Origin of the sequence: Pontibacter aydingkolensis, from assembly GCF_019443125.1 — a bacterium.
Lineage (GTDB): Bacteria > Bacteroidota > Bacteroidia > Cytophagales > Hymenobacteraceae > Pontibacter > Pontibacter aydingkolensis.
Window position 1 is genome coordinate 1 of record NZ_JAHYXK010000008.1, and the last position, 115,343, is coordinate 115,343.

A 115,343-nucleotide genomic window follows, 5' to 3' on the forward strand; every position below is an offset into this window, starting at 1 on the left:
TACTCGCAGTCCTTACTTGGAAAAAGGGAGAACAACCTCGACCAACAATGTCTAGATGCCATTGGAGGTACACGCAGAGCACAGCGACCCTCCAACGAAACACCATCTAGACCAAACGTTGTGGGGTATAAAAATTTATGAAAAGTATAACTCTAATCGTACTTCTTCTGATACTGGTCAACTTCACTTGTCTTGGACAGGTGAATGGTTTTGATTACAGTCCAAATCACTTGAAAGGTTATAAGAAAATTGTCTCTACGAGCACTCTGCGTTCCACACCAACGGATAGTCTAAAACTGAAGACAGTGTACAACATTGATAACTCAGGCAGAATCACCATCATAGAATCTTTTGAGAACGGAGAGAAGGTTCACTTTGGGAGTCACACTTACAACTCAAAGGGGCAGTTAACGGCAATTAAGAATCACAACCAAGTTTATTCATACGATGAAAAGGTAAAAGACCATGTTCCTGCCGTCAGTGAAGATATTTACTTTCTTACTTTGATGGAATACAACAATAATCAGCTCTCAAAAGAGTCTGAGTATACTTACTACAAAGGCACAGGTTCTCTTGATGCTATACATCAGTATGAGTATGATAAGCAGGGAAGAAAGATAAAAGAAACGCACACAGACTTATACGAAGGCATAGCTGTAGCTTTTGCAAGCAATTCTGTCGTTATTGATTCAATATACAACAAGGGAGAAGCTGTCAGAACAATTTCTACCTACAGCTATTCTAAGAATTTAGTAAAATCTACAGATATAGACGAGAATGGTGAGAAAAGCAGATACTCATACATCACACTCAATGCTAAGGGAAAACCTGTTTCCATAAAGTATACAGACATGGACGGAGCTGAAATAGAAAGTATCTATTATGAGTACAATAGTGATGGATATTTAACCCGAAGAAAAAGAAAAGTTGTAGACCCGTCTAAGCTGAAAGGGGATATTTTAGCAGAAGATGATTTTAGAATAGAATACGGGAAAAACAAACTACCTGCAAAAGTTATAACCTACCATAAGGGTCAGATTGTTTCTAAGAATTTATTAGACTATCAATAATTACATCCCACAACAAAACCTATAGTGCATAAACGCACCATAGCAAAGCCGTTGAGCTTAATAGGAATGATAAAAGAGAAAGTGAGAATAGACTCTGGTGAGCATAGTAGTCTTGTAGTAACGCTTAAAAGAGAAGCGAACTACCTGATTCTATTTCTTACAGGGGCTTGGTCGCTTGTTTGGGCTGGCATCACATTGACGATACTTTATGGCTTAGCTACCAATCCTGAAAAAATAGACGGTGAGCTAATTATTTTCACAACTCTCATTCTACTGGCAGGAGTGTTTGTAATCAAATACTTCCTGTGGCACCTAAATGGAAAAGAAAGAATTGATTTAAATGCTCAGGAGCTAACAGTTCAAAAGCTTGGCACAATCCTGACTTCTAAAAGAAAGTATGAATTAAGCCAAATAGACAATTTTAGAGTGGTGACAAAACAAACGTCCCCTTTGATATTCAGAATGTATGGGATTACTGGTGGGCAAATACAGTTCGGGTACTATGGAAACAACAAGGTCTTTGGGCAGACTCTAAGTAAAAAGGAAGCACAGAGCATAGTTGATGTTCTGAATGAAAAACTAATTAGCTCAACAAGAGCTAAAAAGAACCAAGGCTCATTTTAGCCAAGACGTTATGGGCAATAAAAAAACTAAAAAAATGAAGTTGATTATACTTTTAATTCTTGGAATTACAATTTCAAGCTGCAATAAACATTCAAAAAACATTACAAATAGCAAAATTGATAGTGTTAAGATTTCAATAGAAAAAAATGCCGATTCTCTGCTTCTTGATCCTAAAATAAATTCAGTTTCAATTGGTATTTATAAAGATGGAAAAATCTACACAGAGCATTTTGGAGAATTGGATAAGGGAATAGGGAATAAACCAACAAATGCAACAATATATGAAATTGCTTCTGTTAGCAAATCTTTCACAGGGACTTTGGTCGCTCAAGCTATTCTCGATAAGAAAATTAATTTGGACGATGATATTCGAATGTATCTTGAGGGAGCTTTTCCGAATTTAGAATACAATAATAGTCCTATAAAAATAAAGCACCTTATTACTCATACTTCTGGACTTCCAAGGTCCTTACCAACCAGTATAGATGCTCTCTTCGATAATATTGATGAGAAACTTCCATTTAAAATATATGAGATAGAAAACAACTATAGTAAAACTCAATTTTTGGGTGACTTACAAACTGTAAAGATTGCTGCTATACCTGGAACTAGCTTTAACTATTCAAATGCTGATACAGAGGTAATGGCTCACATTTTAGAAAAAGTATATAAAATGACTTATGACCAGTTATTACAAAAATTTATTTGTAAACCAGCTGGAATGAAAAATACTAAAGTGAAATTATCAGCAGAAGAATCAAAAAGATTAGCAAATGGCTATGGGGAAACTAATGAACTAGTCCCTCATTTCGCAAATACTTTATGGGGAGCAGATGGTGGTATAAAATCAACCACTTCTGATTTAGTAAATTATATGAAGTTTCAACTTGATAGCACCAATTTGGCAGCAACAGAATCTCATCATTTAATTTTTTCTGGAAACGGAATAAAAATGGGGTATCTGTGGCCAATAATGAATAACGCTGAAGATGGTATCTACTACAGCATTCACGGTGGCGCATTTGGTACACAAAACTACTTTTTAATTATTCCTAGTTATAATTTAGGTGTATCCATAATTACAAATCAAAGTGGACCTGAAACGCAAGACAAATTATGGAATACGATGAAAAACTTACTAACTGACATAAAGAAATTATAAAAGCCCATAACATTATATAAAAGCCAGCCTCGGCCACCAGCCTCCTCCGCCCTTTATACTAACCGTTACGGGAAATAAAGAATTATAAAAGGGCAATATTTTTTTATAGATTATAGTAACTTTTAAGTTACATTTACTGTTGAAAATACAGCAGATGGAGAAAATCAGAGAAATCATTGCTTACAAAAACTACTTTGAAGATTTCTTGAAAGAGCAGCCCGTTAAGGTGCAGGACAAGATATTCAAGATTTTGGAAGCGATAGAAACACTTGAGCGAGTGCCTCAGAATTACCTGAAGCACTTGACAGGCACAGACGGATTATATGAAGCACGTGTACAACTTGCTTCGAACATTTGGCGGGTGTTCTGTTTTTTCGACGAAGGCAAGCTGGTCATCTTGCTGAACGGCTTTCAGAAGAAAACACAGAAAACACCAAAGAAAGAAATTGACAAGGCACTACAATTAATGGCTGAATATTATGAAGGGAAAAGATAAACAAAGAGAAGTTAGTTCTTGGGCAGACATCAAGAACAGAGTATACGGGGTGAAGGGAACAGAGAGACGTGATAACCTTGACAGAGAGTTTGAATCTTTCAAAATCGGGCTTGAATTGAAAAAGGCCCGTGAAGCTCGACATCTTACCCAACAGGAGTTAGGGGAAATCATTGATAAGAAAAGAACTTACATATCCAGAGTTGAAAATGACGGGAGTAACCTAACGCTCAAAACCTTATTCGATATTGTTGAAAAAGGGTTGGGTGGAAAAGTTAAAATCTCTATTGAGCTTTAAAAGAAGAATTAATACCCCGTAACCCAGTGCAGCCGTAACCCTTTGCTATGCTAAAGGCTTCGGCTGCACAAACCGTTATATGCGATTTCAAAATATGAATTGCTATTTCAACAAAGTTTCACTTTAGGGCAACTTTTTATATCTTTACTTCGTGAATGATAAAGGAAAACATCGGAGAATAATTTTCTATAAAGAGTACTTCCAAGAATTCTTTCTTAAGCAAAGGGATAAGGTGAGAGATAAAATTATCTGGACCCTTGACTTAATTGAAGAACTTGAAAGGATACCTGAAGCCTATCTCAAGCATTTAGAAAATACTCACGGTCTCTATGAGATTCGGGTACAGCAAGGAAATGATATCTTTCGGATTTTCTGTTTTTTTGATGAAGGGAAATTAGTGGTTTTAGCTAATGGCTTTCAAAAGAAAACCCAGAAGACGCCGACAAAGGAAATAGAAAGAGCATTAAAAATCAAAGGAGAGTATGAAAGCGAGAAATAATAACATCATGACACTCGACCAGTTCAAAGATAAGCACTACGGTAAAGTAGGAACCCGAAAGCGTGATGATCTGGAAGAAGGATATGAAAACTTCAAAATTGGCGCCTTAATCCATGAAGCCAGATTAGAAAAAGGTTTAACTCAAGAAGAGTTAGCTGCAAAAGTTGGTACTTCTAAATCCTATATCTCCAAAATTGAAAATAATATCAAGGAAGTGCGTTTATCGACCTTAAAAAAAATCATTGAGCTAGGTTTAGAAGGACATTTAGAACTTTCAATCAAATTATAACCCTTGGGGAAAAGAAGCAAAACAGCATATAACACAGCGCTGCTTAAACCTTCACTCCGTTACTGGCTTCGTCTACACCAGTCCGTTGGGCGAGACAAAAACCAATAACAACAGTATAATAAAATAAGCGTAAATTGTGACACCATGAAAGCTATCAGAGATCATATACAGCAAATTAAGAAGCTGTGCGATGAGCATAGTGTTCGCTCTTTGTTTGCATTTGGCTCTGTAACAACGGATAGATTTAAGCCTGACAGTGATATTGATCTAGTTGTGGACATTGCTTCTGATGATCCCATAGAATACTCTGACCATTACTTTGCATTAAAATTTCAATTAGAACAAATACTCCAAAGGGAGATCGACCTTCTAGAGCAGAAAGCAATCAGGAATCCGTTTCTCAAACAGGAGATTGATCAGACGAAGATACTTGTTTATGGAAAGTGAAATCCGCATTTGGCTGGCTGACATCAAAAAAGCAATTTCTGAAATAAATCAGTTTTTACCCGCCCAGAAGAATTTTCTACTCTTTCAAAAAGACCTAAAGACAATAAGGGCAGTTGAGCGCAATCTGGAAATAATTGGTGAAGCTATCAACAGGATATTGAAAGTTGAGCCTGCCATACAGATAACACATGCTCGCAGAATTGTAGACACTAGAAATAGAATAATTCACGGCTATGATACCGTATCTTAAGATATTATATGGGCTATCGTAATCCGGGAACTACCAAATCTTGAACTCGAAATAGAAGCACTGTTGAAATAAAATTGCCTGGCCCAACACAACCTAAAACATACCAAGGCGTGCTTTAGCCACACCGTTGGCAAGTAAATAAATTTAAGGAGCTAACATTTTTAACGAAGAGTACTTTCCCAAATTTAAGTTTCCTGGCTCAGCAACTTCTGGCAAAGTATAAAAGGGCGAAGATATCTCCCCGCCCTTTTGTACTTTGCCAGAATTACTTACTGTATTCTTACCAATTCTTTGATAAGTGCGGTCATTTTTGGCTCGGCGATGGCTGCAGCTACCAGTATATCCGACAACACTACTTTCTTGATTCTGTCCGGTGTGCACATATCGGTGATTACCGACACGGCAAATACAGGCATACCCATGTGGCGCGCGGCAATTACTTCCGGCACAGTAGACATTCCTACGGCATCTCCTCCGATGATACTGATATACTTATACTCGGCTGGTGTTTCCAACATTGGCCCTGGCACACTTGCATATACGCCTTCTTTCAGGTCAAAGCCTGCATCTTCGGCTATTACCATAGCCTGGCGCACCATTTCCTCGTTATAGGCATCGCTCATATCCGGAAAGCGCGGGCCCAGCTCATCCAGGTTCTTGCCTACTAGCGGGTTGCTTGGCTGCAGGTTAATATGATCTGTGATCACCATCAGGTCGCTGGTGTTAAAGGCTGGATTAAGACCACCCGCAGCATTTGACACAAACAGCTTTTTAACGCCCATCAATTTCATCACACGAACCGGAAACACTACCTGGTCCATGGTGTATCCTTCGTAATAATGAAAACGGCCCTGCATTACCACCACAGCTCTGCCAGCCAGTTTACCAAAGGTAAGTTTACCGGAGTGGCTCTCTACTGTAGAAACCGGAAAGTTCGGGATCTCTGCATAAGAGATGCTGTGCTCCACTTCTACATCATTTATAAGCGCACCCAGGCCGGTGCCAAGTATAATTCCAAATTCCGGTGCGAAATCTCCAATGCGGTGCTGTAAGTAGCTGGTTGTTTCCTGTAATAACTGCATCATATGTTTAATGTTGAATGACTGATTTAGTGAATGAGTGAATTTAATTTTAGTGTTTAGCTGAGCAAAGTAACGTGTTCAAACGCTTAGTTAAAATGACTTTCATTATGCTTATACTTTGCGATTGACTACTAAGCTATACTTGTAAGCAGCTATTCTCCGCACCTGAAAGTATAGGCCGGCAAGTTGCAAAAAAATAGGTTGCCCTAAAAACAAAACCGCCTTCAGGTAAATACCCAAAGGCGGTTTTTATACTTAGGGAGCTATTGAGTTCATTCACTCAATCACTCATTCTTAATTACTGAATATTCAGTTCGTATGGCATGAGGGCCTGTGCACCTTTCATGTTCTCTACTTTCTTGTACAGTTTATAGTATGGGTAAAGCTCGCCCATTTCAGCTTTGATAGACTGTTCTTTAGCCTGAGCACCCATATCGCCCAGCAACTCGCTGAAGAAAGACTTGCGGGCAGGAAGTTCTTTAATTCGGTAATCATCGGCAACACCGGCTTTCTTAGCGGCAATGGCAATAGCTGTTTCCAGTCCGCCGTGCATGTCTACCAGGTTGCGCTGCTTTGCTTCAGTGCCCGACCATACTCTGCCAGAGGCATACTCTTTCAGTTTGTCCTGCGTCATGCCACGGCCCTGTGCAGCTTTGCTGGTGAAGGTTTCGTAGATCTGGTCTATCTGGTTCTGAACGATCTCTTTTTCCTGTGCCGTCATAGGGCGTGTAATCGTAGGCGCCTCTGAGAATTTTCCTGTGCTTACATGGTCCACGGTAATGCCCAGTTTCTCGTTCAGGAAGCCCTGTATGTTCGGGATTACGCCAAACACACCAATACTGCCCGTTATCGTGTTCGGGTGCGCCACAATGGTATCGCAACCCATGGCCATATAGTAACCACCAGAGGCAGCCACATCAGACATAGAGGCAATAACCGGCTTTACTTTTTTAGTAAGCTGGATCTCGCGCCACATAATATCAGAGGCAAGGGCACTACCACCCGGAGAGCTGATGCGCAGCACAACAGCTTTTACGTTGTCATCCATACGGGCATCGCGCAGGGCATCGGCATACTTACGGCCACCAATGTTATCCTCGTCGCCGTCGCCATCCACAATATCGCCTTCGGCATAAATAACCGCAATACGGTTTTTAGAGGTGCTTACGTCTTTATCCTTTACTTTTTTATACTTTGAAAGCGACACCAGCTCCAGCTTATCCTTCTCCTCTTTGCGGGCTTTTTCTTTCATAAAGCTGATGGCCTCATCGTAGTAACCAATGTGTGTAATCAGTTTGTAGCGCTTTGCATCTTCCGGGTCACGCACCAGCAGGTTGTCCTGTACATTCTTCAGTTCTGCTACATCCGTGTTTCTGGCTTTGGCGATATTCTGCAGCTGGTAGTTGTTAATAGAGTTCAGGAAAGAGTTCAGCTGCTCACGGTTGGCATCACTGGCTTTCTCTAAGAAGAACGGCTCTACGGCACTCTTGTAAGTTCCCACTTTAAATATCTGGGCTTCGATGTTCAGTTTATCCAGCATGCGCTTAAAGAAAAACATCTCTGAGCTCATGCCATTAAATTCTATCGTTCCCATTGGGTTCAGGTAGATTCTGTCGGCTACTGAGGATACATAATAAGCCTTCTCTAAAGACAGATCAGAATACGAAACCACAAATTTACCGGACTTCTTAAAGTCAATCAGCTCATTTCGGATCTCCTCCAGCTTGCCCATACCGGCATCCACAAAGGTCATGTTCAGGAAAATACCCTCGATGTTGTCGTCGGTCTTAGCTCTGCGGATAGCTGCTTTTATCTGGTCCAGGCCGTCGGAGCTGGAGAAAGAGCCAAAAGAGAATCCGAGCTCGGCAAACGGGCTTTTCGGGTCGCGCTCCAGAATCTTTTTATCCAGTTTCAGTTCCAGCACAGAGCCTTCCTTTATCTCAACTTCGTCTTTGGAAGCTGCGCTGGCAACAATTCCTATCAGTATAAGCATACTGATGAAAGCGAATACGAGCAGGCCCACAATGGTTGCCAGCACATATTTCAGGAAATTCAACATATAATTTTAGTGTTTGTTATACTTTACAAAATATGAAGCTATACGTAAGCTCACACTACAATAAACAAAATTAACACATATAGTTCAACCCCTTCTTCCCTTCTCGACCAACCTCCGCATTTTATAGACTAATTGATTGCTGGTTGCTGATTGTTGTTCGGGAATTTAGACGAAATATTTCGCGTCTAAATTACTTCACTGGCCTACACTGGCACAAGTCTTTAGCGAAGCGGTGACTTGTGACGTGCAATGGAGGGAAGTCTTCAAACTTCCGTGAGCCATACTTTCAATTTCTGCAAAGTATAAATCTATACTTCGTACTTTCGTAAGTCTGAAGACTTGCCGCCATTGCACGTCACAAGTGACACTTCGTTTAACACTTGCGCTATGGGAATAATGAAACCGGGGTCGAACAACGATTAACCAGCAACCAATAACGAAACCTACCGCTTCGTAGCCAGCAAGAGGCAAAGTATTGCGTCTCTACATTCGAACAACGAATAACCAATAACGATTCTGCGTTACTACATTCCCGAACAACAATCAACAATTAGCAACTAACAATCAATACCTATACTTCTTGCCCCATTGCGCTTGCAGTTGCTTTAGCATATCACGTTCGCGGGCGTTATTGCCGGGTTTGTAGAGAGCAGTGTTGCTTAGCTCCTGTGGCATAAACTCCTGCTGCACAAAATTACCTTCGTAGTCGTGGGCATACTTATAATCGTTGCCATAGCCTATTTCCTTCATCAGCTTTGTTGGCGCATTGCGTATGTGCAACGGCACTGGCAGGTTTCCGGTTTGCTGCACCAGTTGGCGTGCTGTTTTGATAGCTTTATAGCTGGCATTACTTTTTGGAGATGTGGCCAGGTACACTGTACACTGCGAAAGTATGATCTCGGCTTCCGGGTACCCAATCATCTGCACCGCCTGAAAACACGATGTAGCCATCAGCAGGGCGTTGGAGTTTGCTAGGCCGATATCTTCAGAGGCGGCAATAAGCAGGCGGCGCGCGATAAACTTCGGGTCTTCGCCGCCCTCGATCATACGTGCAAGCCAGTACACTGCGGCATTTGGATCAGAACCACGGATAGATTTAATATAAGCTGATACCAGATCATAGTGCATCTCGCCGGACTTATCATACATCACAATATTCTGCTGCGCTACCTGTTTCACCAGTTCGTTTGTAACTACTACCTCGTCGGCTTTTACACCTTCTGCCACTATCTCGAGCAGGTTCAGCAGTTTACGGGCATCCCCTCCCGAAATGGTCAGCAGTGCCTCATACTCTTCTATGCGTACATTTCGGTGTCGCATCCACTCGTCCTGTTCCAGGGCTTTGTCCACCAGTTCTATCAGTTCGTCTTTGGTAAGGTGCTTAAGTATGTACACCTGACACCTGGACAGCAACGCCGATATTACCTCGAAGGAAGGATTCTCGGTAGTGGCGCCTACCAGTGTAACTGTGCCTTTCTCTACGGCACCAAGCAAGGCATCCTGCTGCGATTTATTAAAGCGGTGAATCTCGTCGATGAACAGCACCGTTCCCTGGCGTTTTTTGGCCTGGTCTATTACTTCGCGTATGTCTTTTACACCTGAATTAATAGCACTTAAGGCCACAAAGGGCACTTTCATTTGGTTGGCAATGATGTTAGCCAACGTGGTTTTGCCTACTCCCGGAGGTCCCCACAAGATCATACTAGGAATAACACCACTTTCTATGTAGCGGCGCAGAATTCCTGTCGGGCCTACCAGGTGCTTTTGTCCGTAATATTGGTCTAAATTGTGCGGCCGCATGCGTTCGGCCAAAGGTATGTTCGGGTGGTTCATCTGCTCTATACTTTCTCCGGAAACGGTTCTTAACAAAGATACTAAAATGAGAGGAAAAGCCTGCTTCGGTCATCAGCAGGTAAAAATAAGTTCTGACAAAGGACCATTTGAAAAAGGACAAAGAGAATTAGGAAGAAATGTTCTGAAAAATCTTTTGTTACAAAGTCCATTGTCAATATTCCATTTGTGTGTCTGCTGCTATACTTCCTCAAAGCCTCCACCCATTACTCATCTTCATGTGGCGGCTCAATCTTGTTTTCTCGCTTCAACTCTTTATGTACTGCTTCGCTTTTATCTCGCAGGGCCGGGTCTTTCATAGGGCTTCTATCAGGGCGTTCGTCGCCAAATAAAACACCCCACTGCCTGAACGTGTGGCTGCGGTCGAAAATGATCTTGAGTACAGCGATGATAGGGAGTGAAAGGAACATACCGGCAATACCGGCAATCTCGCCACCTATGAGTACGCCCACAATCGTAGCCATGGCATTTATCTTCACTTTGGAGCCTACGATGCGCGGCATCAGGATATTATTATCCAGAAACTGAACTACAGCAATGGTGCCGAGCACTGCAAAAATCGGCCATAGTTCCGAGGATGAGGCCAGCGTCAGCAACACACCAATAATATTTCCCAGTAAGGCTCCCACGTAGGGTATCAAATTCAGGAAAGCAAAGATCAACCCGATAAGTATGGCGTGTTTAATACCTATGATCAGTAAAATCCCCCCGAGTAAAACCGTCATGTAACTTACCTGGATAAGTAATCCAAACAAGTAGCTTTTGATGATTACCTGCATCTCCCGTAATACATCCCCTACTCTTGCATGCATCTCTTCCGGGAACCATAAAAAGACGAAACGCAGCAACAGGTTTCTGTAGAACAGCATCAGGAAAATGTAAATAGGCAGCAAGGCCACAAATACAAATACAGAAGTTACCGACAGTGCCGCGCCGCTTAAAAAGTTACCTGCATAATTCAGAAGCCCACTGCTTCGTGTCCGGATTAGCTCCATCTGCTCTGCTGTAGAAAAAGGAGAATGACGCTCTACCCATGCACTGAGGGCGCTCAGGTGACGCATCACGTTTTTCTGAATAACCGGAAAGTCCTGAACCAGCATGCTGATTTGGTAAGAGAAAAACCATATGATCAATCCACCGATTATCAGTAGCACTAGTAAGCTTATTGAAATGGCCAGCATCTCCGGAAATTTATACTTCCGGAAGAAACGGTAGAGCGGCAGCAACATAATACTAATGAAAAAAGCCATAAGTATAGGCGCTAACACCCCATTGCCCAACACAATTATCCAGCCCAGAAAGAAAAGGCCCATTACCTCTATTGCCCTTCTTACCGTAATCGGCATCTTTTGTAAAAAATCCATATACTGCTGTCTGTTTTTTTGTTCTCATCCTTATACGGAGCTAAGCAAATAAGCACGTACCTTTGCACCATGAACAGACAGGTACAGGTGCATGGGGCCTTGTTTCTGGTAGCATTGATCTACGGCAGTAACTATAGCATAGCCAAAGAAGTAATGCCTGCCTACGTAGGGCCTTTTGGGTTGATTGTGATTCGGGTAGTGTCGGCGGCGCTCTTTTTCGGGGTTTTCTCGAGAATGGTGACGAAGGAGAAGATTGTGGGTAAGGCTGATAACCTGCGCGTTATACTTTGCGGCATAACAGGCGTGGCCGTAAACCAACTCTGCTTTTTTGCCGGACTAAACCTTACGGCTCCTATTAACGCGGCTTTACTAATGGTGATTGTACCAGTAGTGGTGCTCCTGTTCTCGGCTATACTTTTAAAAGAGCGTGTGGGCAAACGTAAAGTAGCAGGTATTTTTATAGCTTGTTCCGGGGCTCTGCTGCTAATTTACAATTCACGCAGCGAAGCTACAACAGGTAACATCTGGGGTGACTTGCTGATCATCATGAATGCAACCTCGTTTGGTTTATACTTAGTGCTGGTAAAACCGCTGATGCAGAAGTATAAAGCCATCACCATTGTGAGCCGCATTTTTACAGTTGGGGCTGTGCTGGTGGTGCCTTTTGGCTTTAATCAACTGCTTACTCCCGACTACGGCAGTTTTCCGGTATCTATCTGGCTGGCTATAATTTTTATGATTTTTGCGGTTACTATCATTGCTTACCTGTTAAATACCTGGGCGCTGCGCTATGCCAATCCCTCACTGGTGGGTGCTTATATTTACCTGCAGCCTGTTATGGCCATACTTATAGCAGTAGGGATAGGCAAAGATGTTTTCACATTGGAGAAGGCGCTGTACGCGTTACTCATATTTGCAGGAGTATACCTTGTAAGCCGAACAAAACAGCCGCTGCCTGCAAAGCAGGCTTAGGCATTAACCTTTTGTTGCTCCAGAATATGCGCTATAGTTTTTACAGCGTGTATCCGAGAGTTTTCAATAAACCACACCCTTGTATCCATGCCACCGCATACTACTCCGGCCAGGTACATGCGCGGCATATTAGTTTCCATGGTTTCGGGGTTATGCGTTGGGTGGCGTTTCTCGTCGTGGGAAAGCTCGACACCGATCTTCTCCAGGAAAGCAAAGTTTGGTTGGTACCCCGTCATGGCCATTACATAGTCGTTCTCAATAGTTACCTTGCCTTGGGGTGTAAGCAAGTCTACCTCCGGTTCGCGTATTTCGGTTAAAGTTGAGTTGAAGTATGCTTTGATAGAGCCCTCATCAATGCGGTTTTGCAAGTCCGGTTTTACCCAGTATTTTATACTTTGCAGCTCTGATTCACGCACCACCATGGTTACCTCCGCTCCTCTGCGCCAGGTTTCCAGGGCCACATCGGCAGCGGAGTTATTGGCTCCCACCACCAGTACCTTTTGCTTGTAGAAAAAGTGCGGGTCATAATAGTAATGTTTTACTTTTGGCAGGTCTTCGCCGGGGATGTTCAGCAGGTTGGGGATATCGTAAAAGCCGGTGGCTATAATAATGTGCCGTGCTTTATACTTCCCTTTGCTGGTACTTACATTATATTCTTCGTTCACATCTGGTTTTATACTTTGCACCTCCTCAAACAACCGGATTTCCAGCTCACTTACATCAGCCACACGCCGGTAATACTCCAGCGCCTCCATGCGGTTGGGCTTTGGATGTATAGATGGAAAAGGATAGCCACCAATCTCAAGCCTGTCGGCTGTAGAGAAGAAAGTCATGTGGAGCGGATAGTTAAACAGTGAGTTTACAAGGCAGCCTTTCTCCACAATTATATAGCTAAGCCCTGCCTTCTTCGCTTCTATGCCACAGGCTAAGCCAATTGGTCCGCCTCCTACTATCAGTATGTCTAAAGTTTGGTTCACGTATGGTCTATCAATGTATGTTTTATACTTTGAGTTGCTTGTGTTTTATCAACAGCTCCAGAAGCAACGCGTACTGTGAAGAACATTAGAATTCCCTACGTGCTTTCCTGCTATTTAAACCAAATCTTCTTACAAAGTATAAATAACTGGCTCTTTAAACCTGGTCCCGCGGAGTTATTGCTAATGTTCTCCTGGAGTAGCTTCGGAAGCCCAAAAGCAGGCTAACGCTTATTATCGTTGCGCCTGCCATAACACCCATCATCGGGATTGCGGTGCCATTATGCAACGCGCTGATAATAACAGAGGCAATCGCACCTATAGCCATTTGCGCACTCCCCATCAGTGCAGAGGCACTACCTGCATTACGGGCAAAAGGTGCCAGTGCCAGCGCCGAGGCATTCGGAGACAACACCCCCAGACAGAAAAGGTAACAAAAGATAAGTATAAGGGAGCCTTCCGGATTCAGATACCCAAAGTAATTGCCCAGCAGCAACAGCGTACCAGCCATAAACTGGATCACGCCGGTACCAAGCGTTATCTGTGCCGAAGTTCTTTTACGGAGCATCAGGTTATTGAACTGGCTGCCGGCAATAAAACCAAAAGCGTTCATACCAAACACCCACCCGTAATGAGTTTCCGAGAGGCCGAATATTTCCATAAACACAAAAGGAGAACCTGTAATATAGGCAAACAAACCGGCTTGTGCTGTGCTGGCTGCAAAGGCATATGTTAAAAACACGGGGTTTTTCAGTACGCTAAAAAAGTCAGCGAGCACGTACTTTGGTTTAAGTGATAAGGTTGGGTCCGGGCCTTTGCTTTCGGGCAGCAGGAAAATGATCAAAAGCATTACTGCCAAACCGATGGCTGACAATACCGCAAAAATATAGCGCCAGCCTAAGTGTGCTGTTACAAGGCCACCAATTGTTGGCGCAATAATTGGCGCTACGCCCATCACCAGCATCAGCATCGAAAATACCTTCGGGATATCTTTTACAGGGAACACATCACGCACAACAGCTCTGCTGGCTACCATACCCACACAGCCGCCTAACGCCAGCAACAAACGCAATGCAATAAGCCACTCCACAGTAGGTGCAAAGGCACAACCAATAGCGGCAACAATAAACAAGGTAAGCCCCACTAACAAAGGTTTCTTACGTCCAAACCTATCTACCAGTGGCCCATAGATAAGCTGCCCCACCGAAATACCTATAAAGTAGCTTGTAAGCGAAAGGGCAACATGCGAGATGTCGGTATTCAGGTCTTTAGCTATGGCCGGGAAACCAGGCAAGTACATGTCTATCGCAAAAGGCCCCAGCGCAGCAAGTGCGCCAAGTATAAGTATGATTACGTTCTGCTGTTTTTTATCCATTATTCTTTAACCACACAAGTAGCCATACAAAACAAAAAAGCAGACCGGTCAGAAATTCTGGTCTGCGACTTTAACTTCTATGCCTCCTGCTACTCCCAATTTTACTGCCTTAACTATTTTTAGTTCTTTCAGGCTAGGGAAACCAGACACAAAGATAACAATGTACCAACATCAATATGTATTTAATTGTTTCTTTTCAGCTGTTATTTACAGCTCCAGCCTCATTACGTACATGCCGCGGTATTCTTCCTTCATTACCTCGAAATCCAGGGTATAGGTACCGCATTTCTCAAACCCATTCTGCTCGTAGAAGTCTACTGATTTGCTGCTATCCATGGCTTTTAACCAGATAACTTTTTTGTTCAGGCTTTGGGCATACGCCTTTGTAAAGTTTACTACTGCTCTGCCTATACCCTGTCCGGAGGCGCTTTTAAGCAGGTAAATCCGTTCCAGCTCTAACGCCTCCTCTGCGGTATAATTTTCAAATTCTGCGTTGATATTCAGTTTCAGGAAACCCACCAATTGCTCCTGCGCATGTATCAGGAAGAAAGCTGCATTTGGATCTTTGAGTTCTTTTTTAAGGGCTGCATCGCTAAAACACCTGTCAATGTACCACATGCCGCCGTCGTGCCACAAGTATAAATAATGGTCGCCGTAGGAGTTAATGGCGATATCCTGTAAAGTATAAAGGTCTGCTATGGTGCAGGGTGTAATTTCTATGCCTGACATGTAATGTAAGTATACTTCGAAAAACTGAATTGTCCCCCTTAGATCAGACGCGGAGCGTTGCTCGAATGCAGGAAAATTTGAGGATGCAAGTTAGGCAATTACTTTAACTGATGCTGCCTCCTGGCATTGTAACATTTTAGCAGCCTTTACTATAGCCAATTGCACTGTAAAAAAGCCCAATCTTCCTGTATGGTTGTAATTCAGATATTCTATTATCCAAAAAATAATCATTAACACGCTTAACAACAGCAACTTACAAACGTACTACATGTAGTACATATTTAAAACCATGAAAAACTTAAGAGCATCTATATTTGTGTTATTAACTGTATTTCTACTAGGTAGTTGTACAGGAGAAGGCTGGAGCCGAAAAGCAAAAGGCGCTGCCATAGGCGGCGCTGCTGGTACTGCTGCCGGTGCAGCTGTTGGTGGTACTGAGGGCGCTGTGGTTGGTGCCGCTGCCGGTACGGTAGCAGGTGGTGCCATCGGCCGTAAAAAAGACAAAAAGAAAGACAAAAAGCGCCACGACAGGTACAGAGATAAAAAACAAGATTACAGGTAGCTTTAGCTATCATCAGAAATGTAGAGACGCAATATTCTGCGTCTCTTATCTTTTAAAGCAGTTGCTCAAAAGACCTCACAGCGTTTTAAAAACCTGTGAGTATCTGTACCAATGGCCTTTGCTTCGTAGCTAACAAGACGCTCACAGGTCTGAAAGACGCTGTGAGGTCAATGCTTGTTCAATCCTGTTCATCATTTCAAATCCTACTAATCCTGATTCAGACAAACAAAAAACCCTGCTGATTAATACCAGCAGGGTTTTATACTTTATACTTTAAGCAAACTATGCGTTGGCTTTTGGCTTATTGTTGCTCCAGCGACGGTTTCCGTCACCATTTTGGCTTCTGCTACTGCTGTTGTTACCACCTCCGTTGCGTGGTCCGCCGGCTGGTCTGTTAGCGTTTGCGCTGCCAGAGTTACCTCCAGCATTACCGCCGCCAGATGGCTTATTGCCCCAGCGGCTTCTGCCACCGTTGCCGCCACTGCGTTTTTTCTCTTTAACAGTACTAGCTGCTTCGGCAAAGTCTTTGGCCGTCATCGGGTAAGGGTGGTTATCCACCACAGGCACCGATTTTGAGATCAGCTTTTGTATGCTTACCAGGTAAGTAGTTTCCTCTGCATCGCAGAAAGAAAGCGCAGTACCGTTGGCTCCGGCACGGCCTGTACGGCCAATGCGGTGCACATACGTTTCAGGCTCGTTTGGCAGTTCGTAGTTTATTACATGGCTCAGGTCGTCCACGTCAATACCGCGGGCGGCAATATCAGTAGCTACCAACACACGTGTCTGGCTCTTTTTAAAGTTATCCAAAGCACGTACTCTTGCATTCTGCGACTTGTTGCCGTGTATAGCTTCTGCCTGCACGCCAGCTTTGGTCATGTCACGGGCTACTCTGTCAGCACCGTGCTTGGTGCGGGTAAATACAAGTGCGCGATCAATTTCACCATCCTTTAGCAGGTGTATCAGCAGGTTCTTCTTGTCTGATTTCTTAACGTAGTATACTTTCTGCTGAATGGTGTTGGCCGTAGACGAAACAGGCGTTACCTCTACTTTAGCAGGATCTACCAGAATGGTATCGGCAAGCTTCATAATCTCAGGGGCCATAGTAGCCGAGAAGAACAATGACTGTCTTTTCTCAGGTATTACCTTCAGCACCTTTTTCACGTCGTGCACAAAACCCATGTCCAGCATACGGTCCGCCTCATCGAGTACGAACATTTGCAGGTGACTCAGGTTGATATACTTCTGCGCCATCAAGTCAAGTAAACGGCCCGGTGTTGCCACCAGTATGTCTATTCCGGCTCTAAGCGCATCAGTTTGTGGACGCTGCGGCACACCACCAAAAATAACGGTATGTTTCAGGCCTGTGTTCTTACCATAGGCTTTCATGCTGTCCCCGATCTGTATAGCCAGTTCGCGGGTAGGCGTAAGTACAAGCGCCTTAATTTTCTTTGGTCCGTTCTGAGGCTGCGCGTGCAACAACTGCAAAATTGGAATAGAAAAAGCGGCTGTTTTACCAGTACCTGTCTGTGCACATCCTAAGATGTCGCGCTGCTGCAGTATGTAAGGGATTGCTTGTGCCTGGATGGGAGTTGGTTTGGTGTATCCTTCTGTTTTAAGAGCGTTTAGGATCGGCTCTATCAGGTTTAAATTCTCGAATGTCATTAATTGATTTTTCAGTATGAAAGGCTGGCCGTACAGTAAATTTATCGCCGGCGCAGCGTAAGCTCTGATGAACAAGCGCTTTCAACTGAAAGTACAACACCATGCGTGTTCTTGCTCATCCTTTCCACCCTTAACCTATAAAAGAGAACAAAGGTTCTTTTAAAGATTAAAGTATAGATAATACTAGTACAAAGGTAGCCGTAAGTATGGTTACTTCCTATATTTAGTTTTCAGGATGGATTGAGTAGATGCAGACGGTGCAGATTAAGTCTTGATTAGGTATTTGATTTGCAGGATTTGGACAGGTCGCGACCTGTTCGAATCCTGCAAAATCAAATGGGTAGCATCCTTTAACAGAATCCTACCCATCATTAAATCTTAAAATCTTAGTCTTAGCCGATGGCCTCGTTCAGGCTTGGCAGCTTACCAAAGCGGCGCAGCGTATTGATGTGCGAGCGCAGGGCCTGCCAGAACGTTTTATTTTCCATGTAAGGTATACCAAACTCCTCTGCAGTCTCCTTCACGATATGCGAAATGGCCGGGTAATGCACGTGGCAAACACGTGGGAACAGGTGATGCTCGATCTGGTAATTCAGGCCGCCTACATACCAGTTTATAAACCTGTTATCGCGCGAAAAATTAACAGTGGTATGCATCTGGTGTATAGCCCAATCATTCTCTATTGTACCGTTCTCATCCGGTCGTGGGTGGGTAGTGCCTTCTACGGTATGCGCCAGCTGGAATACTACCGTAAGTACAATACCCGCTACAAAGTGCATGAGTAAAAAGCCTAGCAGTACATGTAAAAATGGTATGCCAAACACTACTACCGGCAGCACCAGCATCACAAGGAAGTATAAAACTTTCATGACAATGATCTTCAGCAGCATCTTCTTATTCTCTTTGTCAGAGTTAGAATTAACACCATTTTTAATGAATAGGAAGTACTGCACAAAGTCTTTGGCGATAACCCAGTAAAGCGTAAGCAAACCGTAGAAAAAGAAGGCGTACAGCCACTGCAGTTTGTGGTAAAACTTCACGTTGGTGTGCGGCGAAAATCTTAGTACCAGCCTGTCTTGAATATCCTCGTCCATATCTACTACGTTGGTGTAAGTATGGTGCAGGATGTTGTGCTGTAATTTCCAGTTAAAAGCCGAGCCTCCTACCAGGTTCAAAGTATGGCCCATCAAAAAGTTTACACGCTTGTTACTGGAATATGCGCCATGGTTGGCATCATGCATCACACTCATGCCTATGCCAGCCACACCTAAGCCCATTATAAACCAAAGTATAAGGCTAAGCGGGAAAGACGGTTGAAACGCCAACAGGTAAATAAACGGAACAACGTAACAGGCTAATAGCACCACACTTTTGACGATCATCTCAGAATTAGCGTTTTTCGAGATGTTGTTTTCCGTGAAGTATGTGTCAACCCTTTTGCGCAGTGTGGCGAAAAAGAGATTTCTGTCTTTTGAAACGAATTTGATTTTACTTTGGGGCTTCATATTAAAGGAGGTTGTGATCAGATTATGTAGAATGCTGCCTTAACTGATTACAAAACCTTTAAATTTTGAAAAAGAACGTCGGCGAGTCATTCATACAAGCTAACAATATACGTATAAGTTCCGACAAATGCAGTATTAAGGTTTCAGAAGCAGGTTTAAAAGGGGGTATACTTATACATAAACTGCCAGCAGTCCTCACCATTCTGATTACTTTGCAGTACCGATACACAATTGCCAACAGATATTACTTACTTATATTTAATAAGACCTGAATGTGCTCATGCGGCCTTTAAAAATCAGTTTATGTGCACCTCTGCTATCAGGCACAGGTACATTGTTAAAAATTAAATCGTTTTCCCCGTCGTTGTTCATGTTTACTTGTAATGGAGAGGTATATTCGATAGAGGCATTGATTTCTTTGTGTACAACAGCAACATGTTCAATTTCTTTGTATCTGTCGCATGCAGAAAATACCAGTATAACATGCGCAAACAAAACATTCTTTTATAGTTATTAAGTTAAATGGTTATCCTGTCTTATTCAAGGGTCAGTCAATAATTTGTTACAGCTAAAGTATAAATTCAACCTTAAGCTAAAGGGCAGCTATTATCTACATTTTTTACTTGTTATAAACAGAAATAGCCCGACAAATGCCGGGCTATTTCTGTTAGATTTAAACTAACCCACTTACTTATTCACGATGATCTTATGTGTTGAAGTGGAAGTACCTGTCTTCGCTTTGATAATGTACATACCGCTGCTGAAGCCGTTCAGATTTACATTAATGTGGCCACGCTGTGCCTTTGCATTTACCTGCTCAGTATATACTTTCTGCCCCTGCACATTGTAAATCGTTACCAGTACCGGCTCTGCTTCTTCCAGGTCGTAGGCGATGGTAACAGTAGACTGTGCCGGGTTAGGATACACTGTAAACTTCCTACCATCTTCGGCCTGCAAGGCAGAGGTAGTAGTAACTGCAAACTCCTTGGAAGTAGATGCGCTAACCTCGTAAGAGAAACGCTCATTGCCATAGATATCTACCTGACGTAATCTGTAGAAATAAGTAGTACCTGCCACTACCGCATTATCATTGTACTTGTACTTAATGTTTGAGCGGCTTTCGGCTTTACTGTCTATCCAGGCAATTTTAGCGAAAGATGTATTCGCCTCTCTGCGTTGTAGCTCAAATCCGGCATTATTACTTTCTGCACTTGTGATCCACTCCAGGGCAATATGCTTTGTTTTGCCTGTTGCTTCAAACTTAGCAAGCTTGATTGGTTCAGGTAGGTTACCCTCAAATACAATCGTACCTAACTTACCCAGGTCCGCAGATGCTGAATAGCCTTCGCCTGTTGTAACATGTGCTTCGTTCTTAATGCTTACCACATCAAGTGTAGCCACATCGTCAAGCCACCAGCCGATACCTCCTACTTCAACATCAGTACCCATTCTCCAACGAATAGTAACTGTTTGGCCGCTATACTGCGATAGATCAATAATAGTATTGATGAAATCACCGCTTTGTCCGGAGAAAGCCCTTCTGCCAGGAAGCGGACCAGCAGGCACAGCTCCCAGAATAGGGCCGGCAATACCGCTGTTGTAGCCGTTCTTCACCATCAAAGGTCCCAGGTCTGTGTAATTCACGCCCCCATCCAGCGAAAGCTCTACCACACCACCATCGTAATTTACCTCAGTATCATACTCATGCCAGAAGCTCAGGTGATTGTTTGTTGTTGCATTCAGCGCGAATGATTTTATGAGATACTGATCAGTTAATACGCCTTCGTCTCTTACAAACCAGGCCTTTACTCCGCTGAATGTGTTGGTTGTATCAATACCCCAGACGTTTGTTCCGGCTCCTGCACGCTTCCATGCAATCAAGTTCGTAGAATCATTCTCTATATCGTCCAGCACCAGTGTTTTCGTTACAACCGGGCTGTTCACTTTTACCTTAAGTGTTCTCACCGCCTGCTCTCCCACACCTAAATTCACAGCCGGGAACGTTACTACGCCTCCTGCAAGTGTACCACCATCACTAGCAGATACAAAAGTTGTATTCTCTGGAAGCGAATTGGTGATAACTACGTTTGTAATAGGGGCTACGCTACGGTTAATGGCTGTAAGGGTATAGGTTAAGGTACCACCGTTGCCAATAGACGCGTTGTCTACAGATACCAGCATGCCTACAGTTGGCATATCATAGGCTTCTACTCCGTCTGTTTTGCTTGAACTGGAACCCTGATCAGCACTAAAGCCTAGTCCTCTTTTAGCAAAGGCTCTGTAGATAAGTTCATAGTTTGCACCACCATATAACACGGAGTCAGCCTTCAGGATAGCATCTCTGCCATCAATAAAGCCCGGGCTGCATGGCTGCAGCTTAAGTGCAAGCGTTACAAGCTCCAGCGCTTTGTTATTACCTCCTTTGCCATTGTAGATATCAGCATCAAATCCGTACTTATCTACTAAAGCCCATGTTACTTCCCAAAGCATGGTAGACCACACAAAGCCTACACCATGAGGAGCCGCCAGACCTTTAATGTCTTTGTAAGTGTAGTTATTTACGCCAAAGTCGGTGCTGTATGGTGCTGGTCTGATACCTTTCCCATCAGTAGGCTGATACAGCACATACGTGCCAATACCTCTGCGCTGCGCACCAAAATCACCAGGCTTCATCGTCATCATCAGGCCAAACCAATCGCTCCAGCCTTCTCCCATCTGCTCCTGATTGCTAAGGCAGCTTGTTGAGGATGGCCCACCAGTTAACCTGTTGGAGATGCCGTGGCCATATTCGTGCACAATTACACCGTTATCGAAATCGCCGTCTCTTCTGGGATTACCTGTCCAAAGGAACATCTGCATTCTTGGATTTCGGCCATCTGGTGGTGTAGCAAAGTTAGCATTATTGGCACCGCTGCCGTCCTGTGCTTCCGCAAATACCTGATCGGCACCTAAACCGCCTTTGCCGTAATTGTTCTGCTGAAAATTGCCACTTACCTCGTCAAAACCATACTGGTAGAAAGTTTCGTGAATCAGGTTGCTCCAGTAAAACAGGTTTGTGATAGCCGCATCTCTGTAAAGGAGCGGATCGCCATTCAGGTCGGCAGGAAAATCGAACGTGTGGTTTGTGCCTCTGGCATCGTCCAGACCGCCATCCGCAGGTGTAAGCGTAGGCGCAGCACTATTCAGGTTATTGCCATCCCAGTAAGCATGCACGTTGTTTCCTCTTGCAATGTTAAAGTCATGTCCTTCAATGCCATTTACATCGTGCCAGCCAAATGGTGAGGCTGCTTTGTTTATTACTGTAGCTGCATCTACTAATGTTCTGCCACCATGGCTCGGACTTTCATGAGGCATATTAAACACCCTGTACTTCGGGCTAACTGTAGTAAGAGACGCAGAAATAGTGGATGTAGCAGTTGTCTCAGCAGACGAAGGGTTGACTGTTGCAACTGATTCCTGAGAAACGTGAGCCGCATGGTCGTGGTCAGGAGAATCGAACTGGCACTGCGCTACCCAGTCATTTTTGCTCAGGATAGCACCACTCGCAGCATCTACACGCATGTTCCACCAATGTTGCGCATCCAGCTGGTAAATCGCCACATCCCAAGCCAGGCGCACATCCCCATTCTCTAATGGTTGGTACACCAATCTGGCAGGAATAGTCTCAAGCGAGATACCTCCTTTACTGAGTACCACTTCCTGCGATGGGCCTGTACTTACCGTTTTAATTACTGAAAGCGGCTGTGTAACTGTTAGACTCAGAGAACTTGCCGCCGCCTGTACTGCCTGAACAGCTGTAAGAGAAGCGGTGGAGCTTTTGATAGCAGCACCTAAGTTAGAAACTGCCCTGCTTCCCATACTGATCACTTTGCCATCGCGCCCTACGTTCACGTTAATGATGCCGTTGAACACCTCTATACCTTTGTAACCCTGCGCAAAATAAACATGGGTGATACCGCTTTTGGAGGAAAGGTATTTGTCTCTTACAATTAGATTGGAAATGTCAGCTTCAGTAAGCTTGTACGAGTCCCGATGAGTACTTATATATTGCCTTGCCGACTCTTCCGCAGATTGGGCAAAGGCAATGGACGGAATGAAGAGTACTAACAATAGTAATTGCCGTACCCAGGGGGTAAAAGTTTTACGCATGAAATAGTATGTTTAAGGTGAGATAAATATTTGCACAATGCTAAACTTACGCAGGAAAGGGTAATAAAGATGTTGCATCAACCCAATCTCAGGTGATGCAAGAAATTAAACTACTCACACTATACAAAGCAATATCTATCCAAAAACGCAACTATAACAATAACGCCAATAAACATAATATTAATTATCTTGATTACACATTTATAGCAACTACAACCACTATAAACAAATTTTACCCTCTACACATTTGCAAGTTTATACTCTAAGGTTTCATAACTATTAGCAATTACAGCCTCTCCTAACAAAATAGATCACTTGCGCACAACCGATGTTATATTACTTAGAAACAAAAGAGAAAGGACATCGAATAACCATTAACGGGCAAAAAAAAGCGGCGAAAAGTTTCCTTTCCGCCGCTTTAAACAGTTGAATATTTTTAGTTACAAGTGGATCACCTCATCGTAAGCCGCTGCTGCTGCCTCCATGATAGCCTCGCTCATGGTTGGGTGCGGGTGCACAGACTTGATGATCTCGTGGCCGGTAGTCTCCAGTTTACGGGCAACTACTACTTCTGCGATCATCTCCGTTACGTTGGCACCGATCATGTGCGCGCCCAAGAACTCGCCATACTTCGCATCAAAGATTACCTTAACAAAACCATCTTTTGCTCCGGCAGCACTTGCCTTACCAGATGCAGAGAACGGGAACTTACCAACTTTGATCTCAAGGCCTTGCTCACGTGCAGCTTTCTCGGTTAAACCAACAGAGGCAATTTCAGGAGAGCAGTATGTACAGCCAGGTATGTTGCCGTAGTTTAACGGCTCCGGGTTGTGGCCTGCCATTTTCTCTACGCAGATAATACCTTCAGCAGAAGCAACGTGTGCCAGCGCCGGACCAGGAACAATGTCACCGATCGCATAAATGCCGTCAACGTTTGTTTTGTAGAACTCATCTACTACTAAACGGCCTTTCTCTACTTTAATGCCAAGTTCCTCAAGACCGATGTTCTCCAGGTTTGTCTGGATTCCAACTGCAGAAAGTACGATCTCGGCTTCAAGTGTAACTTCGCCTTTGGCAGTTTTTACTTTTGCTTTGCAGATGTCGCCGCTTGTGTCCACAGACTCCACAGAAGCGTCTGTCATAATGTCGATGCCGGCCTTTTTGAAAGACTTGGCTAACTGACGGGATACTTCTTCGTCCTCAACAGGAACAATATTTGGCAGGTACTCTACAATCGTTACCTTAGTACCCATAGCGTTGTAGAAGTAGGCAAACTCCACACCGATAGCACCAGAGCCTACTACGATCATGCTTTCTGGCTTCTTATCCAATGCCATAGCCTGGCGGTAACCAATGATCTTTTTACCATCGATTGGCAGGTTAGGAAGCTCACGTGAGCGGGCACCTGTTGCAATAATGATGTTAGTGGCCTCTACTGTATCTTTTTTACCGTCTGCGTCTGTTACTTCTATTTTACCTTTGGCTACTATTTTACCAGTGCCCATAATCGCATCGATCTTGTTTTTGCGGAACAGGAACTGGATGCCTTTGCTCATGCCGTCTGCCACACCGCGGCTACGCTTAACTACTGCGCTGAAGTCTACAGAAGCCTCTCCGATGTTGATACCGTAGTCAGATGCATGGTTGATGTATTCGAATACGTTTGCGCTCTTCAGCAATGCTTTTGTTGGGATACAGCCCCAGTTAAGGCAGATACCACCAAGCGACTCACGCTCGATAACACCTACTTTCATACCCAGCTGCGACGCACGAATAGCCGCCACATATCCGCCTGGGCCACTACCAAGCACTACTAAATCGTATTTTGATGCCATAATCTCTTAGTTAAAGTTGATGGACAAAATTAACGGATAATCCCAACTTAGCAAAACAGCTACAGCCATACTTGCCAATTGCACGATGCGAAGAAATGAATTGTACGATGAGGCGAAAAAGTCACAAAATGCAGAAATAGCTTTTAAGATTGTGCTGTAGTGCTGTTCTTTACATTTTGAAGTAAACTATTACCCCTGTTGCATGACGAGAACTTTACCTTTTATACTTTTAATTCTTCTCTCTTTTTCTGCGCTGGCCCAGAAGTCGGCTAAGGAATACTTTATAAGCGGAAATGATAAATTTAAGGCTGGTAAGTACACGGAGGCTATTAAATACTACAACGAGGTACTGAAACAGGAACCCAAGCATGCCCCTACCCTTACCAACCGCGGCGTAGCCAAAGACAGGCTACATGAGTACCGTGATGCGATTGATGATTTTACAAAGGCTATTGCTGCCGACCCAAAGTATACTGAAGCCTATTTAAGCCGTGGCCTCGCCAAGTATAATTTAAAAGACTACCGCAGCGCCTTGCTGGACTATAACAAGGGCATAGAATTAAACCCGAAAGATGCCAAAGCATACAATAACCGCGGCCTGGTACGCTACGGGCTTAAAGACTACAGCGGCGCCATTGCCGATTACTCTAAAGCTATTGAGCTAAGCCCAAAGTATGAAGAGGCTTTCTACAACCGTGGTGCCCCAAAGTATAACCTCGGCGATAAAACAGGTGCCTGCTCCGACTGGACTAAAGCAAAATCGCTGGGCCTGAAAGAAGCGGAGCCTTATTTGAAGAAGTACTGCCAATAGAGTCTAGTAGTTAAAGAGTTATAAAATGTAGAGACGCAATATTTTGCGTCTTTTTTTTGTCGCACTGTATCCAACCAGCCCTAACCCCTCCTTGTCTAAGGCGGGGAATTATGCTATTACTCTTGTTTAAGTATAAGCGCTGTAGCTTTTGCTTAACCTCCCTTCTACCAAGATCTTTCCAAGATGACAAAATGGGATGGCTTGAACTATGGTGAAGACTGTTGAGGCAGTAAGTAAAATTCCCCGCCTTGGATAAGGAGGGGTTAGGGGTGGTTGGACCTGGCAGCTGCTAGGATAGCAGGAGCTCAAATGCCATGAAAGTATAAAACCAGAAAAGGCGCTTATGCAGCGCCCTTCCCAAAGTATAAACTTAATTTATACTTTATGCATCCGTTGGCTCCTTACCTTTTTCAGAAGCCAGTAAAGCAGGTTTTGTATTGGTCATGTCAATCGCTTCCATCCTGCGCATAGTTTCCTCTTTTAAAGCTGTAAACGTTTCCATGTTTTTTTTCCGGATAGGATCTGCAGTAGGCAGTTTTACACGGAGTGCATCCACCTGGCGGCCATTTTTCCAGAAGCGGTAGCAAAGGTGCGGGCCAGTTGCTAAACCGGTGCTGCCAACATAGCCTATTGTCTGGCCTTGCTTTACACGTGCGCCGGCGCGAATGCCTTTTGCAAACTTAGACATGTGCAGGTATTGCGTAGTGTAGGTTTTGTTGTGCTTAATTTTAACATAGTATCCGTTTCCTCTTGTATAACGGGCCTCTAATACTTTTCCGTCGCCAACGGTGCGTATAGGTGTGCCGCGTGGCGCAGCAAAATCAGTACCCAGGTGTGCTTTGTAACGCTTCTGCACCGGGTGGAAACGGCGCTTAGAAAAACGTGAGCTTACGCGGCTATACTCCAGCGGCTCTTTCAGGAATGCTCTTTTAAGGCTCTGGCCTTTTTCGTCGTAATACCCCATGCCATTGCCTTGGTCGAACCCGATGGCGTATACTTCCTGCCCGTTATGCTCAAATACGGCAGACTTTAATTCCCCATAGCCAATGGTAGTGCCGTTTACTACTTTCTCATCATATATCAGCTTAAATTTATCGCCGGGCTGCAGGTGGTTCAGGTTAAGGCGCCAGCCATAGATATCGGCAAATTTATTTACCAGTTGTGCCGTACCACCAGCCTCTACCATCGATTCAAACAAAGAGCTTTTTATTTCACCGGCAAGAGTACGTTCTATTACTTCAATGTCGCGTTTGATATGGGTTACCGCAGTTTCGCCTCTCAGGTCGTAGATCACATACTCAATCGGGTTGGGCTCATAAATAAAGTAGTGTGCAGTCTGGGCAGAATCCAGTGAGTGAAGTATAGTGTAACTGCTTTTAGCTGCGATGCGGCGAACGTTGTATATTTTTTTTGCCTTTTGTGCCAGGGCGTGAACCTGTGTCGGGGAGATGTTATACTTGGTCAGTATCTCAGAAAGGTTCTCACCGCGCTTTACTTCATCTTCTACTGTACCCATCGTATCGGTAGGTATACCATAAACTACAGGGGCTGGGGCTTTCTCCGCTTTTACCAGGTTAATGTTAGGCTTTAACTCATTCTGACGAGCTAATACTTCATCTGAGCTTGGGGTTAGAAGCCGCGCTGCAATAATACAGAAGAGCAGGGCCAAAGCGAGCAGGGTGGCAAGTCCTTTACTACGTTTGTACATGACTAAAAAAATACCTTTGGTTGAAAAATCGTCACGAAAATAGGCTTAAACCGATAGAAATAAAAATCTACAACAACACAATAAGCAGATTATAAATATGTTACAATACATTTAGCAAAAGTCAATATAGCATTCCGGCAACTCATACCGGTTGTTCGAATTATATTACAGCTTCAATATGCATCTGGTAAGTGACTATTAACCATACTTCTGAGCCCCGCTTTCAGATAGATTTTAAAGTACCTTCGCAAAAAACATTTCTTTTTATAACTTTGGCCCCCATGAAAGCATTAGAAGGAAAAGTAGCCCTGGTAACGGGAGCATCAAAAGGAATAGGACGCGCCATTGCAGAGAAATTTGTAGAGGCTGGTGCCAAGGTAGCATTCACCTACCTGTCTAGCGTAGAAAAAGGCCAGGCCCTGGAGCAGGAGCTATCAGCTAACGGTGGCGTAGCAAAAGGCTACCGTTCTGATGCCTCTAACACAGCTCAGGCAGAGCAGCTGGTAGAGGATGTGGTAAAAGAGTTCGGCAAGATCGACATCGTTGTGAACAATGCCGGCATTACCCGCGACGGCCTGCTGATGCGCATGAACGAAGAGCAGTGGGATGCTGTGATAAATACCAACCTGAAATCTGTGTTCAACGTGACCAAGGCGGCCACCAAGCACATGATGCGTGCTAAAATTGGTTCTGTTATCAACATTACTTCTGTTGTAGGTATCAAAGGCAACGCAGGCCAGGCGAACTATGCAGCTTCTAAGGCTGGTATCATCGGCTTCACAAAATCTGTGGCGCTGGAGCTTGGCTCACGAAATATCCGTTGCAACGCTATTGCCCCTGGCTTTATCGAAACCGAAATGACTGGCGAGCTTGACCAGAAAGTAGTGGACGAGTGGAGAAAGGCAATTCCGTTGAAGCGTGGCGGCAGTCCTGAAGACGTAGCCAAGGCAGCAGTATTCCTGGCGTCTGATGAGTCGGCTTACATTACCGGCCAGACCCTACAGGTAGACGGCGGAATGCTAACCTAGTAATCAGAAAGTATGAATTGAATTTATACTTCGTAACTCAAAAGGCCAATGTTGCAGCGTATACGTTAGCAGCATTGGCCTTTTTGTTTTATATTTAGTCTTTATTGATCTATATACTACCCTGCTAAAAGTTAACAATGAAAACCCACACTATCGCGCACAGCCCTAAGTTCACCATATTCCTGAAATTCTGGCTTCTGATACTTTTTGTGATGCTGCTGATGGGTGCAATTTTCTATTTGTTTCTGAACCAGGGGGAGCCGTTAACGGACTATTTAAAGTCCTCCGGACTTATACTTTTTATCTTACCGCTGATAAATGGGATCATTGGTGCATTAAATGGTCGCACACATACGTTTACAATTACGGAGGTTGATGATACGGCCTATGTGGCTAACTGGGCAGTAGGTCTGTTGCAAAAGAATGGCATGCGCATTAAAAGTAAACATCAAAATCAGACAGTACTAGAGCCAACAAGCAGTTTTTTAAGATGGTTAGGTAACCGCTTCGGAACAGAAGAGGCAAGCATAAGCTTTACAGAAAACGAAGTAATCATTGCCGGTAATGGCAAATGCGTTGATGTTGTCGATACAAAAGTCAAGTTCGGACGGGTGGCTTTTCAGAATCAGCCGTACAATCACTCATAATTCAACACTATAAATTATACTTTGACCAGTTTCAGACTTATAACTACTTATTCTCCCTGGCTTATACTTGCCTGCCTGGCTGTGGGCTTGCTTTATGCCTGGCTGCTGTACAGCAAGCGCGCGCCCTGGCCTAAAAGTATAAACTATGCCCTGGCAGCGTTGCGTTTTGTGGTGGTGAGCTTTATCTGTTTCCTGCTTCTCGGCCCGCTGGTGCGTTATATATCCAATACTACTCAAGAGCCTACCATTGTTTTTGCGCTGGATAACTCCGAGTCGGTACAGCTTTTCTCAGACTCAACGCAGTTGCAACAGGCAGAGCAGGGTTTGCAAAGTATACTTGCCAGACTGCAGGATGCAGGCTACAAAACAGAGATCAGAACGCTTGCCAGCGAGCCGCAACAAAGTATAAGTGACTTGAATTATACTTCAGAAACTACCAACCTGAGTAACTTACTCAGCCAGGTGCAGGAAGAGTATACCGAGCAGAACCTGGCGGGTGTGGTGCTGCTATCTGATGGCATCGTAAACCAGGGCATGTCGCCTACTTACAGCAACTTTGGCTATACGTTATACCCTGTAGCCGTAGGAGATACCATTCCTAAAAAAGATGTGCTGATAGCCTCGCTGCGCTACAACAAGGTAAATTACAGTGGTAACCGTTTTCCGCTGGAGGTAGAATTGCAGCAGGAAGGCTTCGGAGGCAGACAGGCAAACGTTATACTTAAAGAGAACGGTAAAGCCATTGCTAACAAAACTGTAACGCTGCAGGCGAACCAGCCGGTGCAGCAGGTGCCTTTCCAAGTGCTGGCAGCTGGTTTAGGCAAGCGCCATTACGAGATAGAAGTACGGCCAATTCAGGGTGAGTTTACCACACTTAACAACACCAAGCACGCTTACATTGATGTAGTAAAAGGCAAGATAAAGATACTGGTTGCCGCAGCTGCCCCGCATCCTGATATCAAAGCCATACGCGCTGCCATTGAGTCGAACGAGAACTACGAAACCGAACTGTACATACCGGGCCTTACCCAACTAAAGCAACAAGATTACGATGTGGCAGTGCTCCACCAGCTGCCAGGGCGCGTTTCTGGTGGCGAGGCTGCGCTAAATTTAGTACGCCAGAAAGGTTTGCCAGCCCTGTACATACTTGGTCCGCAAAGCGACCTGAACGACTATAACCGCCTGAACGTGGGCCTGAACATCAGCAGTAACGGGCAAACCGACGAAGTAACACCCGTTGCCAACGCTAACTTTACCACCTTTAAATTACCAGAGGCTGCCACTGAGCGTTTATTACAGTATCCACCTGCCCGAGTTCCTTTTGGAGATGTGCGCGTTAACCCTAATACCGAGGTAGTGCTTTACCAGCAGGTGGGGCGTGTAAAAACCAACAAACCCATGCTGGCCGTGCAAACCTCCGGCGACAAGCGCAATGCCACTTTACTGGCATCTGGTATCTGGCAATGGCGCATTATGGAGAACGCCAATAACGAGCAGCCCGAAGTATACGACAAGCTCATCACAAACCTGATTCAGTTATTAAGTGCACCGCGCAATAAAAAGCGCCTGAATGTATATCCGGTTCAGACAGAGTATACCAGCTCCGACGATGTTCGTTTTAACGCCGAAGCCTACAACCAGGCGCTGGAACCGATCTATGGCCAGAACATTACGCTAAACATAAAAAACGATGATGGTGAAACCAGGAGATTTAACTTTGCCAACGGCGAAAACCAGGCCGGCGTAAACATCGGCAACTTAGCCGGGGGCCGTTACACTTATACTGCCTCTGCCAGAATTAACGGACAAATGCAGCAGGACAAAGGCAAGTTTGTAGTAGAAGAACTGCAACTGGAAGCCCTGAACTCTGTAGCCGACCATAACCTGCTTTACCAGTTGGCCAGCAACACCGGCTCTAAGCTATACTACCCAACCTCACTGCAGCAACTGGAGAAAGATATACTTAACGCTGATCATAAAGCTAAAATCTATAGTAACGAAGAACTAAAAGACCTTGTAGACATGAAATGGCTTTTTTTCCTGCTGTTGGGCTTTGTATGTGTAGAGTGGTTTATCAGAAAGTATAACGGTAGTTACTGATTTAATTGTTGTCGGTTAAATTGCTAAATTGCTTTACTTAAGATGCTCACAGGTTTGAAAGGCCCTGTAAGAACAGGCATCTGGTAAGAGCAATTGGCAGAATGTAGAGACGCAATTCGTTGCGACTTGCCAACAACGAAGCAACAAAGTATGAGCAGCCCAGTCAACAATTAACCATTCAGCAATTAAATAATCCAGCTACACAACCTCTAAAACTATGATTACTACTGACATCATCCCCACTCCTGCCATTTTCGAAACGGACCGGCTTTACTTGCGGGAGTATACTCCCAAAGTATGCCAGCAACTTTTTGCATCCTGTTCCGATGCAGAGATAACCGAGTTCCTGGGAATACAGTCTGAAAAAGAACTGGCTGAAGAAAAAGAGAATTTCAAGAAAGGGATATCTACCTGGTTTGTTTCCTTCCATAATTTTCATCTCCTCGATAAGCAGTCCGGAAAAGTGCTTGGCAGATGCGGCTACCACACCTGGATACCGAAGCACCGCAGGGCAGAACTAGGGTATCATCTTTTTCATGATAAAGATAAAGCCAAAGGCCTTATGACAGAAGCGCTCGGACCAATACTGGCGTATGGCTTTGAGCAGATGAACCTTTACCGCATAGAGGCATTACTTGCTGATTATAACATACCCTCGTACAAATTACTAAAACGCTACGGCTTTAAAGAAGAAGGCACAGTTCGGGGACATTACATTGTAAATAGTGTTAACGAAGATTCTCTTATGGTATCTTTGCTATTACCGGAGTATGAAGCGCTAAAAAGCAACTGGGGTTTGCAAGAGCAACCTTTATAAAACACAGTCCAAAAAAAATTATCCATTGAAGTATTATATCATCAACAAACCTTACGAGGTATTAACTCAGTTTACAGACGAAGCCGGCAGAGCAACGCTTAAAGATTATGTGCCGGTACCTAACATTTACCCCGTTGGCCGCTTAGACTACGACAGCGAAGGCATGGTACTGTTAACCGACGACAAAACCCTGCAGCACCGCCTCTCCGACCCGCAGTTTAAAGTGGAGAAAACCTATTGGGTGCAGGTAGAGGGTATACCATCAGATGATGCACTTACAAAACTACGATTGGGTGTATTGGTAAAAGGCACGAAAACATCCCCGGCCAAAGTACAGCTACTAGACGATGAGCCCGAAATCTGGGAACGCTCTACCCCTATCCGCTTCCGGAAAAACATACCTACTTCCTGGGTTGAGATAAAAATCTCGCAAGGCATGAACCGCCAGGTACGCCGCATGACAGCTGCTGTTGGCTACCCAACGCTTCGCCTGATAAGGCCGGCTATTGGTCCGCTTACACTAGGCAGTCTGCAACCCGGCGAGTACCGCGAACTTATGCCAGAAGAAATAACTCAGCTAAAAGGTATAGCAGAAAAAGCACCAAAGCCGGTTAGCGGAAGAAAGTCGGCTACATTTGGAAACAAGAGTAAAGGCAGTGGTAAAAAGCCGGGAAGCAAAGGTGGTTTCAGGAAGCAGATAAACTAGCATACCTTGATTAGGGCCTTTGCGTAAAACTTTGTTTACCTTGCATTTATACTTTGCAACTTGCTGATACTATGAAAACTAAAGCCCTGGCCATTGAGATACCTGTTTCAGAAGACCTAAAGCTCCGCGAAGTATCCATAAACGACGCACCTGCAATTTTCAGCCTGATTGACACGAACAGGGAATTCCTGCGCAAATGGCTTCCTTTTGTGGACTATAGCAAAGCTGTTTCAGACACGGAGGCCTTTATCAAATCAGTAACGGCAGAAGCCAATACAACGGACCTGGTTTTCGCGGTGCTGTACCAGGGGCAGCACGTGGGGGTTATCGGTTTTAAAAGTATAGACCTAGCCAACCTGAAACTGGAAATTGGCTACTGGCTTGCAGAAAATAAGCAGCATAATGGCATTATTACACGAAGTTGCGCTACATTGCTTAGGTATGCATTCGAGAAAATGCAGATGAACCGGGTGCAGATAAAAGTAGGCGTTTCTAACAAGCGCAGCAGCAGCATCCCCAAAAAACTACATTTTACCTTTGAGGGCATGGAACGCGACGGCGAATTACTGGCAAACGGGCAGTTTCACGACCTGGAAGTATACAGCCTGCTGAGAAGAGAGTGGGAACGAAAAGCAGATACCGCTGTACTTTAAAATCCGACACCTACATTAAGCGACACAGCTCTACCTTTGCTATCGGAGTCACTCCTGTTAAAAAAGTTGGTAAAGCCGTGATGGTATAGCAAATCAAGATTAACCATCCATAGCTCAAAGCCTACACCACCGTTTAAGGCAAACTGCGCATTTTTCACGTTTTTACGTGCTATATCCAGGTTATTATCTTTTACACTTACCGCATACGCAAAAGAAGGCCCCAACATAAACCGGATATTCGAAGCTATGAACCCATCATAGTCTGTACGATAGCCCAGGAAAACCGGAACCCTCAGGTAGCGAACCACCAATTTATCGCGCTCACCGGCTGTTGGTTGTTCCTCTGTTATCAGGTTTTGGGTATGGCTTACAAAGTTTAGCTCAGGTTGCACGAATATGTTATCCCCGATCCGGGCAAAAACGCCAAACTCAGAGCCCAAAGCGGCATCAGACTCCTGAACAAAATTATCGCTGCTCAGGAAAAACAGATTCAAGCCAGCCTTGGCACCCAGTTTAAGATTTGTCCTGTTTTCCTGCGCCTGCACACTTGTGGAAACAAGTATAAAAGCTAAGAAAAAAAGTATGGTGTAGAGTTTTTTCATGGCGATAAAGTATAAGTGTGATGAATTGCTTAACCTATACTTTATCAACATTTACAGTTAAGGCTTCGTTTGTAATTATAGTATAAAAAACGGGTAAGCTGCTTTTAATTTAGTGTAACCCACTAATCACCATGTGGCGCATATCATCACATCCAAAAACCATTGGTTAATAATAACTTAATTCAGATATCAATCATTCCCATTCCCAAGTAAAACTGATACCGCACGCATGGCTTCGTGTTTGTCTGCGATGAGCTTCAGGATAGCCAGGAACGGTATAAAGAGAATCATGCCGGATGCCCCCCAAAGTATGCCACCGGCCACTATTGCAAGCAGGGTAAACAACATGTTAACGCGCAGCCTGTAACTCACTGCCCACGGAAAAATAAGGTTTGCCTCGAGGTATTGCACCACTCCAAACACAATGATTACCCCAATAGGGTACCAGATGTTATCGTATGTCACCCAGGCAATGGCCATCGGAAGTATAGCGCCAATAGTAATGCCTACATAAGGTATAAATGTTAGGACAGAAGCCACAATCCCGAAGAAAACGGCATGCGGAATACCTAGCAGCAACAAACCGACACTATTAAGAACAGCCACTACCAGGTACACAATGGCCATGCCCTTTATAAAATTGTAGTACGTGGTGATGGTCTCCTGAAGTATAAGCCGTATTTTTTTCTGTTCATCTTTCCGGAAAAGCAAATAAAGCCCCTTGGCAAGCTGCTCCCGATAGTAAAGTATAAGTGCAATGTAAATAGGTATGAGCAACAGAAGCACCAGACTAACAGCAGAAGTATAAAGTACTCCCTGCGCCATGCCAAATGCTGACGAGGCTATATCAGAGGCCATACTTTCGAGCCATACTTTTTGTCTGTCGGTATCAATATTATAAGTGTGCTCTACGTGCGTGCTTAGTTTGTCCCAGGTGTCAATTAGTTTGGCTTCTACGCCAGGCCACTCTTTTGCAAAGCTCACCATTTGCCGTACTAACAGCCAAACCAGCAGGCCTATAACGATGAGGAGCAGCAACAGGCAGAATGCTATAGCAGCCCAACGGGGCAACTTTTTTTGCTCAAGCCATTTACAGACCGGGTAAAGTATAAAGCTAATGAGCAGGGCGAAGCTAAGGGGCACAAACAGGTTGCGTCCAAAGTATAACAAGACTGCTATCAGCACACTACTTAACAGCAATTTTAACCAGTTAACTTTGGATTGGGTATCCATAAAAATCAGGTATATTAGAGTTTTTAAATAAGATACTTACACTACTTAATCAGCCACAAGCTACTACACCTGAAACTACACAAAATCTTCAAATCTTATCTCCTATGACTAAAGTTAAAATTACTGCGCTTGCTTTGGCCGCCTTATGCTGGGGTGGAATGGCACAGGCACAAAAACTAAAGGGTATCGATGAGCCCGAGGTTACGCGCCTGATCAGAACTTTGAGCGCCGATGACATGCAGGGCCGTGCCTCTTTTACGCCCGGAGGCGAGAAAGCGGCTGATTTTATCTCCAGTGAATTTGAGAAAACAAAGTTAAAGCCCCTGCCAGGAGAAGTTGACTTTAAGCAAACGTTTAAGATTTATCACTTAACCCCCTCCACAATTAAGGCAACGCTTAACGGCGAAACACTACCCGCTGATAAGCTGTTTGCCAGAACTAACTACCAAAGTATAAACTGGACGCAGGCCGGTGACGCTGAGATAGTCACCATCTCCGAAAGCGACGACTTCAGGAAAGCGTTTACCGAGGTAAATAAATTAGAGAAAAACACGCTGGTACTGGTGCATCCCAAACATGAGAAAATGTTTGAGGCTTACCGCCAGCACCTGAGCAGGGGCTCGGTGTTAAAAGAAACAGGCAATGGCTACAGCAGGGTATTTGCACTAACCGGGCTAAGCACAGCCTCCGACTTTACTGTGGAAGCTGAAAACAAAATTGACGGTAAGAAGCTAACTAACGTGGGTGGCATGATAGAGGGAAAGCGCAAAAGTGAGTTTGTCGTTTTCTCTGGCCACTACGACCACATCGGTATTCAAAAACCAATAGACGGCGACAGCATCGCCAACGGCGCCGACGATGACGCCTCGGGAATAACAGCTATGATGATGTTAGCAAAACATTATAAAAAGCACGGCAAGTCGGAGCGCAGCATTTTGTTTGTGGCCTTTGCGGCAGAAGAGATTGGAGGCTATGGCTCCAGGCACTTTTCTGAGCAGCTTAACCCGGATGAGATTGTAGCCATGTTTAACATAGAAATGGTGGGCAAGCCGTCTAAGTTTGGCCCTAATAGTGCTTACCTGACTGGCTTTGAAAGATCTGACCTTGGTAAACTGATGCAGCACAACCTACAGGGAACCACGTATAGCCTGCACCCGGACCCATATCCGGAGCAGAACCTGTTTTACCGCTCTGATAATGCCACACTGGCCCGTTTAGGGGTGCCGGCTCATACTATCTCATCGGTTCAGATAGATAAGGATAAAACTTACCATACAGTAAATGATGAGTTTGAGATGTTAGATATGCCCCACATGACAAGTATGATCAAAGCCATTGCGATAGCCTCTAAGGGTGTTGTAAGCGGTAAAGAAACTCCGACAAGGGTAGACAAATCTCAGGTACAATAATTAACACAACAAATTCTATACTATAAAAATAGGCGCCTTTAAGCGCCTATTTTTTTTATAAATACATGTAAATAAACCACTTACATTTTATCTAATAAATCAATTCTGAACCATTGATCCATACTCTGTCTCCTTATACTCGTACAATAATAAGGAAACGTAAAATGAAATTATATATAGTATATATATTACTCCTCCTTTGCGCAACACCTGTTAATTCTCAAGAACCTCAGTTTGTATGGGGCAATAAAATAAACCGGGAATTTGGTAAGATCGAGAATATGGAAATAATCGGTGTTGACGATGATGGCTTTTTTTCAACATATGAAGTAGAAGGCCAAATCTCGCTGGAACACTACAACCCAGAAAGCAAACGCTTCTGGGCTACTGCCCTCCTTCCCAAAACTCCTGAAGGTAAAAACGCCACTTTCCAATGCGTACAAATGCTTAAGGGCAACCTGTATATGATATCAAGCAGCGAAAGTAACGGCAAAACGCAGGTTTATGCACAGGAGATCAACCATAACGGCAACTATACTACTGAAATCATTCAAATTGTACAGGATGCTTCTGGCAGTAACATACACATGGCCAAATCACCTGATCAGAACGCAATCTCTATTGTAGTATCTGACGGGCCTGGCATGCTTGTAACTGTTACCCTGCTCACCGCTAAACTTAATACCCGCTGGACACAATCAATCACCTCGGATGGAGAAGTGCAAGAGTTACTTGTAAAGCAAGACGGCACCACTTATGTACTTATCAGGTCTACGGCAGCAGCGCCTTCTACTTCTGCTTTTTACCTGCATCAACTGCTTGGCAAAGCAGGATCACATTCCAAAATAGAACTGGGGCACACAAATTACCGCCCACTTAAAGCTAAGCTTGCTGTTACGCCTAAGGGGCATGTTATTGTTAGTGGCTATGTGTCTCCGTCTAATTCAGTCGCAAGTCATCATCCCGAACCTGTGGGAACGTTTCTGTACCGGGTAGAGAAGCATAATCTACAGGACCGGTTCGCTGTTTATACGCCGTTTAACAAAAAATTTGTAAGAGATTATAAACGCTTTAAACCCGATAACGACAACAGCCAGCGCCTGCGCAACCTGCAACTGGATAAAATAATACCGCTACAGGACGGCAGCATTTATTTACTCGGAGAAGTATGTGAAGACGAAAACAGGGCCGGTACTTTTGTTTACCATAACAACGACATAATTATAACACGCCTGCACCGGAATGGATCGCCTGTTTTTACCACAAGCGTAACAAAATTGCAAAGCGGAACAAACAAGCAAAATACTATACGCTCATACTTTGCCACTACTGTGGGTGATACGCTTAAAATCATTTACCTTAACTTTGACCATAACAGGACTTTTGAAGACAAAATAGCAATGTACAGTCCCAGGTCTTCTTTTAAAACGCCAGTTCTGTTAACGATAGGTCCCAATGGCGATCAAAAAGTAAAACTGTTACACAATACCCAAACTGGTCAGGACCAGGGATTCTATCTTCGTCCCTGCTCAGCGTATAAGGTTAAAGGCTCTGAGTATATCATAATAGGCATGGGACCGAAATTTTACAGGTATGGCAGCATGATTTTATAGAATTTCATACTTTAGCCATTCCTATATACCTGGCTTCCAAAGCCTAACCAAAACTCTTCACACATAAATTTAAAAAACAAAAAAGCCCAAGCCTCAGGTATAAATCATACTTTATCCATAAAATCATCTTTAATCTGTAGTCAAATGCTTAACTTTGAGTAACTACTAACCAATCAATTTCACCCTACCATGAATAAACGTACTTATCTAAGTATGTTCCTGGCTGCTGCACTTGCTTTACCCTTAAGCACAGCAATAGCCCAAGCCCAGGACAAAAAAGATGACAAAAAGTGGAAAGTGGACGCGGCCCACAGCACCGAAAAAGAAATAACCCTAACCACCGACGAAGGCACCTGGATGAGCCTGGACGTAAGTCCGGATGGCAAAGAAATCGTGTTTGACATGCTCGGCGACATCTACATCATGCCGATTTCGGGTGGCAAGGCTAAGCTATTACGCACCGGACGTCCTTACGAAGTGCAGCCTCGTTTCAGTCCGGATGGTCAGTTTATCTCCTTTACCTCTGATGCAGGTGGCGGCGACAACATCTGGATAATGAAGCGTGACGGCTCTGATGCAAAGCAGATAACTAACGAGAATTTCAGATTACTAAACAATGCTGTCTGGACGCCGGACGGCCAGTATTTGATCGCGCGCAAGCACTTTACCAACACCCGCTCGTTGGGTGCCGGTGAGATGTGGATGTACCATCGCTCAGGTGGCGCAGGCGTTCAGTTAACAAAGCGCAAAAACGACCAGCAGGATGCCGGTGAGCCATTTGTATCGCCAGACGGCAAGTATGTATATTACTCTGAAGACATGAGCGGTGGCTCTACGTTTGAGTACAACAAAGACCCGAACGGCCAGATCTATGTTATCCGCAGAGTGGACCGTAACACAGGAGAAATTGAGAATATCGTAACCGGAAACGGTGGCTCTGTTCGTCCAACTATCTCCCGCGATGGTAAGTATATTGCCTTTGTGCGTCGTGTAAGAACTAAATCTGTACTTTTTGTGCAGGACCTTAAAACCGGCGAGCAGTGGCCTTTAACTGATAACCTGAGCAAAGATCAGCAGGAATCATGGGCTATCTTCGGTGTATATCCGTCCTTCTCCTGGACCCCGGACAATAAAAGTATAGTTTACTGGGCTCAAGGTAAAATCAATAAGATAGATGTTGCCAACCAGAAGGTAACCAACATCCCTTTCGAGGCTACTGCTACGCATTATATCGCTGATGTAGTTCGCCACGATTTCAGCAAGAACGGTGGTGTTTCTCCGAAAGAGTTTACAGCCAAAGCAATCCGCCATGCTGTAACGTCTCCGGATGGAAAGATTTTAGTGTTCAACGCTGCCGGACATATCTATAAAAAAGAGTTACCAAACGGCAAACCGGAGCGCATTACGAAAGGTGCTGATTTCGAGTTTTATCCATCCTTCTCACCTGATGGTAAGCACATCGTTTATTCAACCTGGAACGACGACAACTATAGTGCCCTGATGAAGCTGGACATTCGTAAGAAGAACGCCAAACCAACAAAGCTTACATCTGAGAAAGGTTTCTATACCAATGCATCATTCTCGCCAAACGGTAAGTTTATCGTTTACAACAAAGAAGGCGGCAATAACCACATGGGTTATGCGCATGGCAACGAGCGCGGTATTTACTACATGACCTCAGAAGGAAAGAATCCTACTTTCGTGCAGAAAAACGGTTCTTCGCCACAATTCAACGCTACATCAGATCGTATTTTCTTTACGGGTTACGAAGGCGGTAAAGTGGCTTTCAAAAGTGTTGCCCTGAACGGCAAAGAAGAGCAGACACACTATACATCAAAGTATACCGATCAGTTCTACCCAAGTCCCGATAATAAGTGGCTGGCGTTTGTGGAGCTGTTCAACGGTTATGTAGTTCCGTTTACTGCTAACGGTTCAGGTATGGAGCTAAGCGCAGAAACTAAGGCTGTTCCGGTTGCTAGGTTTACCCGCGACGCCGGTACCAGCATCCATTGGTCTGCCGACAGCAAGAAAGTAAACTGGGTACTGGGGGATGAGTATTTCTCAAACGACATCAAAAACCGCTTTGCATTTGTAGAAGGTGCTCCGGATAAACTTCCTGCTATTGATACCACTGGTACAAAGATCGGCCTGGTGCTGAAAACAGATACGCCAGAAGGTAAAGTAGCTTTCACGAACGCACGCATCATTACCATGAAAGGCGACGAAGTAATTGAAGGCGGAACGATTGTGGTAGAAGGCAACCGTATTGTGGCTGTTGGCAAAGGCGTAACTATACCAAAAGATGCTAAAGTAATCGATGCTGCCGGCAAAACGATTATGCCTGGTTTAGTGGACGTACACGCGCACCTGGGCACGTTCCGTAATGGCATGAGCCCACAGAAGCAATGGTCATACTTTGCCAACCTGGCTTATGGCGTAACTACTACCCACGACCCGTCCTCTACTACCGAAATGGTGTTCAGCCAGTCTGAAGCCGTGAAAGCCGGTGCTATGGTTGGTCCGCGAATTTACTCTACAGGTACCATTCTTTACGGTGCCGATGGTAACTTTAAAGCCGTGATCAACAACCTGGACGATGCCCGTTCGCACCTGCGCCGCATAAAAGCTGTTGGTGGTTTCTCGGTGAAGAGCTACAACCAGCCACGCCGTGAGCAGCGCCAGCAGGTAATTCAGGCTGCCCGCGAACTGGACATGACGGTGGTGCCTGAAGGTGGTTCTACGTTCTTCCATAACATGAGCATGATTCTGGACGGCCACTCTGGCATTGAGCACAACATACCTGTTGCGCCACTTTACAAAGATGTGGTGGAAGTATGGAAGGCTTCAGAAACCGGTTACACGCCTACCCTGATCGTGAACTATGGCGGTAACTCCGGCGAGTACTACTGGTACCAAAAGACCAACGCCTGGGACAAAGAGCGCCTTCTTAAATTTACGCCACGTTCTGTGATTGATGGTCGCTCTCGCCGCGTTACCTTAGTGCCTGACGAAGAATATGACAATGGCCACGTGTTAACTTCAGAGTCTTGTAAGATACTGACAGATGCCGGCGTGAAAGTAAACCTAGGTGCACACGGACAGCTACAAGGCTTAGGCGCACACTGGGAACTATGGATGCTGCAGCAAGGTGGTATGACAAACCTGGAGGCGCTTCGTGCCGCTACCTTAAACGGTGCCGAGTACATTGGTATGGGCAAAGAAATTGGCTCACTAGAAGCCGGCAAACTTGCCGACCTGATCGTACTGGACCAGAACCCACTAGAGAACATCCAGAACACCGAGCACGTGAAGTATACGATGGTAAATGGCCGCCTGTACGATGCCGCTACGATGGCAGAAATGGGTAACTATAACACCAAGCCAGGCAAGTTCTGGTGGGAAAACAGCCGCACCGCTACTGCCTTTGATTGGCACGAAGGCACCGACACCCGCTTTGAAGGTATTGCCGGTGAGCACTGCACTTGCCGCCACTAATAATTTAGAAGTATAAAGTATATTAAAGCGGCTGCCCCATCGGAGCAGCCGCTTTTTTGTTTTTATAATACTGTAAACATGGCGCGAGCGTCCACGCTCGTGACTTGCTATAGTGGGGCCTCTGGCCCCTTTATACTTTAAAGTGAAATTATGCTTCAGCCAACATTACCAAACTATCTGGATTAGCACTACTAAATGTATAATAAGCAGCGTCTGTCACCAAGCCAGCTACTACCGGATTCTGCTCGATATAATCTACCTTCTGCTGAAACATCTTAGCATCTGTTAGATCAATAGGATGATTGTGCTGCTGCCAGAATTGGAACTCCTTATTGTGTTTAGTACTCTGTTTAAAGAACTTGAACAAGTATAACAACCATTCCTTCCTACTTTCCATAGGATTAGCTTCTATGAGCGAAATGATACGTTTAGCTGTAAAACTTTTAAAGTCACGAAGTACATCGCTTAAGTTACTGTTATCTACTGAGCAGATCATATGCAGGTGACTGGGCATAATGCAGTAACTGTAAATTTTTAAGCCTTTTTGTTTGCTGCAATAATTTAAGTTAGCAACTACTTCATCTGTATATTCTCTTCTGGTAAAGACATCAATCCAGCCTACAATTGTAAGTGTAATGAAGAAAGTGCCGTCAGGGTAAATTTTATACTTTTCAGACATGACCGTAAGTACGAAGAAGATGTTATCAGGTATAAAACAGTAAAGGGGCCAGAGGCCCCACTATAGCAAGTCACGAGCGTAGACGCTCGCGCCATATACAGACCATATACAGATCTATACTTACTCAACAATTAACAATCAGCAATCATTTAACCGCCCCCAGTACACGCTTTATCAATTCATTTGGGTTACCATTATGCCAGCGCCAAACTATTACGATATCATGCTCTGGGTCTACCCAAACGGTATTCTGGCCGGCACCCAAGGCTGCGTAGCTGGTGGTAGGGGCATCAGGCCAGGCTTTGCCTTCGGTATTCAGCCACCACAGGTAACCGTAATCCGGGCCAACCGGTCCACGGGAAGTAGTCGCTTTTTTTACCCAATCCTCAGATAGTAATTGTTTGTCTTTCCAGCGGCCATTGCGAAGGAACAAATAACCGAAACGTGCTTCGTCACGGGTGTTAATCCAGAGGCCTCCGCCCCAACGCGTACCGCCGCTCACGGATGGCATCTGCTTTCCGTTTATTTCCACTACAGAATTGCGGTAAGGCACCCACTTCCAGGTATCGGAAGCATCTATCGGATCCATAATTTCGTCTTCCAGCACTTCAGGCAGAGGTTTTTCCCACAGGCGCAGCATCGATAAGGCAAAACGATTGATGCGGGTGTCGTTATACTCGTAAAAAGTACCTGGCTCCTGCAGTTCGCGCGGCTTGCGCTCTCCCCGGCCAAAGGCGTCCTTGCCAATAAAGTCGTGCTTTTTGCCCCACATCTCACCTTCCCACTCGCTTGTCTGTCGGGCGTGATGCTCCCAGGTTACTTTGCTGTTCTGCTCCGAGTTGTAGCCACCGTCTTTTACATACTTTGCCACCGGGTCGTTTATACTTTGAATCATGCCGCGGTCTATCGTCAGGCCAAGTAAAGTAGACAGGAAACTTTTTGCCACACTATAGGTCGGGTCCACGGCTTTGGTATCGCCCCACTCTGCTACGATGTAACCGTTTTTAAGTATGATGCCGTTTGTGTTAGCTCTGCTCTCGGGCAAAGGACCAAGCGGCTCACCGAATATCTCTTTTTGAGTTGAGAAATCTTTTTGTATCTGATTAGTTTCCTGGGTTTTGGCCCATTCCACTGCCTGCTGTAAAAGCGTGGCATCTATGCCCAGTTCTTCAGGGTTTTTCTTCTCCCAGTTATCGCCTTTGCCAGGGTAATAGTATTTACCTTCAGATGTCTCTTGAGCAGTAGTTGTTGTCTGCTGTGGTTGCTGCTGGCAAGAGAGTAAACCAAGAGCCAGTAAGAAAGCTAAAGTTGTCTTTTTAAGCATAAGTATACTTTCTGTAATACTTTGTCAATCTACAAAAGCATAGGTTCTAAAACAAAAGTATAAGGCAGGTTGTACTACATGATTGAAACAAAAGTATAGACTATGCTACAGATAAAAGTATACTCCGATTTTGTGTGCCCTTACTGCTTTTTCGGGGAGGTGGTGCTGGAACGCGCTTTAGCAGGAATTAACGCTCGTCATAAAGTTTCTGTTGAATGGATGCCTTTTGAATTACGCCCAGAGCCAACACCAACTTTGAAGCCTGAAGAAGATTACCTGCAAACTACCTGGCAAAATTCAGTGTACCCAATGGCAAAACAACTGGACATACATATCGTGCTACCTGATGTATCGCCGCAGCCTTATACACACCTTGCTTTTGAAGGGTACCAGTTTGCAAAAGAACAAGGCTTAGGTGAAAAGTATACCGACAGGATGTTCAGAGCCTTTTTTCAGGAGGAATTGAATATCGGAAAGGTTGATGTGCTTATAGAACTGGCAGAAGAAATTGGACTGGATAAAAAGTCATTTAAAGAAGCGCTGGAAAGCAGAAAGTATAAAGCCGAACATCAAAAGGCTTTGCAGCACGCTTACAAAGAAATGGGAGTACAAGCAGTTCCAACATTTATTATAGGTAATAAAGTAGTGCGTGGGCTATTGCGGGAAGAAGACCTCCGGAAACTTATAAAGCTTGAGCTGGAAGCGTAATGCACTACCAGCTCAAGCTTTATAAAATGAAAACGTTACCAGCCAGAGCCTCTCCGGCTGCCGCCTCCCAAAATACCTCCTAACAAACCGCCAAGCCCGCCTGAGCCCATGCTGCCATAACCTCTCCTGCCGTTAAGGCCGCCAAGTATAGAAGCCATGGAACCGAGGCCACCGCCTCTGCGCATGCCTCCGCTTCCTCCCATCATTCCACCTAATAAGCCACCCAGCAAGCCACCGCCCATGCCACCCATCATACCTCTGCGTCCACCACCACGGCGCATCATACTTGCCAATACAAGCGGGGCTGCAACTCCAAGTATACCTTTCACCATTCCCGGTGATATACCAGCATTTTTAAACATGTCGCCAAATCCACTCTTATTCAGAAATGAGTTTGAAGTCGGGTCTTCGCCATGCTGTTGTGCGTCTTCGGCCTTATCCACATACTGCTCCAGAATACTGTATTGCTTCTGGTCTATTTCCAGGCATTCCGCCATATGCTGTATGTGCTTTTGTTCTTCCGAAGAGTATTGGCCGTCTGCTTTGGCAAATGAGATAATGTCGGTTACAAAAGGAAAACGCAGCTGGCTTTTCTTCAGCACATCCAGGCATTTCTGCAGGCTTATCTGAGATGGGTTCTGAGCTATCTGCACCACCTCCTGTTCTACATTATCTGGCATTTCTGCTGCTTCGCTTAAAATTCTAAGAAACTCCAGCTCTTCTTCAGAGGCGTTACCATCTGCTGACGCGATAGTTGCCAGTGCACCCAGGTAAGCTCCCTTTTCTTCATTAGTATAGTCTTTCAGCAATACTGTTTGTTCTTGTTCCATAGCTTTTAAGTTCGTTCTAGTATAGCAGTAACGGCTGGCAAGTGCTTAGGTTTGAGTAGCGTAAGCAAGTGATAGCTTAAAGTATAAAATTGGGCAGCCCGGCAACAGTTGCTACCGGGCTGCCCAAATGATGTAATCAAACTTTTATTTCATCGGCACTTCCATCAGCAAAAGCTCTGCATCAGCACCCGCTTTAATGTTAAAGCTGTCTGTGTCAGAAATACCCATGCCATCGCGTTTGCTAAGCTTTTCACCGTCAATTTCCACTTCGCCTTCCAGCACAAAAGCATAAACACCGTGCTCTGGGTTGTGCAGTTTATACTCTTCAGAGAAACCCGGCTTCAGAGTACCTAAAGTAAACCAGGCATCCTGATTGATCCAGATGGCACCATTGTCCTTGTCAGGCGACACTACTGTCTGCAGCTTGTTCTGGCGGTCCTCGGGGTTAAAGTTTTTTTGCTCATAACGCGGTTTGATGTCACGCTCTTTCGGGAAAATCCATATCTGCAGAAACTTTACCTCATCCGTTTTGGAGTGGTTATATTCTGAGTGCGTTAGTCCCGTTCCCGCCGACATGATCTGTACTTCGTTTGTACGGATTGTTTTCTCGTTGCCGGTGCTGTCTTTATGCGCTAGTTCTCCTGCCAACGGAATCGAAACAATCTCCATGTTATCGTGTGGGTGTGCGCCAAAGCCCATTCCAGGTGCCACAGTATCGTCGTTTAGCACGCGCAGCAACCCAAAGCCCATGCGCTCCGGGTTATAATAGCTGGCAAAGCTGAAACTGTGGTAAGAGTTAAGCCAGCCGTGGTTGGCGTGGCCACGTGTATCTGCTTTATGGATTACTTTTTTGCTCATAGCTTTATACTTATTTCTGTTCCCATTTCCCGTTAAACAATATCTCGCTTAAAGGTTTGCGCTGCCGTGGTGCCAGTTCTCTCGCCTTTAGTTGCTCCGGTAATCCTTCCGGGTCGCCTGCATACCCAACTACACCCATTGTTACAGCTTCAAACCCTTCCGGAATATCCAGTACTTCACGGGCTTTACCGGCACTAAAACCACCCATCAAATGCACATGCAAATCAAGTTCTGTAGCCTGTAGCACCAGGTTGGCTGTAGCCATACCCACATCGTGCCATGCGTGGCCATTGATGTTCCCATTAAAGGCATACGCTTTTTTAGCTACTGAAACGAAAATAACCGGTGCCTTTTTTGCCCATACCTGGTTTGCTTCCACAAGGCAGCTTAGTAAACGGTCATAGGCTTCTTTATCATCTTTGGTAGCGTAGATAAAACGCCATGGCTGCTCGTTCATGGCCGATGGTGCCCAACGTGCTGCCTCAAAAAGTGCCTCCAGTTGCTCCTGCTCTACTGGGGTAGCTGCAAAAGCTCTCGGGCTCCAGCGTTTCTCGATCAGGTTATGTACTGCTATTTTATTTTCTGTTGATGTCATGTTTATAGTTCCGTTTAATTCACCCACTTATGATGTGCAATATCTATATCACAAATTTAATGTACATACATTTAATGTACAAACATAACACTAATTTTGTTTCAGTAGTTCCTGATTTATACTTTGGGTAGGTTATATGGTAAGTGTAAAAGGATCAAAATAGACAAAGTCGATTCTATCACAGGAAATGATGTTATCTGCCACAAGCGTCCGCTTGTGCCTCGGCAGCTGCTTATAGCGCGCAGCAAAAGCGCCTTTGGTAAATGTAAGACTTAGGCCTGTAGCAAGCAAGCCGCAGCGTATTGCGTCTTTATATCAACGAGCAACGATTAACCAATAACGTAGAACGATAGTGCGTCTCTACAATCTCCAGTAACAAATAACCAACAACTAAGCCCCCAGCTTTCTTAAAGCAAGCAGACAAAGCGCAACAGACCCAGACACACAAATATCTCCGCGCAGCACCATACTCTCCACTTCGTTAATCGGTATTTTAAGCACTTCAATGCTTTCTGTTTCATCGAGGTCTTGTTCTGCTATTTTGTAAGCATTGCGGGCCAGGTAAAAGTATATTCTGTTGGTATCTTTCGTAGGGTTATCAATTACCTCGGATAGCAGTTCCATGTCGTTAGAAGTATAGCCTGTTTCTTCCAGCATTTCGCGGCGGGCAGCTTCTTTTGGATCATTCTCGTGAGCATCTATCACTCCTCCGGGCAATTCAATAAAAACACCAGCAGCAGCGTGCTTATACTGCCGTACAAAAATCACCTCACCGTCTTCGGTTATCGGGAAAGTGAGCACTACATCAGGACGAACACTCACATAATAATCGTCCAGCACTTTACCGTTTGGCAACTCTACTTCATCGCGACGCAGGGTATACCATTTCTCATCAAAAACCAGTTCAGATTTCAGCACCTTCCAGTGCTTAGCAGTAGGCGTGTGTTTATTCTCGGGCATGCGTGCAAGTTATACTTTAAAGGCGAAAAAAAGCCACACATACTTTTCAGCAGTGTGGCCATTATGAAATCATTTAAATTTTATCAGACTGTAACCGTCTGTTTCATTATTTGGCGGTAAATATGGTCGTAGTCCTGGCCCATTGGGTTGGCAGTGTAGCCATGAGAACGTTTTACTGCGCGGCAGGCCATAATATTACGCCCAAACTCATCCTCTATGAGGTTGTTGATGGTATCGCGGAGTTCATCAGCGCTGTTCGGGTTTACGTACCTGGCAGCATTTCCCCATATTTCGGCCTGGCTTTCAGTTTTGCCAACCACCAATGCGCAACCCGACATGGCTGCTTCTAAAATTGTGAGGCCAAACGGTTCATATTTGGCAGGCAAAGCGTACACAGATGCACGCGATAACCAGTCTGATACTTCATCCTCGGATAACTGCCCAAGGAAATGCACGTTTTCGAGCTCTATGGTTTTACCTGTTGCAGGATGTTTATCGTCGCCGGCAATATACACCGGCCAGCTTAGATCGGAGGCAATGTGTGCCAGCATCGATATATTTTTGGCTTCGTCCCATACACGGCCCATGCTAAACACAAAAGGTTCTTTTTTACCAAACTGAAAACCATGCTGTCCTCGTCCGTTATAGATCACTGCACTTCTTTTAAATGGCCCGTAAAGTGCAGAGGCTTGGTTCATCATAGCCTGCGTTGGAGCAACCACCATATCAGCAGCTTGCAGCCCCTTTGTTACCAACTCTTTATACTTACTCCATGCCTGCGGGGCCTCTTCGTCTTTTACAGCTTTCCACCACGAAAGCACACACGAATGGACAACCGCAACAGTAGGTACACCAAAATCTAAGGCACCGTGCACCAGACTATTTAAGTGCACGAGTTCCGGCTGTACTTTATCCTTTAGCTCAAGCAGCCACTCCCCTGCTTTTTCAACATCGTTCCAGGCATCTTCCATCCACTCAAGCTTGTAATCGCTTTCATAAACAGTGAGGTTATCTATTTCATCAGCTTGTCTGCGCTGCTCCTCTGTAAGCGGTGCACCCATAGTTGCCAGCGCTACTTCTGTTTTAAATGGCGCAAGAGCTCTAACCAACTCCAGCGAATAATTCCAGACGCCTCCTACTGTATCTGCAGTCATCAGGACTTTTGAAGGGTGATGTGCTTCCATACTTATTCAGTAAAAATTTATAAAATATTTTTATGTATATGCGTACTACTCGGTTATAGTATATAACACTGCTATACTTTGCCTGTCGTTTGTTAGTTAACAACTAAATCAGATTATTTAGGTCTTTTATAAAGTATAAGCTTAATGCAGCGCTTGCAGGGTAGCATTTTATGCTCTCTCATAACTGCATCTGGCACAGATCAAACCGGTAGGACTTTGTCGTAATATATAGCCGGTGCACACTATTACGGGTGCATGGCTAATTACGTTGGTAGGTTTCTTTGAATTTTTTAACCCTGTCCGGATTCTCTCACTGCATAGAAGCTTAAAATCGAATTACCAACCAATTTGCTAATAGCAGATTTTAGCTAGAATGCTGTTATTGTTTGACCGAGAAATCGCTAATTTGCTATGCTATTGCTAATCGCACCTTTAATTTATAAAGCCCATGGATTTTAACTCAGATATTGTTTTGGAAGACAGCCGCGTTTTACTCCGCAGATACCACCCCTTCGACATGCCGCAGCTTCAAAACATAATGTACGATGAGGATATCTGGCGCTTTATGCCCACTAAAATCAGCAACCAGGAAGAACTTGAAGTTTGGCAACAAACAGTAGAAAATGGCTACATCACCGGCACCCGCTATACTTTCATTATCGTGGACAAAGCAAGTGGGAAGATCGCCGGTAGTACCAGTTTCGGAAATATTTCGGCGGCTGATAAACGTCTGGAAATTGGCTGGACCTGGCTTACGAAAGACTTCAGAGGAACCGGATTAAACCGACATTGTAAATTTTTGCTGCTGCAGTATGCCTTTGAGGAATTGAAGTATGAGCGGGTAGAACTTAAGACAGACGTTTTAAACATGCGTTCACGTAAGGCTATGCTGAAGATCGGCGCAACGGAAGAGGGCACATTGCGCAGCCATACTTTAATGCACGATGGCCGCCGCCGCGACACCATTTATTACAGCATCCTTAAGCCGGAATGGGAGAAAATCAGAAACACGATCTTCAGCGACTTTAATTCGCATCGCGCACTGGCTAAATAACAAATCCGGGCAGGTAACAGTATGCGTATAAAGCAAAAATATACTTTTGCTTTTCTACGGTGGATACAACTATTGATAAGCCTATACTTCCCAAACGCATTTTCCTGATAAGGCATGCCCGGCCCGACCTCCCTAAAAGCGGCCTGTTTAGTAACGAGGATGCACGAAAGTATATTTCTGACTACGATGCGGCTGCCGTGGAGGAGTTTGTGCTGGAGCATGAGACCATCCCATTCGAAGAGATAGACAGAGTATATTGCAGTACCCTTCCCCGCTCGCAACTAACCGCCAAAGCTATTTTTGGAAACAAAGTAGAATTAAAGGTTGATAGTGTATTTCGTGAATTTGAACGCAGAATATTTTCGCTGCCATTGTTTCGTCTTCCTATTAAGCTTTGGCTTGTAAGTGCACGCATACTTTGGTTTATGGGTTTAAACAGCAGAGAGATAGAAACCTTTAAACAGGCAAAACAAAGGGCGCGCCTCTGCGCCGAAACACTGGCTACAGATGCCGCCACAAATCACACAACTGTTTTGGTAGCGCATGGTTTGTTAAACAATTTTATCCGGAGAGAGTTATCCAAAATGGGTTGGGAAACCAAGTTTAACGGCGGCCACGGCTACCTGGCTGTAACACTCTTACAATATACCTGATGCTACTTGAATAATGAAGAATTCTAATTGCTTTAAGGATTTAGTGCCGCTATGCAACATGAACTCTATTTTGTAAGTATAAGCAAATGATAAAAACTGTAGATAATTTTAATTAAAGTTAATCAGCTCATTATCTTATACTTTGGGCTTGAAGTAAAACAATGTTTTTGTCATTCCCCCCAAATTCCAGTATTTTGTTATAAATTTGAAATTTCCGGTTATTATCAGTTAGAATCCGGAAACAGCTAACTTTTCATTACACACTTAATATTGAGTTTATTATCCACCTAAAATTCACAAATGATTATGAAGAAAGGTTTACTATTGAGCTTTCTGATGTTCTTCGTGCTGGTATCCGGCGCATGGGCACAAGCTCAAACAGTTACAGGTAGGGTAACCTCGGCAGCAAACGGCCAGGCACTCCCTGGTGTTACTGTTCTCGAGAAAGGCACTACCAATGGCGTCACTACAGGAGTAGATGGCGATTTCCGCTTAAATGTACAGCCAAATGCAACGCTGGTTTTCCGTTTTATAGGCATGACCACACAGGAAGTTCCTGTTAGTGGCAGGTCTACCATAAACATCGCGCTGGAAGCTGATCAGAAACTACTGAAAGAAGTAGTTGTTGTAGGTTATGGTACGCAGGAGCGTCGTGAGGTAACAGGGGCTACCGCTAAGGTAACTTCTGAAACTATACAAGACCTACCAGTAGTTGGTGTTGACCAAGCGCTACAGGGTCGTGCAGCCGGTGTACAGATATCTCAGAACTCTGGTACGCCAGGTGCTGGTATAAGCGTGCGCGTGCGTGGTTCTTCGTCTATCTCGGCCAGCAACCAGCCGCTTTATGTAGTTGACGGTGTACCGCTTACATCAGGCGATTATTCACAGCTTGGCTACGGTGGTCAGTCTGTTAACGCTATCTCCGACCTTAATCCAAATGACATTGAGTCAATTGACGTATTGAAGGATGCCTCTGCTGCGGCCATCTACGGTTCGCGTGCAGCCAATGGTGTGGTACTAATCACTACAAAGCGTGGCTCTGCCCGCAAAACTCAGATCAACTTTAACGCATACACTGGCACGCAGAGCATGTGGAAAAAGCCTGACTTCCTGAATGCGGCTGAATACCGTGAGATTATGGCAGAAGCTTATAGAGCTGACGCTGGTCCGCTTGATTTCCCTGCTAATGGAGATTTTGATGACTTTATTGATTGGTATTATGGTGGTATTGATTTTGAGCCGACTGATACTGACTGGATCGACGCTGTAACCAGAGATGCAGGAATTAACAACTTTGAAATTTCCCTGAGCGGCGGTGATGCAAAAACAAGGTATTACCTTTCAGGCAGCTATTTCGATCAGAAGGGCATTGTTATCGGTAGCCAGTACGAGCGCTACTCCACTCGCCTTAACCTGGACCACCAGGCAAATGATAGACTGACAATTGGTACAAGCGTGCAGCTTAGCCGCTCTGACAACAACCGTATCGTAAGTGATAATACGCTTTATGGTCCGTTTGCTAACTCATTGGCTGCATCTCCGATATGGCCGATCTACTATGATGAGGCGACAAAACAATACACTCGCCCTAATTACTTTTATACTAACCCGGTAGCCGAAGGTACAGAAAACGATGATATTACGCAGAACCTGCGTGCTATCGGTAACGCTTTTGCCCGTTACACTATCCTCCCTGGCCTTGACTTCCAAGTAAAAGGTGGTATAGACGCCCTAAATGTTGATGAGCGCCGTTATACACCAACAAACTACCCTGGCTCTTTTGCCACATCTGTAGGTGGTTCTGCTACCAATGCAACAGCTACTGTTACCAAAGTTCTGCTTGAATCTACAGCCAGCTACAACAAAACCTTTAATGATGTACACAGCATTTCAGGTGTAATTGGTGCCAGTACAGAGCAGGACAGAAGAAAATCTGCTTTTGTAACAGGTGTTGGTTTCCCGGGTGAGCGTTTCCGCTACGTAGCCAGTGCAGCCCGTGTAAATTCAGGCTCTAACGAAGTTATCGAGAGCGCACTATTGTCATACTTTGGCCGTGTTAACTATAACTACAACGATAGATACCTGCTGGGTGTTAACTTCCGTGCCGACGGTTCTACACGTTTCGGTGAGAAGAACCGCTTTGGTTACTTCCCGTCTGTATCTGCAGGCTGGAGAGTGATAGAAGAAGAATTTATGTCTGGCCTTGACTTCATGAGCGAACTGAAACTGCGTGCCTCTTATGGCATCACCGGTAACCAGTCGTTTGGCGATTTCGCTTACCGAGCTCTGTATGCAGGATCTAACTACCTTGATCAGCCTGGTATCGGACTAATACAAATTCCTAACCCGGACCTGAAATGGGAAGAAACGCAGCAGTTTAACGTAGGTGCAGACATTGGTTTCTTTAACAACCGCCTGAACATTGCTGCAGACTATTATATCAAGAAGACTGAAGACCTGCTTTTCAACCGCCCAATCCCGACTCAGAATGGTTTTGGCAGCTACCAGTCTAACATAGGCTCTATCGAGAACAAAGGTTTTGAGTTAGCCATCAATACTGTGAACATCGATAACAGAGACAACGGCTTTAGCTGGACGACAGACTTTAATATTGCTTTTAACAGAAACAAGGTACTTGAACTGTACGAAGGCCAGGACATTTTCTACGGCTTTGGCGGCAACTCACTTGTATTGCGTGAAGGCGAGCCTATCGGTACGTTCTATGGCTTCCTGACTGACGGTGTTTACAGCACAACCGCTGAGATACCGGCTTCTATACAGGCACAGGGAACACAGGCCGGCGACGTGCGATTTGTGGATGTGAACGGCGACGGTGTGATCACTGACGATGACCTGACTATTATTGGTAGTGCACAGCCTAAGTATGTAGGTGGCTTAACTAACAATTTCCGTTTCAAAGGGTTCGACCTGAACATATTCCTGCAGTTCTCTCAGGGTAACGACATTGCCAACCCAGCCCACCAGTATCAGCAGCACCTGGGCAACGACTTCCTGGATGATAACATGCTGGCATTAGTGAAAAACCGTTGGCAGAAAGAAGGTGATGTTACTGACGTTCCGAGAGCTACTGTACTTGACCTTAACAACAACAACCGCAGCAACTCATCCCGATTTATTTACGACGGCTCTTACCTGCGATTCAAAAACGTTATACTTGGTTACACATTACCAACAAGTATAACAGAACGCGCGAAAATGAGAAGTGTGCGTATTTATGCACAAGCCCAGAACCTGTTTACATTCACAGATTACCCAGGCTTCGACCCGGAAGTGAACTTTGCAGGAACCTCGAACACTACGTTAGGTGTCGACTTCTATACTTTCCCGCAAACGCGCACAATAACTTTTGGTGTTAACGTAGGTTTCTAACGAGCAAAAGGAAAAGCAATCATGAAAAAATATTCGATTATATTATTAACAGCACTAAGCTTTGGCACTTTTACGGCCTGCGACGATGTGCTTGATGTAGAGCCAACCACTGCCATAGAAGCAGAAGGCGCTGTAGTGGACTTCACAACCCTTAACCGCTCTGCACTAGGTGTATACAGTATCATGCAGTCTACTAACTATTATGGTCTGCGTTACCTTATGTACCAGGATGTATATACTGATAACCTGGCTCATACAGGTACCTTCACAACAGACCGTGAAGTTTCTTCACGCCGTATAAATGCATCTAACCTGCAGCTTTCCAGCACATGGGCTACTATGTACAGCACCATTAACCGTGCTAACATTGTGCTACGCGACGCGGACCGTCTTACTAATATTACTGACGCACAGCGTAGCCAGATTAAAGGTGAGATGTTATTTATAAGAGGCTTGGTTCATTTCGACCTGGTAAAAGTTTTTGGAGCAGTACCTTATGTTTCAACTCCTACTACTACTATCGAGGAAATTCAGTTCTTAGGTAAGACTCCTGTAGCCCAGGTTTACGACGCTGTAGTAGCTGACCTGCAACAGGCCGAGACGCTATTAGGTACAGCTGCAAGAAGAGACCCTAGACGTGCCTCTGGTTTAGCTGCAGCAGCCCTCTTGGCTCGTGTTCAGTTACAGCGCGGTAACAATGCAGCCGCCGAAGCTAAAGCAAACCAAGTTATAGAGAGTGGCCTTTTCGCGCTACAGTCTAACTTTGCAGACCTTTATACCAATGAAGGCATCTCGAACACGGAGTCTATTTTTGAGCTGGATTTCACGCTGAACGATGCTAATGGCCTTGGCTCTGCATCCGACCCGACATCTGCCGGACAGAAGTTTTACTTGAGAACAGAAGCTTATAATACGCTGGCAGCCTCTGCAAATAACGGAGATAAGCGTTTTGCTGCAACTACACGTATTCAGAACTCGCGCAGAAGGTTATTAAAGTATGAAGACATCGCTAACAATGCCGATAACGTGATCATCATACGCCTGGCTGAAATGTACCTGATACGTGCTGAAGCAAGAGCAAGACAAAGTATAGGAGCTTTGCCAGCTGACCCTCAGGTAATAGCTGACATCAACAGAATCAGAACAAGAGCAGGTTTACAGCCAGTGCTTACCTTAACTAATAACCAGGCGCTAACGGAGATTTTACAGCAACGCCGCCTGGAGTTTATCGGAGAAGGCCTGCGCTTTATGGACCTGAAACGTTATAACCTGACTTGTGAAGTTCTTGGCTTCTGCGATGACGAGGCTTTCCGTAACTTATGGCCAATACCTTTACAGCAATTAGAGGTAAACCCAGCTTTGGAACCTCAGAACCCTGGCTATTAATACCAATTATATCATAAAAAAAGCGCCTCCTGAAATCAGGAGGCGCTTTTTTTTTATTTAATAAAAATTAACTAAACTTTTAGTTTTATTACTAAGTATTTAGTTATATATTAGTATAGTTAATTGCTAAAAATAGATTATGAAAGAGTTAACAAGAGCTGAAGAAGAGATAATGCAGGTACTCTGGCAGCTAGAGCGCGGATTTGTGCGGGATATATTAGAGCAGCTCCCTGAGCCCAAACCAGCTTATAATACTGTTTCCACCATAGTCCGGATTCTGGAAACAAAAGGGTTTGTCGGACATGAGGCCTTCGGTAAGTCTCACCAGTACTATCCGCTTGTACCGCAGGACAAGTATAAAAGCGATTTCCTGAAGAACTTCATGTCGGGTTATTTTGGTGGATCTTTTGAACGGCTTGTTTCTTTTTTCGCCAAAGACAACAACCTGAATGTGCAGGAACTTGACCAACTGATGCAGCACGTACGCAAAGACATTAACGCTGAAGACAAGGGGGAAAAAGATGGAACTCACAATTAGCTACATACTTAAAACAGTGTTGTTACTGCTCGCGCTGTACCTCTTTTATTACAGCCTGCTGCGAAACCAGAACAGCTTTTCGTTTAACCGGCTATACTTGTTGCTGGCCCCATTAGTAGCCCTAGTCCTACCTTTGCTAAAATGGCCTGTTGCTTTTGCACCCGAAAATGCCATTAGCGTAGCCTTGCAGGCTATTCAGCTTACCGAGGTTACCGTTACTGCCTATGGCACAGGCAAAAAGGCTGTGAGCGAAACCAGCGACATTTCACTGGCCACAATGGCGGCAGTTGCTTACAGCGTAGGTATATTATTAGTACTTGCCAAACTAGTTAAACAGCTGTGGCAGGTACAATCGGTAAAAGCGGAAGCGGAATCTGCCACATCACTTTCTGATGGAATACACCTTTACCAACTGCCTGCCCATATCCCAACGTTTGCCTTTGGAAGCAATATCTTCTTGAGCAAACAGTCACATTTAAGCAAATCAGACCAGGACCAGGTGCTGGAGCATGAACTGGCACACGTAAAACTTCGCCATACCTGGGATGTACTTTACTATGAAATCCTATCGGCTATACTTTGGGCGAACCCAGTGGTATGGCTCTTAAAGCAGGAACTACGCGATGTGCACGAGTACCAGGCCGATGCACGCGTAATAAGCACTTACAAGGCTCAGAACTATACTTCCTTACTATCTAAAGAGGCCTTACTTAACATGGGTCTGCCCATTGGCAGCTACTTTCAGAAACCGCAGGTACTAAAACGCCTGCAAATGCTGCAGCTAAGCGGCCAAAAACCCGCCTGGACACGCCAGTTGTTGGTTTTACCTTTTATACTTGGTTTGCTATTCATTTTTTCGGTACAACAGGTAGATGCCCAAACCGGTATCCTGGCTGAGTTAACCCAGGAAGTAAGTATGCTGGCAGGCAGCAAACCATTAACAGAAGATAACTTTACCCAAGAAACAAAACCAACAACTGAGCAGCCTGAAATAAATGCTGTTGCCAAAACAAGTATAAAGCCAGAGCCGCTAAAGGAGGAGAAGGTAAGAGAAGCCTTTCCATCATCTGAAACAGCAAATAAGCCTGATACCAAAGCTACTTCCGGTGCCGCTAAACCAGAAAAACCTTTTGTTTATGTAGAACAGATGCCAAGTTTTAAAGGCGGGGAAATAGAGATGTTGAAGTATCTGGCCAAGAATATCCGATACCCAAAAGAGTCGCAGGAGGCAGGAACTTCGGGCTTGGTAGTGCTTGGTTTCATAGTAGAAAAAGACGGATCGCTGAAGGATATTCAGGTTATAAAATCACTTGACGAAAGCACAGATGCTGAAGCCAGGCGTGTGGTGGAAAGTATGAACGGCAGTTGGGAGCCAGGAAAGCAAAATGGTGTTCCAGTGCAGGTCCGTTATACTTTGCCAGTGCGTTTTCAGATAAAATAAAGTATACTTTTTAGCTCATAAACACCTTTTTCGGCTAACATTTAGCCGGGCCAGAACTTTATTGCCTTTTCCAAACTATAAACAAACGAACCATGAAACAGAAAACCTTTACCAGATTAACAGCCACAGCTTTGCTAAGTATAGCACTAGCAACTGCACCCCATGTACATGCCCAAACTAAAGAGAAACCATTTGCCTATGTAGAGCAGATGCCCACTTTTAAGGGTGGCGAAAAAGAAATGCTGCAATACCTGGCCAGCAACATCAAGTATCCCAGCGAAGCCAGGAGCAGTGGTGTAGAAGGACTAGTAGTGGTGCAGTTTATTGTTGAGAAAGACGGGGCTATTACAGATGTACAAACCGTGAAGAAATTGGGCCACGGCACCGACGAAGAAGCCATCCGAGTAATTAAATCGATGAACGGGCAATGGACAGCAGGAAGGCAAAACGGACAGCTTGTTCGGGTAAATTATACCATGCCAATCCGTTTTACTCTAACAGAGGAAGAAAGAACCGCCACAGCCGCAGTGGCCAACAGGATGCCACAGTATAAAGGCGGCCAGGAGGCTATGCTGAAAGCCATGGGTACTTATCTTAAACTGCCAGCCGAGGCAAAACAGGAAAACCTGGATGCCCGCGTAATGGTACGTTTTTATGTGGACCAGCAGGGTAACGTATCCAACATCAGGTTAGATGGCACCAAGCTAAAGAAAACGGTTGGCCCAGATTCTAAACTTGATTATATGGATGCTTCTACCTTCAGCCTGCAGAATAAAGCTGTACTTGCAAAACTTTCAGAAGCGGCTGCCGCGGCGGTAAAAGCCACTTCGGGTAACTGGGAACCTGCTTTAAAGAAAGGCCAGCCTGCAGCTTCGGAGATAATATTACCTGTACAGTTCTACAGCAGCGCAAATAGTAAGGGAGTTGGACAAACGCTTTTAGCCCCATCCATGACCAAGTATACCAAGAACTCTTATACTTATGATGAGGCCGATGTGAAACCTACATTGCAGGATGGACCTTTGAATAAGTTCCTGGCGAAAAACCTGCGTTCACCTAAAGGCCTGACCTTTGAGGGCGACTATAAAACAGGTTTTGTTGTGAAGCCGGATGGTTCTGTGATTGGTCCATTTATGTCCCCGGATGCAAATATCAGTAAAGAAGACCACTACCTTTTACACGAGGAGATACAAAAGGTAATTAAACTGATGGATGGCAAATGGAACCCTGGGAAAGTGGATGGTCAGGCGGTACCGGTTACCTACAACTTTATGATCAGATTTGTGACTGATGATGGCAGTAAAAAGCCAGCCGCATCTGATAAAAATCCGGATGTAATTGTGACCAGGTATAAGTAAGCTGGAGTATAACCCCACTCTAATCTGTCATTTCGAGCACCGCGAGAAATCTATCCGGAATTCTGTAGAGATCTCTCACGCTGTTCGAGATGACAGCTTGGTTATTCTTCCTGTACCTGCTGATTTAGAAATTCCCAAAAAGGATTTATACTTTCTATAAGTTCTTCTTTCTTGCTTCTGCTCCACTTTTTAATTTCCTTTTCCCGTTCAATTGCATGCCCAATTCGAGTGTGCCTTTCGTAATAAACCAGGTTATAGCAGTAATATTTTCCAGCAAAAGTGGCTGAGTTGCCGCAGTTCATGAAGTGTTCATGGAGCCGGCGTGGCAAATCATTTGTAACACCTACATAAAGGGTGGTCTTACGCGGATTAGTTGTAATGTAAACAAAGTAATTGTGGCCAATCATACTGGATAAAGTACGGTTGCACAGATCTTTTGTCTATAAAAACTGTCATCTCTAACAGCGTGAGAGATCTTTACAGAATTCCGGATAGATTTCTCACGTTGTTCGAAATGACAGCAGGTGTTAAATGCAGTGTAAGCAGTTACATATCCAGCTTCCCTACAACTCCCACCCCTCGTTAAGTATGGCAATGTTATGGTGTGCAGTCATATCGAACTGGCAAGGTACCACGGAGATGTAATTATTTACAAGTGCCCACTCATCGGTATCCTCGCCTTTATCAAAGTTCACAAAACTACCGGTCATCCAGAAGTAACGGCGGTTGCGTGGATCAAGGCGTTCGTCGAATTCTTCCTGCCACTTGGCATGCGCCTGGCGGCATACTTTTATACCTTTTATAGCTTCATTGCTCCTCTTCGGGAAGTTTACGTTAAGGGCTGTGTTCTCTGGTATACGGTGCTTTAAGGCCTGCTCGATTAGTTGCTTCACAAATGGCCTGGTATGTGAAAAATCTGCCTCATGGCCGTAATCGCACAGCGAGAAACCAATAGATGGCAAGCCTTCTATGGCCGCTTCTATGGCTGCCGACATAGTGCCTGAGTATAAAACACTGATGCTGGAGTTAGAGCCATGGTTAATGCCACTTACAACCAGGTCGGGTTTACGGTCTTTCAGCACATGGTGCTTGGCAAGTTTAACACAGTCGGCCGGCGTGCCTGAGCATTCATAAGCCTCAATGCCCATATCATCAAAAGCTATGGACCTGTCTAAGCGAAGTGTGTTACCAATTGTAATGGCATGGCCCATACCTGACTGTGGTCCGTCTGGCGCCACCACCACCACCTCTCCTATTTCTTTTGCAACTTCAACAAGCGTTCTTATGCCTGGCGCTGTAATGCCATCATCGTTCGAAACTAAGATTAAAGGTCTGGCCATTCTATTATTTTTAGTTGATGTATAATTAAACAAACGAATGTTTATCAGATGCTAATATACGACAACCTGCCGCAGCACATCAAAGTTAAATAAGAAAATATAGCTAATAAGAATGATCAGAAACATAATTTACGCAATACTTTTAGGAGTGGGTATGGCTGCCTGCCTGTCGCAGCGGGAGGATGAAACAGGTATTGAATCTGACCAGCCAGCTACAACAGAAGCAGAAGTGTCCGAAACCACCCCTTCTCCGGATCCTGCCACCTTTGTAATAGAAAAGGGGCATGTGGGAGATATAACAATAGGAACATCCATAGACAGTTTGCGCAATCAGGTGCCTGCCGGCTACACCATAGCCGACACTACACTAACACTGGAGGGCAGCCAATCAACAGCTTATCTTTTAAAGCCTCAAAACGCAACAAAAGGCCTGTTGATAGAACAGACCTGTAACCCTGATTGCAAAGTATGGCGCATAAATGCACAGCACCAAGACTTTAGAACACCCAAAGGCATTAGCGTAGGATCAAAGTACAGTGAAGTGCAGCAGCAGCACTCTATAAGCACCGTAACATTAGCCGACGGCGGATTTGTGGCTGTATCAAAAGTAGCAGGCCTATCGTTTGTTTTGGACACTTCGCAGTTGCCGAAAAACCGCATAGCAAGTTATACTCCTGAAACAGTACCCGCCAACACGCTTGTAAAGCGCATATTAATATATTAGATAGTTGTGATATTTAGCATGAATTTGTATTATTGCTGTTATGGCAATTCTACGATCACGCTATACTTATAAAAACCTGGGCCAGTTGCTGCTACGCGTTGGTATTGGTTTTATGTTCATACTACACGGCTGGCCTAAAATGACCGGAGGCCCTGAGCGCTGGGAAATGCTTGGCAAAAACATGGCTTTGTTCGGCGCAGACTTTCTTCCGGTTTTCTGGGGATTTATGGCTGCTTTTGCCGAAACTGCAGGTGGTTTACTGCTTATGTTGGGTTTGTTTTTCAGGCCTGTCTGCATTCTGCTTCTAATTACTATGCTGGTTGCTACAACAAGGCATATAACCGCCGGCGACGGATTTGGAAGCTACTCCCACGCATTGGAAGCTGCCATACTTTTTTTCTCCCTCATTTTTATAGGACCCGGTAAGTATAGTCTTGATAAAGCCTTTTTCCCGGAAAAGAAGAACAGAAGGATTTATAGCTAAACTAACTTTATGATATGATGGAAAGCCCTGGTATAAGCTGGGTTTTTTTTGTTGCTCAATAGGTCCAACCACCCTGCCCCTCAGAGCTACGCTCGTTAGTATCGAACTCTCGTTCTCACTAATCTAAGGCGGGGAATTTTGCTACTACTTTAGCAAAAGTATAAACTCTGTTGCTTTAGCTTAACCTCCCTTCTACCAAGATCCTTACAGGATGACAAGGGGGCAGGGGTGGTTGGAACAACTTTTTCAGAACAATTAACAATCAGCAATCAGCAACTAACCCCTCTCCCACTACCATTTCTAAGCAGAAATAACTAACATTACAATCTCATTACCAACATCAATAACAAAACATGTTAGCTACTCTACTCTTGGCGGCTCTGCTTAGCGCAGGTGCTCCTGCACAAGGCAACCCCGACCTTAAAACACCCTACGAAAAAGGCAACGGCAACCAAACCGCCACCTACGACGAAGCCATTGACTGGTACCGCAGCCTCGACAAAGTATACGATGAGGTAAAGATGGTGCCTTACGGTTACACCGATTCCGGCAGACTGCTGCATTTGGTTATTGTTTCTACTGACAAAGACTTTGACCCTGCTTCAGTAAAGCAGAAAAACAAACGTGTGCTGCTGATACAAAATGGTATTCACCCCGGTGAGCCGGAAGGAATTGATGCTACCATGATGCTTGCCCGTGATTACCTGCAGGATAAGAACAAGCGCAAACAGCTTGACAATGTAGTGCTGGCCATTATACCAGTTTATAACATTGGCGGTGCCCTTAACCGCAACAGCCACACCCGCACCAATCAGAACGGGCCAGAAGAGTATGGCTTTAGGGGCAATGCCCGCAACCTGGACCTGAACCGCGACTACATCAAAACTGACTCCCGCAATGCGGAGCTGTTCCATTTGATCTTCCGCGACTGGGATCCTGACGTTTTTATGGACAACCATACATCAAACGGGGCAGATTACCAGCACGTAATGACACTGATCGCCACGCAGCACAACAAGTTAAACCCAACCCTGGCCGGTTACCTGAAGCAAAAAATGCTGCCAGCACTTTACGATGGCATGCAGAAAGACAAGTTCCCGATGGTGCCTTACATGAACACAATTGGCGAGACACCGGAAAAAGGGATTACTGGTTTTATGGAGTCGCCGAGGTATGCTACCGGTTATACTGCGCTATACAACACCATAGGCTTTGTACCTGAAACGCACATGCTAAAACCGTTTAACCAACGGGTGCAGGCAACTTATAAACTCATGGAAAACATGATCAAAACAGTGCACCGCGATGCCGATGAGATAGGAAAACTGAGAGCCAAAGCAAAGCAGGAAACACTAACGCAGCAAAGTTTTGCCTTGAACTGGAAACTGGACACGACTAAGGTAGAGCAGATCCCTTTTCTGGGGTATGCGGCAAAGTATAAACCTAGCGAGGTAAGCGGCCTGGAGCGTTTATACTATGACCGCAAGGCTCCCTACAGCACTAAATTAAACTACTACAACGAGTTTAAGCCTACCACTACTGTACAGAAACCTGTAGCCTACATCATACCTTTTGCCTGGCGTGAGGTAATTGACCGCCTGAAGACAGATAAGGTAGAAATGAAGCAGCTTAAGCGGGACACAACACTGCAGGTAGAAACCTACTACATCACAGATTACAAAACAGGCCAACGTGCCTATGAAGGTCACTACCTGCATTCGGATATAAAAGTGGAAGCCCGTACCATGCAACGCCAGTTCCTGAAAGGCGATTATATAGTATACTTAAACCAGCCAGCCAATCGCTTTTTAGTGGAAACCCTGGAGCCGCAGGCCATCGATTCATACTTTGCCTGGAATTTCTTCGATTCTATACTGATGCAGAAAGAATACTTTTCAAGTTACGTGTTTGAGGACCTGGCAGCGGATTACATAAAAAAGGACCCTAAACTAAAAAAGCGCCTGGAAGAACGCAGGAAACAAGACCCTGAATTTGCCAGAAGTGCCCGCGCTCAACTAGACTTTGTGTACCGCAACTCGCCACACTATGAGTTTACCCACAACATGTACCCTGTAGGCAGGCTGATGCAGGATATAAAGCTGCCGCTATAAATTACTGAAACAAGTACAAAGTATAAAAGCTACCTGATTAGGTGGCTTTTATACTTTATACTTGTTAGTAAATCTGTCTCCAGATTAAGTCATTTATACATTTATACATTTTCCATCGTACAGCATCCATTAACCTGAAAATAGTTGCAGCTAACAAAATTTCTGCATTACTTTGGAACACAATAGTAATACTATTGTTAAAAAAGATATTACTTTAGAAATTATCAGCATGTATATTTATGATCAGCTTTAAAGAACTCAAGAGTGATTTGCCAGCAGGCATAGTGGTTTTCCTGGTGGCCGTACCGCTGTGTTTAGGCATAGCCATGGCATCTGGCGCCCCGCTTTTTTCAGGAATTATTGCAGGTATAGTTGGGGGTATTGTGGTTACCCTGATCAGTGGCTCTCAGTTAGGCGTTAGTGGTCCTGCGGCAGGCCTGGCTGTGATTGTGTTACACGCCATTCAGGACCTTGGAAGCTTTGAAGTTTTCCTTTCTGCAGTAGTGTTAGCTGGCGTTATTCAGCTTGTACTTGGCTTTCTGAAGGCTGGTAGTATTGGCTATTACTTTCCTACATCCGTTATCAAAGGAATGTTGGCTGGTATCGGTGTTATTATTATCCTGAAACAGATACCGCATGCTTTCGGCTACGACGAGAATTTCCAGGGCAATATGCATTTCCTGGAGCCACAGGGCGGCACAACTTTCTCAGAAATCTTTAAAGCTATCAATTATATTACTCCGGCAGCTGTTATTATCAGTGTGCTGTCGTTATTCATACTTGTATTCTGGGACCAGGTACTTTCTAAAAAGAGCAGAATATTTCAGCTGATACAAGGCCCTCTGGTAGTAGTACTGCTTGGAATCGCCTTAAACGTAGTGTTTCAGAACTTTTTCCCGCACCTGGCCTTACGCGATAATCATTTGGTAACTTTGCCTGTAGCTGACAGCCTTGGTGGTTTCTTTAACCAGTTCACAACGCCAGATTTTAGCCGCATACTTAGCTATGAGGTAATCTTTATGGCTGGCACACTGGCCGTTGTAGCAAGTTTAGAAACGCTTCTTTGCCTTGAGGCTACTGATAAACTGGACCCTTACAAGCGCATAAGCCCTGCCAACCGCGAGTTAAAGGCACAGGGTGTGGGTAACATCGTTTCAGGTTTGATTGGTGGCTTACCACTAACACAGGTTATTGTAAGAAGCTCTGCCAACATACAATCTGGTGGTAAAACAAAGCTTTCTGCCTTTATACACGGGGTGCTTATACTTGCTTTTGTTATTGCCATACCAAATATCCTTAACATGATACCATTGGCAAGCTTGGCTGCTATCCTGTTGATGGTAGGCTACAAACTAGCTAAGCCAGACCTGTTTAAGAGTATGTACCGCAACGGCATGATGCAATTTCTGCCTTTCATTATCACCATTATCGCCATCGTGTTCACCGATCTTTTAACGGGTATTGGTATAGGCATGGCTGTTGCGATCTTCTTCATACTTAAGAATAGCTACCAGGTGTCTCACTTTATGCGTAAGGAGAAGACTATGGAAGGCACAGTAAAGTACCATATGGTGCTTGCCGAAGAAGTTACTTTCCTTAATAAGGGCAACATTTTACAGACCCTGCGAAAGGTACCTGAGGGAGCTGAACTGGAAATAGACTATACAAAGTCTGCTGTAGTTGATCACGATGTAAAGGAGCTGATCGAAGACTTTAAAGAAACAGCTCACACCAAAAATATTAAGTTAACTATACATGAAATACAAAAAGAAGACATGAAGCTAGAGTCTTCTTTGTAAAAATCCCTAAACTTATAAATCATAAAAAACATATGAGAACCCAAACGAAAGAAACTCAGGCTCAACTTACGCCAGCTAAAGCAATAGAAATATTAGTAGAAGGAAACAAGCGCTTTGTTAACAACCAAAAAGCCGACAGAAACCTGTTACAGCAGGTAAAAGAAACATCTACTGGCCAGTACCCATTCGCCATCATACTTAGTTGCATCGACTCCAGAACATCTTCCGAGTTGATCTTTGACCTTGGAATGGGTGATATTTTCAACGCCAGAATTGCGGGCAATATCGTAAACGAAGACATCCTGGGAAGTATGGAGTTTGCCTGTAAAGTAGCAGGTTCTAAGCTGATTGTGGTATTGGGCCATACTAAGTGCGGTGCAGTTAAAGGCGCCTGCGACCACGTAGAACTGGGTAACCTTACAGGTCTGGTTAAAAAGATCGAGCCTTCTGTAAATTCTGTTGAAACAGAAGGTGAAAAAAATTCTTCAAATTCTGAGTTTGTAGAAAAAGTAGCTGAGGCCAACGTGCACAGAATGCTTGATGAGATTCAGGAGAAAAGCAGTATTCTTAAAGAAATGATTGAAAAGGGAGAGATTGGCATTATAGGAGGTATGTATGATGTTGAAACTGGCGAAGTTGATTTTTACGAGCAAACCTTTAATAAGAGCGGCGCATTAAATGAGGAGCTTGCTGGCAAACGTTAGAATAACCGTTGATGAGAAGGTATACCTCAAAGATCCTGAAAGCACGACAAAAGGGCAGCAGATCATTGAGAACAGTATCTTGCTTATTGATGAGTTAGGTCTGGAATCCTTTACCTTTAAAAAACTTGCCGAAAAAATAGGCACCACCGAAGCCACCATTTACAGGTATTTTGAGAGCAAGCACATGCTGCTTGTTTACCTGATATCGTGGTACTGGAACTGGCTGGAGTACCGGTTGGTGTTTTCTACCAGCAACATTGCTTCGGCAGAGGAAAAACTCAGGATCGCGATCAGGCTCTTATCCGGCAAGGTTGAAAACGATATGGATTTTGCCCATATCAGCGAAGTGGTTCTGCAAAGGATCGTGGTGGCAGAATCTGCGAAGGCTTATTTAACTAAAGAGGTAGATGCCGATAACAAGGAAGGATTCTTTTTTAGTTACAAGAGGTTGTGCAAACGCATTTCCATGTTTATTCAGGAAATAAACCCTGCGTACAAATACCCTGATTCGTTGGTTTCTACTGTGGCAGAAAGTGCCCACTACCAGATTTTTTTCTCGAAGCACCTGCCATCGCTAACAAACATAGACGATAGCAAAAAAGGACAGTTGGAAGACTTTTTAACAGATCTGGTGTTTAAAGCAATAGTAAAGTAGCCCCGTTAAGGTTTAATTAGATGTTTAAAATAGAAGTATAAAATAAAAAAGGCCACCCATAAGGTGGCCTTTTTTATTTTATACTTCTATCTCTCCAGTTAAGTAAGTCACTGCCTTACCGGTAATTTTAACCCTGTCGCCGGCAAGCTCGCAGGTAAGATTGCCTTGTCGTTTCGATAGTTGCCTGGCCTTAAGTATAGTTTTATCAAGTCGCTGGCTCCAGAAAGGAGTAAGTGTGGTGTGCGCAGAGCCTGTTACCGGGTCTTCGTTTATACCTACCTGCGGACAGAAAAAGCGTGATACGAAATCAACATCTTCACCCGGTGCAGTCACGATTACACCCCTGCCCCCAGCTTGCTCCACCATCCTGAAATCCGGGTTAAGTGCCGCTACATCCTGTTGCGACGGGAACAAAAGCATAAAGTCTGTTTTACCTTTATAGGCAGCTTCTGGCTTTTGCCCAAGCGCTTCTACGAGCACCTGTGGCACTTCAATCTGAGTAAGGGTATCAACCGGAAAGTCCAAGGTAAGTTCTTCGCCATTTCTGGTTACCGCCAGCTGGCCACTGTTCCGGGAATCGAGTACTATACGATCTGTTGGATGGTTGTAATACTTAAACAGCACATAGGCCGCGGCCAGCGTGGCGTGTCCGCAAAGGTCTACCTCTACTGTTGGCGTGAACCATCTTATCTCATATCCATCGCCTGCAGGCACTACAAAAGCTGTTTCGGCCAGGTTGTTTTCTGATGCTATATGTTGCATTTTCTCAGCCTCCAGCCACTTATCGAGCACACAAACAGCAGCCGGGTTGCCGCCAAAAACCTTATCTGTAAAAGCGTCTATCTGGTATAGTTTTATATTTTGCATAGATGTTAAAGTATAAATAATGCCTGCGTTGGCTCCCGCAAAATAGTAAAAATATGTAAGCCGGCACATTTAAACCTGCGTTGCCATACACCAGTATAACCCAGAGCCTAAACTATACTTTAACCATGCTATATGTAACGCAACACCTGCTCAAACCCGGCAGGCATATTCCTAACAACCAAACGCTGCCTGTGCTATACTACCAGCAAGTATACACGGATAGCCATAACCTGACATCGGAGTTCAAAAAATCCTTTGCGAAGAATAACTGGACAGGAACCTGGGTAAATGGCGTTTTTGACTACCACCATTACCACAGCAAATCGCATGAAGTGCTGGGCGTGGCAGGCGGCTCTGCAGAACTTATACTTGGAGGCCCTGACGGAACAGTTTTTGAAGTAAAGGCCGGTGACATGGTGGTGCTGCCTGCCGGCACAGGCCATTGTTTACAAAGCGCTTCCCCAGATTTTAAAGTGGTAGGCGCTTACCCCAATGGCCAGGAAAACTACGACATCTGCACAGAAGATGACGACATTAAGGCAAAACAAAAGAACATACAGCAAGTGCCCTTACCAACCACTGACCCCGTTGCCGGAGAACATGGCCTGTTAACAGAATACTGGAAAGCGCAGTAACCTATGCAGGCACATCATACGCAGCGCAGGCAAGGCCATTCTGCAACACAGGAAAAACGCCTCAAAAAATTAATGGCTAAACCTTATATTTGCTACCAGGCTTATACTTTAGCCTAAGCACTTCACCCTAATTTATACATATGATCAAATCACAGCATTTGCTTTCCTATATAGCTGTCGCACTTATCAGCTTCGGAAGCTGCACTAACTCTACGCCAAGCACTCCAACCAGTACTGACACTACAGCTTCTGCCAGCACAACAACTGGGCAGGCACTGAGCACAGCTTCTCCGCAATTACAAAGCGCTAAGGCAGCCTATATAAGTTACTGTTCCGGTTGCCATGGCGAGGAACTGGAGGCTTTTACAGACCGAAAATGGAAGCATGGCAGCTCTGATGAGGACCTCTTTAAAGCCATAAAACATGGTTACCCCGATGAGGGAATGCCTGCCTTTGACAAAGCATTTACCGACGAGCAAATAAAAGGACTGGTAGCTTACATACAAGAAGGTATAAAGCAGGTTAAGCAATACGATTTTAGCGATGAAAACACCCTGGCAGCTATTCAGAGATCAGAAAAGCTGAGTTTTAAGCTTGATACAGTAGTAAGCGGCCTGGAAGTGCCTTGGGGCATGGCCTTTTTGCCAAACGGCGATATGCTGATAACGGAGCGTTTGGGTATACTTTACCGCCTAACCAACGACAAGCAACTGCAGAAGATAAGCGGCGCACCTGAGGTTTTGGCCCAGGGGCAGGGAGGCTTGCTCGATGTTGAACTGCATCCGGATTTTAAAAAGAACAATACCGTTTACCTGTCTTACTCTGCTATCAAAAAAGAGGGAACAAACACCTTATCTACCACTGCCGTTATGCGTGCGCAACTGGACGGCAACCAACTTACAAACCATAAGGTGATATTTGAGGCACTGCCTTATGCCAGAACACGCCACCACTACGGCTCCCGCCTGGAGTTTGGCCGCGATGGCTATTTATACTTGTCGGTTGGTGACAGGGGCAACCACGACGAGAACCCGCAAAGCCTGGAGCGCCACCCGGGAAAAGTACACCGCATTAAAGACGATGGAAGTATACCTGCTGATAACCCGTTTGTAAACAAAGCCGGCGCTGTGGCAAGTACGTACTCTTACGGCCACCGCAATATACAGGGCATGGCCATACACCCCAAAACAGGCGACATCTGGACACACGAGCACGGCCCGAGAGGAGGCGACGAAGTAAACATTTCTGGAAAAGCAAAGAACTACGGCTGGCCGGTTATCTCTTACGGCATTAACTATAACGGCACTGTTTTAACCGAACTTACCAAGAAAGAAGGAATGGAACAGCCGCTGTGGTACTGGGTACCTTCTATTGCTCCGTCGGGTATGGCTTTCGTAACCGGGAACCGCTACAAAGGCTGGGAAAACGACTTGATGGTTGGCTCGCTACGTTTCCAGTTCCTGAGCAGGCTGGAGATGAATGGAAACAAGATTGTAAAGGAAGAGAAACTACTCAAGAACATAGGCCGCGTGCGTGACGTGAAAATGAGCCCTGACGGATACCTATATGTAGCTGTAGAGAAGCCGGGTATAATTTACAGGCTTGTACCGGTGCAATTGTAGTTAAGAATGTAAAAGCTAATAAGGGCAGGTATTCCAAACGGAGTACCTGCCCTTTTTTGTTACCTCACCCAGTTGTTCTCCACAATCAGGTTAGAGAAAGCAAAGAAGTTAGCAAGTATATGTGCCAGTGCAGGGATAAGGATGCGCTGTTGTGCTGCATGTTAAAGATGTTTAAGGTCAGCGAACTGTTTTATACTTTCTACTTCTACCTCTACCGTACCAAAGCCGTAGGCAGCAAGTATAAAAGGCACCTGCGCTATCTGGCTGGCCTCATAATCGCCGGTAGTGTCGCCAATGTAAACCGCTTGCTGCAGGTTGTTTCTGCTGACTACCTCCCGTATATTTTCACCTTTCGACATGCCTTTGTTACCATAACACTCGTGGTCGGTAAAGTATGCGTGCAGACTATGATGCTCCAGAAACGTTTCGATGTAGCCACTCTGGCAGTTGCTCACGATAGCCAGCTTATACTTGCCCTTTAAAAATTCAAGCGTTTCCTTTACCTCCGGATACAACACTCCTCCCCGCTCCTGCAGTGTTTCAAGTTCAAGACGGGCACATAGCTGTTTAAGCTTTTCGCGCTTCTCACCTTTCAGGTCCGGGAAAAGTTTATCGTAAATAGCATCGTAAGGCATGCCAGCCAGTCCCCGCACAGTCTCTGCCGTTATACTTTTGTCTGACATCCCCAACTGGTCCAAGGCTTTCTGCCAAGCAATGGCTATAGTTTCAGTAGAGTCCCAGAGCGTACCGTCCAGGTCGAATATGATGCTATCTAAAGTTGATTTCATGTTTTTTATATTTTCTCCAGCACGAAGCAGCCAATTTTATCGGGATGGTCCTGCACCAGGTCTTTTTTCTTTTGATGGCGCAGCATCCAGAGCACCAGCAGATCACCGCCGGCGGCCATAGAAAAGAAGAGGCCAAACAGGAATACCAGGAAATTACCTAAGAGCAATCCGGCTATAGCAGGCAGCAGGCCCATTACCAGTCCGGGCATTATTCCACCCAAAATATAAGCACGCAACGGTAAAACTTCCTGGCAATGGCAATAAGGCGTTAGCATAGCCCAATACACGCCATACTTGATAGACTTTAAACCGCGCTTGCAAAATACTGCCCAGGTAAAGCCATGCAGCATTTCGTGCACCACGGCACCTAAAATAAATACCGCCATCATGATAACTGGAGAGATCAACAGCCAGGCTTTATAGGCCGCGACTAAACTGGTTAAATTCGAAAAGCTGAACTGCTCGGGCCAGGCAAGTATGTAAGCTGGTATGTAAAGTAAAAGTATCGGAAGTATAAAGAAGAGTGCATACAAATTGGCTTTGCCTGCACTCATTGTCAGTTCTACTTTACTGTAACCACCGCCCTGTGTAGCTTTTTCATCCATGCTTCCGGCAAAATAAGTGTAATCCCGCGTAGCAAAAAAGTTTGTTTAATTTAACTGGCACTATAAAAAAATGCTAATCAATTAAACTAAACAGGTATCTCTCCTATCCAGTCAGCGGCTTCTTTATAGGTTACAAACTGCCGAACCATTATATTCCCAATGTGTATCTCTTCGGCACGTATAACGAAGTTTTCAAATTTGGAGTAACTGGACTTATCCTCTCCGCTTACTCGGGCAACTTTAAGTAAAGTTGTTTGCGTCATGGCTGGAACTATATGCATGAGCGTCCACTGCTCATCTACTACAGTAATGTCACCCAGCTTCTCAGAATCAGATATCCAGTTTAGTACTTCGTATTGCTGCAGTAGGTACAGCAACTGCTGGCTTCCCTCACGGTATTCTATGCTGTTAACCGGCCTGAGCCACTCCGAGTACATCAACATTATACTTCTGTCAACCCACCCCCGTAAATAATCTTTTTCGATCTCAACCATAGAACCCGTAGGAGATTAGGCTTTATATTAATTCGCTCTAACCTAAAGCTACAACTTTATTTAAACTCACAATACAGACAACAAGAATTATTTTACAAGCTATCTAAAATATTACACTATTTTATAAGTAGATACCATAAGACTATTTTTAAGCAGGTTTTGCAACTTTAAACTTGCACTTTAAAGTTGTGCACCCGAACTTTAAGGCATGAGATTCTTTACGTTAAGTTATATACTTTTAGGGGTACTACTAAGTATAAGCTCCCTGTTACCACATACTGCTAAAGCGCAAAGCGAGCGCATAAAAGACTTTAATCAGAATGGCTGGTACATGTACTTTGGCGATCACCAATTCTCAGACAAATGGGGGGTGCATACGGAGTTGCAGGTACGACGCTACAATTACCTGAAAGATCCGCAGCAACTCCTGATCAGGACAGGAGTAAACTACAACCTTACCAACAATGCCATGTTCACGCTGGGCTATGGTTTTATAGAGACCTACCCTTATGGCGAGTTTCCGGCTGCCGATGATTTTATTGAGCACCGAATTTATGAGCAATTGCAGTTAAAGGGAAACCTGGCCCGGGTTGGCCTTACTCACCGTTACCGCCTGGAGCAGCGCTGGGTACAGTCGCCGGTTACATCAGAGTATACTTACCTTAACCGTGCCCGTTACATGCTGCGTGCTACTCTGCCACTTGTGGGTACTACTATCGAGGCTAAAGAGCCTTACCTGGCTGCCTACGACGAAATATTTGTGGGCTTTGGCAATAACATCCAACGCAACATCTTCGACCAAAACAGGGCCTACCTGGCGCTTGGATATAAACTAAGCGATGCCGCCGCTGTTGAGGTGGGTTACCTGAACCACATAGTGCAAAAAGCAAACGGTATTGTCTTCGAGCACAACCATACACTGCAGGTTGGCTTAACCTACAACATCGATTTCAGGAAGCAGTAAGTTAAATTACAGTACCTCTTGCATCCTATTGCAAAGCAATCAGGAAATGCTATATTTGTTAAGGCCGATAATGGCAGAGCAAAGTATAAGCATGCACCTGTGGTAGATGTACTCGATATTGATAATCTCTCTAAGCGCTACGGTTCTATACAGGCGGTAGACAGGCTTTCTTTAAAAGTAGCCCAAGGGAGCATTTATGGTATACTAGGCCCGAACGGCAGTGGCAAAACCACTACCCTTGGCATGGTGCTGGATGTAGTGCGACCTGGCTCAGGCACTTACACCTGGTTTGGGCAACCCATTAGCAAAGAAACCAAACATCGCGTTGGTGCTCTACTCGAAACGCCCAATTTTTATCCATACTTAACGGCCCGTAAAAACCTGCAGATTGTGGCCGATGTAAAAGGCTCAAACTATAAAAGCATTTTACAGGTGCTGAACCTGGTGGGGCTGGAGCAACGCAAACACACTACCTTTAAGGGCTTTTCGCTGGGCATGAAACAAAGGCTGGCTATTGCTGCCGCGCTGCTTAACAACCCCGAGGTACTAGTGCTCGACGAGCCCACCAACGGACTTGACCCTGAAGGCATTGCCGAAGTACGTGAACTTATACTTAAAATTGCAGCTGAGGGCAAAACCATTATACTTGCCAGCCACCTGCTCGATGAAGTAGAAAAAGTATGCACGCACGTAGCTGTACTGCAGCATGGACAGCTCAGGGCCGAAGGCCGCGTAGATACGATACTGTCAGCTAAAGACCAGCTTATTATAGGGGCAGACAGCATTCCGGAAGTAGTAGAGGTGCTTCGGAAGCTGCCATTTGTAGAGGCTTTTCAACCGGAGCGCGATACCGTGCATGTAACTTTGCACGAAGGCTTTGGCAGCAAAGAGCTAAACAAAGCGATGTTTGAAGCAGGTGTCACTCTGTCGCGGTTAACGCTGCACCGCAAATCGCTGGAGGCCCAGTTCCTGGAAATTATTAAAAGCGAGAACAGATGAACCTGCTCCGGATAGAACTCCACAAAATATTACCTTACCGCACCGTATGGGTTATACTGGCTATTTATGCCGTATTAATGCTGCTTGTACTTTACTCCAGCAGCCAGGTAACCATCAATGGCCGCGAACTGGGCTACGACATGTACAAGTTGCCTGGGTTCTGGCAAACACTTACGTACACAGCCAGCTTTTTCAACTTGCTTTTCGGCATTCTCGTTATCGTGCTGGCAACAGATGAATATACTTTCAGAACCTTCAGGCAACAGGTGATAGATGGTTTATCTAAAGCAGAACTGGTACTGGCAAAGTTTTACGTTATACTTGGGCTAGGTAGTTTAAGTACGATCTTTTTACTTATACTGGGTTTATACTTTGGCCTGCTTTACACTTCTGACCTTACTCCGGCAGCTGCTTTCGGAAAGATAGATGCGTTGGCTTACTATTTTGTACAGGCAACAGGCTATATGGCACTTGCCTTGTTCTTTGGGATACTCATCAAAAAAAGCGGCTTATCCATTATTGCCTTTATTGCTTATGCTCAGGTTATAGAGCCACTAGTTCATCTGCGCCTGCCCGACTCAGCCGATAAATTTATGCCGGTTAAAGTGTTTAAAAGCCTGACACCTATGCCTGGCCAAAACCTTTTAGATCAGCTAACAACTCCCACAGAACTGTTAACGCAACCATATGCAGCTACACTAGCTATCGGCTACATTGCCCTGCTGCTTCTATTTTCTTATGCTATACTTAAAATACGTGACCTGTAGCGTTTGTGATCACGTTAAAGTAGTTGATAATGGCAATCAGCTCATGTGGCTTTTCATACTCCAGCTTATTCAGCTTAATATAAGATTTAACGTCTTTGGATTTATCTCCAAACAGCGTGTGCAGGTCTTTGCGCAGGTTGCGTAAGCGTATCAACTCATTATTCGGAAGCAAAACGTAGTACTGCTCTTTTATTTGGCCCGAAAACCTGATTTCATTATTGCTAAGCGCATTATCGCTATAAAAGCTACTGGCTGCTTGTCCGTTTCCGTCTCTTTGGACGTATGATTCGCGCACGACAAGCGTAAGCGCACCCCGATTCAGTTCCTCAAAAAAAGTCGGTTTTTTAAAGTTGGAGTAAGGTTTGTCCAGATCCCAGTTTAGTGTTCTGAAAGTATAGGATCTTCCGCTTGGCATTTCCTGAGCGATAAAGTACTCTACATTAACAGGCGACACAGAAGACATGGAGCCATCTGCATGGTGTACATTTACGATGTCTGGAGTACGATAATAGGTTAAGGCACCGTATAAAGTATCGCCAGTTACCAGCACAACTTTGCCCTCTGCCCATTCCTGTACATCTAATGCCGTGCGTTGCTGCGCCTGGGCCACACCTCCCCAAACCACTCCACACAAAATTGATAAACATACTACAGCAAGACGGGTTAAATTCTTTTTCATAGTTAAAACAGTTAAATTTTGGAAATCACATCACCTCGCACCACATACCTTAGCTTCTTAGTAATCAACCATATATACTTTTGTATTGTTTTAAAAACAAAAGGTTTCAGGATTTTAGTGTCTTAAACTTCTTTTAAGTAAAAAACCCGCCTGAGAGCCTAATTATGGCCCTGCAGACGGGTTAAAAATTGCACAAACGATTATGTGCTTTATTTAGTATGCAATTATACTATTTATCCAGTGTGGCACTCTTCAAAATATCATGCCCTAGTTTATCGCGCTTTGTTGTCAGGTACTTTTGGTTATATTCGTTGGGTACTATTTCGATGGGAACGCGTTCTACCACTTCCAGGCCATAGCCCATAAGGCCAGAGCGTTTTTTCGGGTTGTTTGATATCAGCCTCATTTTAGTAACACCAAGATCGCGCAGAATTTGTGCTCCTACGCCATAATCACGCTCATCCATTCCAAAGCCCAGCTCCAGGTTAGCCTCTACAGTATCAAGGCCCTGCTCCTGCAGTTTATATGCCTTCAACTTATTAACAAGGCCAATGCCACGGCCTTCCTGGTTCATATATACTATTACGCCTTTGCCCTCCTTCTCGATCATGCGCATGGCTTCGTGTAGCTGAGGTCCGCAATCGCAGCGGCATGAGCCAAAAATATCACCGGTTACGCATGACGAATGCACACGTACCAGTACCGGCTCGTCCTCTTCCCAGGTACCTTTTACAAGCGCCAGGTGTTTTGCCTCGTTGCTGCGCTGAGTAAAAGCATACAGGTCAAATACACCGAAATCGGTAGGCAGCTGCACGGCAATTTCACGTTCAATCAGGCTTTCCTTCTTCAGGCGATACTCGATCAGGTCTTTTATAGAGATAAGCTTAAGATCGAAACGATCTGCTACTTTAAATAAGTCAGGTAGGCGTGCCATCGTGCCATCCTCGTTCATGATCTCAACCAGCACACCGGCAGGTGCAAGTCCGGCTAAACGCGCCAGGTCTACAGATGCCTCGGTGTGGCCTGCACGGCGCAACACGCCTTCTTTTTTAGCCTTAAGCGGGAAGATATGACCTGGCTTACCAAGCGAATGCGGATCTATATTCGGGTCTACCAGCGCCTGCAGGGTTTTAGCCCTGTCTGATGCTGATATACCGGTAGTGCACCCATGCCCAATAAGGTCTACGGATACGGTAAATGGGGTGGCGTGCAGCGCAGTGTTTCGGCCCACCATCAATTCAAGTCCAAGTTCATCGCAACGCTCTTCGGTTAAAGGGGCGCAGATAAGTCCGCGGCCATGCGTTGCCATAAAATTCACGATCTCTGGCGTAACCATTTCGGCTGCACAAACAAAGTCGCCTTCGTTCTCACGATCGTCATCGTCTACTACGATCACTACTTTGCCTTGTTTTATGTCTTCAATAGCAGCTTCTATTGTATCCAATGGTCTGATATCACCAGTTGTATTGGTTTCCATACTATTTATTTTATGTCTCCCTAAAGTATACTTTTAAGAGGGACTGTTTATTATTTGTAAAGCGATACAAAAGTATAAAGTTTATACCGCAATCCCTTTTTATTTGGGTAACACTTTTGAAGAGGATTTAGTTGATGTGGTGTTGAAATTGGCATTACCAGCTTATACTTATACTTAATTCTGCCTTTTTATCTAATAGATGTTCGTCCTCAGTCTTATGTACCTATAGTTTCATATCTGGCTTTGGTGCCCTCATGGCCGGAAGGCCTCGTCTTTGCGCATCGCGCTGTCTATCTTTCCTGCCCTCGTGCCTCGGGCTGCCTCGCTTGCGCTCGTCACCGGAAACCTAGAAGGCGCTCAACACAAAGACTGAGATGGACACTTCTTAGTTAGCGCCATCTGCGATATGCAATCAAGTATAAATCAGGATTTGTAGGGACAGGTCGCGACCTGTCCGAGGAATGGCACCAGCAATGAAACTTAAGTCCCCCCTAAAGTAGTAGCAGCAATTCCCCTCCTCGGAGGGGTCAGCGGTGGGTTCCATGACAGCCACCGCTTAACCTCCCTTCCACCAAGATCCTTAACAGGATGACAACAAGAGAGGAATAGGGTTTAATACCCTTGCTATGATACCACGGCTTTGGCCAGGTGCACCAAACGACGGTCCACTGTTCGAGCGTTCAGCGAGTTGGGAGCGTCCCCGAATCAAGTTCGGGATGTGCCACTTGACTTTTTTGCCTACTTTTTGTGTCAAGTAGAATATCCCGAACTTGATTCGGGGACAAAAAGTAGGGCCCAGCCGGCGAGGCGAAAAGCTGGATAAGAGCAGGTAAGTTTCTTGAAAGAGACGTTGCCTTTTCATGGCATTTGCTGAAACTCCCTGCTACCAAGATCTTACAGGATAACAGAGAAAGAAAGAAAGTAAGAGAGAAATAATGAAACAAACATGACTAGACACTTGTAGCCCTTCAACATCAAGGGTTAAATATAAATGCCGGATACTACCTATTCACAACAATCCCAAGCATATCCCCCAACTGGCTGTGCAGCGTTTTCAGCATCAGGATAGTATTTAACTGGCGGTCCTGCTCCTGTGGGTCGGTAACGAGGCGTAGCTTCTCCATCTCGGTTTTCATGAGCAGTTCAACGTTACGCCATTTTAAACGCAGCACAGCACGCTCTGCACCGTAAGGTAGCAAATCCAACTCCGTAGGTACAAAAATAGAGTGGGTTTCCCAGTTATGACTAAGCTCATGCGGATCAGAAAGCAGGTTGGTAGCTTCTGTCCTGATCTCCTGGTCCGGGTAATTGATAAAGTCTTCTGCAGTTGGCACTACACTATCACATAGTTTTTCTTTGATCAGCTCCATAAACCGGCTGTACAGTGGCGTTCGGAACTCCACATCTTCCAGTTGCTCCAGCATATACTGGCAGGTGGTCATCCCTTCTTCCAGCATCCGGTCCGGGTAATTTAGTAGCATCCGCACAATCTCGCGTTCATACCTTACCAGCACATCAGTATCCGATGCAGGCTTCTCCGGCTCAACCTCCTCAGGGAAGTGCATCTGGTCAAGCTCTGGGCTGCCTGTTTTTGGCTGCTGCCTCTCCTGGAGCTGCATTTTGTTGTACTCCGAAATCAGTACCTGCTCATCAATATCAAAAATGAGGCTGCAGCTACGGAAGAAAACGGTGCGCTTAATAGAGTCCGGAATCTTGGCAATAGAGGTAACGACCTCACGAATAGCCTCAGCTTTCCTTACTGGGTTGCCCTTTGCTTCAGCGGCGTATAGGCTGGTTTTAAAAGAGATAAAGTCCTGGGCATGCTCTTTCAGATAAGTCTTAAAAGCTGTATCCCCAACCTTCTGTATGTATGAGTCTGGGTCCTCACCCTCCGGGAAAGTAACCACATCTACGTTCAGGCCATTCTCCAGTATCAGGTCGATACCGCGCAATGAGGCTTTTATACCTGCCGCATCACCATCGTAGAGTACCGTAATGTTCTGGGTGTAACGCGCAATCAGCTTTATCTGCCCTTCGGTAAGCGACGTACCCGACGAAGCCACCACATTCTCAATGCCACCCTGGTGCAAAGAGAGCACATCCAGGTAACCCTCCACCATGTAGCACATATCCTGCATGCGCAGCGCCTGCTTTGCCTGGTACAAACCATACAGCACATTGCTCTTGTGGTAGATGTCAGACTCGGGGGAGTTAAGGTATTTCGGACTTTTCTTATCGTTTGATTTTAGCGTACGGGCACCAAAGCCTATCACCCTGCCCGACACGTTGTGGATAGGAAACATGACACGTCCACGGAACCTGTCAAATTTTTTACCTTCTTCCTTTACAATAGTTAGTCCTGTAGCTTCAAGATATTTCTGCTGATAACCTGCTTTTAAAGCAGTATCAGTCAGGTCGGTCCACTCATCTAAACTATAACCCAGCTCAAACTTACGGATGGTGTTACCGCTGAGCCCGCGCTGTTTTAAGTACGATTGGCCTATACTTCCGTGGTCGTGCTTGTGCAGCCTTTCCTGAAAATGCTTGTTTGCAAAATCTGAAACGATAAAAAGACTGTCGCGTTCACTCTGCTCTTTGGCATACTCCGGCGTTGGGTTATCCTCGGGTACTTCAATCCCATACTTTTTAGCCAGGTATTTCAGTGCCTCCGGGAAGCTGGTGCCTTCCACATCCATAATAAATTGCACCGAGTTGCCCGCCTTGCCACAGCCAAAACACTTGTAAATACCCTTCGCCGGCGAAACCGAAAAAGACGGAGACTTTTCGTGGTGGAAAGGACAACAGGCCCACATGTTTTGCCCCTTTTTCTTCAAAGACACAAAATCTCCTACAACCTCTGTTATATCGGCCTGGGCTAAAATCTGGTCAACGGTTTCTTTCGGGATCAGGGACATGCATAAAAGTATAAGCGGATAGCAAAGATAAGAGTTATGCTCAATTTTGAATGAGCGGATGAGTGAATGAGTGAATAAATTTTGAATGAACAGGAGTCACATTTTGTCATCTCCATGATAGGAGAGATCTTTTCATAATTCCGGATAGATCTCTCACTGCGTTCGAGATGACAGGAATCTGCCATTCACTCATCCAGAATTCTACTATAAAGCTCATAGTTCTCGTCATCAAAACAAACGAAAGTTATACTTTGCAGGCTGGTGTCATGCTGCTGCAGAAACTCCTTGGTTGCGCCTACCGCAATCTCAGCGGCTTTATACTTTGGGTAACCATACACCCCGGTGCTAATATTGGGGAAAGCTATACTTTTCAGCTGCTTTTCAGTGGCCAGGTGCAGGCTGTTGCGGTAGCAGTTGGCCAATAGTTCGGGCTCGTGCTGGTTGCCGCCATGCCACACAGGGCCAACTGTATGAATCACATACTTTGCGGGTAAGTTACCAGCTGTTGTTATCACAGCTTCTCCGGTAGGGCAACCTCCCTGATTGGCGCTTATCTGTTTGCATTCTTCAAGTATGGCTGGTCCGCCTGCACGATGAATTGCCCCATCTACGCCGCCGCCGCCCAGTAAGCTATTGTTAGCAGCATTTACAATGGCATCAACCTCTTGTTTTGTTATGTCCCCTTTTATTACGTTTAGCTTTACTTGCTCCATACTTTATACTTATTCATACTCTGATTAAAGATACGCGGTAATCTCAAAAACTGATCTTATTCACATCTGTTTAAGACTGGGAGCCTTTCCTATGCGATTGGCAAATTTTGTTCGTATCTTTGCAGGCGAACTGCAAAAGCAGCTCATTTTATTATGGCGATCACAAAAGAAGATATATTAAAAGCCCTGAGCTATGTAGAGGAGCCGGACCTTGGCAAGGACCTGGTTACGCTCAATATGATTGAGGATGTAGAAGTAAATGGCAAGGACGTAAGCTTTACAGTTATACTTACCACACCTGCCTGCCCGCTTAAAGACCTTATCCGCAACGCCTGTGTTAATGCCATCCATATGATGGTAGATAAAGAAGCAGAAGTAACAGTAAACATGACCTCGCGTGTTACCTCCGGTCGCGGCGATACTTCTGAGGTATTACGTGGTGTTAAAAATATTATTGCTATTGCATCCGGTAAAGGCGGTGTGGGTAAGTCTACGGTTACGAGTAACTTGGCTATTGCTCTTGCTCAGTCTGGCGCAAAAGTAGGCTTAATCGATGCTGATATCTCAGGCCCTTCTATCCCGACTATGTTTGGTGTAGAGCAGGAACGTCCGCACATGGTGCAGGGCGATCACGGCAAAAACTATATTATGCCAGTAGAGCATCATGGCGTTAAAATGATGTCGATTGGTTTTCTTACCCCGGCTGACGGAGCTGTAGTATGGCGTGGGCCGATGGCCAGCTCTGCGCTGCGCCAGTTTATCTCAGATGTGGAGTGGGGTGAACTGGATTATCTGCTACTCGACTTACCTCCGGGCACGTCGGATATTCATCTGACCATGGTACAGGCACTGCCGGTAACGGGTGCTGTTATTGTAACTACTCCTCAGAAAGTAGCTTTGGCCGATGCCGTTAGAGGTCTCCAGATGTTCCGCCAGCCACAGATCAATGTACCGGTTTTGGGCGTGGTAGAAAATATGGCGTACTTTACACCTGCCGAGCTTCCGGATAACAAATATTACATTTTTGGCGAAGGCGGAGGTAAAGACCTGGCAGCGAAGTATGATGTACCACTTTTAGGTCAGGTTCCGATTGTACAAAGTATACGCGAGAGCGGTGATGCCGGAACTCCCGTGGTTTTACAGAACGATTCTCCGGCTTCAGGTGTTTTCAAAGAGTTAGCCCAGGCTGTAGCACAGCAGGTATCTGTTCGTAATGCCACGCTTGGTAAAACTAAACCCGTAGAAATTAAAAGCTAATTATACATGGCAGCTGTAAACATAGATCAAGATTTCATGCTCCGCATAGAGAGTGCCCTCGACCAGATCAGGCCATACCTGGAGGCTGACGGAGGCAATGTAAAAGTGCTGGAAGTAACAGATGAAATGGTTCTGAAACTGGAGCTTTTAGGCGCCTGCGGTACATGTCCTATGTCCACCATGACCCTTAAGGCTGGCGTGGAGCAGTCTGTCCTAAAAGCTGTCCCTGAAATTAAATCTGTTGAAGCGGTAAATGTAACTCCTACGCTTTAACAGTACTTATACTTTAACTTATTAGCGCGGAAGCCTTTGCATCAGCAGAGGCTTCCGCTTTTTATTTCCTTTCCGCAAAAACAGCGACGCTCCAGCTTTCGTTAGCACAAGTGAGCTTCGGCTTCAAGCTTTACCTTCCGCTCAAAAAAAACTATATTTGTCTGCATTAATAAACCTCATACTATGATCAAAGCGAACGATCCATCCCTGCACTCCTGGATAGAAATAGCGCCTGATAGCGACTTCCCGATACAGAACCTGCCCTTCGGTATTTTCCAAACACCTGACAGAGACCCGCGGGTTGGAGTGGCAATTGGCGAGTATATACTGGATTTGTGTGTTGTGGCACAGCACAATCTCTTTGAGCTGATAGACATTGATCCTACTATTTTTCACAGGCCCTACCTAAATGATTTTATCGCATTGGGTAAACCTACCTGGCGTGCCGTAAGAAATCGTGTGTCTGCTTTGCTACGAAACGACAACGAAGAGATAAGCGGTAACAGCAATATGATAAGGGAGTGCCTCGTACGCCAGGATGAAGCTCAAATGCTGATGCCTGTAAAAGTACCGAACTATACCGATTTTTACAGCAGCATAGAGCACGCGACTAACGTTGGCACAATGTTCCGCGACCCTAAAAATGCGCTGCTCCCTAACTGGAAACACATCCCGATCGGCTACCATGGCCGTGCCTCGTCTATTGTAGTTTCGGGCACACCTGTACACCGTCCTAACGGTCAGACCAAAGCGCCAGACGCTGATGCCCCTACATTTGGCCCAAGCCGCCTGCTGGACTTTGAGTTGGAAGTAGCTTTTATCACAGGTAAAGAAACCAAGCTTGGCCAAAGTATAACCCCCGACGAAGCCAACGATTACATTTTTGGCCTGGTGCTCTTCAACGACTGGTCTGCGCGCGACATACAAACCTGGGAATATGTGCCTTTAGGCCCGTTCCTGGCTAAAAGCTTTGGCTCTTCTATTTCGCCGTGGGTTGTTACCCTGGATGCGCTGGAGCCATTTAAAGTGAAAGGCCCTGTACAGGACCCAAAACCGCTTCCTTACCTGGAGTTTCATGGCAACCATAACTACGACATTAACCTGGAGGTGCTCATAAAGCCGGAAGACGGAGAAGAAAACAGCATCTGCCGTTCTAACTATAAATACATGTACTGGAACATGAACCAGCAACTGGCGCACCAGAGCAGCAACGGCTGTAACCTGCAGGTCGGCGACATGTATGCTTCCGGCACTATCAGCGGCGCTGAAAAAGATTCTTATGGATCGATGCTGGAGTTAACCTGGCGTGGCACCAATCCTATTCAATTATCAGATGGCACCGAACGTAAATTCATCAATGACTTTGATGAGGTAATCATGCGCGGCCACAGCGAACGAAACGGCATCCGCATTGGCTTCGGTGAGGTAAGAGGTAAGGTATTGCCAGCGTTGTAAATTATAGCTTGTACAGGTTTCGTAGGGACAGGTCGCGACCTGCCCGAATCGTGCACGAGTTATTTGTCAGAACTAAGATTACTGGGATTTAAGGATTGACAGGATTGCCTTTATAGATGCCTTTTCTGTTCTAACAATCTTATTACATAGCCAAGCCTGTCTCGCGGACAGGTCGCGACCTGCCCCTACAAAAACACACTCTGTTTATGCATCAAAAACAAAAGCCCCTGCAAGTATAAGTTGCAGGGGCTTTTAGCTTATAAAATGCGCGTGTTAAGCGCTACGCTTCATTTCGTCTATCTCTTCATACTTTGAGTTCTTGCTCAGGAACTCAGGCACGATGTCTTTCATTTTTTTAACGGCATGGTAATCATCGCTGTTCTTGTTCATACCGATCAGTTCGTTAATGTCCTGCACTACCTGGTTGTAGCTATACTTTCTTACTTTTGAGATTTTGATCTTTTTGTGATGCGTTGGGATAGTTGTCTCTTCCTCGTTCAGCAACTCTTCGTAAAGCTTCTCACCTGGTCTGAGGCCTGTGAAAACAATATCAATATCTACTCCCAGCGTTAAGCCAGCAAGTTTGATCATCTTTTTAGCCAGGTCCACGATCTTAACCGGCTCACCCATATCAAAGATAAAGATCTCACCGCCATTACCCATCGTGCCTGCCTCCAGTACCAGTTGCACCGCCTCCGGTATTGTCATAAAGTAGCGGGTAATGTCCGGGTGTGTAACCGTGATCGGCACTCCCCTTTCAATCTGAGCCCTGAACCTTGGAATAACAGAACCATTGGAGCCAAGCACATTTCCGAATCGGGTAGTGATGAATTTCGTCTGCGGCAAACGTTGCCCGCCTGCTGAGATTCGCTGCAGCTTTTCTAAGCCAACGTTGTTTAACGACTGTATATAGATCTCAGCAATGCGCTTTGAAGCCCCCATAATATTGGTAGGGTTCACAGCCTTATCTGTAGAGATCATCACAAACTTCTCTACATCAAAAGTCATCGAAAGGTCTGCCAGGTTCTTAGTGCCCAGTACATTGGTAAGTATGGCTTCCGATGGATTGTTCTCCATCATGGGCACATGCTTGTAGGCAGCAGCATGGTATACAATATTAGGTGTGGTCTCTTTAAAGAGCATGTACATCCTGTTAAAGTTTTGTATGTTACCAATGCTAACAATGATATTCGCATCAGGGAACTGCTCTTCTACTTCCAGCTGCAACTCGTGCAAAGGTGACTCTGCCTGGTCAAAAATAATAACCGATGCCGGATTATAAGCCAGTACCTGGCGCACAATCTCGGAACCGATAGAACCTGCAGCCCCTGTTATCAGCACCCTTTTTCCGCTAACGTCAGCAGAAATACGGTCGTTCTCGATTACGATAGGAGGTCTTTGTAACAGGTCCTCAATCTTAAGGTCCTGAATCTGGTTTGCCTTTAATTGGCCCGACATCCACTGATCGGCTGGAGGAACAGTCAATACCTTAATACCTAGTTCTACGCAACGCTCAATTGTCTGCTTTTTCGCTTCTGACCTGAGGTCTTCACTCATCACAACCAGCTTATCTACTTTGCAGCGCTGCGTTACTTTCTCAATCTCATTGATATGGTAAACTCGTTTCTGCTGAATGTCTTTATCTACTTTGCTAGGATTTTCTTCCACAAAGCCAGCTATTACATACTTGCCCATGCCGCTGGTTTCCAAGGCATGCTTCACAAGTATAGAGTAACCGTTGGCACCATAGATCAACACCCGCTCTTTTTTATCTGTAGTGTTTCTTTTGATGTAGTGAAACAGGTTTTTAGCACCTATCCTCAATAACACAAGTATAGACGACGAGATAAAGAAGTTTATCAGCAATACCACATATACATTTACCGAGTTAATGCGATAAACCGGATTTAGCAGGAAGTATGCAACACTGGCATATAGTATACTTGTAGCAAATACACCGGAGAAGATCCTTATCACATCCTGCGTGCTCGAATACCGGATAAGTCCCGTGTGAATACGCATGGCATAAAAAGTACTCAGACTGATAATAGCGTAAATGCCTACATGTATAAAGAAGTGCCCTCTCAGCATTTGAGGAAACTCGAAGTGGGCAATAATAAAGTAGGTAAAGATAAAAGCCCAGGTAGTAATTACTTGGTCTGCAAGTAAAACAAGGCTCTTAGGTAATGATTTATTAAGTAAGAATATTTTCATATCAGGTTGAAAACTGTACGCTTTGATTTTATACTTCATCAAGCCATACGCTCGCATAAAATTATAAATAAAATTGCACAGTTTTGATATTAGTAAAAGTAATTATGTCCACAAAAAGCATTTTCTTTGTTACAACAAGTACTATATTGGTAAAGTAATATTTTTGCATATCAATAGTAGTCTCAACAGGTAATTACATAACTAACTGAGCGCAAACCACTTCGTAGCATAACAAAAACTTAACTTAACCTTTACATGAACTTGAGTTTAACATATAGAGGTTTAACGATGTTTACTTAGCAAAATTGTGCTGTTTAATCCTGATGAGATTTACAAAAAAAATAAAATACATTATAACTATTTCAATATTGAATAGACAAAATAAAACAAGAAATCTATAAACCTTCTTTGATAACAGAAAAATTTCATAAGGGGAAAAGTGGATTAAGGGGAAGAATAGAAATGAAAGGAAAAAGCCCCGGAATTTTAAGATCGATTTCTTTAGTCCGGGGCCTTTCTATTAGACAGAGTGGGTTGTACAAACGTTATTGATCATATTGATAACTCTCTCTTTATCTTCTGAGGTAAGGTTAGAGCCTGAAGGAAGGCAGAGGCCATTTTGGAACAGCTTCTCGCTGGTACCGTCTCCGTAAAAAGGTGCATCGGCAAAAACTGGCTGGAGGTGCATAGGTTTCCAAAGCGGTCTGGTTTCGATGTTATCCTTCTCAAGGGCCAGTCGAATCACTTCACGGTCTACAGTTCCTTCAGCGTCTTCTACCAGTACAGTAGTCAGCCATCTATTTGAGTAGTAGTCTGGGTTCGGCTCATCCGCAAACTTAAACAAATTGGTATCCAGTTCATTTTTATAGAAAGTATAGTTCTCTCTGCGTGCATCTACTCTTTCCTGCAACACCTCCATCTGCCCACGACCAATACCGGCACAAATATTACTCATTCGGTAGTTATAGCCAATGTGCGAGTGCTGGTAGTGCGGTGCATTGTCTCTTGCCTGTGTAGCTAGGAAACGGGCTTTTTTTATCCACTCTTCATTTGTAGAAACCAGCGCTCCACCACCAGAGGTAGTGATGATCTTATTACCGTTGAATGAAAGTATGCTCATGGCACCAAATGTACCCAGTTTCCGGCCTTTATAGCTCGAGCCCAATGCCTCCGCAGCGTCCTCTACAACCGGAATCTCATACCTATCGGCAATTGCCATGATACGGTCCATCTCGGCTGGCATGCCATACAGGTGTACTATAATAATGGCCTTCGGCTTTTTGCCTTTGCTGATTCTATCTTGTATAGCTATCTCAAGGTATTCCGGCGACATGTTCCAGGTGCGTTCTTCGCTATCTACAAAAACAGGCGTGGCTCCCTGGTAGGCAATTGGGTTAGCAGAAGCCGAGAAAGTCATGGACTGGCAAATCACTTCATCGCAGGCCTTTACACCAAGTATGATCAGGGCTAGATGCAAGGCAGCTGTACCAGAGCTTAGTGCCGCTGCATGCACATCATTACCTAAATAGTTTTCCAGGTCCTTCTCGAAACCATCTACATTCGGGCCAAGTGGCGCAATCCAGTTGGTATCAAAAGCTTCTTTAACGTACTTCTCTTCCGTACCTCCCATGTGCGGGGAAGAGAGCCATATTTTATTGTTCATTAGTTTTTATTATCGTGGTATCTTACTGTAATTGCTGGCACTCCAACAGCCGTACAATTTGCTGGTAATGATTCTTTTACTACAGCGCCAGCCCCTATCTTAGTATGAGCTCCTATTTCTAAATGATTTAATATCTGAGCACCTGTCCCTACATATACCCCTTCTCTAACTATAACGCCACCCGAAATATTTACAGAGGGCATAAAAGAAGTAAAGTCCTCTAGAACAGCATCGTGCCCAACAGTACAGGCAAGATTTAGGATCACAAATTTACCTACATTTATATTAATCGTAAGAATATTGTTAGCAGTAATGATCGTACCTTCTCCTATAGTCACATAGTTACCAATCAGAACATTTGGATGAATAAGTATAGGAAAGTTAATAAAGCTACTATTCAACTGAGATTTTACATTTGCCCTAATTCCAGAATCACCTATAGCAATTACAACAGAGACTTCCTCGGTTATCGCATTTAAGTCATTTACGCCACCTAAGACTTCATACTGATTTATTACAGTTCCTTTTTTGATTCCATCATCATAGAAACCAAGTATGTGCCACGTTTGATTAGTCGCATTAATCTGCTCTATAAGCATCATTACTTCTTTGCCAAATCCTCCGGCTCCAAATACGGCTATTTTTTTCATCTGCAAAGAAAATGATAAAGTTAAATAACGATAACGACTAATTGTTAATAGGCTTGCCTGGTACTCCAACAACCACTGAATTAGGCTGTACATTATGTATGATCATAGTCTGACCACCAACTTTGGAGTTATTTCCTATTCTTACATTCTGACGCGTAGAAACCCCTATACCTATATCTACAGACTCCTCAATAAAAGTAAAACCAGCTAAATTTACCCCAGGTGCTAATGTAGAATAATCAGCAATAGAACAGTTGTGCCCAATAGCGCAATTCATATTCATTATTACAAAATCACCTAGCAGCGTTTCATAGTTTATCGACACTCCTGGGTAAAGTATAACACCTCTCCCTACTGTTACATGTTTTGAAAGCCAGGCGTGTTTTGAAATAAACGATGGAAATGTAAAGCTAGAAGCTAATAGCGAACCAGCTATGTTCTTTTTGATTTTTGGATTTGCAATGCCAATAGCAACAGCTATCCCTTTATTTTCATAGTTCCTAATATCCGCAACAGGTCCTAGCACTTTATGCCCATATAATACCTCACCTATTTTATTTGGATTGTCATCCAAGAAGCCTAGAACTTCAAAATCTGTTTCAAACTCTTCAATATTATAGGCTAAAAATCCACCAACATTTCCTGCACCTATTATGAGTAATGGTGACTTCATATATACTTTAATAGTTCTTTTTTTAAACCCTTTTTAACCGGTAACTGCCATAATAATTTACACCAGTTATGATTCCCTTCAATCAATTCGGGGCCAGAATTTGTAATAGCAACATCCCAACCTATAGATCTGTTGCCTACATTTTTAAGGGCCGCTTGCTCAACCATCCTTATCGTTTCAGACCAAAAAGGAATTTGAAATCCAACTATCTTTACATTAGTAATTGGGTGAACAGCTTCTTCCCTTTTTGTAATGTCGCTATATACAGCTGGCCCATCTATTTGGCCAGATTCTACATTAATCGGAGCAGCAATATTCCCAGCTGCCAAATTATCAACTGAAGAGTTTACCGTAATACGAAGCCTTGATCCAAGTATCTCCACCTTATTATCACTTGTAAGTTGTGTGAAAATACGAATAGTATTCAAGCCAGAAGGTGACAGTTTATCTAGAGAGGTATGCTGAAGGACAAACTCTTCTACTAAATCATTCTCTGTACTTTTAAGCCTGCTTATTAAAGTTTCAATAGTAAAGTCTTTACTGTCTCTAATCTCTATCCCATTGCCACATTGTCCGGATGAACTCTTCAATACAACCTTTCCAGATGCATTAGAAAGTAATAAAGTAGCTAACTCCGGATCTTTTTCCAAGTCCTGAAGTGATGCAAATCTATGTCTAACAAATTCCCCGTAATGGTTCAGGAACTGTCGCTTGTCCTCCAGCACATTTCGAGAAGTTTTAGGGTTCATACGTAAGTGATATTCATACATGAACCCCGTACCAGCGTATTCCTCTCTTTCTACTTTATTAAGCTTATAGAAGCGAAATTGAAAATACTCCAGCAAGGAAATGTTATACTTCAAGCTAGAAGTAAACATATCACTAACAAGTTGAAGTTTGCTTTTCTTTTCATTAACAGAAACATAGTTAAGGAAATTTCTAAGCTTTACCCAATCAAGCTCTTTTAGGTAATAACCTAAATATAGTACTCGCTTATGATACATTAATTATTACCGTTAAATGGTTGCATCGGCCTCTCTGCACTCTGATTTATTCCCTCCCGCTTCAAAACCTTCTGGAAAGTCAGCCACAATATTTTAGCATCTAACTTAAATGAGACATTATTGACATACTCTATATCGTAATCAAATTTCTTAGTCCAGCTGATACTATTTCTGCCGTTTACCTGTGCCCATCCTGTTATCCCAGGTTTTACCTCATGCCTGCGCCGTTGCTCAACAGTATAAAGAGGTATGTATTTATATAGTAATGGACGTGGACCAACTAAGCTCATGTCTCCTTTTAGAACATTAATTAGCTGAGGCAGCTCATCCAAAGATGTTTTTCTTACAAACTTGCCAATGGCTGTTATTCTTTGATTGTCTGGCAATAGGCTCCCCTTCGCATCCTTTTCATCTGTCATAGTTTTAAACTTGATGATAAAGAATTCTCTTTCTCCTTTACCAGGTCGCTGCTGAAAAAAGAATGGTTTACCATTATTATTAAACCATAATAATATGATCAATACAACAAATACCGGCATTAAAAAACTAATTACCAGAACTGATATCGCAATATCAATGATTCTCTTAAACCAGGTTATATACATAAGTATCTAAGTAAACCTTTGCGTTTTTACTTGTAAAATTTTCTGATGCCTTTCTTGAATTTATTTTATAATGATTAAGAGTATTTGAGTTTAACATTAATTCTAATACAAAATCTGCCATTTCCTTAATACTACTACTCTCAAAGGAAGAACCATTCTGATATATTTTGACAAGGCGGTTTAACTCCGAATTAGCAGAAGAGATACATAATAAGGGGGCTCCGACTGCCAGTAAATTATAAGTTTTACTTGGCACACTCACCAAGGCAGTTTCATCATTCAACGTAATAACAGCCAGATCTGCTGCAGCCAAAGAATAAGGTAAAATATCATCTGCCTGAAAAGGCAGTAACCTAACATTGTTTAACTGGTATTCCTCAACCAGTTCTTTTATAGCGGCTGTTCTTTCCCCTCTTCCTATTATTTGAAAAATGATATCATTATGGCTTTTTAATTCTTTGGCTAACTCTACCAATACTTCTACATTATGTGTATAACCAATGTTACCGGAGTACTGGACCAAAAATTTACCTTCTAACCCGTGATCTCTTATGAAAGGATTTTGATCTTTGGGTATTGGAGTAAATAAGGTAACATCAGACCAGTTTGGAATTACTTTAATTGTATTTCTGCTCAAATAGTTAGAAAGCAAGTCGGCCATTCCTTCACTTAAAGTAAATACCTTATAGGCTTTGGGTAATATCCGCTTATTCCAGTTTACCCACAAGTGGTATAACATATTACTCTCAGAAATACCATAAGTTTTTAAGGCATCAGGATATATATCATATACTAATATAGAAAAACGCTGTTTAAAGAAGTAGGACAACAGGTAGGCAGTAGGAGGAATCGAAAAGTAAAAGACTTCATAATTCCTATACCTTGTCAGGAGCAAATACCAGATTTGTATTGTTCCTAACATCCAGGACAGCCCTTTTTTCCAAAGTGCACTTCTGTTATAAGTAATAATTTTAGTCCAGCTTACTTCTTTATCTAACTCCTTATTCTGAACCCTGATACTCCCGGCTATTAAAGCTACCTTCTCAAACTCCTCGGACCTTGTAAACTCATTGATAATGTCAATTGTAAGGTAGCCCGTCGCCTGGTTTATAAATACTATATTCTTACTCACCCCTGTACTCCTTTAGTAAACTTTGGTATAAGTTAATATACTCCTGATACCGGTCTTCTTTATTAAAATATTTTAATGCCCTCTTTCTACAAATATCCATATAGAAGTCTCGTCCTTTTTTTTCGATTTGCTGAATGGCTAACCACATACCTTCTACATCTCCTCTTTCAACTACAAAACCTGTTTTATGGTCTATTGCTTCCGGGCTGCCACCTGTATTATAAGTGACAACAGGTGTTCCACAAGATAAAGCCTCAATATTTGTAGTTGGAAAGTTATCTGACCAGGTTGGATTTAGAAAAGCAGTTGCCTTTGTATACCACTTAGCCAACTGCATAGGAGATTCAGTTCTACTTATACCAACAATATTTTCAGGTAAATTACCCTTTTGCTCTGGAGACATGCCTATTAAAACAATGACATAGTCTTTTGATATAATTTTACTTAAAGAAATGAAGTCATCAATACCTTTGCTCTTTTGCCAGACGTTTGAAACTCCTAAAATAACTTTTCTACCTCTAACGTAGCCACGAAATGTATCTTCTGCATCTGATAAAGGGTTGAATATAGTAGTATCTACACCATTATAAATAACAGTAGTAGGAAATAACCCTAAAAAAGATTCAGAAACTAAGTTACTTAACCATCTCGAAGGTACAACTATATGGATATTTGAAGAGGTAAACAATCTACGTTTATCAGAGAAATTGCTGAATGAATTATCAATAAACCAACTACTCGGATATCTTTTCACCTTTGGACAATTGTTACAGTGAGTTTTCCACTTTACACAACCAATATCTTCAAAATGAGCACAATGTCCAGTAAATGCCCAACAATCATGTAATGTCCAAACTATTGGTTTATTAAACTTCTTTAAAAAGGAAAATAATATTTCAATATTAAGGTAGTACCCATGTATGTTATGCAAGTGAATCATATCAGGGTTTAATTTTTCTATTGAAGAAATCAGCTTGTTTGTAGCCTGATATGAACCAAACCCATGCCTATCAAATAATCGAGTCTTAAGAATATGTGTATAAAAGTCTATTTTCGTTCCAATAGCTATTTTTTCAGATTCACTTGAATTACCTTCTCTACCAAAAGCTACTATACTCTCATCCCCATCTATTAAAAGTAATTTACCAACTTCCTCTGCAATTTTACCAGTGCTACCTGTATTAACAGTTGTATTAATTTGAAGAACTTTCAATGGTATCTTTTAAAATTTTAACTTGAATTTCAGGATTATACTTCTCGTCGATTATTTTAAAACAATTAAGAGCTATATCATTAGTTTTTACAGGATGCTTTCGTAACCACTCACTAAGTGTTTCTAAAAGGCTATCAATATTACCCTTTTCAAAATAACTCCCTGTTATACCTTCCTGTATTGCTTCAAATTCCGGCCCCTGATTAGTAAAATCCTTATGAGTTATTACTGGTGTTCCAAAGCTTAAAGCATGTATTGCAGCAAGGCCTATTTCCCCAGGTGATACACAGAGTGCAGCATTAAATATAAGTTCTGCAATTTTTTCTTCTTCATAACAGGCTCCATAAAACCACACTTCAGCATTTAAATTCAAATCTTTCACTAGCTGTTTTAAGTAAATTATGTCGCTACCATCACCAACAATACAGAAATTAAAAAGTACTTGATTAGTTGTCTTAGCCAGATGCAAAGCCTGTATAACTATATCCAGTCTTTTTCTACCTTCAACTCTACCTATATAAATGATTGTTTGTTTACTATTATTAAAATGCTTTTGATAAATGTCTGAATAAGATAAGTTTTCTCTGAGACTTTTTTGTTTTGAATAATGAAGAGAGTTATAAACTACAGATAGCTTTTTGGCATCAATTCCTTCATTTCTCATAAGAGATTCCGCATAATGGCCATATAAAAAGACCTTATGAGATAAACAAAAAAATACTTTTTTTATGCCAGCTTTAATTTTTCCTTCATTACCATACCAGCCATGAGACCATAAATAAGTCTTTTTACCTATCATTCTATTAATAAGAAGTATAGCCCAAGTAGACAAACAATAAGGCTCTCCTGTAATTAAATAATTCTTATATGGTTTAAAAGTTAAAGGTACTGAACCCTTAAGCCAGTTAAAAGGAGAGATTAATTTAATAAACTTAAGCTCTTTGGGGCTTTCTTTAAGAACTGAATAATCCATTTTCTTAAGGTTAGCCATAGTAGAGTTTCCGAAATAAAACTTGCAATTTAGTTCAGCCTCCATTTTATGAAAAATTTCAGCCCTGTAATGAGGTGCAAAATTAAAGATGCAGCATACAGCCGTATTATCTTGATGCATAAAATATGTTAGGCTGTAAAATATGAATAAAAAAATGCATTAATCAGCATGTATAAAGAATAGAATGGAACTGGATATACCATCACTAAAAACTACTTTTCTGTACTGTTGTGTTATTTCTGAAAATTCTTTCCAGTCAGGTGTCATTTGTGATATATTTCGAATTCCTTCGGGTAACTTAGAATCAATTACTAAATATCTTTCAGCATTATCAATCACTATTAAGCCCGGTTTTCTGATTTTTTTTAAAGCAAGATGTGCAATTTGTGAACGGTGCTTACCATCGACTAGAATTACATCAAAGCTTGCATCTGGAAAAGAAGCCACTCTTTTAACGTAAGGTACATTATTCGTATTATCAGTAAATTCATTGCTTTCCAGATAATATTCAATATTATCTTTTCCTGATTTGGCAATTCTTTTTGTTACGAGATTAAACCACTCTGAATTATGCTCAATGCTTATAATCTTTTGTACTAGTTTAGAAAACCATATAGTAGAATTTCCAGACCCTGTTTCTAGAAAAACATCTGTCTTCTTTAAATACTGCTTTAAAAACAGTACACAATTGTAAGGAAGCCATGGACTTTCACCCAATTTTTTAGATAAATACTTATTCTGTATTTTAGAAAAAAAATAAGAGAAGTTCCAATGTTTTTTCATGATATGAATTATTTAATGGTTTATAATCTATTTTCTAAACTTAATTATATCTATGTACTGCTGATATATTTTTTCTTTATCAAGAAGAGCTTCCGCCTTCTTCCTATTATTTAATTTTAGTATTTGCCTTTCGTTCCTGTTAAGAGTTAAGAAGTTTTTTATTCCAGTACTTATACTTGTTACATCGTTAGGATTCACTAAAAATCCATTAGTACTATCTTCAATTAAGTAACGGTTTTCTTCAATATCACTTGCAACGACAGGAATACCACTTGACAAGGCTTCAGCTAAAACATTCGAGAATCCTTCATATTTAGAAACCAAACAAATTAAATCAGATGTATCATAGACTTCTTTTACATTGCTGATCTTTCCTTTTAATTTTATTTTATCACCGATAGACTTGCTTTCAATTAGAGAGGCTACCTGGTTAGTATAAGATTTATTAATAATTGATCCGTATAAATCCAATGTTAAGTCATACCCTTCTGACAACAAATTAGCAACTGCCTGTACTAGTTCAACTACATTCTTTTCTGGTGAAATTCGTCCTACAAAGGTAAGTCTATTTAACAGAGGTTCAGTATTAGCAACAGCTGAAGGTGAATAATACATAACATCTATTATATTTGGAACAAAGCTTAACTTTTTAGCGAGTAACGGGAATTTTTGTTTAATATAATGAAATTTAGATACTGAATTTACCGTTACATGGTCTGCCAAAAGTGCAAGGTTAAAGTGAAATTGATCTTGTAAAGGCTTTAAAAGTGAAGTGCGTTCACTTATTATCAATTTACTTTTAGAAAAGCTTATAAGCTTCGCAACAATTGCGACCTGGCTTACTACTTTTAAATATGAAATTATTAAGTCAGGTTTACTCGCTCTTATTTTTTTTACTGTAAGCAAAATCCTTTTTATTCTAGACTGATCATTTCTAAGGCATGAATATTTTATGGCATATTCATTGATCAATGGAAGATAAAAATCATAATCTGTTAGTGCAAATACTTCTACATCATGACCTTTATCTTTAAACAACTTAGCTAAAGCAATAATCTGATATTCTGCCCCTCCCTGGTTAAGAGAGCCAGCTAAAAAAATAATTTTCATAAAATTATTGTTTAGCGCTTTTCATTATATCGATAAGCTGTGCACTTGATATAAATTCAACCTCAGGCCATTTTTTTAAGACCTTTACCAATAGTTGATCTAAAAGTCTTAAATTATCTTCTCTATTAGATTCAACTAAAGAACCTATGTAATTAATTCTATGGGAACCAATTATTGCAGGCTTCTTCCATTTAAACGCAGTCTCAATTCTTGCAAGACAATTGTCAATAACATCACTACGAAACTCCAAGCTAGGCTCGAAAAAAGCATTCCTTACAATATAACTTTGCCCATATTTATTCACCTGACCTGTATAATGTAATTTTTTTTTCAGGCTCTTGCCGGTTGGTATATATTGAAAAGATATACCCTGAATGCCTTTAATACCGGTATCAGCAGTTGTCTTTTCTACTGAATCGCCCCATATATAGGAGGGTGCTATAAATGTCTTAGATTTGAACTCAAAAAAATCTTCAAACATATTTAGGCCATCCAGAATAGCAGATTCATTAGTTTGTATATCCTTATCATCTACTGTATCAAATGCAGCCATATAATTATTTTTGTTGGCAACTTTATCCTTTATCTTTAGCCCAAACACGTGCTCTTTAAACCCATGCATTATTGTTTTGCTATTATTTCGCAAAGCATTCATCCACATAGATACATTTAGGTGTTCCCTACCATGAAATTGTGGATATATAAACTTTTGCTTAACGCCATTAGATAACGCTGACATAGCTGATTCTCCATCTGAATATCTTTCATAAGACTCTTTTAGTCCTATGTAGTGATAGTGTTGAAATCCAGAATCTTCAATTTTAGAAAAATCAGGATTAGCCATAATTGTATTGGTCGTGATGCACGCAGGATTACCATGCATGTCTCTTCTTCTATCTAATACTTCAAATAGCCTTGAGAAATCCTGTGAATTTTCTAATGCGTCAAAACAATTAAACCTGTCGTTTGTTACTTCTACTCCTAATCCTTCAAGTCTAATTATAGCTTCTTTAGAGGTCATCCGTAGACTGCCCCAATCATCTGATTCAATAACTAATAATTTTCGATCAGTGTGCCATCCTAGCGCATTAACAAAATTATGAAAAATTAAATCCTTTATCTTTTTCATCTACCTCCTTCTAGCATAATTTCGCCTAATTCTGAGGCGGTCATAAATTCAACCTCAGGCCATTTATCAATAATTCTATTTAACAATTCTTCCAATTTGTTCAAGCCTATTTTACGGTTAGCTTCATCTAAACCTCCTACAAAGTTTACACGGTGCGAACTTATGATAGCTGGTTTATTCCACCTAAACGCAATGCTAATATCTCCCATTGCCATATTTACACTATCTGCCTGATGGGTAGGTTCGAATAGACAGTTTCTGGTAAAATATAGCTGCCCATGTTTATTCTTTTCTCCTAAATAAAAATGCTTCTTTTTGTATTTTGCATTTCCCTGTGGCTCCAGGCTTACCTTTGCCCTATCAATAAATTTTATTCCTTTTTTTGCTAAAGCAGGCTCAATTGCACTATTATGTAATAAAGAAGGAGCTACAAGCAATGATGGACTATAATTAAAACTCTCCTTAAAGATATCTATCCCTTTTTCAGAAAGTTTAACCAACTCAGGAATATCTTCTTTACTTTCAAAGTCATAGGCAGCCATATATCCATTTTTATAATCTGACTTGCCCGAAGCCTTTATTCCTATCGATTCATAATCAAAGGCAGTTCTAATATTCTTATCACCTGTCATTAAGCTTTTAAACCAGAACTTCACGTTTAAGTGTTCTCTCCCATGAAATTCAGGAACAAATAATCGCTGATCTATACCTTGTTGCCAAAGTAGGGAAGCTTGATTTGTACTAAAGTACCTTTGTAGGGTTGTAGTGAATGCTTCGTAATGATACTGCTGGAAATCAGACGCTCTGATTTTAGCAAAATCCGGGTTTGCAACTGCTGCCACAGCAGTAAAAACTGCAGATCGATTCGTTCTATCCTTTACTCTAGCTAGTATATCAAAAAGTGAAGTTAAATCATCACAACCAGCCAGTGTATCGTATCGATTAAATCTACTAGATTCTACATCAATACCTGCATTTTTTAAAGCATTCCAGGCTGCTTTGTTACGAATGCGAACAGCACCCCAATCATCAACCAGAAAAACTATAATCTTCCGACTTGTTGACCATCCTGGTATATTCGAAATATTCTTACTAACAGACCTCTTTATTTTAGAAAACATGTCTGGTTACCTATTCATTTAAATGCCATTCTTAAATTTCTTTATAAAAGTTATCGCAGTATGTAGAGCTTATTCACCTACATACTGCGATAACTTTTTTGAGGTAATCTCATTAATTAAAATGTTCTTAACACATTATTAATATGACCTTCAGTTGCATTTTCTTTTTCAATTATTTTTGCCGGATTACCCATTACCATACAGTTATCGGGTACATCAATAGTTAAATATGTTAAGGGTGCTATCAAAACATTATTCCCTATTGTTATTTTACCTACTATTACTGATCCTGTGCCAATCCAAACATTATTCCCAATTACCGGAGCACCTTTCCTGCTTCCTCTCCTGGTTTGACCTATTGTAACGGAATGCGCAATATTGCAGTTATTACCAATTACGGCATTTTCACTAACAACTATACTCCCAAAATGGCCAATATAAAATCCTTCACCAATTTTCGCAGAAACAGGTATTTGAATACCATATTTGTACACATATCTTCTTAAGAGTAATTTATAGAAAATTCTTTTTATAGATTTTCTATTACTGTGCGAAGTTGCAAGTCTCATAAGGAACATATACCTAAATCCTGGTATCATAAGACCACGTAGCAAACCTTTAACTCCTGAAAGCTTATTATACCTATATAAATCTGCCTTTATAATATCCACCTAATTATCTGTATTACTTAAATTGTATTATTTAATTAGATCAACAAGTGCTGAATCATTTTCAAAAAATATGGAGATTACAGGATTACCTAAAACAGTTACCATTCCTATTGTATCTAAGCCTAAACGAAAAGACACAATGCAATAAAATACCAGTGCTGGAATCATATAAACCTGTAGCCTTCTCATATAATGCTCCTTTGGTACCTGATGCAGAAAAGAAATTATAAATGCGATTGCAAACAGATTCGCTACTGAAATAAAACGTCCCCCTGAAGGTATTAAGCTCATTACATTTGCTACTGTTAAAAACAATAAAGTGAAACTATAGAGAGAAAATAAGTACTTATGATTTTTTATGAAAACTATACTTTTAATGTACACTATACCAAAACATAAAGCTATTACCCATTTTAAAGCTTGCACATAGTATAGCGCGTACCAATTATTGCTCTGGAGGCTTTCATTTATTCTATTAGCGTAATCTTCATTTGTATAAGACTCAATACTAGCAGAAAATATATTAGGTACTATGTCTATTAAAACATTTCGAACAGCACCAAGATTGATTTCAGTCAAAAAGAAACTTAATACAAACAGTACAAAGTATAAATGCACACGATTTTTAAAAAGAATATATACTATAATTACTAGTAAGGGTAAAGCAAATGAGAAATGCACTAATACTGAAAATGCTGCTAACAACAATCCTTTACTTTTGCCTTCAAAAAAATATTGAATAGTACCAAAAAAGAAAATATGAGCCGCAGTCCACATACGGAACCCATTAATCTGCCAGAATCCTATAATAAATGCAAAAGTTATGATTAACGGTATATATTCTTTTTTTACTTTAAAATCAGCAATCCTAATTAGATACCAGATATTTCTTGAATAAAAAAATCCAAATATTATAGCAAAAACCAAAAAGAGAATTTTATAGTCGGTCGTGAAAAGAGAAACAGTAAAAGAGATTAGTGGTTGCAGTATATCCACATATTTTGTTTCTTCACTATAGAGTAAAGAGGTAAAATTATCAAAAGACAACTCAGATTGTCCCATTAATATTAATTGATCTCTGTACCTATTCGCATCCATACCTTCATTAGATATTACAAAAGTATATCCGTAGAAAGCGACAAATAACCACAATACATTTTTTGACCAGGAAGCCTTATAGTTCTTGATAGCGATCAATAACGAAAGCAACGGGGACAGAAAATATATACAATAAATAAATATTTTATTATTGCTACTGATGTTAGACATTCTATAAAAAATTAGCAAATCTTGCCAAAGTAAAAAATATTTAAGGTGCCAATTCTAAGAAGCTTTTACAGACATTCTTTATCTTGTATATATCAATATTTTTTGGCTCTAATCTTTGCTCATAATTCTTATTAAAGAAATTAGATAACTTTACATTATCTTTCTCTCCTTCATAAGAAATTATTGGCCTTTGAGAGTAAAAATAATCAATTAACTTGAGAGACTGCTGTGTGTTATCCTTATAAGGATAATGCACTAAAAAGTCTGCTTTAGCCAACTCTAACAATAATTCTTCTCTTGGAACATAACCTCTTACTTCTATTTTATCCTTAATCCCTGACAACTCTTTCTGATATATATCTTTTTCCTTTGTATAAATAATAAATTTAAAATCTCTGTTTATACCTTTCAGGAAATTAAAAAAATGTACAGCATAGTGCATATAAGGGCCAACAGAACCAGAATAAATAAAGGTAACTATTTTGTTCTCTTTATACTCAGCAATATTTGGGAATGAAAAACCTTGAGGAATAATTTTGATTTTATGTCTGAATTCAGGATAATAGGCAGATAAAGCTTCTTCAATAGGAACTGCAACAAAATGAGTTTTTCTCATAAACCATTTTTCTATATATTTAAAATAAAATGGCTTCTTAAATGTATCATTTTTCAAACCCATAAAAGGATCTCCACAATCTGCTACCCATATTTTCGCTATTGGATCTTGCTCCTTCCATGCCCATGCCACTCCCCAATGCACAGTATGAGGTGCTGCAATTGATATAAGCAAATCATAACCTCTTTCTTGCTCTAATGCTTTTTTAACAGAAAATATAAATTCACTATTCGGGTATTGGAAAAGAAGATCAGATAAGCGCTTAAAAACTCGTCTCACTTTTACTTCAACTTCTCCTCCTTTTACTGCTACAGGTTTCCACTGCGACTGTCCCAAGTCTTTTATATGAACATTATATTCTTTTTCAAATATTGAATGTGCAATATTATTTTTGGGTGTAATAACAGTTATATCATGTCCTTCATTTGCTAATTCTTTCACAAGTTCAGTAGTTCTTAAAGAACGAGGTGAATTCATAGGGTAGAAGCTTTTACTTACTATTAAGATTCTCTTCTTTTCCATTAAAATATTATACTAATTTGCTTAGCACTCAGTATGTTACTATATGACAATATGTAATTTGCGCTATTATTAGTTTAAATTTTCATAAACTTTAATCCATAGTTTCAGGGTAGAATCCCAAGTTAATCTTCCTAATACAAGCTGCTTATTTTTCTCACAAGTTTCTTCCAAGCCATTAATACACTCCAACACATTATTCAAATGAAGCGCAACAGAATCTTCATCAGTTCTGATTACCTTCACCCCCCACTGGTCATAAACATCGTAAGGTAACCAATCTCCTACAATAACTATATTTCCTGCAACCAGAGATTCTGAAAGGGCACCTGAGAATGCATCTGTTTTTTGAATATTGACAACTACATCTGATGCACAACGCATAGTTGCCAGTTCTATATCTGTTAGTCTGGTTTCAAAAAAAGTAACTGATAAACCCAACTCTTTGGCTAATGCCTTTACTTGCCCCTTGTATTCTAAGGTTCCTCCATAGGTTAGCGGCACAAACAGATGGGCTGCAGATTTATGTTCGTCCTTTAATGATTTGATAGCTTCTATTAACTTGTAATGCTGTTGTTCAGGAATTCCATTATATCCAATTGAAATAATAATCTTGTTAGAGGGTATCTGGTATTTTTGCTTAAACAGAGCTATATCCTCTTCTTTTACATTCTTTATTACATCCAGCAGTTTTAAGCCAAAATAAGTTGTCCTTATCTTATGTTTATATTCAGGATACTCTTCTTTAAAGATGCTTTGAACACCTTCAACCATCGTTATGAGATCACTGTACATTAAAAGGGGCTGATAAGCTATTTTCTGCTTGTCTGTTGCCCTAAAATAATCTGATCCCCAGAAAGTTGTTATCAATCTGCATCCCTGTTGCTTAATTTGTTCAGCATACAGCGAATACTCTTCATGTACATAATGCACACTCACAACATCACCAGGTTTGAATTCTTTGCTGATACACTTTCTGTTAATGATAGGGATAAATAACCTTCTTATATATTTTAACTTTAGAACCCAGGGTGCCCACCAGTAAGAGTTTAAATAAGATGTTGTTTCTGTAAGCGGATCATAGATTTTTGCACTAATAAAATCATAGACAAGTACGCTATGTCCCTCATTCTGTAAACGCTGTACCAACTCCAAAAACAAAGGGTTAGTAACGGCTAGATTAAATATAAATAATACTCTCAAATCAGATCACAACTTTATATTATTCGTGCTTTTCTTCTCTTTTTTTGGTTTTATCACCTTTATAAGATCATTCAATATGTTCTTGTCAAAAAAGAATATAATTGAAGCATACACTGGAATACTTAATATTATTTTAAATAACAGGCTTACTTCTAGAGTTAGATTAAAAGTATTTACTAAAAACCCTACAAGTATAATAAAAATACAACCTAAGAATATTGCGTACAGTTGCTTCCAAACATCTATTAACTTCAAATTAATAATCTTGATGGCTTCATGCAAAATTGGAATGGCGCCTATAGTACCAACCAATAAATAGGCCAATACTAATCCATCCAGTTCTCCTAAATATAGCCCTAATATCCACGAAGGAATTAGAACAACATTTAAGTATAGCGTAACTCTAAAAGCCTTACCCGCATTTCCAGTAGCATTATAAATTACTCCATTTAAAGAAAGTACTGATTGAGCGGCACCCAGAATACTAAGCATCTTAATAATGGGAATTGCTTCTATCCATTTAACTCCTAAAACCAGCAGCACAAACTCTTCTGCCACTGTAAATAAACCTACCATTAAAGGGAATGTAACTAAAGCAATGAACTTAATTACCTTTAGGTAGTGAAATGCGATCTTATCTTTATCATCCTGGATAATGGAGAATGCCGGAAACAGCACTTTACCAAAAACACTGGTAACATTTGAAATAGGCAACATCATCAGGCTATAGCTTCTGGTATAAATACCCAGGGAAGCATTCCCTATAAATTTACCTATTAATAAATTGTCTAAGTTTCGCGTTAAGTAACCTAGCATATTTGTTCCTACAATTCCGGAACCATAGCTAAACAATCCACTTATTTCGTTCCAGGAGAAGTAAAACATAGGTCTCCATTTCGCTATTTTCCATACAAACATTAAGTTAATAACAGAAAAGATAATTCCCTGAAATACCAAGCTCCACACTCCCCAATTATTATAGGCCATCCAGAAAGCAACTCCATAACTCAGGAAAGTAGCAACCCAGGCAACCACAATCTTGAGCTTAAAATCTATATTTTTACTTAAAAGCGTATTAGGGATTCCGGCAAGTGAATTGATTAATAAACTTAAGGTAACAACACGGGTTAAGTTTATTAATTTTGGCTCCTTATAAAATTCGGCGAGAAGTGGCGACAGAGAATAGAATATCAGGTAGATAAACAGACCAATAGCCAGGTTAAACCAGAAAACACTGGATGTTTTCTTATTGGTTAAGTTTTGATCATAAATAATAGCCGAGCCAAACCCAAAATCAACAAACAGGTTAGCAAATCCTGAGAAAACAGTTATCATACCTACCAGTCCGTACGCCTCCGGCCCAAGTAGCCTTGCCAGATAGATACCAAACCAAACAAAGATCAGTTGGGTGACTACCTGGTTAATTACATTCCATTTTAGACCGCTTTTAACCTTAGCTTGTAGCATATATAACTTAAAACAGGAAGCTACAATAGCAAAAGTAGAAGATCCTGCTTCTATGTTTGCTCATGCTAAACTGTACCTGTGCGCTTCTAAAAAGTATTTATTAAAATCTTAAGATTACTTGTCCATTAAACGTTTAACCGTTTTATCGTATTCCTGCCATTCCCCGGTATCCATCCAGGAGCCTTCGCTTACCGGATATACACCAATTTTACGATTTTCCTTTTTAAGATTACCGATCAGCTCAGTTATATGGAAAAACCCTTTCTCTGGAATCTCATTTATAAGGTTTGGCTCTAAAATATACATCCCGGTATTGATCCATACCGACTGATCAGGTTTTTCTTTTATTTCCAGAAGTTCTCCGTTATCTCCTGTTTCAAGCGTACCATAAGGGATCTGATAATGCTTAAGCGCTGCGATAATTGTTAATTCATTTTTATTATCTCTGTGGTACTTTAAAATATCCGAGTAATCCTGGTCTATAATAATGTCGCAGTTAGTAACAAAGAACGTATTATCTATCTTACCCTTTAGCAGGCTCAGACTACCGGCCGTGCCTCTCGGCTCTTCTTCTTTTACAAATTGAATGTTATAAGGAAGATCTAATTCATTCAGGTAAAACTTAATAAGGGAAGCTTTATAGTTTACTGATAAGAAAAAGTCGTTTACTCCATGGCCGTTAAACCTGGAGAAAATTTCTTCCAGCATAGTGCCCTCGCCGATTGGGATCAATGGTTTAGGAACTACGTTTGTTAATGGCTTTAACCTGGTTCCAAAACCACCAGCCATCACCACTACTGGTAAATCAAATTGAAAAACAGGCTTGGGTTTAGTATTTTTAAATATATCTTCCCAAAAATGAACATCCATTAAATCGTTATCGTCACTTACAACAGGGCAAAATTCCATTCTAAACGAAAGCATCAGTTTCTCGATAGCTTGCATTGTATCGTTTGGGGATGCTACCCGAATCTGCTCTCGCAGGATAGTTGATATCTGAGTATCAAGATCTACCTTTTTGATGATTGCCCTTTGTATATCGCCTGCACTTATAATGCTTACAAATTTTTCATTGCTTACAATCAGCAAAAGCTTCTTGTCCAGCACGTCCATTTGTTTCATTGCATCCAATATAGTTGCATTTGGCGAAATTATGCGATCTTCAATTCTTTTTGAATAAATCATTACCAGTTATAATCTTTACTGCAAAGCGATTTAATACCTTCTGTTTTATGCTACCAGACTAACCTTTATACTAATACTTGAGAAATTATCTGATTTGCTTCGCAGGATTTCCAACCCATATTTGGTTTGCTGCAACATCATTTATAACTACAGCTCCTGCACCTATAATAGCATTTTCCCCAACTTTTATTCCCTGCTTAACTACCGCATTCGCTCCAACAAAACATCCTTCTAGCACCTTTACATTACCGGTTAATACAGCTCCAGGGGCTATATGAGCATAATCTCCTATTTGACATTCATGTTCCACAACAGCTCCGGTATTGATAATAACTCCTTTACCAATACTAGCCAAAGGATTTACCATTGCACCTGCAGAAATAAAACAACCCTTTCCTATTGTAGCATAATCTGAAACTATAGCTGTGGGATGTATGATCAAAGCATTATGAAGCCCTCTCCCTATCAGGTGTTCTGTAATCCTTTTCCTGATATCATTGTCACCTACACCTACAATGCAACTTGCTCCAGAACTCTTTATTTCTGTTAAGGTATTCTCGTCCTTTTCATCCCCTAAATATTTCAAATTAAATGGGTTGAACTTAGCTTCTGCTCTATCACAATATCCTATCAGATCTCCTCCAACTCTCTTAATTGCATCTGCCACTACATATGCATGACCGGAATAACCTAGTAGTATAATTCTCATAGTTATAGCCTGACACTACTTGGTATATTAACAAGCCTTTCCTCTAACCATTTACTTACAGTTAGATCTTCGTGTACACAATCCTGAAACATGGGCAGCTTGTGCATTAAAGTCCATACAGGTCTTGTCATTACCCCACCCGAATTCAGCTCTGCTAAGAAGGAATCGCGTTCTTCTCTATCTCTTAATAAAACTGCATTAAGCCAGTAGTTCGCTTTTGCATCAGGTTCTTCAGCTACATATTCTACATCTTCTACTCCTGCAAAAAAGCTTTTATATGCTGCAGCCAGTTCTCGTTTGTTTTCAACAAATGCTGCTAACTGTTCCAACTGGGCGCAGGCTAAAGCTGCATTAAGGTTTGGCATGCGATAGTTATAGCCAATATGATCATGATTGAATTCCCAGGCATGATGCATTTTTGCCTGTGTGGTCAGGTGTTTGGCAAGTTTGGCTATAGCTTCATTATCGGTAACTATTGCACCACCACCACCAGATGTCACCGTCTTATTCCCGTTAAAGCTAAACGTGCCCAAGAGACCAAAGCTTCCTGTATGCTTTCCTTTATAATAACTACCTAATGACTCTGCTGCATCTTCTACTAGGGGAACATTCCACTCAGCGCAAATCTCAGCAATACGATCTATCTCACACGGAAACCCGAAGCAGTGCATTGGTACACAGGCCGCAATTCGGTTACCGGTTCTGGTATTAAAAGTCTGGCCATCAACTCTTTTTCCAAATTCTTGTAAAAATTGCTCCAGTTTGTCAGCAGATAAGCCCAGTGTTTTTCTATCAACATCTAAAAAAACAGGCTTGGCTCCGATATAACTGATAGCGTTGGCTGTGGCAATAAACGTTAAGTCCTGTGACAGTACTTCGTCCCCTTGCTTTACTCCAGCAACTATAAGTGCCATATGCAATGCTGAAGTACCATTTACAGTGGCTATTGCATATTTTGCCCCGGTTATGTCTTTCATCATTTCTTCAAAGCGGTTTACATAAGCGCCAACCGAAGAGACAAAAGTTGAGTCTATAGCATCTGCAACATACTTCTTTTCATTTCCCATGAACCTTGGTTCATGTAAAGGAATAAAATCCTGATCCGGGAAGAGCGATTTAATAAAGCTTGTGATGTAGCTGTACTTTGAAGTTTGCCCCATAATGAATTCTATAGATAAAAGTTGCCCTACTTAGTTTTCTAGATATTATATATATCACCTTTGTATTGTCTCAGGTTCTCTTTGTTACGGAACCATGCGATGGTTTCTGCTAACCCTTCTTCCAGGCTAGACTTCATCTCCCAGTTTGTAAGGTCTTTAATTTTGCTGTTAGCACCATACAGCCTGTACACTTCGCTCTTTTCGGGGCGCAAGCGAATATCATCCTGAATGATTCTTGCATCCGGATTTATTTGATCAATTAAGCTCTGGGCCAGGTCTCCAACGGTAATCTCAGATTCTGTAGCGATATTACAGTCCTCTCCTATCAGTTTATTTGACTTTGCAATTTCTATAAAGCCTTTAGCTGTGTCTTTTACAAAAAGCAAATCGCGTGTTGGTGTCAGATCGCCCAATTTGATTTCTGTTTTACCTTGCAGCAGCTGTGTTATAATGGTAGGAATTACAGCTCGGGCAGATTGCCGGGGTCCATATGTGTTAAAAGGACGAACAATGGTAAGCGGCAGATTAAAACTTCGGTAAAAGGATTCGGCAATACAGTCCGCGCCAATTTTTGATGCAGAGTAAGGCGACTGAGGTTGTCGTGGGTGCTTTTCATCTATTGGAATATACTGAGCAGTACCATACACTTCTGAAGTCGATGTTACGAGTACCCGCTCTATACCCAGATCTTTGGCAGCCTGTACCACATTCAAGGTTCCTTTTACATTTGTATCTATATAACTGTCAGGAGAATGGTAGCTGAAAGGAATGGCAATTAATGCAGCCAGGTGAAAGACAACATCTATATCTTTCATTGCCGTACGTACCCCATTAGGGTCTCTTATATCGCCCGCAAAAATCTCTATCTGAGAAAGCTTTTCTTTAGATAAGGAATCCAGCCATCCCCAACTGTTAAAAGAATTATAATAGACAAAGGCTTTTACTTTACAACCCTCTTCTAATAAACTCTCCACCAAATGGCTACCTATAAAACCATCAGCTCCTGTTACTAATACTCTTTTATTTTTTAGCTCAGCCATTTAAATTCACTGGTTTTGTTAACAGATTATTAAAAAGTAGATTCACTTGCTCTCTTTTTATACCATTCATAAGCGATTCCTAAGCCTTCCACTACAGAGTATTCCGGCTTATAATCAATTAAATCTGCAGCCTTACTAATATCTGCCAGGCTATGCCTTACATCTCCTTTTCGCTCTTCCCTATACTCCGGAGATAAACTGATACCAGCTATCTCTGTAATTCTATTCCACAATTGATTTAAAGTAGTTCGCTCACCAAAAGCTATATTCACTACTTCATGTTTATCTAAATCCTGCCTTAACATGGCTTTAATATTCGCCTGCACTGCATTCTCTACAAATGTAAAGTCCCGGCTGGTCTCCCCGTCTCCATTAATAACAGGGGCCTTTTGTGCAAGAACAGCTTCTATAAAAAGGGGAATAACGGCTGCATAGGGCCCATTCGGATTTTGCTTTGGCCCAAACACATTAAAGTATCGAAGTCCTACTGTATGGAAGTCATAGGTTTTAGAGAAAACAGTGGCATACAATTCGTTTACATACTTTGTGATAGCATAAGGCGAGAGCGGATTACCTATTTTAGCCTCTACCTTCGGTAGATCCGGGTGGTCACCGTAGGTGCTTGAGCTCGCAGCATAAACCATACGCCTGATGCCTGCATCACGGGCAGCAACCAATATATTCAGAAAGCCACTGATATTTACTTCATTACTGGTAATAGGGTCATTAATGGAACGTGGTACGGAGCCAAGTGCGGCCTGATGTGTTACATAATCAATTCCTTCTACAACTCTTCTGCATGTTTCAAGATCTCTTATATCTCCTTCAACCAGTTCAAACGCAGGGTTAGATGCAAAATTTTCCACATTAGCATAAGAACCCGTGGAGAAATTATCTAACACACGTACTTTTCCTGCGCCATACTTTAACAGGTACTCCACAATGTTAGAGCCTATAAAGCCTGCACCTCCGGTTATTAAAAAGCTGTGTTGTCTTAGATCTTCGGTATGGTAAAGTGTTTTGTACACTACTGAGGAGAATTATGAATGATGAATTAGGAATTAATCATGGAACGTGGGAATCAAACTAACCCTCCTTATCCCAAGAGGGAACTTTGTGCTATATCATGTCGAGAAGTATGAGAGTTTTCTAACATGCTATTCAGATTTCTCACTTTGTTCGAAATGACGGTTTGATGTTACAATCTCGCGTCTACAGATTCTTTTGGAAGAACGCCTTTTACATCATAGATCACGACATTCTCTTTGCAGAGTTTGCTTAAGTCTAATGACTTGAATTCTTCGTGAGAAACAGCAAGTATAATAGCATCGCAGTTGGTTGTGCCGTTTAGCTCTTTTACAGAATCCCAGCCGTATTCGTGCTTTACCTCAGCTGGTTCAGCCCATGGGTCGTAGATCGTGATGTTAGTATCGTAATCTTTCAGCGTATGCAAAATGTCTACTACTTTGGTGTTGCGTACATCCGGGCAGTTTTCTTTGAAGGTGATGCCCAATAACAAGATGTTAGCTCCTTTAACCGGGATGTCCTTTTTCACCATCAGCTTGATCACCTCATGCGCCACGTACTCGCCCATGCCATCATTTAACCTACGCCCAGCCAGGATGATCTCCGGGTGGTAACCTACTTCCTGTGCTTTCTGAGCCAAGTAGTAAGGGTCAACACCAATGCAATGGCCTCCAACCAAACCTGGTTTAAATTTCAGGAAGTTCCATTTGGTACCAGCTGCCTGTAATACTTCATCCGTATCAATATCTAGGCGGTTAAATATTTTGGCTAGCTCGTTAACGAAGGCGATATTTATATCGCGCTGTGCATTCTCGATTACCTTAGCAGCCTCTGCTACTTTAATAGAAGTAGCTTTATGCGTACCGGCAACGATTACTGCTTTGTACAACTGATCTACTTTCTCTGCAGCCTCTGGTGTAGAGCCCGAAGTGATCTTTAGGATCTTGGCAACGGTATGCTCCTTATCTCCCGGATTGATACGCTCTGGTGAGTAACCTGCAAAAAAGTCTATATTGAATTTCAGGCCAGATACACTTTCCAGCACAGGCACGCACTCATCTTCCGTAACACCTGGGTATACTGTAGACTCATATACTACAATATCGCCACGCTTCAGCACCTTGCCTACCGTTTCGCTTGCCTTGTATAAAGGCGTAAGCACAGGTCGGTTATATTTGTCTACTGGGGTAGGTACAGTAATAATATAGAAGTTGCAGCTCTCGATCTTCGATAGGTCATTTGTACAATATAAACCCTTAGCCGTAGAACAATCATCTGTTAATACTGCTTTCAGTTGTTCATCCTCCACTTCCAGCGTGTGATCATGACCGTTGCTTAGCTCCTTCACCCTGGCTTCGTTGATATCAAACCCAATTGTCTTAAACTGCTTTGCAAATTCTACTGCCAATGGCAGGCCAACATAGCCTAAGCCGATAACTGCTATTCGTGCGCCTTCTAACCTTGCGTTAAGAGCCATTTTTTATATTCTTATTTACTTTTAAGTTAATCGGTGTTATACTATACACCAAGCTTTAGTTTCTTCTTAGCCTTTTTACCCTTTGTCATATCTTCTCCGTAACCGTAACCATAGCCATAACCGTTTTCTTTTTTGGCATCATTTAGCACAATCATCGGATGTAACAGTTTGCGATTCTTATAAATGTCGTCGACTATGGAGATCTGGTTTTTGTGCGTGTAGTTATAACGCACCAGGTAAATACTGGAGTCGATGTATGGGGCTAATGCAAGGGCATCTGCAACCTGACCAACTGGTGATGTATCAATAATAATATAATCGTACAGCGCTTTTAGCTCTTCTATCAGCTTATCTACTTTGGGCAATAGCATCAGCTCAGTAGGGTTTGGTGGTATCGGGCCGGAACCGATAATATCCAGCCCATCCAGACCAGGTACAGGTTTAATGATGTCCTCAACCGGCAGGTAATCTGAGATCAGGTAATTAGACACACCGATATCGTTTACAATATCAAGACTTTGCGAAAGTCTTGGTCTGCGAAGGTCAAAGCCTATCACCACTACTTTTTTACCTGTCAGCACTAAGCTGGCGGCCAGGTTGATACTAAAGAAGGTTTTGCCTTCGCCGCTCATGCTGGAAGTTACCAGGATAACTTTATTTTCTTTACCGGCTGCGGCAAACTGCAGGTTAGCCCTGATCAGTCGGAATAATTCAGCTACCGGGCCACGGCTTTCATTCGTTACTACCATGGTTTCGCCGCTATAGTTGTGAGAGATCTCTCCTAATACAGGAGTAGCAGTAACACTTTCGATATCTCTGATTTCTTTTACCTTATCATCCAGCATTTCGCGCACATAAATAAAAGCAAAAGGAACGCCTAACCCCAAAAAGAAAGCCAGCAGGTATATTAATTGCTTTTTAGGTTTTACTGGCGCATCACCGGCCATGGCTGGATCTATAACTCTTGAATTAGATACTGTGGCTGCCAACGAAAGGGCAGATTCTTCACGTTTCTGAAGCAAGTATAAGTACAACTCTTCTTTAACTCCCTGCTGCCTGTTTATCTCCAGCAATTCGCGCTCAATGGCTGGCACTTTCTGTATTCTTGATTCGAATTGTGAAGAGTTAGCACGCAGGTTGTTACGTGTAATTGTGAGGCTGCTTTTTATATTTCCTAAGTTCTCTAAAATGTTAACTCTAAGATTCCCCAGTTGCTCATTAATGTTCATTACAATCGGGTTACCTGGTTGCATAATATGTAACTGGCGCTGGCGCTCTAGCTGTAGTTCATTAAACTTAGCAATCAGATTTAGTAAGGTAGCATCTTGTATATTTAGTGTACTTGGTACCAGTTCGTACTGATTTTGTTGTTCCTTTAGGTATGCTTCAATAGAATTCAGCACATCGATCTGTATCTCAAGTTCAGACAATTGCCTGTTGTACTCACTGGCTCGCTCTAGGTACATTTTAGCCTCTGAGCTTACGTCGGTAAGTTCATTCTTGCGTTTATAAGTCTCTACATCTTTCTCAACAGCAGTTAACTCCTCTGTCAGGTACTTCAACCTGTCGTCAATAAACTGTATGGTATTGGCAGCAATCTGATTCTTATCTTCTACAGCCTCCTTATCATAAACCTCAATTAGCTTGTTGATAATGGCTACACCTTTGTCTGGTACAGCATCTGTAAGACTAATGTTGAGCACACTTGCTTCTTTATTTACCGGGGCTACGGTTAAACGGCTGTTATAACTGTTTGCCAGTTTACGAATGTCATGGAATTTAACTGCCACCTGATCTCTACTTTTTCTCGATAATGCTGGAGCCACCAGTACTGTAAAGGTAGCGTAGTCTGTTTTAATCTGCTGGCCAAACTGGTGCGTAGTCTGTTTCTCCCCGTCCTCAATCTCGAAACTATTATTATCCTTTAAGTTAACAAAAATCGTTTTATTAAAGGCAGCAGAGTCCAATTCACTTACCACAATTTTAATCGGCTGAGAGCGCCCAAATACTTCTGTAGTCTTTAAACGTCCTTCAGTATAAAAACTTGTATACAACGACAGGTCTGTCAGCACACGCTGCATCAGGCTTTTCGATTTCAGAATCTGGATCTGATTGTCCAAACTTTTACTGGACTGAAAAATCTCCAGATCATTAAAAGCCACGTTACCAGACAGGTCAGCCCCTTTCTTATCGTCTTTAATCAGCAATGTACTGCTAATGCTATACTCTGGTGTGGTATAACGCAAATATAAAAGCGCCACTACCATGCTTATTATTACACCGATAGCAAACAGATACCAGTAACGCAGGTACCTTCCAACTATACTTTTAATATCAATCTGCTCCGACTCTAGCATAAAAACCTCTTTCTCTGACATGGAAATGCTTTGCTGAAATTACAAGAACCTTGAAAGTATTAAAGTTAAGACAGACATAGTGGCAACTATAATTGATATATTCCGACTACTATTGCTTGCCTGAACAGCTCTAGCCTTATCAGGTTCCACATAAACTATATCGTTTTGCTGGAGGTTGAAAAAAGGTGATTTAAGAACATCCTTATCATTGAGATTCAATCGTACCATACTTCTTTCGTCCTTTGTCTCACGTATCACCAGCACATTTTCTCTTTTACCAAAGGCAGTCATATCGCCTGCCATGCCAAGGGCTTCTAAAATATTCACATTGCCATCTGTTATCTGAAAAGTAGATGGTCTGGTTACCTCACCTATCACTGTTACTTTAAAATTTCTGAAGCGAACGTTTACAACCGGCTCCTTCAGGTAAGTTTGTAGGCTGGATGTTAACTGGTTTTCTGCTTCTTCTCTTGTCAGGTCTTCTACCTTTACCCTGCCAAGTATGGGCAATACCACTGAACCAGACTTATCTACCAGGTAGCCTTCTGTTTCCTGAACGTATGTTACACCGCTTACATTGGTATTGCTTGCGGTTGGTAAAGCACCCCTGTTAAACAACACATTTGATTCCGGGCTCAGGCTGGTCACATTTATACTTAGCAGGTCGCCGGGTTGGATTTTAGCCTCTGCCGCATTGGCTATTTTTTCGGTAACAACTGCCTCTTCTCTGAGGTTGTCGAAATAGGCAAGGTTTCTGGGAGAGCTGCACGAAGCAAAAAAGAGCAGGCTTAGGATAAATAAAAAGAATCTGTTGTTCATTTCCGGCACATCAAAATTAAGCCAACTTATTATACTAATTTATACTTAACAGTAAAAGCAGCTTCCAAAGTATAACGCATACTATGGATTTGCAAAATTATAAAAAAAGTGTGGTAATACGGTTCATACTTTTCATTTATATTCAGTGCAGAACTTCAATTTCAGCTAAATGATTCCTTTTAGCAGAGATTTTTAAAACGATATTATATAACTATTCCAATCATAGTTTCTATGTTTCCTCTAACAGGGTGGCATTTAACCAGACAATCTTTATTGCAGTGATTAAGTGGAGACGTTATTAACAGTGTGCGGTTTAGCGTTTAAACATTACTATCGTACATTGTTAAGTAAGGCAGACTGATAAATGGAAAAATGAAGCTTAAGTTGATTATCTAAGGGATAAAAAAGTAACTTGTCGCTTAAACCTAATTTTGCAAATCAAGAATACAAACGCAGCCATGCCAATTAAAACCATAGATCCTAAAGAGACGAAAACCGCAGAGGTACACGCACTGCTTTTAGGCGCCATAGCGCCTAGGCCCATTGCTTTTGCCAGCACCACCGACCTGGAAGGAAACTTTAACCTAAGCCCTTTCAGTTTTTTTAACGTGTTCAGTGCCAAGCCTCCAATTCTGGTCTTCTCCCCTGCCCGTCGCGTGCGCGACAACACCAGCAAGCATACTTTAGAGAATGTAGAGCTCACGAAAGAAGTGGTGATTAACATCACCAATTTTGATATTGTAGAGCAGATGTCGCTGGCCAGCACAGAGTATGATAAGGGTATAAATGAGTTTATAAAGGCCGGCTTAACTCCGGAAGCATCCGTTCTGGTCAAAGCTCCGCGTGTAAAAGAGGCGCCTGTTGCCTTTGAGTGTAAAGTAAACGACATTATCAGCCTTGGTCCTGAAGGCGGTGCAGGCAACCTGGTTATCTGTGAAGTGCTGTTGATGCACATAAATGAAAGTATATTGAACGAGGAAGGCAAGATAGACCCGTTTAAATTAGACGCTGTAGCCCGAATGGGAGGTGATTATTATTTGCGCGCCAACGGAGATTGCATTTTTGAGCTTCCAAAACCAATCCGTAACAAAGGTATCGGTATAGACCAACTGCCGGAGTTTATTCGCAACAGCGCCATACTTACCGGAAACAACTTAGCCAGACTCGGCAACTCCGAAACTATCCCAACTGATGAGGAAGTAGCTGAGTTTAAAGCTGACCCGCTGGTGGCTTATACTTTTAATAAGTTTGGAAATGACAAAGCCTCGCAAAAGAAAGAACTGGAATTGCTTGGTAAAAAGCTACTGGAGAACAACCAGGTACAGGAAGCCTGGAAAGTGCTGCTATTGAGTGGGAAAGTATAAACTGGCTCCAACCACCCCTGCCCCTCTCCCGAAGCAAGTCCGGGAGAGGGGCAGGGGTGGTTGGACAACATACTGCAGAACAATCCTGTCCATCCTATAATCCTGAAAATCCTGATTCAGACAAAAAAAGAAACGCAACATATTGCGTCTCTACATTCCTTTCAGCAAGTTTAGCAAAGTATAAATACTGCGGAGAAATCCTATTAATCAATCAAATCCCCATTAATCTGCGGTCAAAATCCCATTAATCACCGGTCCTAGTTACGTACTGCGATCATCAGCCCTAACTCTTTATAGCGCATACCAAATTTCTTAGCTATCTGGGAATTGGTTAAGCTGCCTTTGTAAATGTACACGCCGCTTCGGTAATGCTCGTTCATAAAAAGCACTTCGTTGATGCCGCCATACTTTGAGAATTCGTTGAAGATTGGTGTAAAGATATTGCTCAGCGCCTGTGTAGCGGTGCGGGGAACCCTGGAGGCAATATTGGGTACGCAATAATGGATGATATCATACTTCCGGAAAACAGGCCTGCTATGAGAAGTCATTTCGGAGGTTTCGAAACAACCACCCTGGTCAATACACACATCTATAATAATAGACCCCGGGTTCATGTGAGCCACAACACCCTCCTCTACCATGCATGGCATGTGGCCTTCATCGGCTACCAGTGCCCCTATTACCACGTCTGCCTGCCTGATCTCGTGATACAAAACGGCTTTATCTAAAGTAGAAGTAAACAGCGGAGCACCAATATTATGCTTCAGGCGACGCAGCTTGTAAATATGATTGTCGAAAACCTTTACCTCAGCCCC

102 protein-coding genes (1 of these 102 running past the window's edge) are annotated in these 115,343 nt (G+C 42.9%); 44 read left to right on the forward strand and 58 right to left on the reverse strand.

Going from position 1 to position 115,343, the window contains the following annotated elements; translation table 11 throughout:
• Positions 1–137: 137 nt before the first annotated feature.
• From K0O23_RS10950 to K0O23_RS10990, 9 genes are all read left to right on the forward strand, one after another.
• A complete protein-coding gene (locus K0O23_RS10950) occupies positions 138–1,070 on the forward strand; it encodes a hypothetical protein (protein WP_219877468.1) in 933 nt (310 codons plus the stop codon).
• A gap of 66 nt (positions 1,071–1,136) precedes the next feature.
• Entirely contained in the window at positions 1,137–1,694 is a 558-nt protein-coding gene (locus K0O23_RS10955) for a hypothetical protein (RefSeq protein ID WP_219877469.1), read from the forward strand.
• Between the two features lie 10 nt (positions 1,695–1,704).
• Complete coding sequence (locus K0O23_RS10960; protein ID WP_219877470.1) at positions 1,705–2,856, forward strand: serine hydrolase domain-containing protein; 1,152 nt, start codon at positions 1,705–1,707, stop codon at positions 2,854–2,856.
• 154 nt (positions 2,857–3,010) lie between these two features.
• The gene (locus K0O23_RS10965) at positions 3,011–3,352 is read left to right on the forward strand and encodes a type II toxin-antitoxin system RelE/ParE family toxin (protein WP_219877471.1); all 342 of its coding nucleotides are present in this window, start codon (positions 3,011–3,013) and stop codon (positions 3,350–3,352) included.
• Complete coding sequence (locus tag K0O23_RS10970; protein ID WP_046313797.1) at positions 3,336–3,647, forward strand: helix-turn-helix domain-containing protein; 312 nt, start codon at positions 3,336–3,338, stop codon at positions 3,645–3,647. Before K0O23_RS10965 ends, K0O23_RS10970 begins: the two co-directional genes overlap by 17 nt.
• 232 nt (positions 3,648–3,879) lie before the next feature.
• On the forward strand, positions 3,880–4,146 hold the full coding sequence (locus tag K0O23_RS10975) for a type II toxin-antitoxin system RelE/ParE family toxin (RefSeq protein ID WP_317195685.1): 267 nt from the start codon (positions 3,880–3,882) through the stop codon (positions 4,144–4,146).
• Positions 4,130–4,435: a helix-turn-helix domain-containing protein gene (locus K0O23_RS10980; protein ID WP_219877473.1), complete on the forward strand. Its 306-nt coding sequence runs from the start codon at positions 4,130–4,132 to the stop codon at positions 4,433–4,435. Before K0O23_RS10975 ends, K0O23_RS10980 begins: the two co-directional genes overlap by 17 nt.
• 144 nt (positions 4,436–4,579) lie before the next feature.
• Entirely contained in the window at positions 4,580–4,882 is a 303-nt protein-coding gene (locus K0O23_RS10985; RefSeq protein ID WP_219877474.1) for a nucleotidyltransferase family protein, read from the forward strand.
• A complete protein-coding gene (locus tag K0O23_RS10990) occupies positions 4,872–5,132 on the forward strand; it encodes a HepT-like ribonuclease domain-containing protein (protein ID WP_219877475.1) in 261 nt (86 codons plus the stop codon). Before K0O23_RS10985 ends, K0O23_RS10990 begins: the two co-directional genes overlap by 11 nt.
• 269 nt (positions 5,133–5,401) lie before the next feature.
• On the opposite strand, the gene K0O23_RS10995 is transcribed toward K0O23_RS10990, so the two are convergent.
• The 4 genes from K0O23_RS10995 to K0O23_RS11010 all read right to left on the reverse strand — a co-directional run bounded on the left by K0O23_RS10995 (position 5,402) and on the right by K0O23_RS11010 (position 11,488).
• Complete coding sequence (locus tag K0O23_RS10995; RefSeq protein ID WP_219877476.1) at positions 5,402–6,217, reverse strand: purine-nucleoside phosphorylase; 816 nt, start codon at positions 6,215–6,217, stop codon at positions 5,402–5,404.
• A 295-nt stretch (positions 6,218–6,512) separates the two neighbouring features.
• Positions 6,513–8,273, reverse strand: coding sequence for a signal peptide peptidase SppA (sppA, locus tag K0O23_RS11000; RefSeq protein ID WP_219877477.1), 1,761 nt, complete (start codon positions 8,271–8,273; stop codon positions 6,513–6,515).
• A 564-nt stretch (positions 8,274–8,837) separates the two neighbouring features.
• Positions 8,838–10,106, reverse strand: a complete 1,269-nt coding sequence (locus K0O23_RS11005) for a replication-associated recombination protein A (RefSeq protein WP_219877640.1) — start codon at positions 10,104–10,106, stop codon at positions 8,838–8,840.
• A gap of 224 nt (positions 10,107–10,330) precedes the next feature.
• Positions 10,331–11,488: an AI-2E family transporter gene (locus K0O23_RS11010; RefSeq protein ID WP_246597051.1), complete on the reverse strand. Its 1,158-nt coding sequence runs from the start codon at positions 11,486–11,488 to the stop codon at positions 10,331–10,333.
• A gap of 69 nt (positions 11,489–11,557) precedes the next feature.
• On the opposite strand from K0O23_RS11010, the gene K0O23_RS11015 reads away from it, so the two are divergent.
• Positions 11,558–12,460: a DMT family transporter gene (locus K0O23_RS11015; RefSeq protein ID WP_219877478.1), complete on the forward strand. Its 903-nt coding sequence runs from the start codon at positions 11,558–11,560 to the stop codon at positions 12,458–12,460.
• On the opposite strand, the gene K0O23_RS11020 is transcribed toward K0O23_RS11015, so the two are convergent.
• From K0O23_RS11020 to K0O23_RS11030, 3 genes are all read right to left on the reverse strand, one after another.
• A complete protein-coding gene (locus tag K0O23_RS11020) occupies positions 12,457–13,437 on the reverse strand; it encodes a YpdA family putative bacillithiol disulfide reductase (RefSeq protein WP_219877479.1) in 981 nt (326 codons plus the stop codon). The two genes, K0O23_RS11015 and K0O23_RS11020, sit on opposite strands and share 4 nt — an antisense overlap.
• A gap of 154 nt (positions 13,438–13,591) precedes the next feature.
• Positions 13,592–14,809: a multidrug effflux MFS transporter gene (locus K0O23_RS11025; protein WP_219877480.1), complete on the reverse strand. Its 1,218-nt coding sequence runs from the start codon at positions 14,807–14,809 to the stop codon at positions 13,592–13,594.
• A 207-nt stretch (positions 14,810–15,016) separates the two neighbouring features.
• Positions 15,017–15,538, reverse strand: coding sequence for a GNAT family N-acetyltransferase (locus tag K0O23_RS11030; RefSeq protein ID WP_219877481.1), 522 nt, complete (start codon positions 15,536–15,538; stop codon positions 15,017–15,019).
• A gap of 289 nt (positions 15,539–15,827) precedes the next feature.
• On the opposite strand from K0O23_RS11030, the gene K0O23_RS11035 reads away from it, so the two are divergent.
• Positions 15,828–16,100: a YMGG-like glycine zipper-containing protein gene (locus K0O23_RS11035; RefSeq protein ID WP_219877482.1), complete on the forward strand. Its 273-nt coding sequence runs from the start codon at positions 15,828–15,830 to the stop codon at positions 16,098–16,100.
• Between the two features lie 282 nt (positions 16,101–16,382).
• Here K0O23_RS11035 and K0O23_RS11040 read toward each other — a convergent pair whose 3' ends face one another.
• The 4 genes from K0O23_RS11040 to lpdA form a co-directional block, all read right to left on the reverse strand.
• On the reverse strand, positions 16,383–17,762 hold the full coding sequence (locus K0O23_RS11040) for a DEAD/DEAH box helicase (protein WP_219877483.1): 1,380 nt from the start codon (positions 17,760–17,762) through the stop codon (positions 16,383–16,385).
• Positions 17,763–18,154: 392 nt separating this feature from the next.
• Positions 18,155–19,267 (reverse strand): fatty acid desaturase family protein, encoded by a 1,113-nt coding sequence (locus K0O23_RS11045; protein ID WP_219877484.1) that lies wholly within the window; start codon positions 19,265–19,267, stop codon positions 18,155–18,157.
• A 687-nt stretch (positions 19,268–19,954) separates the two neighbouring features.
• The gene (locus tag K0O23_RS11050; RefSeq protein WP_219877485.1) at positions 19,955–23,416 is read right to left on the reverse strand and encodes a M36 family metallopeptidase; all 3,462 of its coding nucleotides are present in this window, start codon (positions 23,414–23,416) and stop codon (positions 19,955–19,957) included.
• 440 nt (positions 23,417–23,856) lie between these two features.
• Positions 23,857–25,251 (reverse strand): dihydrolipoyl dehydrogenase, encoded by a 1,395-nt coding sequence (gene lpdA / locus K0O23_RS11055; RefSeq protein WP_219877486.1) that lies wholly within the window; start codon positions 25,249–25,251, stop codon positions 23,857–23,859.
• A gap of 202 nt (positions 25,252–25,453) precedes the next feature.
• On the opposite strand from lpdA, the gene K0O23_RS11060 reads away from it, so the two are divergent.
• A complete protein-coding gene (locus tag K0O23_RS11060) occupies positions 25,454–26,062 on the forward strand; it encodes a tetratricopeptide repeat protein (protein WP_219877487.1) in 609 nt (202 codons plus the stop codon).
• Between the two features lie 382 nt (positions 26,063–26,444).
• Here the strand turns inward: K0O23_RS11060 and K0O23_RS11065 are convergent, their stop codons facing one another.
• A complete protein-coding gene (locus tag K0O23_RS11065; protein WP_219877488.1) occupies positions 26,445–27,770 on the reverse strand; it encodes a peptidoglycan DD-metalloendopeptidase family protein in 1,326 nt (441 codons plus the stop codon).
• Between the two features lie 281 nt (positions 27,771–28,051).
• On the opposite strand from K0O23_RS11065, the gene fabG reads away from it, so the two are divergent.
• The 6 genes from fabG (at position 28,052) to K0O23_RS11095 (ending at position 33,721) form a co-directional block, all read left to right on the forward strand.
• Entirely contained in the window at positions 28,052–28,798 is a 747-nt protein-coding gene (gene fabG / locus K0O23_RS11070) for a 3-oxoacyl-[acyl-carrier-protein] reductase (protein ID WP_219877489.1), read from the forward strand.
• Positions 28,799–28,935: 137 nt separating this feature from the next.
• Positions 28,936–29,445 carry a hypothetical protein gene (locus tag K0O23_RS11075; RefSeq protein ID WP_219877490.1) on the forward strand — a complete coding sequence of 170 codons (510 nt, stop codon included), beginning with the start codon at positions 28,936–28,938 and terminating at the stop codon, positions 29,443–29,445.
• A 21-nt stretch (positions 29,446–29,466) separates the two neighbouring features.
• Complete coding sequence (locus K0O23_RS11080) at positions 29,467–31,545, forward strand: vWA domain-containing protein (RefSeq protein ID WP_219877491.1); 2,079 nt, start codon at positions 29,467–29,469, stop codon at positions 31,543–31,545.
• Positions 31,546–31,762: 217 nt separating this feature from the next.
• Positions 31,763–32,362 (forward strand): GNAT family N-acetyltransferase, encoded by a 600-nt coding sequence (locus tag K0O23_RS11085; protein WP_219877492.1) that lies wholly within the window; start codon positions 31,763–31,765, stop codon positions 32,360–32,362.
• A 25-nt stretch (positions 32,363–32,387) separates the two neighbouring features.
• Complete coding sequence (locus tag K0O23_RS11090) at positions 32,388–33,068, forward strand: pseudouridine synthase (RefSeq protein ID WP_219877493.1); 681 nt, start codon at positions 32,388–32,390, stop codon at positions 33,066–33,068.
• 71 nt (positions 33,069–33,139) lie between these two features.
• Positions 33,140–33,721: a GNAT family N-acetyltransferase gene (locus tag K0O23_RS11095; RefSeq protein ID WP_219877494.1), complete on the forward strand. Its 582-nt coding sequence runs from the start codon at positions 33,140–33,142 to the stop codon at positions 33,719–33,721.
• Here K0O23_RS11095 and K0O23_RS11100 read toward each other — a convergent pair.
• Together K0O23_RS11100 and K0O23_RS11105 are read right to left on the reverse strand one after the other, a co-directional pair.
• A complete protein-coding gene (locus K0O23_RS11100) occupies positions 33,718–34,323 on the reverse strand; it encodes an outer membrane beta-barrel protein (RefSeq protein ID WP_219877495.1) in 606 nt (201 codons plus the stop codon). The two genes, K0O23_RS11095 and K0O23_RS11100, sit on opposite strands and share 4 nt — an antisense overlap.
• Before the next feature lie 189 nt (positions 34,324–34,512).
• Complete coding sequence (locus K0O23_RS11105) at positions 34,513–35,556, reverse strand: AI-2E family transporter (RefSeq protein WP_219877496.1); 1,044 nt, start codon at positions 35,554–35,556, stop codon at positions 34,513–34,515.
• A gap of 104 nt (positions 35,557–35,660) precedes the next feature.
• On the opposite strand from K0O23_RS11105, the gene K0O23_RS11110 reads away from it, so the two are divergent.
• The 3 genes from K0O23_RS11110 to K0O23_RS11120 all read left to right on the forward strand — a co-directional run bounded on the left by K0O23_RS11110 (position 35,661) and on the right by K0O23_RS11120 (position 42,073).
• Positions 35,661–36,965, forward strand: coding sequence for a M20/M25/M40 family metallo-hydrolase (locus K0O23_RS11110; RefSeq protein ID WP_219877497.1), 1,305 nt, complete (start codon positions 35,661–35,663; stop codon positions 36,963–36,965).
• Positions 36,966–37,129: 164 nt separating this feature from the next.
• Positions 37,130–38,578 carry a hypothetical protein gene (locus K0O23_RS11115; protein ID WP_219877498.1) on the forward strand — a complete coding sequence of 483 codons (1,449 nt, stop codon included), beginning with the start codon at positions 37,130–37,132 and terminating at the stop codon, positions 38,576–38,578.
• A 189-nt stretch (positions 38,579–38,767) separates the two neighbouring features.
• On the forward strand, positions 38,768–42,073 hold the full coding sequence (locus K0O23_RS11120; RefSeq protein ID WP_246597052.1) for an amidohydrolase family protein: 3,306 nt from the start codon (positions 38,768–38,770) through the stop codon (positions 42,071–42,073).
• 148 nt (positions 42,074–42,221) lie between these two features.
• Here K0O23_RS11120 and K0O23_RS11125 read toward each other — a convergent pair whose 3' ends face one another.
• Together K0O23_RS11125 and K0O23_RS11130 are read right to left on the reverse strand one after the other, a co-directional pair.
• Positions 42,222–42,752, reverse strand: coding sequence for an REP-associated tyrosine transposase (locus tag K0O23_RS11125; protein WP_219877499.1), 531 nt, complete (start codon positions 42,750–42,752; stop codon positions 42,222–42,224).
• A 145-nt stretch (positions 42,753–42,897) separates the two neighbouring features.
• Positions 42,898–44,076 carry a serine hydrolase domain-containing protein gene (locus K0O23_RS11130; protein ID WP_219877500.1) on the reverse strand — a complete coding sequence of 393 codons (1,179 nt, stop codon included), beginning with the start codon at positions 44,074–44,076 and terminating at the stop codon, positions 42,898–42,900.
• A 102-nt stretch (positions 44,077–44,178) separates the two neighbouring features.
• Here K0O23_RS11130 and K0O23_RS11135 point away from each other — a divergent pair, with 102 nt between their 5' ends.
• A complete protein-coding gene (locus K0O23_RS11135) occupies positions 44,179–44,784 on the forward strand; it encodes a DsbA family oxidoreductase (RefSeq protein ID WP_219877501.1) in 606 nt (201 codons plus the stop codon).
• Positions 44,785–44,819: 35 nt separating this feature from the next.
• On the opposite strand, the gene K0O23_RS11140 is transcribed toward K0O23_RS11135, so the two are convergent.
• The 5 genes from K0O23_RS11140 to K0O23_RS11160 all read right to left on the reverse strand — a co-directional run bounded on the left by K0O23_RS11140 (position 44,820) and on the right by K0O23_RS11160 (position 49,211).
• Positions 44,820–45,614, reverse strand: a complete 795-nt coding sequence (locus K0O23_RS11140) for a tellurite resistance TerB family protein (protein ID WP_219877502.1) — start codon at positions 45,612–45,614, stop codon at positions 44,820–44,822.
• 144 nt (positions 45,615–45,758) lie between these two features.
• The gene (locus K0O23_RS11145; protein WP_219877503.1) at positions 45,759–46,472 is read right to left on the reverse strand and encodes a pirin family protein; all 714 of its coding nucleotides are present in this window, start codon (positions 46,470–46,472) and stop codon (positions 45,759–45,761) included.
• A gap of 10 nt (positions 46,473–46,482) precedes the next feature.
• Complete coding sequence (locus tag K0O23_RS11150; protein WP_219877504.1) at positions 46,483–47,067, reverse strand: nitroreductase family protein; 585 nt, start codon at positions 47,065–47,067, stop codon at positions 46,483–46,485.
• A 390-nt stretch (positions 47,068–47,457) separates the two neighbouring features.
• On the reverse strand, positions 47,458–48,027 hold the full coding sequence (locus K0O23_RS11155; RefSeq protein WP_219877505.1) for an NUDIX hydrolase: 570 nt from the start codon (positions 48,025–48,027) through the stop codon (positions 47,458–47,460).
• 83 nt (positions 48,028–48,110) lie between these two features.
• Complete coding sequence (locus K0O23_RS11160; protein ID WP_246597053.1) at positions 48,111–49,211, reverse strand: glycosyltransferase; 1,101 nt, start codon at positions 49,209–49,211, stop codon at positions 48,111–48,113.
• A gap of 448 nt (positions 49,212–49,659) precedes the next feature.
• Here K0O23_RS11160 and K0O23_RS11165 point away from each other — a divergent pair, with 448 nt between their 5' ends.
• The 7 genes from K0O23_RS11165 (at position 49,660) to K0O23_RS11195 (ending at position 59,031) form a co-directional block, all read left to right on the forward strand.
• Positions 49,660–50,265: a GNAT family N-acetyltransferase gene (locus K0O23_RS11165; protein ID WP_219877506.1), complete on the forward strand. Its 606-nt coding sequence runs from the start codon at positions 49,660–49,662 to the stop codon at positions 50,263–50,265.
• Positions 50,266–50,324: 59 nt separating this feature from the next.
• On the forward strand, positions 50,325–50,918 hold the full coding sequence (locus tag K0O23_RS11170; RefSeq protein ID WP_219877507.1) for a histidine phosphatase family protein: 594 nt from the start codon (positions 50,325–50,327) through the stop codon (positions 50,916–50,918).
• Positions 50,919–51,224: 306 nt separating this feature from the next.
• Positions 51,225–54,308, forward strand: coding sequence for a SusC/RagA family TonB-linked outer membrane protein (locus K0O23_RS11175; protein ID WP_219877508.1), 3,084 nt, complete (start codon positions 51,225–51,227; stop codon positions 54,306–54,308).
• 21 nt (positions 54,309–54,329) lie between these two features.
• The gene (locus K0O23_RS11180) at positions 54,330–55,694 is read left to right on the forward strand and encodes a RagB/SusD family nutrient uptake outer membrane protein (protein ID WP_219877509.1); all 1,365 of its coding nucleotides are present in this window, start codon (positions 54,330–54,332) and stop codon (positions 55,692–55,694) included.
• 139 nt (positions 55,695–55,833) lie between these two features.
• A complete protein-coding gene (locus K0O23_RS11185) occupies positions 55,834–56,232 on the forward strand; it encodes a BlaI/MecI/CopY family transcriptional regulator (protein WP_219877510.1) in 399 nt (132 codons plus the stop codon).
• On the forward strand, positions 56,216–57,673 hold the full coding sequence (locus K0O23_RS11190) for a M56 family metallopeptidase (protein ID WP_219877511.1): 1,458 nt from the start codon (positions 56,216–56,218) through the stop codon (positions 57,671–57,673). The genes K0O23_RS11185 and K0O23_RS11190 overlap by 17 nt, the downstream gene beginning before the upstream one ends.
• Positions 57,674–57,765: 92 nt before the next feature.
• On the forward strand, positions 57,766–59,031 hold the full coding sequence (locus K0O23_RS11195) for a TonB family protein (protein ID WP_219877512.1): 1,266 nt from the start codon (positions 57,766–57,768) through the stop codon (positions 59,029–59,031).
• Positions 59,032–59,132: 101 nt separating this feature from the next.
• Here the strand turns inward: K0O23_RS11195 and K0O23_RS11200 are convergent, their stop codons facing one another.
• Positions 59,133–59,438 carry a GIY-YIG nuclease family protein gene (locus tag K0O23_RS11200; protein ID WP_219877513.1) on the reverse strand — a complete coding sequence of 102 codons (306 nt, stop codon included), beginning with the start codon at positions 59,436–59,438 and terminating at the stop codon, positions 59,133–59,135.
• Positions 59,439–59,594: 156 nt separating this feature from the next.
• Positions 59,595–60,371 carry a 5'/3'-nucleotidase SurE gene (gene surE / locus K0O23_RS11205; protein ID WP_219877514.1) on the reverse strand — a complete coding sequence of 259 codons (777 nt, stop codon included), beginning with the start codon at positions 60,369–60,371 and terminating at the stop codon, positions 59,595–59,597.
• A gap of 112 nt (positions 60,372–60,483) precedes the next feature.
• Here surE and K0O23_RS11210 point away from each other — a divergent pair, with 112 nt between their 5' ends.
• The 6 genes from K0O23_RS11210 to K0O23_RS11235 all read left to right on the forward strand — a co-directional run bounded on the left by K0O23_RS11210 (position 60,484) and on the right by K0O23_RS11235 (position 66,848).
• On the forward strand, positions 60,484–61,095 hold the full coding sequence (locus K0O23_RS11210) for a mechanosensitive ion channel protein MscS (protein ID WP_219877515.1): 612 nt from the start codon (positions 60,484–60,486) through the stop codon (positions 61,093–61,095).
• Positions 61,096–61,135: 40 nt separating this feature from the next.
• Positions 61,136–61,579 carry a DoxX family protein gene (locus K0O23_RS11215; RefSeq protein WP_219877516.1) on the forward strand — a complete coding sequence of 148 codons (444 nt, stop codon included), beginning with the start codon at positions 61,136–61,138 and terminating at the stop codon, positions 61,577–61,579.
• A 353-nt stretch (positions 61,580–61,932) separates the two neighbouring features.
• Positions 61,933–63,690 carry a M14 family metallopeptidase gene (locus K0O23_RS11220; RefSeq protein ID WP_219877517.1) on the forward strand — a complete coding sequence of 586 codons (1,758 nt, stop codon included), beginning with the start codon at positions 61,933–61,935 and terminating at the stop codon, positions 63,688–63,690.
• 239 nt (positions 63,691–63,929) lie between these two features.
• Positions 63,930–65,489: a SulP family inorganic anion transporter gene (locus K0O23_RS11225; RefSeq protein ID WP_219877518.1), complete on the forward strand. Its 1,560-nt coding sequence runs from the start codon at positions 63,930–63,932 to the stop codon at positions 65,487–65,489.
• Between the two features lie 32 nt (positions 65,490–65,521).
• Positions 65,522–66,193, forward strand: coding sequence for a carbonic anhydrase family protein (locus K0O23_RS11230; protein ID WP_219877519.1), 672 nt, complete (start codon positions 65,522–65,524; stop codon positions 66,191–66,193).
• Positions 66,168–66,848 carry a TetR/AcrR family transcriptional regulator gene (locus K0O23_RS11235; protein WP_219877520.1) on the forward strand — a complete coding sequence of 227 codons (681 nt, stop codon included), beginning with the start codon at positions 66,168–66,170 and terminating at the stop codon, positions 66,846–66,848. Before K0O23_RS11230 ends, K0O23_RS11235 begins: the two co-directional genes overlap by 26 nt.
• A gap of 78 nt (positions 66,849–66,926) precedes the next feature.
• Here K0O23_RS11235 and K0O23_RS11240 read toward each other — a convergent pair whose 3' ends face one another.
• Positions 66,927–67,715, reverse strand: a complete 789-nt coding sequence (locus K0O23_RS11240) for a PhzF family phenazine biosynthesis protein (protein WP_219877521.1) — start codon at positions 67,713–67,715, stop codon at positions 66,927–66,929.
• Between the two features lie 125 nt (positions 67,716–67,840).
• Here K0O23_RS11240 and K0O23_RS11245 point away from each other — a divergent pair, with 125 nt between their 5' ends.
• Together K0O23_RS11245 and K0O23_RS11250 are read left to right on the forward strand one after the other, a co-directional pair.
• The gene (locus K0O23_RS11245; RefSeq protein WP_219877522.1) at positions 67,841–68,350 is read left to right on the forward strand and encodes a cupin domain-containing protein; all 510 of its coding nucleotides are present in this window, start codon (positions 67,841–67,843) and stop codon (positions 68,348–68,350) included.
• 140 nt (positions 68,351–68,490) lie between these two features.
• Positions 68,491–69,972, forward strand: coding sequence for a PQQ-dependent sugar dehydrogenase (locus K0O23_RS11250; protein ID WP_219877523.1), 1,482 nt, complete (start codon positions 68,491–68,493; stop codon positions 69,970–69,972).
• A gap of 161 nt (positions 69,973–70,133) precedes the next feature.
• Here the strand turns inward: K0O23_RS11250 and K0O23_RS11255 are convergent, their stop codons facing one another.
• The 3 genes from K0O23_RS11255 to K0O23_RS11265 form a co-directional block, all read right to left on the reverse strand.
• Positions 70,134–70,760, reverse strand: coding sequence for an HAD family hydrolase (locus tag K0O23_RS11255; protein WP_219877524.1), 627 nt, complete (start codon positions 70,758–70,760; stop codon positions 70,134–70,136).
• Positions 70,761–70,765: 5 nt separating this feature from the next.
• On the reverse strand, positions 70,766–71,365 hold the full coding sequence (locus tag K0O23_RS11260) for a DUF3267 domain-containing protein (protein ID WP_219877525.1): 600 nt from the start codon (positions 71,363–71,365) through the stop codon (positions 70,766–70,768).
• Between the two features lie 86 nt (positions 71,366–71,451).
• On the reverse strand, positions 71,452–71,859 hold the full coding sequence (locus K0O23_RS11265; protein WP_219877526.1) for a hypothetical protein: 408 nt from the start codon (positions 71,857–71,859) through the stop codon (positions 71,452–71,454).
• A 208-nt stretch (positions 71,860–72,067) separates the two neighbouring features.
• Here K0O23_RS11265 and K0O23_RS11270 point away from each other — a divergent pair, with 208 nt between their 5' ends.
• From K0O23_RS11270 to K0O23_RS11280, 3 genes are read left to right on the forward strand one after another with little or no spacing between them, the layout of a single operon-like run.
• A complete protein-coding gene (locus tag K0O23_RS11270; protein WP_219877527.1) occupies positions 72,068–72,823 on the forward strand; it encodes a DUF2490 domain-containing protein in 756 nt (251 codons plus the stop codon).
• Between the two features lie 18 nt (positions 72,824–72,841).
• Positions 72,842–73,822 carry an ABC transporter ATP-binding protein gene (locus K0O23_RS11275; RefSeq protein ID WP_246597054.1) on the forward strand — a complete coding sequence of 327 codons (981 nt, stop codon included), beginning with the start codon at positions 72,842–72,844 and terminating at the stop codon, positions 73,820–73,822.
• Positions 73,819–74,589: an ABC transporter permease gene (locus K0O23_RS11280; protein ID WP_219877528.1), complete on the forward strand. Its 771-nt coding sequence runs from the start codon at positions 73,819–73,821 to the stop codon at positions 74,587–74,589. The genes K0O23_RS11275 and K0O23_RS11280 overlap by 4 nt, the downstream gene beginning before the upstream one ends.
• Here the strand turns inward: K0O23_RS11280 and K0O23_RS11285 are convergent.
• The 4 genes from K0O23_RS11285 to K0O23_RS11300 form a co-directional block, all read right to left on the reverse strand.
• Complete coding sequence (locus K0O23_RS11285) at positions 74,570–75,268, reverse strand: hypothetical protein (protein ID WP_219877529.1); 699 nt, start codon at positions 75,266–75,268, stop codon at positions 74,570–74,572. The two genes, K0O23_RS11280 and K0O23_RS11285, sit on opposite strands and share 20 nt — an antisense overlap.
• 229 nt (positions 75,269–75,497) lie before the next feature.
• Positions 75,498–76,745, reverse strand: coding sequence for a bifunctional 3,4-dihydroxy-2-butanone-4-phosphate synthase/GTP cyclohydrolase II (locus tag K0O23_RS11290; RefSeq protein WP_219877530.1), 1,248 nt, complete (start codon positions 76,743–76,745; stop codon positions 75,498–75,500).
• A gap of 1,001 nt (positions 76,746–77,746) precedes the next feature.
• On the reverse strand, positions 77,747–79,660 hold the full coding sequence (gene dnaG, locus K0O23_RS11295; protein WP_219877531.1) for a DNA primase: 1,914 nt from the start codon (positions 79,658–79,660) through the stop codon (positions 77,747–77,749).
• Between the two features lie 185 nt (positions 79,661–79,845).
• Positions 79,846–80,373, reverse strand: a complete 528-nt coding sequence (locus tag K0O23_RS11300; RefSeq protein WP_219877532.1) for an O-acetyl-ADP-ribose deacetylase — start codon at positions 80,371–80,373, stop codon at positions 79,846–79,848.
• 153 nt (positions 80,374–80,526) lie between these two features.
• On the opposite strand from K0O23_RS11300, the gene K0O23_RS11305 reads away from it, so the two are divergent.
• The 3 genes from K0O23_RS11305 (at position 80,527) to fahA (ending at position 83,358) form a co-directional block, all read left to right on the forward strand.
• On the forward strand, positions 80,527–81,630 hold the full coding sequence (locus K0O23_RS11305; RefSeq protein ID WP_219877533.1) for an Mrp/NBP35 family ATP-binding protein: 1,104 nt from the start codon (positions 80,527–80,529) through the stop codon (positions 81,628–81,630).
• Between the two features lie 6 nt (positions 81,631–81,636).
• Entirely contained in the window at positions 81,637–81,903 is a 267-nt protein-coding gene (locus K0O23_RS11310) for a NifU family protein (protein ID WP_219877534.1), read from the forward strand.
• 183 nt (positions 81,904–82,086) lie between these two features.
• Entirely contained in the window at positions 82,087–83,358 is a 1,272-nt protein-coding gene (gene fahA, locus K0O23_RS11315; protein WP_219877535.1) for a fumarylacetoacetase, read from the forward strand.
• A 273-nt stretch (positions 83,359–83,631) separates the two neighbouring features.
• Here fahA and K0O23_RS11320 read toward each other — a convergent pair whose 3' ends face one another.
• From K0O23_RS11320 to K0O23_RS11445, 26 genes are all read right to left on the reverse strand, one after another.
• On the reverse strand, positions 83,632–85,572 hold the full coding sequence (locus K0O23_RS11320; protein WP_219877536.1) for a polysaccharide biosynthesis protein: 1,941 nt from the start codon (positions 85,570–85,572) through the stop codon (positions 83,632–83,634).
• 520 nt (positions 85,573–86,092) lie between these two features.
• Positions 86,093–87,235: a DegT/DnrJ/EryC1/StrS family aminotransferase gene (locus K0O23_RS11325; RefSeq protein ID WP_219877537.1), complete on the reverse strand. Its 1,143-nt coding sequence runs from the start codon at positions 87,233–87,235 to the stop codon at positions 86,093–86,095.
• Positions 87,235–87,885 carry an acetyltransferase gene (locus K0O23_RS11330; protein WP_219877538.1) on the reverse strand — a complete coding sequence of 217 codons (651 nt, stop codon included), beginning with the start codon at positions 87,883–87,885 and terminating at the stop codon, positions 87,235–87,237. Before K0O23_RS11330 ends, K0O23_RS11325 begins: the two co-directional genes overlap by 1 nt.
• 37 nt (positions 87,886–87,922) lie before the next feature.
• A complete protein-coding gene (locus tag K0O23_RS11335; RefSeq protein ID WP_219877539.1) occupies positions 87,923–88,558 on the reverse strand; it encodes a NeuD/PglB/VioB family sugar acetyltransferase in 636 nt (211 codons plus the stop codon).
• Positions 88,555–89,562, reverse strand: coding sequence for a sugar-transfer associated ATP-grasp domain-containing protein (locus tag K0O23_RS11340; RefSeq protein WP_219877540.1), 1,008 nt, complete (start codon positions 89,560–89,562; stop codon positions 88,555–88,557). Before K0O23_RS11340 ends, K0O23_RS11335 begins: the two co-directional genes overlap by 4 nt.
• Positions 89,562–90,167, reverse strand: a complete 606-nt coding sequence (locus K0O23_RS11345; protein WP_219877541.1) for a sugar transferase — start codon at positions 90,165–90,167, stop codon at positions 89,562–89,564. The genes K0O23_RS11340 and K0O23_RS11345 overlap by 1 nt, the downstream gene beginning before the upstream one ends.
• Positions 90,148–91,299 carry a glycosyltransferase family 4 protein gene (locus tag K0O23_RS20385; RefSeq protein ID WP_219877542.1) on the reverse strand — a complete coding sequence of 384 codons (1,152 nt, stop codon included), beginning with the start codon at positions 91,297–91,299 and terminating at the stop codon, positions 90,148–90,150. The genes K0O23_RS11345 and K0O23_RS20385 overlap by 20 nt, the downstream gene beginning before the upstream one ends.
• On the reverse strand, positions 91,292–92,512 hold the full coding sequence (locus K0O23_RS11355) for a glycosyltransferase (RefSeq protein WP_219877543.1): 1,221 nt from the start codon (positions 92,510–92,512) through the stop codon (positions 91,292–91,294). Before K0O23_RS11355 ends, K0O23_RS20385 begins: the two co-directional genes overlap by 8 nt.
• The gene (locus K0O23_RS11360; protein WP_219877544.1) at positions 92,493–93,503 is read right to left on the reverse strand and encodes a glycosyltransferase; all 1,011 of its coding nucleotides are present in this window, start codon (positions 93,501–93,503) and stop codon (positions 92,493–92,495) included. Before K0O23_RS11360 ends, K0O23_RS11355 begins: the two co-directional genes overlap by 20 nt.
• Positions 93,504–93,662: 159 nt before the next feature.
• Positions 93,663–94,286 (reverse strand): class I SAM-dependent methyltransferase, encoded by a 624-nt coding sequence (locus K0O23_RS11365; RefSeq protein ID WP_219877545.1) that lies wholly within the window; start codon positions 94,284–94,286, stop codon positions 93,663–93,665.
• 27 nt (positions 94,287–94,313) lie between these two features.
• A complete protein-coding gene (locus K0O23_RS11370) occupies positions 94,314–95,396 on the reverse strand; it encodes a glycosyltransferase family 4 protein (protein ID WP_219877546.1) in 1,083 nt (360 codons plus the stop codon).
• A 4-nt stretch (positions 95,397–95,400) separates the two neighbouring features.
• Positions 95,401–96,525, reverse strand: a complete 1,125-nt coding sequence (locus K0O23_RS11375; RefSeq protein ID WP_219877547.1) for a hypothetical protein — start codon at positions 96,523–96,525, stop codon at positions 95,401–95,403.
• Positions 96,522–97,646 carry a hypothetical protein gene (locus K0O23_RS11380; RefSeq protein WP_219877548.1) on the reverse strand — a complete coding sequence of 375 codons (1,125 nt, stop codon included), beginning with the start codon at positions 97,644–97,646 and terminating at the stop codon, positions 96,522–96,524. Before K0O23_RS11380 ends, K0O23_RS11375 begins: the two co-directional genes overlap by 4 nt.
• 116 nt (positions 97,647–97,762) lie before the next feature.
• Positions 97,763–98,317: a serine O-acetyltransferase gene (locus K0O23_RS11385; RefSeq protein ID WP_219877549.1), complete on the reverse strand. Its 555-nt coding sequence runs from the start codon at positions 98,315–98,317 to the stop codon at positions 97,763–97,765.
• A gap of 27 nt (positions 98,318–98,344) precedes the next feature.
• On the reverse strand, positions 98,345–99,586 hold the full coding sequence (locus tag K0O23_RS11390; RefSeq protein ID WP_219877550.1) for an EpsG family protein: 1,242 nt from the start codon (positions 99,584–99,586) through the stop codon (positions 98,345–98,347).
• 40 nt (positions 99,587–99,626) lie between these two features.
• Positions 99,627–100,724 (reverse strand): glycosyltransferase family protein, encoded by a 1,098-nt coding sequence (locus K0O23_RS11395; RefSeq protein ID WP_219877551.1) that lies wholly within the window; start codon positions 100,722–100,724, stop codon positions 99,627–99,629.
• A 69-nt stretch (positions 100,725–100,793) separates the two neighbouring features.
• Entirely contained in the window at positions 100,794–101,924 is a 1,131-nt protein-coding gene (locus K0O23_RS11400; protein ID WP_354353288.1) for a glycosyltransferase, read from the reverse strand.
• Positions 101,925–101,930: 6 nt separating this feature from the next.
• A complete protein-coding gene (locus tag K0O23_RS11405; RefSeq protein ID WP_219877553.1) occupies positions 101,931–103,391 on the reverse strand; it encodes a lipopolysaccharide biosynthesis protein in 1,461 nt (486 codons plus the stop codon).
• Positions 103,392–103,505: 114 nt separating this feature from the next.
• A complete protein-coding gene (locus K0O23_RS11410) occupies positions 103,506–104,576 on the reverse strand; it encodes a nucleotidyltransferase family protein (RefSeq protein WP_219877554.1) in 1,071 nt (356 codons plus the stop codon).
• 85 nt (positions 104,577–104,661) lie between these two features.
• The gene (locus tag K0O23_RS11415) at positions 104,662–105,285 is read right to left on the reverse strand and encodes an acetyltransferase (protein WP_219877555.1); all 624 of its coding nucleotides are present in this window, start codon (positions 105,283–105,285) and stop codon (positions 104,662–104,664) included.
• A 2-nt stretch (positions 105,286–105,287) separates the two neighbouring features.
• A complete protein-coding gene (locus K0O23_RS11420) occupies positions 105,288–106,445 on the reverse strand; it encodes a LegC family aminotransferase (protein ID WP_219877556.1) in 1,158 nt (385 codons plus the stop codon).
• A 38-nt stretch (positions 106,446–106,483) separates the two neighbouring features.
• Positions 106,484–107,485: an NAD-dependent 4,6-dehydratase LegB gene (locus tag K0O23_RS11425; RefSeq protein ID WP_219877557.1), complete on the reverse strand. Its 1,002-nt coding sequence runs from the start codon at positions 107,483–107,485 to the stop codon at positions 106,484–106,486.
• Positions 107,486–107,514: 29 nt separating this feature from the next.
• Positions 107,515–108,513 carry an SDR family oxidoreductase gene (locus K0O23_RS11430; RefSeq protein ID WP_219877558.1) on the reverse strand — a complete coding sequence of 333 codons (999 nt, stop codon included), beginning with the start codon at positions 108,511–108,513 and terminating at the stop codon, positions 107,515–107,517.
• 170 nt (positions 108,514–108,683) lie between these two features.
• Positions 108,684–109,988, reverse strand: coding sequence for a nucleotide sugar dehydrogenase (locus tag K0O23_RS11435; RefSeq protein WP_219877559.1), 1,305 nt, complete (start codon positions 109,986–109,988; stop codon positions 108,684–108,686).
• Positions 109,989–110,029: 41 nt separating this feature from the next.
• Entirely contained in the window at positions 110,030–112,366 is a 2,337-nt protein-coding gene (locus K0O23_RS11440; protein ID WP_219877560.1) for a GumC family protein, read from the reverse strand.
• An 18-nt stretch (positions 112,367–112,384) separates the two neighbouring features.
• Positions 112,385–113,164, reverse strand: a complete 780-nt coding sequence (locus tag K0O23_RS11445; protein ID WP_219877561.1) for a polysaccharide biosynthesis/export family protein — start codon at positions 113,162–113,164, stop codon at positions 112,385–112,387.
• Between the two features lie 464 nt (positions 113,165–113,628).
• Here K0O23_RS11445 and K0O23_RS11450 point away from each other — a divergent pair, with 464 nt between their 5' ends.
• Entirely contained in the window at positions 113,629–114,528 is a 900-nt protein-coding gene (locus K0O23_RS11450) for a flavin reductase family protein (RefSeq protein WP_219877645.1), read from the forward strand.
• A 257-nt stretch (positions 114,529–114,785) separates the two neighbouring features.
• On the opposite strand, the gene K0O23_RS11455 is transcribed toward K0O23_RS11450, so the two are convergent.
• On the reverse strand, positions 114,786–115,343 hold the 3' portion of the coding sequence (locus tag K0O23_RS11455; protein WP_219877562.1) for an alanine dehydrogenase. The gene runs 669 nt beyond the window's last position; only the last 558 of its 1,227 coding nucleotides appear in the window; its start codon lies off the right edge, out of view; the stop codon is at positions 114,786–114,788.

Bases quoted from the DNA above. Each gene is read 5' to 3' on its own strand.
- K0O23_RS10960 (WP_219877470.1), top strand. From the start codon at position 1,705: ATGGGCAATAAAAAAACTAAAAAAATGAAGTTGATTATACTTTTAATT.
- K0O23_RS11225 (WP_219877518.1), top strand. From the start codon at position 63,930: ATGATCAGCTTTAAAGAACTCAAGAGTGATTTGCCAGCAGGCATAGTG.
- K0O23_RS11410 (WP_219877554.1), bottom strand. From the start codon at position 104,576: ATGATTTATTCAAAAAGAATTGAAGATCGCATAATTTCGCCAAATGCA.
- K0O23_RS11440 (WP_219877560.1), bottom strand. From the start codon at position 112,366: ATGTCAGAGAAAGAGGTTTTTATGCTAGAGTCGGAGCAGATTGATATT.
- K0O23_RS11395 (WP_219877551.1), bottom strand. From the start codon at position 100,724: ATGGAAAAGAAGAGAATCTTAATAGTAAGTAAAAGCTTCTACCCTATG.
- K0O23_RS11015 (WP_219877478.1), top strand. From the start codon at position 11,558: ATGAACAGACAGGTACAGGTGCATGGGGCCTTGTTTCTGGTAGCATTG.
- K0O23_RS11370 (WP_219877546.1), bottom strand. From the start codon at position 95,396: ATGAAAATTATTTTTTTAGCTGGCTCTCTTAACCAGGGAGGGGCAGAA.
- K0O23_RS11365 (WP_219877545.1), bottom strand. From the start codon at position 94,286: ATGAAAAAACATTGGAACTTCTCTTATTTTTTTTCTAAAATACAGAAT.
- K0O23_RS11335 (WP_219877539.1), bottom strand. From the start codon at position 88,558: ATGAAGTCACCATTACTCATAATAGGTGCAGGAAATGTTGGTGGATTT.
- K0O23_RS10955 (WP_219877469.1), top strand. From the start codon at position 1,137: ATGATAAAAGAGAAAGTGAGAATAGACTCTGGTGAGCATAGTAGTCTT.
- K0O23_RS11260 (WP_219877525.1), bottom strand. From the start codon at position 71,365: ATGGATGAAAAAGCTACACAGGGCGGTGGTTACAGTAAAGTAGAACTG.
- K0O23_RS11285 (WP_219877529.1), bottom strand. From the start codon at position 75,268: ATGAAAAAGAATTTAACCCGTCTTGCTGTAGTATGTTTATCAATTTTG.
- fahA (WP_219877535.1), top strand. From the start codon at position 82,087: ATGATCAAAGCGAACGATCCATCCCTGCACTCCTGGATAGAAATAGCG.
- K0O23_RS11330 (WP_219877538.1), bottom strand. From the start codon at position 87,885: ATGAAAAAAATAGCCGTATTTGGAGCCGGAGGATTTGGCAAAGAAGTA.
- K0O23_RS11195 (WP_219877512.1), top strand. From the start codon at position 57,766: ATGAAACAGAAAACCTTTACCAGATTAACAGCCACAGCTTTGCTAAGT.
- K0O23_RS11135 (WP_219877501.1), top strand. From the start codon at position 44,179: ATGCTACAGATAAAAGTATACTCCGATTTTGTGTGCCCTTACTGCTTT.
- K0O23_RS11280 (WP_219877528.1), top strand. From the start codon at position 73,819: ATGAACCTGCTCCGGATAGAACTCCACAAAATATTACCTTACCGCACC.
- K0O23_RS11300 (WP_219877532.1), bottom strand. From the start codon at position 80,373: ATGGAGCAAGTAAAGCTAAACGTAATAAAAGGGGACATAACAAAACAA.
- K0O23_RS11190 (WP_219877511.1), top strand. From the start codon at position 56,216: ATGGAACTCACAATTAGCTACATACTTAAAACAGTGTTGTTACTGCTC.
- K0O23_RS11050 (WP_219877485.1), bottom strand. From the start codon at position 23,416: ATGCGTAAAACTTTTACCCCCTGGGTACGGCAATTACTATTGTTAGTA.
- K0O23_RS11340 (WP_219877540.1), bottom strand. From the start codon at position 89,562: ATGTATCATAAGCGAGTACTATATTTAGGTTATTACCTAAAAGAGCTT.
- K0O23_RS11435 (WP_219877559.1), bottom strand. From the start codon at position 109,988: ATGGCTCTTAACGCAAGGTTAGAAGGCGCACGAATAGCAGTTATCGGC.
- K0O23_RS11060 (WP_219877487.1), top strand. From the start codon at position 25,454: ATGACGAGAACTTTACCTTTTATACTTTTAATTCTTCTCTCTTTTTCT.
- K0O23_RS10995 (WP_219877476.1), bottom strand. From the start codon at position 6,217: ATGATGCAGTTATTACAGGAAACAACCAGCTACTTACAGCACCGCATT.
- K0O23_RS11125 (WP_219877499.1), bottom strand. From the start codon at position 42,752: ATGTCTGAAAAGTATAAAATTTACCCTGACGGCACTTTCTTCATTACA.
- K0O23_RS11320 (WP_219877536.1), bottom strand. From the start codon at position 85,572: ATGAAAATATTCTTACTTAATAAATCATTACCTAAGAGCCTTGTTTTA.
- K0O23_RS10980 (WP_219877473.1), top strand. From the start codon at position 4,130: ATGAAAGCGAGAAATAATAACATCATGACACTCGACCAGTTCAAAGAT.
- K0O23_RS11305 (WP_219877533.1), top strand. From the start codon at position 80,527: ATGGCGATCACAAAAGAAGATATATTAAAAGCCCTGAGCTATGTAGAG.
- K0O23_RS11180 (WP_219877509.1), top strand. From the start codon at position 54,330: ATGAAAAAATATTCGATTATATTATTAACAGCACTAAGCTTTGGCACT.
- K0O23_RS11415 (WP_219877555.1), bottom strand. From the start codon at position 105,285: ATGAGAATTATACTACTAGGTTATTCCGGTCATGCATATGTAGTGGCA.
- K0O23_RS11165 (WP_219877506.1), top strand. From the start codon at position 49,660: ATGGATTTTAACTCAGATATTGTTTTGGAAGACAGCCGCGTTTTACTC.
- K0O23_RS11230 (WP_219877519.1), top strand. From the start codon at position 65,522: ATGAGAACCCAAACGAAAGAAACTCAGGCTCAACTTACGCCAGCTAAA.
- K0O23_RS11005 (WP_219877640.1), bottom strand. From the start codon at position 10,106: ATGAACCACCCGAACATACCTTTGGCCGAACGCATGCGGCCGCACAAT.
- K0O23_RS11235 (WP_219877520.1), top strand. From the start codon at position 66,168: ATGAGGAGCTTGCTGGCAAACGTTAGAATAACCGTTGATGAGAAGGTA.
- K0O23_RS11380 (WP_219877548.1), bottom strand. From the start codon at position 97,646: ATGTTTTCTAAAATAAAGAGGTCTGTTAGTAAGAATATTTCGAATATA.
- K0O23_RS11105 (WP_219877496.1), bottom strand. From the start codon at position 35,556: ATGGATACCCAATCCAAAGTTAACTGGTTAAAATTGCTGTTAAGTAGT.
- K0O23_RS11255 (WP_219877524.1), bottom strand. From the start codon at position 70,760: ATGAAATCAACTTTAGATAGCATCATATTCGACCTGGACGGTACGCTC.
- K0O23_RS11130 (WP_219877500.1), bottom strand. From the start codon at position 44,076: ATGCTTAAAAAGACAACTTTAGCTTTCTTACTGGCTCTTGGTTTACTC.
- K0O23_RS11035 (WP_219877482.1), top strand. From the start codon at position 15,828: ATGAAAAACTTAAGAGCATCTATATTTGTGTTATTAACTGTATTTCTA.
- K0O23_RS10990 (WP_219877475.1), top strand. From the start codon at position 4,872: ATGGAAAGTGAAATCCGCATTTGGCTGGCTGACATCAAAAAAGCAATT.
- K0O23_RS11030 (WP_219877481.1), bottom strand. From the start codon at position 15,538: ATGTCAGGCATAGAAATTACACCCTGCACCATAGCAGACCTTTATACT.
- K0O23_RS11345 (WP_219877541.1), bottom strand. From the start codon at position 90,167: ATGTATATAACCTGGTTTAAGAGAATCATTGATATTGCGATATCAGTT.
- K0O23_RS11210 (WP_219877515.1), top strand. From the start codon at position 60,484: ATGATCAGAAACATAATTTACGCAATACTTTTAGGAGTGGGTATGGCT.
- K0O23_RS11065 (WP_219877488.1), bottom strand. From the start codon at position 27,770: ATGTACAAACGTAGTAAAGGACTTGCCACCCTGCTCGCTTTGGCCCTG.
- K0O23_RS11095 (WP_219877494.1), top strand. From the start codon at position 33,140: ATGAAAACTAAAGCCCTGGCCATTGAGATACCTGTTTCAGAAGACCTA.
- K0O23_RS11145 (WP_219877503.1), bottom strand. From the start codon at position 46,472: ATGAGCAAAAAAGTAATCCATAAAGCAGATACACGTGGCCACGCCAAC.
- K0O23_RS11245 (WP_219877522.1), top strand. From the start codon at position 67,841: ATGCTATATGTAACGCAACACCTGCTCAAACCCGGCAGGCATATTCCT.
- K0O23_RS11040 (WP_219877483.1), bottom strand. From the start codon at position 17,762: ATGACATTCGAGAATTTAAACCTGATAGAGCCGATCCTAAACGCTCTT.
- K0O23_RS11405 (WP_219877553.1), bottom strand. From the start codon at position 103,391: ATGCTACAAGCTAAGGTTAAAAGCGGTCTAAAATGGAATGTAATTAAC.
- K0O23_RS11445 (WP_219877561.1), bottom strand. From the start codon at position 113,164: ATGAACAACAGATTCTTTTTATTTATCCTAAGCCTGCTCTTTTTTGCT.
- K0O23_RS11270 (WP_219877527.1), top strand. From the start codon at position 72,068: ATGAGATTCTTTACGTTAAGTTATATACTTTTAGGGGTACTACTAAGT.
- K0O23_RS11425 (WP_219877557.1), bottom strand. From the start codon at position 107,485: ATGGCTGAGCTAAAAAATAAAAGAGTATTAGTAACAGGAGCTGATGGT.
- lpdA (WP_219877486.1), bottom strand. From the start codon at position 25,251: ATGGCATCAAAATACGATTTAGTAGTGCTTGGTAGTGGCCCAGGCGGA.
- K0O23_RS11110 (WP_219877497.1), top strand. From the start codon at position 35,661: ATGACTAAAGTTAAAATTACTGCGCTTGCTTTGGCCGCCTTATGCTGG.
- K0O23_RS11150 (WP_219877504.1), bottom strand. From the start codon at position 47,067: ATGACATCAACAGAAAATAAAATAGCAGTACATAACCTGATCGAGAAA.
- K0O23_RS11155 (WP_219877505.1), bottom strand. From the start codon at position 48,027: ATGCCCGAGAATAAACACACGCCTACTGCTAAGCACTGGAAGGTGCTG.
- K0O23_RS11010 (WP_246597051.1), bottom strand. From the start codon at position 11,488: ATGGATTTTTTACAAAAGATGCCGATTACGGTAAGAAGGGCAATAGAG.
- K0O23_RS11375 (WP_219877547.1), bottom strand. From the start codon at position 96,525: ATGAAAAAGATAAAGGATTTAATTTTTCATAATTTTGTTAATGCGCTA.
- K0O23_RS11100 (WP_219877495.1), bottom strand. From the start codon at position 34,323: ATGAAAAAACTCTACACCATACTTTTTTTCTTAGCTTTTATACTTGTT.
- surE (WP_219877514.1), bottom strand. From the start codon at position 60,371: ATGGCCAGACCTTTAATCTTAGTTTCGAACGATGATGGCATTACAGCG.
- K0O23_RS11265 (WP_219877526.1), bottom strand. From the start codon at position 71,859: ATGGTTGAGATCGAAAAAGATTATTTACGGGGGTGGGTTGACAGAAGT.
- K0O23_RS11160 (WP_246597053.1), bottom strand. From the start codon at position 49,211: ATGGAAGCACATCACCCTTCAAAAGTCCTGATGACTGCAGATACAGTA.
- K0O23_RS11220 (WP_219877517.1), top strand. From the start codon at position 61,933: ATGTTAGCTACTCTACTCTTGGCGGCTCTGCTTAGCGCAGGTGCTCCT.
- K0O23_RS11325 (WP_219877537.1), bottom strand. From the start codon at position 87,235: ATGAACAATAAAATATGGCTCTCTTCCCCGCACATGGGAGGTACGGAA.
- K0O23_RS11045 (WP_219877484.1), bottom strand. From the start codon at position 19,267: ATGAAGCCCCAAAGTAAAATCAAATTCGTTTCAAAAGACAGAAATCTC.
- K0O23_RS11115 (WP_219877498.1), top strand. From the start codon at position 37,130: ATGAAATTATATATAGTATATATATTACTCCTCCTTTGCGCAACACCT.
- K0O23_RS11310 (WP_219877534.1), top strand. From the start codon at position 81,637: ATGGCAGCTGTAAACATAGATCAAGATTTCATGCTCCGCATAGAGAGT.
- K0O23_RS11290 (WP_219877530.1), bottom strand. From the start codon at position 76,745: ATGGAAACCAATACAACTGGTGATATCAGACCATTGGATACAATAGAA.
- K0O23_RS11175 (WP_219877508.1), top strand. From the start codon at position 51,225: ATGAAGAAAGGTTTACTATTGAGCTTTCTGATGTTCTTCGTGCTGGTA.
- K0O23_RS11085 (WP_219877492.1), top strand. From the start codon at position 31,763: ATGATTACTACTGACATCATCCCCACTCCTGCCATTTTCGAAACGGAC.
- K0O23_RS11215 (WP_219877516.1), top strand. From the start codon at position 61,136: ATGGCAATTCTACGATCACGCTATACTTATAAAAACCTGGGCCAGTTG.
- dnaG (WP_219877531.1), bottom strand. From the start codon at position 79,660: ATGTCCCTGATCCCGAAAGAAACCGTTGACCAGATTTTAGCCCAGGCC.
- K0O23_RS11250 (WP_219877523.1), top strand. From the start codon at position 68,491: ATGATCAAATCACAGCATTTGCTTTCCTATATAGCTGTCGCACTTATC.
- K0O23_RS11360 (WP_219877544.1), bottom strand. From the start codon at position 93,503: ATGGCTAACCTTAAGAAAATGGATTATTCAGTTCTTAAAGAAAGCCCC.
- K0O23_RS11200 (WP_219877513.1), bottom strand. From the start codon at position 59,438: ATGATTGGCCACAATTACTTTGTTTACATTACAACTAATCCGCGTAAG.
- K0O23_RS10970 (WP_046313797.1), top strand. From the start codon at position 3,336: ATGAAGGGAAAAGATAAACAAAGAGAAGTTAGTTCTTGGGCAGACATC.
- K0O23_RS11185 (WP_219877510.1), top strand. From the start codon at position 55,834: ATGAAAGAGTTAACAAGAGCTGAAGAAGAGATAATGCAGGTACTCTGG.
- sppA (WP_219877477.1), bottom strand. From the start codon at position 8,273: ATGTTGAATTTCCTGAAATATGTGCTGGCAACCATTGTGGGCCTGCTC.
- K0O23_RS10965 (WP_219877471.1), top strand. From the start codon at position 3,011: ATGGAGAAAATCAGAGAAATCATTGCTTACAAAAACTACTTTGAAGAT.
- K0O23_RS11025 (WP_219877480.1), bottom strand. From the start codon at position 14,809: ATGGATAAAAAACAGCAGAACGTAATCATACTTATACTTGGCGCACTT.
- K0O23_RS11075 (WP_219877490.1), top strand. From the start codon at position 28,936: ATGAAAACCCACACTATCGCGCACAGCCCTAAGTTCACCATATTCCTG.
- K0O23_RS11390 (WP_219877550.1), bottom strand. From the start codon at position 99,586: ATGTCTAACATCAGTAGCAATAATAAAATATTTATTTATTGTATATAT.
- fabG (WP_219877489.1), top strand. From the start codon at position 28,052: ATGAAAGCATTAGAAGGAAAAGTAGCCCTGGTAACGGGAGCATCAAAA.
- K0O23_RS10950 (WP_219877468.1), top strand. From the start codon at position 138: ATGAAAAGTATAACTCTAATCGTACTTCTTCTGATACTGGTCAACTTC.
- K0O23_RS10985 (WP_219877474.1), top strand. From the start codon at position 4,580: ATGAAAGCTATCAGAGATCATATACAGCAAATTAAGAAGCTGTGCGAT.
- K0O23_RS11240 (WP_219877521.1), bottom strand. From the start codon at position 67,715: ATGCAAAATATAAAACTATACCAGATAGACGCTTTTACAGATAAGGTT.
- K0O23_RS11120 (WP_246597052.1), top strand. From the start codon at position 38,768: ATGAATAAACGTACTTATCTAAGTATGTTCCTGGCTGCTGCACTTGCT.
- K0O23_RS11140 (WP_219877502.1), bottom strand. From the start codon at position 45,614: ATGGAACAAGAACAAACAGTATTGCTGAAAGACTATACTAATGAAGAA.
- K0O23_RS11420 (WP_219877556.1), bottom strand. From the start codon at position 106,445: ATGGGGCAAACTTCAAAGTACAGCTACATCACAAGCTTTATTAAATCG.